104 protein-coding genes, 2 tRNA genes, 4 pseudogenes and 1 riboswitch (2 of these 111 only partly in view) are annotated in these 113,489 nt (G+C 69.2%); of the genes and pseudogenes, 45 read left to right on the plus strand and 65 right to left on the minus strand.

Annotated features, from left to right (window positions below):
• From nuoG to prmB, 22 genes are all read right to left on the minus strand, one after another.
• Positions 1 to 1,376, minus strand: the 5' portion of a protein-coding gene (nuoG, locus tag E5843_RS08800; RefSeq protein WP_141065924.1) for an NADH-quinone oxidoreductase subunit NuoG. It extends 853 nt beyond the left edge of the window; only the first 1,376 of its 2,229 coding nucleotides appear in the window; it begins with the start codon at positions 1,374 to 1,376; the stop codon falls past the left edge of the window.
• Positions 1,373 to 2,740 (minus strand): NADH-quinone oxidoreductase subunit NuoF, encoded by a 1,368-nt coding sequence (nuoF, locus tag E5843_RS08805; protein WP_134673624.1) that lies wholly within the window; start codon positions 2,738 to 2,740, stop codon positions 1,373 to 1,375. The genes nuoG and nuoF overlap by 4 nt, the downstream gene beginning before the upstream one ends.
• Before the next feature lie 14 nt (positions 2,741 to 2,754).
• Positions 2,755 to 3,282 (minus strand): NADH-quinone oxidoreductase subunit NuoE, encoded by a 528-nt coding sequence (gene nuoE / locus E5843_RS08810; RefSeq protein WP_136412440.1) that lies wholly within the window; start codon positions 3,280 to 3,282, stop codon positions 2,755 to 2,757.
• A 13-nt stretch (positions 3,283 to 3,295) separates the two neighbouring features.
• Positions 3,296 to 4,603 carry an NADH-quinone oxidoreductase subunit D gene (locus tag E5843_RS08815; protein ID WP_141065925.1) on the minus strand — a complete coding sequence of 436 codons (1,308 nt, stop codon included), beginning with the start codon at positions 4,601 to 4,603 and terminating at the stop codon, positions 3,296 to 3,298.
• A complete protein-coding gene (locus tag E5843_RS08820; protein ID WP_136412442.1) occupies positions 4,600 to 5,361 on the minus strand; it encodes an NADH-quinone oxidoreductase subunit C in 762 nt (253 codons plus the stop codon). Before E5843_RS08820 ends, E5843_RS08815 begins: the two co-directional genes overlap by 4 nt.
• Entirely contained in the window at positions 5,358 to 5,942 is a 585-nt protein-coding gene (locus E5843_RS08825) for a NuoB/complex I 20 kDa subunit family protein (protein ID WP_100322415.1), read from the minus strand. The genes E5843_RS08820 and E5843_RS08825 overlap by 4 nt, the downstream gene beginning before the upstream one ends.
• Entirely contained in the window at positions 5,933 to 6,289 is a 357-nt protein-coding gene (locus E5843_RS08830) for an NADH-quinone oxidoreductase subunit A (protein WP_134673628.1), read from the minus strand. Before E5843_RS08830 ends, E5843_RS08825 begins: the two co-directional genes overlap by 10 nt.
• A 386-nt stretch (positions 6,290 to 6,675) precedes the next feature.
• A tRNA-Leu gene (locus tag E5843_RS08835) sits at positions 6,676 to 6,760 on the minus strand.
• Between the two features lie 51 nt (positions 6,761 to 6,811).
• Positions 6,812 to 7,240, minus strand: a complete 429-nt coding sequence (gene secG / locus E5843_RS08840; protein ID WP_134673629.1) for a preprotein translocase subunit SecG — start codon at positions 7,238 to 7,240, stop codon at positions 6,812 to 6,814.
• A gap of 16 nt (positions 7,241 to 7,256) precedes the next feature.
• A complete protein-coding gene (tpiA, locus tag E5843_RS08845) occupies positions 7,257 to 8,009 on the minus strand; it encodes a triose-phosphate isomerase (protein WP_134673630.1) in 753 nt (250 codons plus the stop codon).
• A gap of 110 nt (positions 8,010 to 8,119) precedes the next feature.
• Positions 8,120 to 9,073 (minus strand): isopenicillin N synthase family dioxygenase, encoded by a 954-nt coding sequence (locus E5843_RS08850; RefSeq protein ID WP_141065926.1) that lies wholly within the window; start codon positions 9,071 to 9,073, stop codon positions 8,120 to 8,122.
• Between the two features lie 14 nt (positions 9,074 to 9,087).
• Positions 9,088 to 10,440: a phosphoglucosamine mutase gene (gene glmM / locus E5843_RS08855; RefSeq protein WP_136412443.1), complete on the minus strand. Its 1,353-nt coding sequence runs from the start codon at positions 10,438 to 10,440 to the stop codon at positions 9,088 to 9,090.
• Positions 10,437 to 11,318, minus strand: coding sequence for an acetyl-CoA carboxylase, carboxyltransferase subunit beta (gene accD / locus E5843_RS08860; protein ID WP_136413075.1), 882 nt, complete (start codon positions 11,316 to 11,318; stop codon positions 10,437 to 10,439). Before accD ends, glmM begins: the two co-directional genes overlap by 4 nt.
• A gap of 156 nt (positions 11,319 to 11,474) precedes the next feature.
• Entirely contained in the window at positions 11,475 to 12,287 is an 813-nt protein-coding gene (trpA, locus tag E5843_RS08865; RefSeq protein WP_136412444.1) for a tryptophan synthase subunit alpha, read from the minus strand.
• Positions 12,288 to 12,462: 175 nt separating this feature from the next.
• A complete protein-coding gene (gene trpB / locus E5843_RS08870; protein ID WP_136412445.1) occupies positions 12,463 to 13,665 on the minus strand; it encodes a tryptophan synthase subunit beta in 1,203 nt (400 codons plus the stop codon).
• Between the two features lie 10 nt (positions 13,666 to 13,675).
• Positions 13,676 to 14,359, minus strand: coding sequence for a phosphoribosylanthranilate isomerase (locus E5843_RS08875; protein WP_134673635.1), 684 nt, complete (start codon positions 14,357 to 14,359; stop codon positions 13,676 to 13,678).
• Positions 14,356 to 15,138, minus strand: coding sequence for a tRNA pseudouridine(38-40) synthase TruA (gene truA, locus E5843_RS08880; protein WP_134673636.1), 783 nt, complete (start codon positions 15,136 to 15,138; stop codon positions 14,356 to 14,358). The genes E5843_RS08875 and truA overlap by 4 nt, the downstream gene beginning before the upstream one ends.
• A 74-nt stretch (positions 15,139 to 15,212) precedes the next feature.
• On the minus strand, positions 15,213 to 15,479 hold the full coding sequence (locus E5843_RS14390; RefSeq protein ID WP_244240756.1) for a FimV/HubP family polar landmark protein: 267 nt from the start codon (positions 15,477 to 15,479) through the stop codon (positions 15,213 to 15,215).
• Complete coding sequence (locus E5843_RS08890) at positions 15,476 to 17,017, minus strand: type IV pilus assembly protein FimV (RefSeq protein ID WP_136412447.1); 1,542 nt, start codon at positions 17,015 to 17,017, stop codon at positions 15,476 to 15,478. Before E5843_RS08890 ends, E5843_RS14390 begins: the two co-directional genes overlap by 4 nt.
• A 98-nt stretch (positions 17,018 to 17,115) precedes the next feature.
• The gene (locus tag E5843_RS08895) at positions 17,116 to 18,147 is read right to left on the minus strand and encodes an aspartate-semialdehyde dehydrogenase (protein WP_136412448.1); all 1,032 of its coding nucleotides are present in this window, start codon (positions 18,145 to 18,147) and stop codon (positions 17,116 to 17,118) included.
• 87 nt (positions 18,148 to 18,234) lie between these two features.
• Positions 18,235 to 19,329, minus strand: a complete 1,095-nt coding sequence (gene aroC, locus E5843_RS08900) for a chorismate synthase (RefSeq protein WP_136412449.1) — start codon at positions 19,327 to 19,329, stop codon at positions 18,235 to 18,237.
• A 4-nt stretch (positions 19,330 to 19,333) separates the two neighbouring features.
• Positions 19,334 to 20,293 carry a 50S ribosomal protein L3 N(5)-glutamine methyltransferase gene (gene prmB / locus E5843_RS08905; RefSeq protein ID WP_141065927.1) on the minus strand — a complete coding sequence of 320 codons (960 nt, stop codon included), beginning with the start codon at positions 20,291 to 20,293 and terminating at the stop codon, positions 19,334 to 19,336.
• 101 nt (positions 20,294 to 20,394) lie between these two features.
• Between prmB and E5843_RS08910 the strand changes: the two genes are divergently transcribed.
• Complete coding sequence (locus E5843_RS08910) at positions 20,395 to 21,033, plus strand: SCO family protein (protein WP_141065928.1); 639 nt, start codon at positions 20,395 to 20,397, stop codon at positions 21,031 to 21,033.
• A gap of 5 nt (positions 21,034 to 21,038) precedes the next feature.
• A complete protein-coding gene (asd, locus tag E5843_RS08915) occupies positions 21,039 to 21,902 on the plus strand; it encodes an archaetidylserine decarboxylase (RefSeq protein WP_136412450.1) in 864 nt (287 codons plus the stop codon).
• Between the two features lie 18 nt (positions 21,903 to 21,920).
• On the opposite strand, the gene E5843_RS08920 is transcribed toward asd, so the two are convergent.
• Entirely contained in the window at positions 21,921 to 23,480 is a 1,560-nt protein-coding gene (locus E5843_RS08920) for a transglycosylase SLT domain-containing protein (protein WP_136412451.1), read from the minus strand.
• Between the two features lie 124 nt (positions 23,481 to 23,604).
• Here E5843_RS08920 and E5843_RS08925 point away from each other — a divergent pair, with 124 nt between their 5' ends.
• The 3 genes from E5843_RS08925 to greB are packed head-to-tail and all read left to right on the plus strand — an operon-like array spanning position 23,605 to position 26,120.
• Complete coding sequence (locus tag E5843_RS08925; RefSeq protein ID WP_141065929.1) at positions 23,605 to 25,101, plus strand: helicase HerA-like domain-containing protein; 1,497 nt, start codon at positions 23,605 to 23,607, stop codon at positions 25,099 to 25,101.
• 3 nt (positions 25,102 to 25,104) lie between these two features.
• Positions 25,105 to 25,599, plus strand: a complete 495-nt coding sequence (locus E5843_RS08930) for a copper resistance protein NlpE N-terminal domain-containing protein (protein ID WP_136412452.1) — start codon at positions 25,105 to 25,107, stop codon at positions 25,597 to 25,599.
• Positions 25,599 to 26,120: a transcription elongation factor GreB gene (gene greB / locus E5843_RS08935; RefSeq protein WP_136412453.1), complete on the plus strand. Its 522-nt coding sequence runs from the start codon at positions 25,599 to 25,601 to the stop codon at positions 26,118 to 26,120. Before E5843_RS08930 ends, greB begins: the two co-directional genes overlap by 1 nt.
• Before the next feature lie 15 nt (positions 26,121 to 26,135).
• Here the strand turns inward: greB and E5843_RS08940 are convergent, their stop codons facing one another.
• Together E5843_RS08940 and rimO are read right to left on the minus strand one after the other, a co-directional pair.
• Positions 26,136 to 26,663, minus strand: a complete 528-nt coding sequence (locus E5843_RS08940; protein ID WP_136412454.1) for a type 1 glutamine amidotransferase domain-containing protein — start codon at positions 26,661 to 26,663, stop codon at positions 26,136 to 26,138.
• A 63-nt stretch (positions 26,664 to 26,726) separates the two neighbouring features.
• The gene (gene rimO / locus E5843_RS08945; RefSeq protein ID WP_136412455.1) at positions 26,727 to 28,103 is read right to left on the minus strand and encodes a 30S ribosomal protein S12 methylthiotransferase RimO; all 1,377 of its coding nucleotides are present in this window, start codon (positions 28,101 to 28,103) and stop codon (positions 26,727 to 26,729) included.
• 155 nt (positions 28,104 to 28,258) lie between these two features.
• Here rimO and E5843_RS08950 point away from each other — a divergent pair, with 155 nt between their 5' ends.
• Positions 28,259 to 28,933, plus strand: coding sequence for a dienelactone hydrolase family protein (locus E5843_RS08950; RefSeq protein WP_136412456.1), 675 nt, complete (start codon positions 28,259 to 28,261; stop codon positions 28,931 to 28,933).
• A 5-nt stretch (positions 28,934 to 28,938) separates the two neighbouring features.
• Positions 28,939 to 29,370 (plus strand): HIT family protein, encoded by a 432-nt coding sequence (locus tag E5843_RS08955; protein ID WP_136412457.1) that lies wholly within the window; start codon positions 28,939 to 28,941, stop codon positions 29,368 to 29,370.
• Between the two features lie 5 nt (positions 29,371 to 29,375).
• Here E5843_RS08955 and dcd read toward each other — a convergent pair whose 3' ends face one another.
• Positions 29,376 to 29,948, minus strand: a complete 573-nt coding sequence (gene dcd, locus E5843_RS08960) for a dCTP deaminase (protein ID WP_100322393.1) — start codon at positions 29,946 to 29,948, stop codon at positions 29,376 to 29,378.
• Positions 29,949 to 30,261: 313 nt separating this feature from the next.
• On the opposite strand from dcd, the gene E5843_RS08965 reads away from it, so the two are divergent.
• Both E5843_RS08965 and E5843_RS08970 read left to right on the plus strand, forming a co-directional pair.
• Entirely contained in the window at positions 30,262 to 33,108 is a 2,847-nt protein-coding gene (locus tag E5843_RS08965) for a TonB-dependent receptor domain-containing protein (RefSeq protein WP_134673650.1), read from the plus strand.
• 87 nt (positions 33,109 to 33,195) lie between these two features.
• Positions 33,196 to 35,190 (plus strand): S9 family peptidase, encoded by a 1,995-nt coding sequence (locus E5843_RS08970; RefSeq protein ID WP_134673651.1) that lies wholly within the window; start codon positions 33,196 to 33,198, stop codon positions 35,188 to 35,190.
• A 79-nt stretch (positions 35,191 to 35,269) separates the two neighbouring features.
• On the opposite strand, the gene apbC is transcribed toward E5843_RS08970, so the two are convergent.
• Positions 35,270 to 36,118, minus strand: a complete 849-nt coding sequence (gene apbC, locus E5843_RS08975) for an iron-sulfur cluster carrier protein ApbC (protein ID WP_134673652.1) — start codon at positions 36,116 to 36,118, stop codon at positions 35,270 to 35,272.
• Between the two features lie 166 nt (positions 36,119 to 36,284).
• Here apbC and E5843_RS08980 point away from each other — a divergent pair, with 166 nt between their 5' ends.
• The 5 genes and pseudogenes from E5843_RS08980 to rnfB form a co-directional block, all read left to right on the plus strand.
• On the plus strand, positions 36,285 to 39,104 hold the full coding sequence (locus E5843_RS08980; protein WP_208002208.1) for a TonB-dependent receptor plug domain-containing protein: 2,820 nt from the start codon (positions 36,285 to 36,287) through the stop codon (positions 39,102 to 39,104).
• A 179-nt stretch (positions 39,105 to 39,283) separates the two neighbouring features.
• A complete protein-coding gene (locus tag E5843_RS08985) occupies positions 39,284 to 39,718 on the plus strand; it encodes a DUF2147 domain-containing protein (RefSeq protein WP_134673653.1) in 435 nt (144 codons plus the stop codon).
• Between the two features lie 147 nt (positions 39,719 to 39,865).
• Positions 39,866 to 41,947: a methionine--tRNA ligase gene (gene metG, locus E5843_RS08990; RefSeq protein ID WP_141065930.1), complete on the plus strand. Its 2,082-nt coding sequence runs from the start codon at positions 39,866 to 39,868 to the stop codon at positions 41,945 to 41,947.
• Positions 41,948 to 41,958: 11 nt separating this feature from the next.
• Positions 41,959 to 42,564: an HAD family hydrolase gene (locus E5843_RS08995; protein ID WP_136412459.1), complete on the plus strand. Its 606-nt coding sequence runs from the start codon at positions 41,959 to 41,961 to the stop codon at positions 42,562 to 42,564.
• Positions 42,565 to 42,626: 62 nt separating this feature from the next.
• Positions 42,627 to 43,034, plus strand: a pseudogene (gene rnfB, locus E5843_RS09000) (Rnf electron transport complex subunit RnfB); the annotation flags it as partial.
• 29 nt (positions 43,035 to 43,063) lie between these two features.
• Here rnfB and E5843_RS09005 read toward each other — a convergent pair.
• The 7 genes from E5843_RS09005 to E5843_RS14400 form a co-directional block, all read right to left on the minus strand.
• Complete coding sequence (locus tag E5843_RS09005; protein ID WP_244240757.1) at positions 43,064 to 44,644, minus strand: tetratricopeptide repeat-containing sulfotransferase family protein; 1,581 nt, start codon at positions 44,642 to 44,644, stop codon at positions 43,064 to 43,066.
• Positions 44,641 to 45,600 (minus strand): TraB/GumN family protein, encoded by a 960-nt coding sequence (locus E5843_RS09010; RefSeq protein WP_141065931.1) that lies wholly within the window; start codon positions 45,598 to 45,600, stop codon positions 44,641 to 44,643. The genes E5843_RS09005 and E5843_RS09010 overlap by 4 nt, the downstream gene beginning before the upstream one ends.
• Positions 45,601 to 45,623: 23 nt before the next feature.
• Positions 45,624 to 46,547: a DUF1684 domain-containing protein gene (locus E5843_RS09015; RefSeq protein WP_136412461.1), complete on the minus strand. Its 924-nt coding sequence runs from the start codon at positions 46,545 to 46,547 to the stop codon at positions 45,624 to 45,626.
• 23 nt (positions 46,548 to 46,570) lie between these two features.
• Entirely contained in the window at positions 46,571 to 48,379 is a 1,809-nt protein-coding gene (gene mutL, locus E5843_RS09020) for a DNA mismatch repair endonuclease MutL (protein ID WP_141065932.1), read from the minus strand.
• 76 nt (positions 48,380 to 48,455) lie between these two features.
• Positions 48,456 to 50,063: an N-acetylmuramoyl-L-alanine amidase gene (locus tag E5843_RS09025; RefSeq protein ID WP_136412463.1), complete on the minus strand. Its 1,608-nt coding sequence runs from the start codon at positions 50,061 to 50,063 to the stop codon at positions 48,456 to 48,458.
• A gap of 88 nt (positions 50,064 to 50,151) precedes the next feature.
• Positions 50,152 to 50,643 carry a tRNA (adenosine(37)-N6)-threonylcarbamoyltransferase complex ATPase subunit type 1 TsaE gene (tsaE, locus tag E5843_RS14395; RefSeq protein ID WP_244240758.1) on the minus strand — a complete coding sequence of 164 codons (492 nt, stop codon included), beginning with the start codon at positions 50,641 to 50,643 and terminating at the stop codon, positions 50,152 to 50,154.
• Positions 50,640 to 52,133 carry an NAD(P)H-hydrate dehydratase gene (locus E5843_RS14400; RefSeq protein WP_425480713.1) on the minus strand — a complete coding sequence of 498 codons (1,494 nt, stop codon included), beginning with the start codon at positions 52,131 to 52,133 and terminating at the stop codon, positions 50,640 to 50,642. Before E5843_RS14400 ends, tsaE begins: the two co-directional genes overlap by 4 nt.
• A gap of 23 nt (positions 52,134 to 52,156) precedes the next feature.
• On the opposite strand from E5843_RS14400, the gene queG reads away from it, so the two are divergent.
• Complete coding sequence (queG, locus tag E5843_RS09040) at positions 52,157 to 53,233, plus strand: tRNA epoxyqueuosine(34) reductase QueG (protein WP_136412466.1); 1,077 nt, start codon at positions 52,157 to 52,159, stop codon at positions 53,231 to 53,233.
• Between the two features lie 108 nt (positions 53,234 to 53,341).
• Here the strand turns inward: queG and pgi are convergent, their stop codons facing one another.
• The 6 genes from pgi to pcnB form a co-directional block, all read right to left on the minus strand.
• Positions 53,342 to 54,865: a glucose-6-phosphate isomerase gene (gene pgi / locus E5843_RS09045; protein ID WP_136412467.1), complete on the minus strand. Its 1,524-nt coding sequence runs from the start codon at positions 54,863 to 54,865 to the stop codon at positions 53,342 to 53,344.
• Positions 54,865 to 55,245, minus strand: coding sequence for an aspartate 1-decarboxylase (gene panD, locus E5843_RS09050; protein ID WP_136412468.1), 381 nt, complete (start codon positions 55,243 to 55,245; stop codon positions 54,865 to 54,867). The genes pgi and panD overlap by 1 nt, the downstream gene beginning before the upstream one ends.
• Positions 55,246 to 55,345: 100 nt before the next feature.
• The gene (panC, locus tag E5843_RS09055) at positions 55,346 to 56,197 is read right to left on the minus strand and encodes a pantoate--beta-alanine ligase (protein ID WP_136413077.1); all 852 of its coding nucleotides are present in this window, start codon (positions 56,195 to 56,197) and stop codon (positions 55,346 to 55,348) included.
• A gap of 211 nt (positions 56,198 to 56,408) precedes the next feature.
• Positions 56,409 to 57,209, minus strand: coding sequence for a 3-methyl-2-oxobutanoate hydroxymethyltransferase (gene panB / locus E5843_RS09060; RefSeq protein ID WP_141065933.1), 801 nt, complete (start codon positions 57,207 to 57,209; stop codon positions 56,409 to 56,411).
• Positions 57,210 to 57,232: 23 nt separating this feature from the next.
• Positions 57,233 to 57,787 (minus strand): 2-amino-4-hydroxy-6-hydroxymethyldihydropteridine diphosphokinase, encoded by a 555-nt coding sequence (gene folK / locus E5843_RS09065; protein WP_136412469.1) that lies wholly within the window; start codon positions 57,785 to 57,787, stop codon positions 57,233 to 57,235.
• Positions 57,788 to 57,795: 8 nt separating this feature from the next.
• Positions 57,796 to 59,148 carry a polynucleotide adenylyltransferase PcnB gene (gene pcnB, locus E5843_RS09070; RefSeq protein ID WP_141065934.1) on the minus strand — a complete coding sequence of 451 codons (1,353 nt, stop codon included), beginning with the start codon at positions 59,146 to 59,148 and terminating at the stop codon, positions 57,796 to 57,798.
• A 151-nt stretch (positions 59,149 to 59,299) separates the two neighbouring features.
• Here pcnB and E5843_RS09075 point away from each other — a divergent pair.
• Together E5843_RS09075 and fdxA are read left to right on the plus strand one after the other, a co-directional pair.
• Positions 59,300 to 59,375, plus strand: a tRNA-Glu gene (locus E5843_RS09075).
• 132 nt (positions 59,376 to 59,507) lie between these two features.
• Positions 59,508 to 59,831: a ferredoxin FdxA gene (gene fdxA / locus E5843_RS09080; RefSeq protein WP_100322374.1), complete on the plus strand. Its 324-nt coding sequence runs from the start codon at positions 59,508 to 59,510 to the stop codon at positions 59,829 to 59,831.
• A 157-nt stretch (positions 59,832 to 59,988) separates the two neighbouring features.
• Here fdxA and E5843_RS09085 read toward each other — a convergent pair whose 3' ends face one another.
• Positions 59,989 to 61,326: a DEAD/DEAH box helicase gene (locus E5843_RS09085; RefSeq protein WP_141065935.1), complete on the minus strand. Its 1,338-nt coding sequence runs from the start codon at positions 61,324 to 61,326 to the stop codon at positions 59,989 to 59,991.
• 483 nt (positions 61,327 to 61,809) lie between these two features.
• Here E5843_RS09085 and E5843_RS09090 point away from each other — a divergent pair, with 483 nt between their 5' ends.
• From E5843_RS09090 to E5843_RS09100, 3 genes are all read left to right on the plus strand, one after another.
• Positions 61,810 to 63,678, plus strand: coding sequence for a monovalent cation:proton antiporter-2 (CPA2) family protein (locus E5843_RS09090; RefSeq protein WP_141065936.1), 1,869 nt, complete (start codon positions 61,810 to 61,812; stop codon positions 63,676 to 63,678).
• Positions 63,679 to 63,848: 170 nt separating this feature from the next.
• Positions 63,849 to 65,951 carry a M13 family metallopeptidase gene (locus tag E5843_RS09095; protein WP_166815964.1) on the plus strand — a complete coding sequence of 701 codons (2,103 nt, stop codon included), beginning with the start codon at positions 63,849 to 63,851 and terminating at the stop codon, positions 65,949 to 65,951.
• 144 nt (positions 65,952 to 66,095) lie between these two features.
• On the plus strand, positions 66,096 to 68,123 hold the full coding sequence (locus E5843_RS09100; RefSeq protein WP_141065937.1) for a M13-type metalloendopeptidase: 2,028 nt from the start codon (positions 66,096 to 66,098) through the stop codon (positions 68,121 to 68,123).
• Positions 68,124 to 68,242: 119 nt separating this feature from the next.
• Here E5843_RS09100 and E5843_RS09105 read toward each other — a convergent pair whose 3' ends face one another.
• On the minus strand, positions 68,243 to 68,896 hold the full coding sequence (locus E5843_RS09105) for a rhomboid family intramembrane serine protease (protein WP_134673669.1): 654 nt from the start codon (positions 68,894 to 68,896) through the stop codon (positions 68,243 to 68,245).
• A gap of 69 nt (positions 68,897 to 68,965) precedes the next feature.
• Positions 68,966 to 69,328, minus strand: a complete 363-nt coding sequence (locus E5843_RS09110; protein WP_136412473.1) for an MGMT family protein — start codon at positions 69,326 to 69,328, stop codon at positions 68,966 to 68,968.
• A gap of 67 nt (positions 69,329 to 69,395) precedes the next feature.
• Between E5843_RS09110 and E5843_RS09115 the strand changes: the two genes are divergently transcribed.
• Positions 69,396 to 69,806 (plus strand): hypothetical protein, encoded by a 411-nt coding sequence (locus E5843_RS09115; protein ID WP_134673671.1) that lies wholly within the window; start codon positions 69,396 to 69,398, stop codon positions 69,804 to 69,806.
• Between the two features lie 69 nt (positions 69,807 to 69,875).
• Here E5843_RS09115 and E5843_RS09120 read toward each other — a convergent pair whose 3' ends face one another.
• Positions 69,876 to 71,003 (minus strand): inorganic phosphate transporter, encoded by a 1,128-nt coding sequence (locus E5843_RS09120; RefSeq protein ID WP_134673672.1) that lies wholly within the window; start codon positions 71,001 to 71,003, stop codon positions 69,876 to 69,878.
• Between the two features lie 56 nt (positions 71,004 to 71,059).
• On the minus strand, positions 71,060 to 71,686 hold the full coding sequence (locus E5843_RS09125; RefSeq protein ID WP_134673673.1) for a DUF47 domain-containing protein: 627 nt from the start codon (positions 71,684 to 71,686) through the stop codon (positions 71,060 to 71,062).
• A 349-nt stretch (positions 71,687 to 72,035) separates the two neighbouring features.
• Between E5843_RS09125 and E5843_RS09130 the strand changes: the two genes are divergently transcribed.
• Entirely contained in the window at positions 72,036 to 73,346 is a 1,311-nt protein-coding gene (locus E5843_RS09130) for a hemolysin family protein (protein WP_134673674.1), read from the plus strand.
• Positions 73,336 to 73,971 carry an exopolysaccharide biosynthesis protein gene (locus E5843_RS09135; protein ID WP_141065938.1) on the plus strand — a complete coding sequence of 212 codons (636 nt, stop codon included), beginning with the start codon at positions 73,336 to 73,338 and terminating at the stop codon, positions 73,969 to 73,971. The genes E5843_RS09130 and E5843_RS09135 overlap by 11 nt, the downstream gene beginning before the upstream one ends.
• 9 nt (positions 73,972 to 73,980) lie before the next feature.
• Here E5843_RS09135 and E5843_RS09140 read toward each other — a convergent pair whose 3' ends face one another.
• From E5843_RS09140 to E5843_RS09150, 3 genes are all read right to left on the minus strand, one after another.
• Positions 73,981 to 76,107, minus strand: a complete 2,127-nt coding sequence (locus E5843_RS09140; protein WP_244240759.1) for a putative bifunctional diguanylate cyclase/phosphodiesterase — start codon at positions 76,105 to 76,107, stop codon at positions 73,981 to 73,983.
• The gene (locus E5843_RS09145) at positions 76,104 to 77,033 is read right to left on the minus strand and encodes a phosphate/phosphite/phosphonate ABC transporter substrate-binding protein (protein WP_136412475.1); all 930 of its coding nucleotides are present in this window, start codon (positions 77,031 to 77,033) and stop codon (positions 76,104 to 76,106) included. The genes E5843_RS09140 and E5843_RS09145 overlap by 4 nt, the downstream gene beginning before the upstream one ends.
• A gap of 76 nt (positions 77,034 to 77,109) precedes the next feature.
• Positions 77,110 to 77,895 carry an RNA methyltransferase gene (locus E5843_RS09150; protein ID WP_136412476.1) on the minus strand — a complete coding sequence of 262 codons (786 nt, stop codon included), beginning with the start codon at positions 77,893 to 77,895 and terminating at the stop codon, positions 77,110 to 77,112.
• An 87-nt stretch (positions 77,896 to 77,982) separates the two neighbouring features.
• On the opposite strand from E5843_RS09150, the gene E5843_RS09155 reads away from it, so the two are divergent.
• Complete coding sequence (locus E5843_RS09155) at positions 77,983 to 78,843, plus strand: inositol monophosphatase family protein (RefSeq protein WP_136412477.1); 861 nt, start codon at positions 77,983 to 77,985, stop codon at positions 78,841 to 78,843.
• 88 nt (positions 78,844 to 78,931) lie between these two features.
• Here E5843_RS09155 and secF read toward each other — a convergent pair whose 3' ends face one another.
• The 6 genes from secF to E5843_RS09185 all read right to left on the minus strand — a co-directional run bounded on the left by secF (position 78,932) and on the right by E5843_RS09185 (position 85,411).
• On the minus strand, positions 78,932 to 79,897 hold the full coding sequence (gene secF / locus E5843_RS09160; protein WP_134673679.1) for a protein translocase subunit SecF: 966 nt from the start codon (positions 79,895 to 79,897) through the stop codon (positions 78,932 to 78,934).
• 15 nt (positions 79,898 to 79,912) lie between these two features.
• Positions 79,913 to 81,763, minus strand: coding sequence for a protein translocase subunit SecD (gene secD / locus E5843_RS09165; protein WP_136412478.1), 1,851 nt, complete (start codon positions 81,761 to 81,763; stop codon positions 79,913 to 79,915).
• Between the two features lie 146 nt (positions 81,764 to 81,909).
• Positions 81,910 to 82,248, minus strand: coding sequence for a preprotein translocase subunit YajC (gene yajC, locus E5843_RS09170; protein ID WP_134673681.1), 339 nt, complete (start codon positions 82,246 to 82,248; stop codon positions 81,910 to 81,912).
• An 89-nt stretch (positions 82,249 to 82,337) separates the two neighbouring features.
• The gene (gene tgt, locus E5843_RS09175) at positions 82,338 to 83,471 is read right to left on the minus strand and encodes a tRNA guanosine(34) transglycosylase Tgt (RefSeq protein ID WP_136412479.1); all 1,134 of its coding nucleotides are present in this window, start codon (positions 83,469 to 83,471) and stop codon (positions 82,338 to 82,340) included.
• A 106-nt stretch (positions 83,472 to 83,577) separates the two neighbouring features.
• Positions 83,578 to 84,627: a tRNA preQ1(34) S-adenosylmethionine ribosyltransferase-isomerase QueA gene (gene queA, locus E5843_RS09180; protein WP_244240760.1), complete on the minus strand. Its 1,050-nt coding sequence runs from the start codon at positions 84,625 to 84,627 to the stop codon at positions 83,578 to 83,580.
• A 352-nt stretch (positions 84,628 to 84,979) separates the two neighbouring features.
• The gene (locus tag E5843_RS09185) at positions 84,980 to 85,411 is read right to left on the minus strand and encodes an Lrp/AsnC family transcriptional regulator (RefSeq protein ID WP_136412481.1); all 432 of its coding nucleotides are present in this window, start codon (positions 85,409 to 85,411) and stop codon (positions 84,980 to 84,982) included.
• Positions 85,412 to 85,527: 116 nt separating this feature from the next.
• Between E5843_RS09185 and E5843_RS09190 the strand changes: the two genes are divergently transcribed.
• Positions 85,528 to 87,024, plus strand: coding sequence for an aminotransferase class III-fold pyridoxal phosphate-dependent enzyme (locus E5843_RS09190; RefSeq protein WP_136412482.1), 1,497 nt, complete (start codon positions 85,528 to 85,530; stop codon positions 87,022 to 87,024).
• 54 nt (positions 87,025 to 87,078) lie between these two features.
• Here the strand turns inward: E5843_RS09190 and rlmKL are convergent, their stop codons facing one another.
• The 3 genes from rlmKL to E5843_RS09205 form a co-directional block, all read right to left on the minus strand.
• Entirely contained in the window at positions 87,079 to 89,250 is a 2,172-nt protein-coding gene (gene rlmKL / locus E5843_RS09195; protein ID WP_141065939.1) for a bifunctional 23S rRNA (guanine(2069)-N(7))-methyltransferase RlmK/23S rRNA (guanine(2445)-N(2))-methyltransferase RlmL, read from the minus strand.
• 67 nt (positions 89,251 to 89,317) lie between these two features.
• Positions 89,318 to 89,848: an alpha/beta hydrolase gene (locus E5843_RS09200; protein ID WP_134673687.1), complete on the minus strand. Its 531-nt coding sequence runs from the start codon at positions 89,846 to 89,848 to the stop codon at positions 89,318 to 89,320.
• A complete protein-coding gene (locus E5843_RS09205; protein ID WP_166815966.1) occupies positions 89,845 to 90,348 on the minus strand; it encodes an MOSC domain-containing protein in 504 nt (167 codons plus the stop codon). Before E5843_RS09205 ends, E5843_RS09200 begins: the two co-directional genes overlap by 4 nt.
• Positions 90,349 to 90,436: 88 nt before the next feature.
• On the opposite strand from E5843_RS09205, the gene E5843_RS09210 reads away from it, so the two are divergent.
• From E5843_RS09210 to E5843_RS09225, 4 genes are all read left to right on the plus strand, one after another.
• Positions 90,437 to 91,015, plus strand: a complete 579-nt coding sequence (locus E5843_RS09210; RefSeq protein WP_136412483.1) for an N-acetylmuramoyl-L-alanine amidase — start codon at positions 90,437 to 90,439, stop codon at positions 91,013 to 91,015.
• A 69-nt stretch (positions 91,016 to 91,084) separates the two neighbouring features.
• The gene (gene tesB / locus E5843_RS09215) at positions 91,085 to 91,984 is read left to right on the plus strand and encodes an acyl-CoA thioesterase II (protein ID WP_136412484.1); all 900 of its coding nucleotides are present in this window, start codon (positions 91,085 to 91,087) and stop codon (positions 91,982 to 91,984) included.
• 16 nt (positions 91,985 to 92,000) lie between these two features.
• Positions 92,001 to 92,405, plus strand: coding sequence for a pathogenicity-like protein (locus E5843_RS09220; RefSeq protein ID WP_136412485.1), 405 nt, complete (start codon positions 92,001 to 92,003; stop codon positions 92,403 to 92,405).
• A 93-nt stretch (positions 92,406 to 92,498) separates the two neighbouring features.
• Positions 92,499 to 93,641 (plus strand): RNA polymerase sigma factor, encoded by a 1,143-nt coding sequence (locus E5843_RS09225; protein WP_136412486.1) that lies wholly within the window; start codon positions 92,499 to 92,501, stop codon positions 93,639 to 93,641.
• Between the two features lie 119 nt (positions 93,642 to 93,760).
• Here the strand turns inward: E5843_RS09225 and E5843_RS09230 are convergent, their stop codons facing one another.
• The gene (locus E5843_RS09230) at positions 93,761 to 94,471 is read right to left on the minus strand and encodes an EF-hand domain-containing protein (protein WP_136412487.1); all 711 of its coding nucleotides are present in this window, start codon (positions 94,469 to 94,471) and stop codon (positions 93,761 to 93,763) included.
• Positions 94,472 to 94,616: 145 nt separating this feature from the next.
• Here E5843_RS09230 and E5843_RS09235 point away from each other — a divergent pair, with 145 nt between their 5' ends.
• From E5843_RS09235 to E5843_RS09245, 3 genes are read left to right on the plus strand one after another with little or no spacing between them, the layout of a single operon-like run.
• Entirely contained in the window at positions 94,617 to 95,186 is a 570-nt protein-coding gene (locus E5843_RS09235) for a phosphatase PAP2 family protein (protein WP_141065940.1), read from the plus strand.
• A complete protein-coding gene (locus tag E5843_RS09240; protein ID WP_141065941.1) occupies positions 95,183 to 95,911 on the plus strand; it encodes an arginyltransferase in 729 nt (242 codons plus the stop codon). Before E5843_RS09235 ends, E5843_RS09240 begins: the two co-directional genes overlap by 4 nt.
• Positions 95,908 to 97,122 carry an endonuclease/exonuclease/phosphatase family protein gene (locus E5843_RS09245; RefSeq protein WP_141065942.1) on the plus strand — a complete coding sequence of 405 codons (1,215 nt, stop codon included), beginning with the start codon at positions 95,908 to 95,910 and terminating at the stop codon, positions 97,120 to 97,122. Before E5843_RS09240 ends, E5843_RS09245 begins: the two co-directional genes overlap by 4 nt.
• A gap of 130 nt (positions 97,123 to 97,252) precedes the next feature.
• Here the strand turns inward: E5843_RS09245 and purT are convergent.
• A pseudogene (gene purT / locus E5843_RS09250) lies at positions 97,253 to 98,469 on the minus strand (formate-dependent phosphoribosylglycinamide formyltransferase).
• A gap of 135 nt (positions 98,470 to 98,604) precedes the next feature.
• On the opposite strand from purT, the gene E5843_RS09255 reads away from it, so the two are divergent.
• From E5843_RS09255 to E5843_RS09275, 5 genes are all read left to right on the plus strand, one after another.
• A complete protein-coding gene (locus E5843_RS09255) occupies positions 98,605 to 99,471 on the plus strand; it encodes an SPFH domain-containing protein (protein ID WP_136412490.1) in 867 nt (288 codons plus the stop codon).
• On the plus strand, positions 99,471 to 99,743 hold the full coding sequence (locus E5843_RS09260) for a hypothetical protein (protein ID WP_134673698.1): 273 nt from the start codon (positions 99,471 to 99,473) through the stop codon (positions 99,741 to 99,743). The genes E5843_RS09255 and E5843_RS09260 overlap by 1 nt, the downstream gene beginning before the upstream one ends.
• On the plus strand, positions 99,740 to 99,928 hold the full coding sequence (locus E5843_RS09265) for a type II toxin-antitoxin system antitoxin (protein WP_134673699.1): 189 nt from the start codon (positions 99,740 to 99,742) through the stop codon (positions 99,926 to 99,928). Before E5843_RS09260 ends, E5843_RS09265 begins: the two co-directional genes overlap by 4 nt.
• Complete coding sequence (locus tag E5843_RS09270; RefSeq protein WP_134673700.1) at positions 99,921 to 100,100, plus strand: DUF4177 domain-containing protein; 180 nt, start codon at positions 99,921 to 99,923, stop codon at positions 100,098 to 100,100. Before E5843_RS09265 ends, E5843_RS09270 begins: the two co-directional genes overlap by 8 nt.
• A 61-nt stretch (positions 100,101 to 100,161) precedes the next feature.
• The gene (locus tag E5843_RS09275; protein ID WP_136412491.1) at positions 100,162 to 100,971 is read left to right on the plus strand and encodes a M15 family metallopeptidase; all 810 of its coding nucleotides are present in this window, start codon (positions 100,162 to 100,164) and stop codon (positions 100,969 to 100,971) included.
• A gap of 10 nt (positions 100,972 to 100,981) precedes the next feature.
• On the opposite strand, the gene E5843_RS09280 is transcribed toward E5843_RS09275, so the two are convergent.
• The 5 genes and pseudogenes from E5843_RS09280 to E5843_RS09300 form a co-directional block, all read right to left on the minus strand.
• Complete coding sequence (locus E5843_RS09280; RefSeq protein WP_136412492.1) at positions 100,982 to 101,653, minus strand: DNA-3-methyladenine glycosylase family protein; 672 nt, start codon at positions 101,651 to 101,653, stop codon at positions 100,982 to 100,984.
• Between the two features lie 64 nt (positions 101,654 to 101,717).
• Positions 101,718 to 102,083, minus strand: coding sequence for a DUF423 domain-containing protein (locus E5843_RS09285; protein WP_136412493.1), 366 nt, complete (start codon positions 102,081 to 102,083; stop codon positions 101,718 to 101,720).
• 100 nt (positions 102,084 to 102,183) lie between these two features.
• On the minus strand, positions 102,184 to 103,317 hold the full coding sequence (locus E5843_RS09290; RefSeq protein WP_141065943.1) for a polyketide cyclase: 1,134 nt from the start codon (positions 103,315 to 103,317) through the stop codon (positions 102,184 to 102,186).
• 193 nt (positions 103,318 to 103,510) lie between these two features.
• Entirely contained in the window at positions 103,511 to 104,152 is a 642-nt protein-coding gene (locus E5843_RS09295; RefSeq protein WP_134673705.1) for a response regulator, read from the minus strand.
• A 115-nt stretch (positions 104,153 to 104,267) separates the two neighbouring features.
• A pseudogene (locus E5843_RS09300) lies at positions 104,268 to 105,467 on the minus strand (sensor histidine kinase); the annotation flags it as partial.
• Between the two features lie 140 nt (positions 105,468 to 105,607).
• Here E5843_RS09300 and E5843_RS09305 point away from each other — a divergent pair.
• The 7 genes and pseudogenes from E5843_RS09305 (at position 105,608) to E5843_RS09335 (ending at position 111,490) form a co-directional block, all read left to right on the plus strand.
• The gene (locus tag E5843_RS09305) at positions 105,608 to 106,207 is read left to right on the plus strand and encodes a GNAT family N-acetyltransferase (RefSeq protein WP_134673707.1); all 600 of its coding nucleotides are present in this window, start codon (positions 105,608 to 105,610) and stop codon (positions 106,205 to 106,207) included.
• A gap of 2 nt (positions 106,208 to 106,209) precedes the next feature.
• Complete coding sequence (gene minC / locus E5843_RS09310) at positions 106,210 to 106,980, plus strand: septum site-determining protein MinC (protein ID WP_136412494.1); 771 nt, start codon at positions 106,210 to 106,212, stop codon at positions 106,978 to 106,980.
• Positions 106,981 to 107,152: 172 nt separating this feature from the next.
• Positions 107,153 to 107,962 carry a septum site-determining protein MinD gene (minD, locus tag E5843_RS09315; protein ID WP_134673709.1) on the plus strand — a complete coding sequence of 270 codons (810 nt, stop codon included), beginning with the start codon at positions 107,153 to 107,155 and terminating at the stop codon, positions 107,960 to 107,962.
• Positions 107,963 to 107,964: 2 nt separating this feature from the next.
• Entirely contained in the window at positions 107,965 to 108,228 is a 264-nt protein-coding gene (minE, locus tag E5843_RS09320) for a cell division topological specificity factor MinE (protein WP_100322326.1), read from the plus strand.
• 25 nt (positions 108,229 to 108,253) lie between these two features.
• Positions 108,254 to 108,772 carry a hypothetical protein gene (locus E5843_RS09325; RefSeq protein ID WP_141065945.1) on the plus strand — a complete coding sequence of 173 codons (519 nt, stop codon included), beginning with the start codon at positions 108,254 to 108,256 and terminating at the stop codon, positions 108,770 to 108,772.
• An 8-nt stretch (positions 108,773 to 108,780) separates the two neighbouring features.
• Complete coding sequence (locus E5843_RS09330; RefSeq protein WP_141065946.1) at positions 108,781 to 109,506, plus strand: YrbL family protein; 726 nt, start codon at positions 108,781 to 108,783, stop codon at positions 109,504 to 109,506.
• Positions 109,507 to 109,539: 33 nt separating this feature from the next.
• Positions 109,540 to 111,490 (plus strand): annotated as a pseudogene (locus E5843_RS09335) (M2 family metallopeptidase).
• A gap of 65 nt (positions 111,491 to 111,555) precedes the next feature.
• On the opposite strand, the gene E5843_RS09340 reads toward E5843_RS09335, so the two are convergent.
• The gene (locus tag E5843_RS09340) at positions 111,556 to 112,812 is read right to left on the minus strand and encodes a multidrug effflux MFS transporter (protein WP_141065947.1); all 1,257 of its coding nucleotides are present in this window, start codon (positions 112,810 to 112,812) and stop codon (positions 111,556 to 111,558) included.
• A gap of 239 nt (positions 112,813 to 113,051) precedes the next feature.
• Positions 113,052 to 113,153, plus strand: a riboswitch (glycine riboswitch).
• Between the two features lie 102 nt (positions 113,154 to 113,255).
• Between E5843_RS09340 and gcvP the strand changes: the two genes are divergently transcribed.
• Positions 113,256 to 113,489: the 5' end (the start) of an aminomethyl-transferring glycine dehydrogenase gene (gcvP, locus tag E5843_RS09345; RefSeq protein WP_141065948.1), read on the plus strand. It continues 2,640 nt past the right edge of the window; only the first 234 of its 2,874 coding nucleotides appear in the window; its start codon is at positions 113,256 to 113,258; the stop codon falls past the right edge of the window.

A 113,489-nucleotide genomic window follows, 5' to 3' on the forward strand; every position in this document is an offset into this window, starting at 1 on the left:
AGTGCGCCCACGATCACCACCATCCGCTCGCCCTCGCCTACCGCCGCGGCGAGATCGGTGCCACCAAGGGCCGCGGCGATGCGCGACGGCGCGACGATCGCCTTGGAGGCGACGTCGAAGGTGAAGTCGAAATCGACCGGGTTGACGACGTGCACGCGCGCACCCTTGCGCCATGCCTGGCGCACGCGGTGGTGCAGCAGCGGCACTTCGTGGCGCAGGTTGGAGCCGACGATGACGATCGTGCCGGCGTTGGCGATGTCCGCCACCGGCATCGCGAACGGCGCGGCGACGGCGTCGCCGGACATGTCGCGCTGGCCGATGCGGTGGTCGAGGTTGCCGGTGCCGAGGCCTTCGGCCATGCGGGCCAGCAGCGCGCCCTCTTCGTTCGAGGTCGACGGATGCACCAGCATGCCGAGGTCGTCGGCGGCGTTGTCACGCAGGATCTGCGCGGCACGCGCGAGCGCCTCGTCCCACGAGGCCGCGCGGAAGTCGTCGCCCTCGCGGATCAGCGGCTGCACGGCGCGGTCGTCGGCGCCGAGGCCCTGGTGCGAATAACGGTCGCGATCGGACAGCCAGCACTCGTTGACGGTCTCGTTGTCGCGCGGCACCGCGCGCAGCACCTCGCCACGGCGCGCGTGCAGGAACAGGTTGCTGCCCAGTGCATCGTGGTAGCCCAGCGATTCCCTGGCGACCAGTTCCCACGGGCGTGCACGGAAGCGGAACACCTTGTTGGTGAGCGCGCCGACCGGGCATACGTCGATCACGTTGCCGGACAGCTCGGTGGTCAGCGGCTTGCCGTCATAGGTGCCGATCTGCAGGTTCTCGCCACGGCTCATGCCGCCGAGCTCGTAGGTGCCGGCGATTTCCGCGGTGAAGCGCACGCAGCGCGTGCACTGGATGCAGCGCGTCATCTCGGTGGCGACCAGCGGACCGAGGTCCTCGTCGGGCACCACGCGCTTGCGCTCGACGAAGCGGCTTACCGAGCGGCCATAACCCAGCGACAGGTCCTGCAGTTCGCACTCGCCGCCCTGGTCGCAGATCGGGCAGTCGAGCGGATGGTTGATCAGCAGGAACTCCATCACGTTGCGCTGCGACTTCAACGCCTTGTCGCTGCGGGTGACGACCTTCATGCCGTCCATCACCGGCGTGGCGCAGGCCGGCGCCGGCTTCGGCATCTTCTCCACCTCGACCAGGCACATGCGGCAGTTCGCCGCGATGGCCAGCTTGTCGTGGTAGCAGAAACGCGGGATCGGGATGCCGGCCTTGTCGGCGGCCTGGATGATCATCGAGCCCTTCGGCGCGGCCATCTCGACACCGTCGATGAAGACGGTGACGTGGTCGGGCGGCAGGTTCGGGTTCACGGGCTGCGCGCTCATGCGGCCACCGCCTTCGGCACCACGGTGCCATTGCGCTGGTCGTCGACCAGGAAACGCCGGTTCACGATCGCGTACTCGAACTCGTCCCAGTAGTGGCGCAGGAAGCCCTGCACCGGCCACGCGGCGGCCTCGCCGAACGCGCAGATGGTGTGGCCTTCGATCTGCCCGGCCGCGGCCCGCAGCATGTGCAGGTCCTCAACGGTCGCGGTGTGCTGCGCGATGCGGGTCAGCATGCGGTACATCCAGCCGGTGCCCTCGCGGCAGGGCGTGCACTGGCCGCAGGATTCCTGGTAGTAGAAACGCGCGATGCGCTGGCAGGCGCGCACCATGCAGGTGGTGTCGTCCATCACGATGACCGCGCCCGAACCCAGGCCGGAACCGGCCTTCTGGATCGAGTCGTAGTCCATCGTCAGGCCCATCATGATCTCGCCCGGCAGCACCGGCATCGACGAACCACCCGGGATCACGCCCTTGATGGTGCGACCCGGACGCATGCCGCCGGCGATTTCCAGCAGCTCGGAGAACGGCGTGCCGAGGCGGATCTCGTAGTTGCCCGGACGCGCCACGTGGCCCGACACCGAGAAGATCTTGCAGCCGCCGTTGTTGGGCTTGCCGAGGTTCATGAACCACTCGGGGCCGTTGCGCACGATCGCCGGCACCGAGGCGTAGGTTTCGGTGTTGTTGATCGTGGTCGGCTTGCCGTACAGGCCGAAGTTGGCCGGGAACGGCGGCTTGTAGCGTGGCTGGCCCTTCTTGCCTTCCAGCGACTCCATCAGCGCGGTCTCTTCACCGCAGATGTAGGCGCCAGCGCCGAGCGCGTTGTGGATGTCGATGTCGATGCCGGAGCCGAGGATGTCCTTGCCCAGCCAGCCGTTGGCGTACGCCTCGGCGGTGGCTTCCTCGAGATGCTCGAACGGCTCGTGGTGGAACTCGCCACGCAGGTAGTTGTAGGCAACCGACGAACCGGTGGCATAGCAGGCGATCGCCATGCCCTCGATCACCGAGTGCGGGTTGTAGCGCAGGATGTCGCGGTCCTTGCAGGTGCCCGGCTCGGACTCGTCGGAGTTGCAGAGGATGTACTTCTGCATGTCGCCCTTGGGCATGAAGGACCACTTCAGTCCGGTCGGGAAGCCCGCGCCGCCACGGCCGCGCAGGCCCGACTGCTTGACCATCTCGATGACGTCGGCCGGCGGGATCTTCTCGGTGAGGATCCGGCGCAGCGCCTGGTAACCACCGGTCTTGAGGTAGTTCTCGTACGACCACGGCTTGTCGAAGTGCAGCGTCGTGTAGACGGCCTGGTGCTCCTTCGGCGCGGGGCCGACGGGCCCGTAGCCTTCGGAGACGTGGGTGTGTTGATGCGCCATGCCTGCGTCCAGCCTCACTTCAGTCCGTCGAGCAGCTCGTCCACCTTCGCGGTGTCGAGCTTCTCGTGGTAATGGCCGTTGATCACGACCACCGGGGCGCCGCAGCACGCGGCCACGCACTCTTCCTCACGCTTGAGGTAGACGCGGCCGTCGGCGGTCGACTCGCCCAGCTTGCAACCCAGCTTCTGCTCGGCGTGCGCGACAAGGTCCTCGGCGCCGTTGAGCCAGCAGCTGATGTTGGTGCAGAAGGCGACGTTGTTGCGGCCGACCTCCCGCGTCTCGAACATCGAGTAGAACGTCGCCACCTCGTACGCCCACACCGGCGGGATGCCCAGGTACTTGGCCACCGCGGCGATCAGCTCGTCGGTCAGGAAACCGCCGTTCTGCTGCTGGGTCGCGAACAGCCCCTGGATCACCGCCGAACGCTTGCGGTCGGGCGGGAACTTCGCCACCCAGTGGTCGATGTACGCACGCGTGTCGTCGCTCAACGCGACCATCGGGTCGACGTTGCGCGCGTTCTCGAAATTGCCTGTTGCTTTCATTTCCTCACGCGCCTCAACGGTCGATTTCGCCGAACACGACATCGTAGGTGCCGATCATCGCCACCACGTCGGAGAGCATGTGGCCCTTGACGATGGCGTCCATCGACGACAGGTGCGCGAAGCCCGGGGCGCGCAGGTGCACGCGGAACGGCTTGTTGGCACCGTCGGAAACCAGGTAGCAGCCGAACTCGCCCTTGGGCGCCTCGACGGCCTGGTAGGTCTCGCCGACCGGCACGCAATAGCCTTCCGAGAACAGCTTGAAGTGGTGGATCAGCGCTTCCATGTCGTCCTTCATCTCCGCACGGGAGGGAGGCGCGACCTTGTAGTTGTCGACCATCACCGGACCGGGATTCGCCCGCAGCCATGCCACGCACTGCTTGATGATGCGCGTCGACTGGCGCATCTCGGCCACGCGCACGAGGTAGCGGTCGTAGCAGTCGCCTTCCACGCCCACGGCGATGTCGAAGTCGACCTCGGCGTACTTGGCGTAGGGCCGGGTCTTGCGCAGATCCCACGCAACGCCGGAACCACGCAGCATCGGGCCGGTCATGCCCCAGGCCTTGGCCTGTTCGGGCGGGATCACGCCGATGCCGACGGTGCGCTGCTTCCAGATGCGGTTGTCGGTGAGCAGCGTTTCGTATTCGTCGATCCGGGTCGGGAAGTCGTCGGCGAACTGGTCGAGGAAGTCCAGCATCGAGCCTTCGCGCCAGGCGTTGAAGCGCTTGAGCTTGGCACCCTTGCGCCACGGCGAATCGCGGTACTGCGGCATGTGGTCCGGCAGGTCGCGATACACGCCGCCGGGGCGGTAGTAGGCGGCATGCATGCGCGCGCCAGACACCGCCTCGTAGACGTCCATCAGCTCTTCGCGCTCGCGGAACGCGTACAGCATCACCGCCATTGCGCCGAGGTCGAGGCCGTTGGAGCCGAGCCACATCAGGTGGTTCAGGATCCGCGTGATCTCGTCGAACATCGTGCGGATCCACTGCGCACGTTCCGGCGCCTCGATCCCCATCAGGGTCTCGATCGCAAGGACGTAGGCGTGCTCGTTGCACATCATCGACACGTAATCCAGACGATCCATGTACGGGACCGACTGGTTGAACGGCTTGGACTCGGCGAGCTTCTCGGTGCCGCGATGGAGTAGGCCCACGTGCGGGTCGGCACGGACGATGGTCTCGCCGTCCATCTCCAGGATGAGGCGCAGCACGCCATGCGCGGCCGGGTGCTGCGGGCCGAAGTTCATCGTGTAGTTGCGGATCTGCTGGCGCAGCGCGGCCGGGCCGCCCGTTGCCGCCTGTTCCGCCGAATAACCGGTACTCATTTCTGCGTCTCCGCTCCCCGCGCCCGCGATTCGCCGGCGGCGGTCAGGTAGCGTGCGTCGTCACGGATCACGCGCGGAACGCCCACGCGCGGCTCGACGGAAGTCACGGGCTCGTACACCACGCGCTTCTTCTCGGCGTCGTAGCGGACCTCGACATTGCCGATCAGCGGGAAATCCTTGCGGAACGGATGGCCCACGAAGCCGTAGTCGGTCATCAGGCGACGCAGGTCCGGATGGCCCGCGTAGACGATGCCGAAGAGGTCGAATGCCTCGCGCTCGAACCAGTTCACGCCTTCCCACACCGACACGACGGACGCCACCACCGGCATCGCATCGTCCTCGGGGTGCACGGTCACGCGCAGGCGGCGGTTGTGTTCGATCGACAGCAGCTGCGCGACCGATGCGAAGCGGTTCGCCGGCACCGGCAACGGGCCTTCGCTATCCGGCGAATCCAGCTGGCGGCTGGGCGCCTGGCCATAACCGAACCGGCCAGGACCACGCCCTTCGACGCCGCGGCTGAAGCCGGCGGACGACACCTCGGTGTCCCACTCGTCGCTGCCGTAGCCGAGGTAGTCGACACCGCACAGGTCGATCAGCGATTCGAATGCGAACTCGTCGCGCAGCGCAAGGCACCCGGCCAGGTAGTCGGCGGCGGCGAACACGATGCCGACCTCGCCACGCGGTTCGGCGACCGTCACCAGCGCATCCGGGAAGCGCGCACGCAGCTGCGCGGCAAAGGCCTCTGCGGATCCGCTCATTCGCGCAGCCCCGTCTTGTTCTCGCCGAAGTTGGTGCCGCGACGGATCTTGCGTTGCAGCTGCAGGATGCCGAACACCAGCGCCTCGGCCGTCGGCGGGCAGCCCGGGACGTAGATGTCCACCGGCACGATGCGGTCGCAGCCGCGCACGACGGAATACGAGTAGTGGTAGTAGCCGCCGCCATTGGCGCAGCTGCCCATCGAGATCACCCACTTCGGGTCGGGCATCTGGTCGTAGACCTTGCGCAGCGCCGGGGCCATCTTGTTGACCAGGGTACCGGCCACGATCATGACGTCGGACTGGCGCGGGCTCGGGCGGAACACCACGCCATAGCGGTCGAGGTCGATGCGCGCGGCACCCGCGTGCATCATTTCGACCGCGCAACAGGCGAGGCCGAACGTCATCGGCCACATCGAGCCGGTGCGTGCCCAGTTGAGCAGCACGTCCGAGCTCGTGGTCAGGAACCCGCGCTCGAGCAGCGGATTGTCGCCCTCGGGCCGCAGGATGTCCTCGACGCGCCCTTCCGGCAGCGGATTGCTGGCGAAGTCCGCGGCCTTCTGGATGGACTGGATCACTCCCATTCCAGGGCTCCCTTCTTCCACACGTAGATGAAGCCGAGCAACAGCATGCCGGCGAAGATGCCCATCTCGACCAGGCCCACGACGCCGAGGTCGCGGAACACGGTGGCCCAAGGCACGATGAAGATGATTTCCAGGTCGAAGATCAGGAACTGGATCGCGATGAGGTAGTAGCGCACGTCGAAGCGCATGCGCGCGTCCTCGAACGCGTTGAAGCCACTCTCGTAGGGCGACAGCTTCTCGGCCGTCGGACGCTTGGGTCCCAGGACGTTGCCGACCACCAGCAATGCAATGCCGATGCCGGTGGCAACGATCAGGAACAACAGGGTCGGCAAATATTCGGCCAGCACGTGATGTTCTCTCGGCTACTTGCCGCCCGTGGGCGGCCGTTGCTCGGCGCTTCGCGCCGCTCGCACATGGCGCCGGAGCGCCGCGTGCGTCGTGTTTACTCAGGGGGTGGCCGACATCCCGTCGCACCGGCCACACCCGGCCCGGGTGCGTTCTCGGCTGGCCCTTCCTGGGCGGTTCCGGCTGTTGCCGGACACCGTCCTCGAAACCAGCCAATTGTACCGTTTCGTGAACTGGTGAGTAAACCAATTCGGTCCCGCAGACCCATTCCACGCATGACATCCGTGCATGCGCCGTGTAACACCCTCGACTGCATGTCGCACCACCCCGGATACGCAAACACCCCGCGCGGGGCGGGGTGCTGGCGCTGGCGGCAGAACCGCCGTATTGGTGCCCAAGGGGGGACTCGAACCCCCACGACTCTCGTCGCTACCACCTCAAGGTAGTGCGTCTACCAATTCCGCCACCTGGGCATGGTGTCCGCGGTCGACAGCGCCGACCGCGGGGTGCGCATTGTACGCGCTTTACTGCTCCGTTTGCGGTGCCTGCGGAGGAATTTCCTCACCGGCCGCCGGCTGTGCCGGAGGCGCTGCGGGCACGGCTTCATTCGACTGCTGCACCGGCGCCTGCGGCACGCTGGCATCCGCTGCAGGCGCGGCCGGCGCCTGCGGAATCGCGGACATCACGCCCAGATCCTGCTGCTGCACGACCGGCTGTGCCTGGCGGGTTGCGTACCACGCCATGAACAGCGTCACGGCGAAGAACGAGATCGCCAGCCACTTCGTCGCCTTGGACAGGAAGTTGGACGAGCCACGCGCACCGAACACGGTGGCCGACGCGCCGCCACCGAAGCCGGAACCGGCCTGTGCGCCGGCGCCACGCTGCATCAGGATCAACGCGACCATGGAGATCGCGATGAGGACAAAAAGTACGTTCAGGACGAGCAGCAGCATCGTGGCTTGACCGGGTTCAACCCGCGGCGGCGGCCGCGGCGATGGCGAGGAAATCGGAGGCTACCAGCGAGGCGCCACCGATGAGGCCGCCATCGACGTCCGGCTGCGAGAACAGCTCGGCCGCGTTGGCGGGCTTCACGCTTCCACCGTAGAGGATGGGCAGCGAATCGGCGATCTTAACATCCCGCGCGGCCACCTCGCTACGGATGAAGGCGTGCACGGCCTGGGCCTGTTCCGGCGTCGCGGTGCGGCCGGTGCCGATCGCCCAGACCGGCTCGTAGGCGACGACGGCGTTGGCGAACGCCGCGGCGGTGACCAGGTCCAGCACGGGGCGCAGCTGCGAGGCGATGGTGTCCTCGGTCATGCCCGCCTCGCGCTGCTGCAACGACTCGCCCACGCACAGGATCGGCCGCAGGCCGGCGTTGACCGCGGCCAGGAACTTGCGCGCGACGTGTTCGCTGCTTTCGTTGTGGTACTGGCGCCGCTCCGAGTGGCCGACCAGGCCGAAACGCGCGCCCACGTCGACCAGCATCTTCGCCGAGACCTCGCCGGTATAGGCGCCTTCCTGGTTGCTGCTGACGTCCTGGGCGCCGAACGCGACGGGGCGACCCTCGAAATCCTCGACGAGGTCGCCGAGGTATGGCAGCGGCGGAAGGACCACGACCTCCACGCCGCCGGGCAGCGCATCGGCAATGCGTCCGACCAGATCGGTGGCGAAGGCGCGACTGCCGTGCAGCTTCCAGTTGCCGGCGACGATACGTGGACGCATGACCTACCTCGGGATATGGACAACCGCCCATTCTAGGCGGTGCGCGCCATGAAGGCATGGCACGGCACGGGTGGGAGCAGGACGCACGCGCCCTGCCCGACCGCGCAGGACTACTTCAGCTTGATCTCGCGCAGGCGTTCCTCGAGGAAGCCGTGCGCGGTGATGGGCTCGGGATACCGGCTCGGGTTGTCGTCGGTGATCGTCATCGGCAGCACGTCGATGAGGAAATCGGGATTCGGGTGCAGGAAGAACGGCACCGAATAGCGCGGCTTGCGCGCCTGTTCGCCAGGCGGGTTGACCACGCGGTGGATCGTCGACGGATACACGTGGTTGGTCAGGCGCTGCAGCATGTCGCCGATGTTGACCACGATGGTGTCGGCGTCCGAGGTGAACGGCACCCACTCGCCGTCGTGCGACTGCACCTCCAGCCCGGCCGCGCTGGCACCGACCAGCAGGGTGATGAAGTTGATGTCGCCATGCGCGCCGGCGCGCACGTTGGGGATGTCGTCGGCGGTGATCGGCGGGTAGTGGATCGGCCGCAGGATCGAGTTGCCGTTGTCGGTCTTGTCGGCGAAGAAATGCTCGGGCAGGCCGATGTGCAGCGCCAGCGCCGACAGCACCTGCGAACCCAGCGCATCGAGGCGCTGGTACAGGCGGTAGCCGTGCTCGCGGAATTCCGGCAATTCCTCCGGCCACAGGTTCGGCGGCATCACGTCGCGGTACTGCGAGTCATCGGGAATCTCTCGGCCGATGTGCCAGAACTCCTTGAGGTCGAAATGCTTCGAGCCCTTGGCGGTCTCCACGCCGAACGGGGTGTAGCCCCGCGCGCCACCGCTGCCGGGCACGTGGTACTTCTTCTTGGTGTCTTCAGGCAGCGCGAAGAAGGCCTTGAACGCCGCGTAGGCGGCGTCGATCTCGTCCTGCGCGATGCCGTGGCCGTTGATGCCGGCAAAGCCCCACTGCCGGTAGGCGGCACCGAGTTCGGCCACGAACGCATCGCGGTCGGCCGGGCTCTGCGGATCGGTGAAACGACGGATATCGAGGGTGGGGATGCGGGAAGTCATGGCGGTCTACCGGGTCAGGAAACGGCCGCCGCACGCACGGCGTCGGCCAGTGAATCGAGGGTGGTCTGCATCAACGTGGCGTCGTCGGCCTCGACGGTGACACGTACCACGGGTTCGGTACCGGACGGGCGCAGGAAGGCGCGCCCCCTGCCCTGCACGGCCGCCTGTGCCTGCGCCAATGCGGCGAGCACCGGAGGCGCTTCGGCGGGCGTGGCGCCGGCGACGGTGGCGACGTTGATGGTGCGTTGCGGATAGCGATGCAGCCCTTCGAGCGCCTGCTGCAGGGTGATGCCGCGGCGCTGCAGTACTTCCAGCACCTGCAGCGCGCTGACGATGCCGTCGCCGGTGCTGCTGCGGTCCAGGCACAGCAGGTGGCCGGAGGCCTCGCCGCCCAGTACGCCGGAATGCTGGACCAGCGCATGGTGCACGTGGCGGTCGCCGACCCTGGTGCGCAGGAACGGAATGCCGCGCTGCTGCAGCGCCTGTTCGAGCCCGTAGTTGGTCATCAGGGTGCCGACCACCGGCCCCTGCAGGCGCCCGCTGGCCTGCCAGTCCAGGGCAAGGATGTAGACCAGATCGTCGCCGTCGACGACGCGGCCATCGTCGGTGACGAACATCACCCGGTCGCCGTCGCCGTCGAACGCGATGCCCAGCGCGGCGCCACACGCCTGCACATGCGCGGCCAGCGCCTCGGGGTGGGTCGAGCCGACACCGGCATTGATGTTGACGCCGTTCGGCTCGATGCCGATCGCATCGACCTGCGCGCCCAGCTCGCGCAACACCAGCGGACCGATCTGGTAGGTCGCGCCATTGGCGCAGTCCATCGCGATGCGCAGGCCATCCAGGTCGAAACCACGCGGCAGCGAGTTCTTGCAGGCCTCGAGGTAGCGGCCCACCGCGTCGCGGGTGCGCACGGCCTTGCCGAGTTTCTCCGAGGCGACGGTACGGAACGGCTGCTCCAGTGCCGCCTCGATGGCGAGTTCGGTGGCGTCGTCGAGCTTCTCGCCGTCGGCGGAGAAGAACTTGATGCCGTTGTCGTGGTGCGGGTTGTGCGAGGCGGAAATGACGATGCCGCCGTCGGCGCGCAGCGAACGGGTGAGGTGCGCGACGGCCGGCGTCGGCATCGGCCCCATCAGCTGCACGTCGACGCCGGCGGCGACCAGGCCGGCTTCGAGCGCCGCCTCGAACATGTAGTTGGAGATGCGCGTGTCCTTGCCGATCACCACCAGCGGCTTGCGCCACGCCGGATCGCCCTCGTGCAGCACGTGGCCGTAGGCATTGCCCAGGCGCAGCACGAAATCGGCGGAGATCGGGCCGACGCCGACCCGGCCACGGATGCCGTCGGTGCCGAAGTACTTCCGGCTCATGCGGCGGTTTCCCCGGGCGGCGGCGCCTTCATCAGCAACGCCAGCAGCGCGGCGATGCGGTCGCGCAGCTCGCGACGGTCGCAGATCTGGTCGATGGCGCCGTGCTCGAGCAGGAACTCAGAGCGCTGGAAGCCTTCCGGCAGCTTCTCGCGCACGGTCTGCTCGATCACGCGCGGCCCGGCGAAACCGATCAGCGCCTCCGGTTCGGCCATGTTGATGTCGCCCAGCATCGCGAACGATGCCGACACGCCACCGGTGGTGGGATGGGTCATCACCGAGATATACGGCAGCCCGGCAGCCCGCAGGCGACCCAGCGCGGCCGAGGTCTTGGCCATCTGCATCAGCGAGAACAGGCTCTCCTGCATGCGCGCACCGCCACTGGCGGCGAAGCATACGAAGGGCGAACCGATCTCCAGCGCGCGCTCGGCGCCCAGCGCGAAGCGTTCGCCGACCACCGAACCCATCGAGCCGCCCATGAAGGCGAAATCGAACGCGGCGGCGACGATCGGCTGGCCCTTGAGGGTGCCTTGCAGGGCGATCAGCGCGTCGCGCTCGCCGGTGGCCTTCTGCACCGCCTTGATGCGGTCGGCGTACTTCTTCTGGTCGCGGAAGCGGAGCACGTCGGTCGGCCCGAGCTCGGCGCCGATCTCGCTGCCGGTGTCCGCGTCGAGGAAGCCGCGCAGGCGCGCACGCGCGCGGATCGGGCGGTGGAACGCGCACTTCGGGCACACCTCGAGGTTCTCCTCGAGCTCGGGGCGGTACAGCACCGCGCCGCAACGGTCGCATTTTTCCCACAGACCTTCCGGCACGTTGCGCTTGCGCGGCGCGCCCGGTTCGGTGCGGATGCTGGACGGCATCACTTTCTTGAGCCAGCTCAAATCGTCGTACTCCGGTGGCGGCCGGCGACAGGCGTCGCGCGGCCGGGACAAGGGCGCAAGTCTAGCAGGCCGGCGCCCCCTGCCCGGCCCCGGCGGACCTGCGCAAGTCGCTGATTCGCAAGGCTTACTCCGTACGCAGGCGGATGCATTCGATGCTCAGTCGGCCGCGCCGTCGAGCGCCGCGCGCAGCGGAGCGAAGAATGCCGCGCCGCGTGCGGCGGCATCGGCGGAATCCCGCGCATCGGCCATCACCGTGACCAGCGCACTGCCGATCACCACGCCGTCGGCGGCATCGGCCAGCGCCGCCACGCCGGCGGCATCGCGGATCCCGAAGCCCGCCACCACCGGCGCCGCGGTCCCGGCGCGGATGCCGCGCAGGCGCGCGGCCACGGCGCCGGTGTCGAGTCGATCCGACGCTCCGGTGACTCCGGCAAAGCTGACGTAGTAGAGATAGCCCTGCGCCTCGGCGAGCAGGCGCGACAGCCGCGCATCGCCGGTGGTCGGCGACACCAGCAGGATCAGCGCCACGCCGTGGGCGGCGAACGCCGTGCGGAATTCGCCGGCTTCTTCCGGCGGCAGGTCGACCAGCAACATGCCATCGACGCCCGCAGCGGCCGCATCCGCGGCGAAACGTTCCGGTCCGCGGATCTCCACCGGGTTGAGGTACCCCATCAGGACCACCGGGGTGTCGGCGTCGCGCGTGCGGAACTCGCGCACGCAGCGCAGCACGTGTGCCAGCCCGCCACCGCGCGCCAGCGCGCGTTCGGAGCTGCGCTGGATGGTCGGCCCGTCGGCCATCGGATCGGAGAACGGCACACCGAGTTCGATCACGTCGGCGCCGGCACCGACCAGGGCGTGCATCACCGGCACCGTGGCCTCCAGCGACGGGTCGCCGGCGGTGATGAACGGAATCAGGGCCTTGCGGCCTGCAGCGCGAAGTTCGGCGAACCGGGTATCGATACGGGACATCGGGAATTCCTGGGGTAGCGCCTGGATGCGGAGTCACGCAGGCAGGCGCGGAGTGAGGCCGGGAGCGATGCGCGGGCCGGCGGCAGTGGACGCCATGCGGGGGCGCGAGCCGCATCGTCCTGCCCGCGCCCTGCTCTGATCCTCGCCACCGCACGGGTTCGCGGCGGCGCGTTGGTTACACCTCCACGCCCTCGCGCGCGGCGATCGTATGCACGTCCTTGTCGCCGCGCCCGGAGAGGTTGGCCAGCACCAGCGCGTCCTTCGGCAGCTCGCGGGCGAGCTTGATCGCCTGCGCGATCGCATGGCTGGATTCGAGCGCGGCGAGGATGCCCTCGGTGCGTGCGAGCAGGTGGAACGCCGCCAGTGCCTCCTCATCGGTCACGCCGACGTATTCGGCACGGCCGGCGTCGGCCAGGAACGCGTGCTCCGGGCCGACGCCCGGGTAGTCGAGGCCGGCGGAGACCGAATGCGTCTCGCTGATCTGGCCGTCGTCGTCGCACAGCACATAGGTGCGGTTGCCGTGCAGGACGCCCGGTCGACCCGCCGCAATCGATGCGGCATGGCGTCCGCTGGCGATGCCGTCACCGGCAGCCTCGGCGCCGACAATGCGCACGTCGCGGTCGTTGAGGAACGCATGGAACAGGCCGATCGCGTTGCTGCCGCCGCCGACGCAGGCGGTGACCGCGTCCGGCAGGCGGCCGTAGTCCTCCAGCATCTGCGCGCGCGCCTCGCGGCCTGCCACGGCATTGAAGTCGCGGACCATGCGCGGGTACGGGTCCGGCCCGGCGACGGTGCCGATGATGTAGAACGTGCCGGCGACGTTGGTCACCCAGTCGCGCATGGCCTCGTTGAGCGCGTCCTTGAGCGTGGCCGAACCGCTGGTCACCGGCACTACCGTGGCGCCGAGCAGCTTCATCCGGTAGACGTTGATCTTCTGGCGCTCGATGTCCGTCGCGCCCATGTAGACCACGCACTCCAGGCCCAGGCGCGCGGCGACCGTGGCGCTGGCCACGCCGTGCTGGCCGGCGCCGGTCTCGGCGATGATCCGGGTCTTGCCCATGCGGCTGGCCAGCAGCGCCTGGCCGATGGTGTTGTTGATCTTGTGCGCACCGGTGTGGTTGAGGTCCTCGCGCTTGAGCAGGATGCGCGCGCCACCAACCTCGCGCGACAGCCGTTCGGCCTCGTAGATCGGGCTCGGCCGGCCGACGTAGTGCTTGAGGTCGCGATCGAACGCGGCCACGAACGCGGGGTCGACGCGCGCGGCGTCATAGGCCGCGGCGAGCTCCTCCAGCGGTCCCATCAGGGTTTCGGCAACGAAACGCCCGCCGTAGCGGCCGAAACGGCCCTGTGCATCGGGCCAGGCGTGGAAATCGATCACGTTCGGGGACTCATCCGGCTTCACAGCTCTTTCCCAGTTCGGCGCAGTCGGCCCGTCGCACTTCCTCGACGAACCGGCGCATGAGGTCTCCGTCCTTCAGCCCGGGCGAACGCTCGATGCCGCTGCTGACGTCCACGCCCCACGGCAGCAGCGCGAGGGCAGCGTCATGCACGTTGTCCGCGGTGAGCCCGCCGGAGACGAAGAACGGTGTTTCGATCCCGGGCTTGAGCCGCGACCAGTCGAAGGTCCTGCCCTGCCCGGGCGACTCGCCGGCACCATGGCTGTCGAACAGGAAGCCGGACGCGCCGGCATAGCGCACGCGCAGGGCGATGAAGTCGACCGCGCCCTGGCCACTGCCCGTGCCCATGGCGATGGCCTTGAGATACGGCAGGCCGAAGCTGCGGCAGAACGCATCTTCCTCGTTGCCGTGGAACTGCAGCAGCACCGGGCGCACGCGGCGCACGACGTCGCGGACTTCCTCGGAGCTGTTGTCGCGGAACACGGCCACCGGGCTCACCATCGGCGCGAGCGCCACGCGCATGGCGCGGGCCTCCTCGGCATCGACGCGGCGCGGGCTGTCGGCGGCGAAGATGAAGCCGACCGCATCCACGCCCAGTTCGCCGGCGAGGCGGACGTCGCCGGGGCGCGTCATTCCACAGAACTTGATGCGCGTGCGGAACAGGGTGCGCTTCACTCGGTGACCTCGTCAGGCAGGCCCCACTCGGGGGGATACAGGGGGCCGACGAAGACCAGCCCCGCCGAAGGTGCGGTCGGGCCGGCCAGCGTGCGGTCGCGTGCGGCGAGTACTTCGGCGACCCAGGGTTCGGGCCGCTCGCCGGCACCGACTTCCATCAGCGAGCCGACGATGTTGCGCACCATATGATGCAGGAAAGCATTGGCCTGCACGTCGATGACGATTTCCGCCCCTTCGCGGCGGACCTCGATCCGCTGCAGGTTGCGGCGCGCATGCGTGGCCTGGCAATGCACCGTGCGGAAGCTGGAGAAGTCGTTCTCGCCCAGCAGCGCCTGCGCGGCGCGGTGCATCGCTTCCGCATCCAGCGCGCGCCGCGACCATGCGAGGTACTGCCGACCCAGCGCCGGCCGCACCATCCGGTCCAGCAGCCGGTAACGGTAGCGCCGCGCGCGGGCGGAAAAGCGGGCGTGGAAGTCGTCGCGCACGGGGGTACACCAGCGCACGGCCACACCCTGCGGCAGGCGCCCGGTGGTGCCGAGCACCCAGGCGCGCGGGTCGCGCACGACGTCGGTGGTGAAATGCACGACCTGGCACAGGCCGTGGACGCCGGCATCGGTACGGCCCGCACAGACAGTTTCCACGGCTGCATCGGCCACGCTCGACAGCGCGGCCTCCAGCGCCGCCTGCAGCGTGGGCGGGCCGTCGGTGCCGGGCTGGCTCAGCCGCTGCCAGCCGAGGAAGGCGGTGCCGTCGTACTCGACACCAAGGGCGAAACGCATGGAAATCCCGATCGCTGGCGGACCGGCATCCTAGAACGCGGCGCTGCCCGCGTCATCCGCAGGCGGCGATCGGTTCAGGCCAGTTCGCTGAGCAGCTGGGCCGCTTCGCCACGGACCGCGGGCGTGCCGCAGTCGACGACTTCCAGCAGCAGGGTGCGCGCGGTCTCCACGTCACCGAGTTCGACGTAGGCACGCGCGAGCTCGATGCGCTCCTGGCCTTGCGCATCTTCGAGCGCGTCGGCGACCGCTTCGCCATCGCCCACCGGAACGGCCGGTGCCGCTGCCGGTGCCGCGGGAGCGGCGGGCGACGGCATGATGGCCGCCCTGCGGCTGGCAGTCATGGCCTCCGCGCGCGGGTCCATGGCCGTGGGCGCGGGTCGGTGGCCACCGCGGCTGCCGCAGCCCCGGTCGCGTGCCAGGTCGGCTTGCCTGGGACCGGCACCGGCGCGGGTGCCGCAGGCGCGGTCGGAACGTCGGCAGGCACAGGGGACACCGAAGGCGCACGGAATGCCGGCTGCCGCCCGCTGCGGCGGTTGAGCAGCCAGAACAGCAGTGCCCCCACCAGCAGCACGCCCATACCGCCGAGGATCCACGGCAGCGCACCGGTGCCCTCCGCCGCTGCCTGCTGGTTGCTGGTTTCCAGCCGCTGCTGCGCGGCGGCGAGCTCGCTGTCCTTGAGCGCGATCAGCTGCTGTTGCTGCTGCTGGAGGCGCTCGAGGTCCGCCAGCCGCGCCTTCAGTTCCTCGACCTCGGCATCGCGCGCGGCGACCGTTTCCTGTGCCTGTTGCAGTTCCTGTCGAAACATGTCGCCCTCGCCACCGGCGGAAATGCCCGACCGGGTTGCTGCCTGTTGGGTACCGCCCGCTCCGGGCGGCACGATCTCCAGCCGCGCATCCTGCGCCGCCGGCTGCGACGCCACCGCCGCCTCGCCATCCGCATTGCCATCGGCCGGCGTTGCCGCCGCGTCGGGCAGCGGCGCCGGCTGCGACAGCTCGCGCCAGCGCGCGACCTGCGCGCGGACCTCGGCGGTCGCCTCGCGCGTGCCGATGCTCAGCGCCTCGTCGCGGTCGGGGATGCGCAACACCGCGCCCTGGCGCAGGGTGTTGATGTTGCCGCCGATGAAGGCCTCGGGATTGCTCCGCAGCAACGCCAGCATCATCTGGTTGACGCTGACGCTGTCGTCCGGCGCGATCCGCTGCACGATCTGGCTCAGCGTATCGCCCGCCTGCACGGGACCGTATTCCCCGGGCGTGGAGCGTTGCGTGGTCGCGGCCACCGGCGCGGCGGTCGGCGACGCGGTAGGTGCCGCGACCGCTGCGGCGTCCGCAGCGGCGGGTGCGGATGCGTCCCCGGATTCGGGCGACACGGGCTGCCCCTCGGCGTCGGCCACCGGCTCGGCTGCGCGCACGATCCGCCCTTCGGTCGACGGCTGCGTCGGCAACGGGGCCTGGATCGGCGGCTGCGCCGGCGCGGCGATGGTGTCGGGTGCATCGAGCAGCGCGGAATACTCGCGCACCAGCCGGCCTTGTCCCCAGTCGACCTCGACGAGGAAGGTCAGCAGCGGCTCCCGCACAGGCTGCACGGTGGTGACACGGATGACCGGCCGCCCCTGCGCATCGAGCGCGACATTGAACTGCAGGTCGGACACCGCGCCCTGCGGCGCCTGCAGGCCGATCCGCGCAAAGGTCTCCGGGGATGCCAGCCGTGCGCGCAGCTGCTGCAGCTCGGACGGATCGCTGGAAACGACCGGAATTTCCGCCAGCAGCGGTTCGCCGGCCTGCGAGCGAACCTGGATCTGCCCCAGGCCCAGCGCGAACGCGGGCGCGCAGACGCACAGCGCCAGCAACAGCAGCAGGATGGACTGCCAGATCCTCGACATCACGACTCCCCTCGGGGCACAGACTCTATCCGCGTGCACCGACGCGGTGCAACGTCGGCCGCCAGGTCGCAGCGATGCGCGCGTGCAACAGAGGTCGTTCAACTGCCCTGCCCGGCCACCAGCAACTCGGCGATCTGCACCGCGTTGAGCGCCGCGCCCTTGCGGATGTTGTCCGACACCACCCACAGGTTGAGCCCGCGCGGATGCGAGATGTCCTCGCGGATGCGGCCGACGTACACCGCGTCGTTGCCCGAGGCATGGGTGACCGGCGTCGGATAGCCGCCGGGCGACCGGTCGTCGACGACGACCACGCCGGGGGCGGCTTCGAGCAGTTCGCGCGCGCGCGCTGCGCTGAGCTTGTCGCGCGTTTCGATCGCCACCGCCTCGGAATGGCCGTAGAACACCGGCACCCGCACCGCCGTGGCGTTCACCTGGATGCCGTCGTCGCCGAGGATCCTGCGGGTCTCCCAGACCAGCTTCATTTCCTCGCGGGTATAGCCGTTGTCCTGGAACTCGTCGATGTGCGGGATCAGGTTGAATGCGATCTGCACCGGGAAGCGTTCCGGCTCCGGCGTCTGGAAGCTCAGCAGCGCGGCGGTCTGGCGACCCAGCTCCTCCGTCGCGGCGCGCCCCGCGCCCGACACCGACTGGTAGGTGGCGACGTTGATGCGCTCGATATGCGCCTCCCGATGCAGCGGGGCGAGCGCCACCAGCATCTGCATGGTCGAGCAGTTGGGGTTGGCGATGATGCCGCGCGGGCGCTGGCCGATCGCTTCCGGATTGACCTCGGCCACCACCAGCGGCACGTCGTCGTCGTTGCGGAACGCCGACGAGTTGTCGATCACCACCGCACCGGCCGCCGCGAACTTCGGCGCGTACTCGCGCGACACCTCGCCGCCGGCGGAGAACAGCGCGATGTCGATGCCATCGGGATCGAAGCCGGCCAGCTCCTGCACCAGCACCTCGTCATCGCCGAAATCGACATGACCACCGGCGGAGCGCCCGGACGCGAGTGCCACCAGCCGGCCGACCGGGAACTTCCGCGCCGCGAGGATGGACAGCATGGCTTCGCCGACGGCACCGGTGGCGCCGACGACCGCGACATTGAAGCGGCGGGGTTGCTCTGACATGGGGAGTTCTCGAGGAAGAAAATGGTGATACGTACTGTTCAGACGGCGTGCAACGCCCGCACCGCCGGTAAGCGCAGTGGACGCGACTCAGCCGCCGCCCGGCACGCGTGGCGACACCGCACCCACATCGCCACACTGCGCGCGGTGGCGCAGCGCCTGGTCGATCAGCACCAGTGCCAGCATCGCCTCGCAGATCGGCGTGGCCCGGATGCCGACGCAGGGATCGTGGCGGCCGGTGGTGATGACATCGACCACGTTGCCGTCGACGTCCAGCCCCTGCACCGGCAGGCGCAGGCTCGAGGTCGGCTTGAAGGCGGTGCGCACCACGATCTGCTGGCCGGTGGAAATGCCGCCAAGCACGCCGCCGGCATGGTTGCTGCGGAAGCCCTGCGGCGTCATCACGTCGCGGTGTTCGCTGCCCTTCTGCGCCACGGCGGCGAAACCGGCGCCGATCTCGACGCCCTTGACCGCGTTGATCGACATCATCGCCGCGGCGAGTTCGGCGTCGAGCTTGCCGTAGACGGGCTCGCCCCAGCCGGGCGGGACGCCATCGGCCACCACCGTGACCTCGGCGCCGACCGAATCGCCGGACTTGCGCAGCGCGTCCATATAGGCCTCCAGCGCGGGCACGTCGCCGGCGGCGGGCCAGAAGAACGGATTGGCCTCCACCGCTGCCCAATCGTGGCCGGTGGGTGCGTGTTCGCCGAGGCGCGACAGGCAACCGCGGACTTCGACGCCATGGCGCTCGCGCAACCATTTCCGCGCGATCACCGCGGCGGCCACCCGCATCGTGGTCTCGCGTGCCGACGCCCGCCCGCCGCCGCGCGGATCGCGGATGCCGTACTTCTGCCAGTAGCTGTAGTCGGCGTGGCCCGGCCGGAACTGTCGGGTGATCGCCGCGTAGTCCTTGCTGCGCGCGTCGGTATTGCGCACCAGCAGCGCGATCGGCGTCCCGGTGGTGACGTCGTCGTAGACACCGCTGAGGATCTCCACCGCGTCGGCCTCGCGCCGCGCGGAGGTGTGCCGGCTGCGGCCGGTGGCGCGCCGGGCGAGGTCGCGGGCGAAGTCGTCCTCGGCGATGGCGATGCCGGGCGGGCAACCGTCGATCACGCAACCGATGGCGGGCCCATGCGACTCGCCGAAGGTGGTGACGCGGAACAGCTGGCCGGTGGTGTTGGACACAGGCTCAGAACAGCGCGCCGGGCGCCGCCGCAGCTGCCATGCCCGCCGCCTGACGCTCGGCAGCCAGTGCCGCGATGCGCGTGTTGTGGGTCACCAGGTCGCGCCGCTCGACCACGAACACGCCCATCTGCCCGACCTTGAACTCGACCCACGCCAGCGGCAGCTCCGGCAGCAGCGCGTTGACCGCGCGCTCCGAGTCACCGACCTCGCAGATCAGCAGGCCGTGGTCGGTGAGGTGCAGCGGCGCGTCGCGCAGGATCTTCAGCACCAGGTCGAGGCCGTCATCGCCCGCGCGCAGGCCGAGCTCCGGCTCGTAGCCGTATTCGCGCGGCAACGCATCGGTCTCGTCATTGGTGACATAGGGCGGATTGGTGACGATGAGGTCGTAATGCTCGCCCTGCAGGCCGGAGAACAGGTCCGAATGCACCAGGCGCAGGTTGTCGGCAAGCAGGCGCGCCTTGTTCTCTTCGGCCAGCGACAGCGCCTCGGTGCTGATGTCGGCGGCATCCACCTGCCAGTCCGGGTTGTAGTGGGCCATCGCGATGCCGATGCAGCCGGAGCCGGTGCACAGGTCCAGCGCGCGGCGCACCTCGCGCCCGCCGAGCCAGGGCTCGAAACCCGACAGGATCAGCTCGGCGATCGGCGAACGCGGCACCAGCGCCCGGCGGTCGCTCCTGAAGCTCAATCCGGCAAACCACGCCTCACCGGTCAGGTAGGCCGCCGGTACCCGTTCCTCGATGCGGCGCAGGAACAGCCCGAGCACGTCTTCCTTTTCCGCGAGGGTGACCCGCGCCTGGCCGTACACCGGTGACAGGTCATGCGGCAGGTGCAGGGCATGCAGGGTCAGCTGGGTGGCTTCGTCGAGCGCGTTGTCGTAGCTGTGGCCAAACGTGAGCCCGGCCGCGTTGAAACGGCTGGCGCCGTAGCGGATCAGGTCGATGATCGTGTGCAGTTCGTCGGTCATGCGGGACGCCGCCCGGGTGCGGGCGGCCAGGGGAAGCCGGGTGACCGGAAAGTATATGGGGCGGCGGGTATCATGGCGCAAAACCGCCAGTGGACATCGCCTTGTTCAGTCGCACCACCATCGTCATCCTCGTGTTCGCGCTTGCCGCCGGCCTCGGCCTGCTGGTCGCGCAGAAGTTCTTCAACGATCCGTCGGCGCGCGCGCCGCAGACGCAGGCGGTGACGCTGTTCCCGCAGCCACGCGCGCTGCCACCGTTCTCGCTGCAGCAGTCCGATGGCACGCAGCTGGTACCGGGCGAACTGCAGGGCCACTGGACCGTGGTGTTCATCGGCTTCACGTTCTGCCCGGACGTGTGCCCGACCACGCTGGCGGAACTCGCCCAGGCCCAGCGGCAGTGGGAGGACCTGCCCGAGGCGGTGCGTCCGCGCGTGTTGTTCGTTTCGGTCGATCCGGAACGCGACACCCCGGAACGCGCCGGCGAATACGCATCCGCGTTCCATCGCGACATCCTCGCCGCGACCGCCGACGTGCCCGCGCTCGAAGCCTTCACCCGCTCGCTGTCGCTGGTGTTCATGAAGGTGGCGCCGCCGGAAGGCGCGGCCGCCAACCAGTACACGATCGATCATTCCGCCTCGCTGGCGGTGCTCGACCCGCAGGCACGCATGGCCGGCGTGATCTCGCCGCCGTTCGATCCGGCGGCGATCGCCGCCGACCTGCGCCTGCTTACCGAAGCGCGCTGACGCCGATGGCTTTCGACCCGATCACCCCGCTTACCCACGTCCTGCCCCATCGCCTGCTGTCCGGACTCGCCCGGCGGCTGGCCTATTCCGAGAATCCCCGCGTCAAGCAGTGGTTGATCGACACCGTGGTCCGCCGCTTCGGCGTGGACCTGGGCGAAGCCGCGGAGTCGGATCCGAACGCGTACGCGAGTTTCAATGCGTTCTTTACCCGTACGTTGCGCGACGGCGTGCACGTGGCGGACCCGGATCCACGCGCACTGCTGATGCCCGCCGATGGCCGGGTGAGCCAGTGCGGCGCGGTCGGCCACCCGGACGAGCGTGGGCGCATCTTCCAGGCCAAGGGCCGTTCGTTCACCGCCGGCGAGCTGCTGGGCAGCGACGCCGACGCCGAAGTCTTCGATGGCGGCGTGTTCGCCACCGTCTATCTCTCGCCGCGCGATTACCACCGGGTGCACATGCCATGGACCGGGGAGCTGCGCGAAACCGTGCACGTGCCCGGCCGACTGTTCAGCGTCGGCCCCTCCGCCGTCGCCGCGGTGCCGCGCCTGTTCGCCCGCAACGAACGCCTGGTCTGCCATTTCGACACCGACTTCGGGCCGATGGCGATGGTCATGGTGGGCGCGCTGCTGGTGTCCGGGGTGGAAACCGTCTGGAGTGGCGTCGAGATCCCGAAGTACGGGCGACGGATCACCCGCAAGGACTACCGTGGCCGCGGCATCGTCATCGAGCGCTTCGCGGAAATGGCGCGCTTCAACTACGGCTCCACCGTGATCGTGTTGCTGCCGCCGGGCGTGGCCGAGCTGTCATCGACGCTCGGGCCGGAAGTGGCGGTGCGCCTCGGCCAGCGGCTGGCGACGCGCACCGCGTAACCACGCGCGGCGCCGCAGCTAGCCGCTGCAGCCGGCCAGCGTCAGCTCCTGGCCGGGACGGATCGCATACGACGGGGCGCGCAGCTCGTTGGCGCGCGCAAGCGCGCCCAGGTCGCAGCCATAGCGCTGCGCGATGCGTCCCAGCGTCTCGCCACGGTTGACCCGGTGCCTGCGCGCGGCAGGCGCTGCCGGCGCGTCAGTGACGGGGGCGAGAGTCCCCGCACCCGCCATCGGCATTGGCTCGAGCGCACCAAGGCGCACCACCGCGTTCGCGGGATCGCTGCGCACCAGTTCGTGCGCGAGTTGCGCGCGTGAGCCGCGCGTACACCAGCGGTTGTAGAGGTTGACCACGCGCGTGGTGGCGTTGAGCTGGGTACCGGCCGGGATCATCTCGTCGGCGCGATAGCGCGGATTGAGGTTGCGCAGCACGCGCATGTAGCCCGGCGGCGAACCGCTGCTGCCCAGACAGATGGTCAGCTCGTAGATCGTCGCCGGCTTCTGCAGCGCAAGCACTGCGGGGCGTGTATCGACATCGGGGAACTCCAGCCCGTAGCGGCGCGGATGCAGGAACAGCCACGCCGCGGCGATCACCATCGGCACGTAGTCGCGGGTCTCCGGCGGGAACTGGCTGTACACCGATTCGTCCCAGAAGTTGGTGCCGCCTTCATTGAACACGCGCCGCGCGCGGCCCTCGCCGCCGTTGTAGCCGGCAAGGGCGAGTTCGATGTTGTTGTCGAGCTCGCGCATGCGCTCGGTCAGGTAGCTGGCGCTGGCCTGCGAGGCGGCATAGGGGTCGTAGCGGGTGTCGAAGCCGGTGGCATCCGGGCCGATGCCGAAACGGCGGCCGGTGGCATACATGAACTGCATCGGCCCGGCGGCGCCGGCGCGCGACGTGGAGTGCACGCGGCCGTTGGATTCCTTGGCCAGGATGCCGAACAGCAGCGCCTCGGGCAGGCCCGCCTTCTCGAAGTTGGGCCACATCTGCGGGCGCATGTACTGGTAGTTCTCGTAGCTGGTCAGCAGCTGGACGCGCATGTCGGTGAGCCAGCGACGGATGCCTTCCTGCACCGCCGGGTTGAACTGCACCATCGTGGCGAAGCGCTGGCCGTCGGTGAGCAGTGCCGCGGCCTGCGCGCCGGCCGGCACGCTCGCCCCGCCCGGCAGGGTGCCCATGCCATCGGGATCGGGATCGAATGGATCCGCCTCCTCGCCCTCGGCCGGCACGTTCGCCGAGTCCGCGCCCGCCTTGAGCAGGCGCTTGAAGGTGGTGACGTAGGCCACCGGATCGCAGCCACGCTGGCGGCCGCACTCCACCATCACGTCCTCCATGTCCTCCAGCGCGGCATCGCCTTCGGCGGCGGCACCCGGCTCCTCGTTGCGCACCCGCACCATGGCCTCGCGGTAGCGCAGCTCGGCCTGGTCCATGCGTGCCTGCAGCGCATCGGCCGAGGCGCGGTCACGCCGTGACTGCGCGGACGCTTCCGGAACCGCCAGGAACGGCACGATGGCGACGGCGAGCAACAGGCAGACCGGAAGGCAGCGTGCGCGGAAAGCGGAACAGGTGGCTGCGCGGGACATGCGATCTTCAACGGCGACGGGAGTGGCAGGGTAGCGGCGACCAGCGCACGCGGGCAAACCCGCCACGGCCAGTGTGACGGGCGCCTCACGTAGAATCATCGGCGTCAGATGCGCGGGAGCGTTCATGGATCCGATCCTCGTTGGCAAGTCGACGACCACCGCCGACGGTGCGCCGGTGGTGCTGCAGCCCCGCTACGGCAACCGGCACGGCCTGGTGGCAGGCGCCACCGGAACCGGCAAGACGGTCACCCTGATGACCCTCGCCGAAGGTTTCTCGCGGATCGGCGTGCCGGTCTTCATCGCCGACGTGAAGGGTGACGTGGCCGGCCTGGCCGTAGCCGGCGACGACAGCCCGAAACTGCGCGAGCGCGTGGCGGCGATCGGCATCGACGATTACCGGCCGGAAGGCTGCCCGACCGTCTTCTGGGACCTGTACGGGCGCCTTGGCCATCCGGTGCGGACGACGGCCAGCGAAATGGGCCCGCTGCTGCTGTCGCGCATCCTCGAGCTCAACGACACCCAGGCGGGCGTGCTCGACATCGTGTTCAAGCTCGCCGACGACCGCGGGCTGCTGCTGCTCGACCTCGCCGACCTGCGCGCCCTGCTGGCGCTGGTGGCGGAGGAACGCAAGACGGTCTCGGCTGAATACGGCCTGGTCAGCGCGCAGACCGTTGCCGCCATCCAGCGGTCGCTGCTGCGCCTGTCGCAGGACGGTGGCGAGGCGTTCTTCGGCGAACCGGCGCTGGAACTGCACGACCTGATGCGCGTCGACCACCCCGGTCGTGGCGTGGTCGGCATCCTCGCCGCCGACCAGCTGGTGCTCAAACCGCGGCTGTATTCGACGTTCCTGCTGTGGCTGCTGTCGGAGCTGTTCGAGACGCTGCCCGAAGTCGGCGACCTCGACCGGCCCAAGCTGGTGTTCGTGTTCGACGAGGCGCACCTGCTGTTCGGCGATGCCCCAGCGCCGCTGCGCCAGCGCATCGAGCAGGTGGTGCGGCTGATCCGGTCCAAGGGCGTGGGCGTGTACTTCTGTTCGCAGTTCCCGGATGACGTGCCCGGCGAGATCCTCGGCCAGCTCGGCAACCGCGTGCAGCACGCTCTGCGCGCATTCACCCCGCGCGACCAGAAGGCGGTGCGGACGGCGGCGGAAACCTTTGTCGCCAACCCCGGCCTTGACGTGGCGCAGGCCATCGGCCAGCTCGGTACCGGCGAGGCGCTGGTCTCCACGTTGCAGGACACCGACCGTTCGCGTGCCGTGCCGTCCGCGGTGGAGCGCACGCTGATCGCGCCGCCGCGTTGCCGGATGGGGCCTATCAGCGACGCCGAGCGCGCGCGCCTGCGCGCCGCCAGCCCGGTCGGCGCGAAATACGAAGCCGCGGTCGACCGCGAATCCGCTGCCGAACTGCTGGCACGCCGGGCGACCGCACAAACGGAAGCAGCCGATGCGCCGAAGGCGGCAGCGCGAAACGAAGGTGGTGTCGGCCAACGCATCAACGAGTGGCTGTTCGGCACCAGCCGCCGCCAGGGCGTGATCGAGGCCGCGGGCAAGCAGGCGGCACGGACCATCACCAACCGGATCGTGCGCGGGGTGCTTGGCAACTTCCCCGCCGGGCGCCGCTGAACGATGCGGACCCGTCGTTTTCCCGATGCATCGCACGTCGCCCTGGCGCTGCTCGCTGCAGCGTGCCTGCTGGTGGTCGCCGGTTGTGCGCGCGAACCCACGGACGATGTGGAACCAGCGGCCGCGCTGACCGTCGCCGGCGCCGGTGCGGGCAGCGTCGACGGCCCGGCTGTCGACCCGTCGCCCCCCTCCACCGAAGGCGTTTTCGAAGGTGCCCTGCCCTGCGACGGTTGCGATCACGCGCAGGCCGTCGACGCCACCCTGCACCTGCGGCCCGATGGCGGCTTCGAACTGATCGAGCGCCAGGCCGACGGTGGGGAGACCATCGAACATGCGGGGGTCTGGTATGCCAGCGACGACGGCCGCGCGATCCTGCTCGCGGACGACCACGGCCATGGCCATCGCGTGTTTGAATGGCAGGGCGACGATGCGTTGCGCCTGTTGCCCGATGCGCCGGTGGACGATGCCGAGCCGGTGGTGCTGGTGAGGGCGGACTGATGGGTCGCTGGCGACCGCCACCGGAAAAAAGCACGGCGCTGATCACCCGCGACGGCCACGAACGGTTGAAGCGCGAGCTGGACGAGCTGTGGCGCCAGCGCCGTCCGGAGGTGGTGCGGGCACTGGCCGCGGCGGCCGCCGAGGGCGACCGCTCCGAGAATGCCGAATACACCTATCGCAAGAAGCAGCTTGCCGAAATCGACCGCCGCGTGCGCTATCTCTCGAAACGGCTGGAACAGCTGCGCGTGGTCGACGAGGCTCCATCGGATCCGGACGCGGTGTTCTTCGGGGCCCGGGTCGAACTGGAAAATGCCGCGACCGGCGAGGTCCACCACTACCGCATCGTCGGACCGGACGAGACCGATGCGCGCGACGGGCTGATCAGCATCGACTCGCCGCTGGCGCGCGCGTTGCTACGCAAGCGCCTCGACGATGAAGTCGAGGCGATGCTGCCGGCGGGGCCGGTGACCTTCGTGATCGCCGACGTGAGTTACGCCGACGATACGGCCGCCCAACCGTAGGCCCGCATCAGCCGATCAGGCGAGCGCGCCGATCACCGCATCGGTGAACGCCGGGATGTCGTCCGGCTTGCGGCTGGTGATCAGGTGCCCGTCCGTCACCACCTCGGCATCGCGCCAGTCGGCACCGGCGTTCTCCATGTCGGTGCGGATCGAGTGATACGAGGTCAGCTTGCGACCCTCGACCACGCCGGCCTCGGCAAGCAGCCACGGACCATGGCAGATCGCCGCCAGCGGCTTGCCCGCGCGATCGAACGCCTGCACGAACGCGACGGCATCGGCGTCGGTGCGCAGGCGATCGGGATTGATGACGCCGCCCGGCAGCACCAGCGCGTCGTAATCATCCGCGCTGGCATCGCCAAGCACCCTGTCAACGGCGACGGTGTCGCCCCAGTCCTTGTCCTTCCAGCCGCGGATCTCGCCGCGCTCCGGCGAGATCACCTCGACGTCGAAGCCCGCCTCCTTGAGGCGGCGGCGCGGCTCGAGCAGCTCCGACTGCTCGTAACCATGGGTGGCGAGGATGGCGACGCGCTTGGCATTGGCCATGGGGGGGCACTCCGGTGACAGGGGCCGACGAGGCTCCACCATCCACGGTCACCCGGCCGTGAATCAGGCCGTGCCGAGCACCGGCAACAGATCGGCCTCGACCTCGCCGTACAGGTCGTGCTCGTCGCTGCCGAGGATGCGCACGTCGACGAAATCCCCCGGCACGAGGCCGGCCGCCGCGCCGTCCTGGATCTGCACCAGGCCGTCGATCTCGGGCGCATCCGCCCGCGAACGTGCGAGCGCAAGCTCGCCGTCGATGGCATCGACGATGCAGCGCTGGACGCTGCCGACGCGGGCATCGAGGCGCGCGGCCGACACCGCGGCCTGCCGCTCCATGAAGCGCGCCAGGCGTTCCTGCTTGACCGCTTCGTCGACCGGATCGGGCAGCAGGTTCGCCGCGGCGCCGTCGACCGGCGAGTAGGCAAAGGCGCCGACGCGGTCGAGCTGGGCTTCGTCAAGGAAGTCGAGCAACGCCTCGAACTCCGCATCGGTCTCGCCCGGAAAACCGACGATGAAGGTCGAGCGGATGGTCAGCTCGGGACAGATCGCGCGCCAGCGCTGGATCCGTTCCAGCGTGCGATCGACCGCGCCCGGGCGCTTCATCAGCTTGAGGATGCGCGGGCTGGCGTGCTGGAACGGGATGTCGAGGTACGGCAGCAGCTTGCCTTCGGCCATCAGCGGGATGACATCGTCGACGTGCGGATACGGGTAGACGTAATGCAGGCGGGTCCAGACGTCGAGCTCGGCCAGGCCCTCGCACAGCGTCTTCATCCGCGTCTGCCACGCGCGGCCGCGCCATTCGCGCTCGGCGTAGCGCAGGTCGACACCGTAGGCCGAGGTGTCCTGCGAGACCACCAACAGCTCGCGCACGCCGCCGCGCACCAGGCGCTCGGCTTCGCGCAGCACCTCGTCGACCGGCCGCGACACCAGGTCGCCACGCATCGACGGAATGATGCAGAAGCTGCAGCGGTGGTTGCAGCCCTCGGAAATCTTCAGGTACGCGTAGTGCTTCGGCGTCAGCTTGATGCCGGTGTCGTTGTCGTCGCTGCGCAGCGGCACCAGGTCGAGGAAGGGATCGTGGCGCGGCGGCGCGGCCGCATGCACGGCCGTCATCACGCTGGCGTAGTCCTGCGGCCCGCTGATCGACAGCACGTCCGGATGCGCCTCGCGGATCAGCGCCTCGCGCTTGCCCAGGCAACCGGTGACGATGACGCGGCCGTTCTCGGCCATGGCTTCACCAATCGCATCCAGCGATTCCTCCACTGCCGCATCGATGAAGCCGCAGGTGTTGACCACCACCACGTCGGCATCGTCGTAGCTCTGCACGAGGTCGTAACCCTCGACCCGGAGCTGGGTGAGGATGCGCTCGGAATCGACCAGCGCCTTGGGGCAGCCGAGACTGACGAAACCGACCCTGGGGCCGGGGTTCCGGGAAGACATGGGGGTGGACATGGGGACCGTAGAGGTGACGCGCGCGACCGGCGATTATACGGTGCCGGGGGCCGCCCACCGGCTCCGGCGGGTGGGCGGTTCAGCCTCGCAACGGCTCACGCGGCGGCCGCTAGAATCCGGGACGTTCGCAGCGGGAGCACGGCATGGGCAGGGACATCGCGATCGGCTCGGCACACGGCAGCATCGGTGGATGGCGCGCGCAGTCGCCGGGCGCACCCCGCGGCGGCCTCGTGGTGGTGCAGGAAATCTTCGGCGTCAACGCGCACATGCGCAGCGTCGTCGACCGCTACGCCGCCGAGGGCTACACCGCGATCGCGCCGGCGCTGTTCGACCTTGTCCAGCGCGACGTCGAACTGGCCTATGACGATGCCGGGTTCTCGCGCGGCCGCGAGCTTGCCGGCACACTCGGCTTCGATCGCGCGGTCGCACTGGTCGAGGCCACCGCAGGCGTCCTGCGCGATGACGGCCTCGCGGTCGCCGTAGTGGGATTCTGCTGGGGCGGAAGCGTCGCCCTGCTCGCGAACACGCGCCTCGGCCTGCCTGCTGTCAGCTATTACGGTGCGCGCTCGCTGCCGTTCCTGGACGAGCCGCTGCGCGCTCCGATGCAGTTCCACTTCGGCGCCCACGACCCCAGCATTCCCGCCGACGACATCGAACGGCACCGCAACGCATATCCCGACGCCGAGCTGCATGTCCATGCCGACGCCGGACATGGTTTCAACCGCGACGTCGATCCGCGTCACTTCATCCCTGCAGCGGCATCGCTCGCCCACCAGCGCACGCTGGCGTTCCTGCGCCGCGTGCTGCCCGAGGCCTGACCAACATGGACACCGCCGGCTACCACCTGCACCCGCAACTCGCCGCCGACAGCCATCCGCTGGCGACGCTTGCACTGAGCGAGCTGAGGCTGATCGACGACGCCAACTATCCATGGCTGGTGCTGGTGCCGCGGGTTGCCGACGCGGTCGAACTCATCGATCTCGGCCGCGACCAGCGCGTGCAGCTGACCGACGAGATCGACTTCGCCGCGCGCCTGCTGCGCGCCGCAGTGCGTCCGGACAAGCTCAATGTCGCGGCACTCGGCAACATGGTGCCGCAGTTGCACGTGCACGTGATCGCGCGTTTCCAGGACGACCCGGCATGGCCGGCGCCGGTCTGGGGCCGGCTGGCCGCCAGGCCGTACGCACCGGAAGCGCTGGTCGAGCGGATCCGCAACTTCCAGCGCGCGATGGCCGATCTCGCCGGCGGCGCGTAGGCCGCTCAGGTACGCGGCAGGGTGACGCCGGTCTGCCCCTGGTACTTGCCGCCACGGTCGCGGTAGGACGTCTCGCAGACCTCGTCGGACTGGAAGAACAGCATCTGCGCGACGCCCTCATTGGCATAGATGCGCGCCGGCAAGGGTGTGGTGTTGCTGAACTCCAGGGTCACATGCCCTTCCCACTCGGGCTCGAGCGGCGTCACGTTGACGATGATCCCGCAGCGCGCATACGTGCTCTTGCCCAGGCACACCACCAGCACGTCGCGCGGGATGCGGAAGTACTCCACCGTGCGCGCCAGCGCGAACGAGTTCGGCGGGATGATGCAGACGTCCGACTCGATGTCGACGAAGCTCTTCGGGTCGAAGTGCTTGGGGTCGACGATGGTCGAATTGATGTTGGTGAACACCTTGAACTCGCGCGAGCAACGCACGTCGTAGCCGTAGCTCGACGTGCCATAGCTGACGATCCGCTGGCCACCCGCGTCCTGCTTGATCTGCCCCGCCTCGAACGGCTCGATCATCCCGCCGGGCTGTTCGGACATGCGGCGGATCCAGCGGTCGCTCTTGATGGTCATTCGAAGGTTCCTGCGGCCTTGCGGCGAGACGCGCATTGTGGCCGCGCCACTCACCCGCGTCACCATCAAGCGCCACGAATGCCGCGATATCGCTACTTGCAATGCACTGCGCTGGATCACGACAACGCCATCAGTGCGACGGCACCACACGCAGTGCGTTGCAACAGTTGACCGGTCCAGGAAGAGGGTTGCAAACGTCAGTGCACTGTGGCACTAATGTTAAACGCCTGTTAAACAACTGTTGCAACCTAACCCGGTTCATTCGGGCATAGGGGTAACGGGCGTCTCAACTGAAATCAGGGGATCTTTCTCGATGACCAACCGCCAAAGCCTCGCTCCGAGGCTGAATACGCTGAGTATTGCCCTTTCGATGGTGATGCTCGCGACCGCACCCACCGCCTTCGCCCAGGACCAGAGCGAGCAATCCCGCCCGGCGTCCACCCAGGCGAGTACGCTCGATACCGTGACGGTCGTTGGCTCGCGCATCAAGCGCGCCGAGATCGAGGGTCCGGCACCCGTGACCGTGATCACGCGCGCGGACATCGACCGCGAAGGTTTCCAGACTGTGGGCGACATGCTGCAGTCGTTGACCCAGCAGAGCACGGCCAATTTCACTGGTGATCTTGCAGTGAGCGGCTTCACGCCGAATGCCCAGGTGGTGAACCTGCGCGGCATGGGGCCCGGATACACGCTGACCCTCATCAACGGTCGCCGCCCGCCCGACTACCCGCAGCCGTACAACCGCGACAACAACGTCGTCAACGTCCGCATGATCCCCAGCGCCATCGTCGAGCGGGTGGAAGTCCTGACCGGCGGCGCCTCGGCGATCTACGGATCGGACGCGGTTGCCGGCGTAGTCAACATCGTTACCCGCAAGAACTACGACGGCAACCAGATCCGCGTGACTGCCGGCACGACTGCGGAAGGTGGCGGCGACTCGGTCGCATTCGAATACACCGGCGGCTCGACGGGCGACCGCTGGAGCACCCTGTACGCGCTGCAGTACAACGCCAACGAGCCGGTGTTCGCGAGCCAGCGCGAGTTCCTCGCCGATACCCGGAACAACCCCTATGGACTGACCGCGAATCCGAACCTGGCGCTGGTGGCACTGAGCCTCGGTGGCGTGGCGGCACGTGCGAACCACAACGCGGTTTACGACGCGGCCGCATGCGATGCGTTCGGCTACACCACTGTGACGACCCCTGCGCGCGGCACCTACTGCGGCAGCTTCACCCAGCCTGCTTCGCGCTCGATCTCGAACAAGCAGGAGACCTGGGCGACATACGTGTCGGGCACCTTCGACGTCACCAACACGCTGCAATTGTTCGGTAGCGCTTCGTTGTACACATCGGAAGCCTCGTCGGGCAGCGGCACCGAATTCTGGGGCACGTCGGGCGACCGCTTCACGGCGAATCCCTCGGGTGCGGCGACCGGCTACTACTACGACGCCGCGTATGGCGACTTCTTCCAGCTGCAGCGCGTTTTCAATCCGTTCGAGCTGGGTGGCTCCGAAGCCGCCACGACGCTGTACGACGAGAACTATTTCGACCTCACGTTCGGCGTCAATGGCGTGTTTGGCCGCTTCGACTGGGAAGCCAGCGCCAACTATGGCGAGTACGAGTACGAGAACGACCGCCCCCGCCTGTTGGCAAAGCCGGTGCACGACTACTTCCTGGGGCCGCAGCTGGGCAACCGCAGTAACGGCGTGCCGATCTACGCGTTGAACCTCGCCCGCTGGAACTCGCCGATTACCCCGGAGATCTATCGTTCCTTCGCCACCCGGGTGAAGAACATTTCTGAAACCTCCTCCGGCACGGTCAACTTCAACTTCTCCGGCGACCTGTTCGATTTGCCGGCCGGACCGTTGAGCATTGCGGGCGTGGTCGAGGGTACCCGTCAGACGATGGACCTGATCAGCGATCCGCGAACGGACCAGATGCGCCCGCTCGATGAGCAGACCATCTACAACCTGACGAGCTCCGGCTCCACCAGCGGTGAGCGCGACCGGTATGCAGTCGGCGTGGAGTTCCGTGTGCCGATTCTGGATTCGCTCACTGCGAACCTGGCCGGCCGCTACGACAAGTACGACGACATCACCGCCGTCGATGGCGCTTTCACCAAGACGTTCGGCCTCGAATGGCGGCCCTTCTCGAGCCTGCTGCTGCGTGGCTCGTACGCCACGAGCTTCCGTGCCCCCGACATGCAGATGGTCTTCGCGGAGGGCGCTGCTTCGTATTCGAGCGTTCTCGACGAATATGCCTGCCGTTCCGGCCAGTACCTCGGCCAGACCACAGGCCCGCGCACTGTGCCTACCTGCCAGCAGTCCGGCGACCTGACCCAGTACCAGACGCAGAGCCGCATTGCCGGCAACCCGGGGCTCAAGGAAGAGGAAGGCGAGAGCTGGGGCTACGGCTTCGTGTGGGACATCATCGACAACATGTCGTTGTCGGTCGACTACTACCGCATCCGACTGGAAGACAAGGCCAGCCAGGTGACCGCGGCGTACATCCTGCAGAACGAGGCTAATTGCCGCCTCGGCGTCAAGCGCGACGGCACTGCGTTCGAGAACGGACCCGATTCGGCGTTCTGCCAGAACATCTACGGGCTCATCACCCGCACCGTGGCCCCCGGCACAGCGCTCGACGGGCGGTTGCAGGCACTCAACACCGCCTACATCAACACGGCGTTCCAGGAGGTCAGCGGTGTCGATGCGAACTTCCGATACCGCCACACCACTGACCGTTGGGGCCGTTTTGACCTCGACCTCGGCTACACGCTCCGCCTGACCGACAAGTCGAAGCAGTTCGCCGATGACGAATTGGTCGACTATCGCGACATGTGGGATTACGACCCCCGTTCGCGCGTGCGTGGCTCGCTGGGCTGGAGTTCCGACGACTGGAGCGTGACGCTGTTCGGCACCCGCCTGGGCGCCAACCAGAACTGGGCCGAGACCGACCGCCTGCGGCCGTACATCACCTACAACATGCAGGTTGGACATCGGTTTACGCCCAATACCAAGGTCGAATTCACGGTGGTCAACCTCACCGACAACCAGTACCGCTTCGACGAAACCTACACGTCGTATCCGTACTTCTACTACGCCAATGGTGCGGACCCGCTGGGTCGTCGCTTCTTCATCTCCATGACCCATCGCTTCTGATTTCGTAACTCGCGAAGAGACAAGGCCCGGCGCTGCCGGGCCTTGTCCTTTGTGCTCCACACATCACGGAGTCGAACAGGTAGATCAATGACCATCCCAACCAGGATCTATGCTCTTGCGCTGGCAGGACTTGCCGCGATGCCCGCGCTTGCACTGTCTCAGCCCCCGATCGAGGACTTCGTCAAGCGTCCGCTCTACGGCGCGGTGCAGATTTCCCCCGATGGAGAGCACCTCGCACTCATCACCGACCTTGGCGAACAGGATGTGTTGACGGTGCTTCGCACCGCCGATCTGCAGCCGGTCAAGGTCAATATCCTGCCCAACAAGCAGAGTGTCGGCGAGTTCCATTGGATCTCCCAGGACCGATTGTTGTTCAACGCCGTGCGCAAAATGGGTGGCTATGCCCAACCCTTCATGACCGGCGAGTGGTTCGCGGTAAACGCAGACGGATCGCAGGCGACGCCGGTGATCTTCTACGGCACGCGCAGCGCATCGGAACGTTCAAAGAGCGTAGGGGCCGAGCGGTTTACGCTCCTCGACCCGTTGCCGGACGACCCCCGTAACGTGCTCATGCAATCCCGCTTCCCGCGTTCCACCGAGGGCGCGAGTACCGAAGTCGTTCGAGTGGACACCGTATCCGGGCGCCGCACCGTGCTTGCAGTCGCTCCCAAGGCGAACTGCTCGATTTCCCTCGATGCGGACAAAGCCCCCCGATTCGCAGTCTGTTCCTCGTCGCGCAACGAAGAGGGCGAGTATGAGGAGCGTACAGAGCTGTATCGCCGCGATGGAATGAGCTGGACGCTGATCAATGCTTCCCGCTCGGAAGGCAAGCACCTCTGGGTCGTTCGAACCACACCACAAGGCAGGATCTACGCCCTGCAGAGCGACGACAAGCCAGGCGCGATCGGCACGATCAACGCCGAGACTGGTGAATTCACCGAGCTCTTTCGCGACGACATCGCCGATATCGAGCGGTTTGTGTGGTCCACGGACGAAGCCGCCCTGATCGCGGTTACCACCATGGCCGGGGCACCGCGGGTAACGATGATCGATGAAGATCATCCCGATACCGAACTCTACCAGTCCCTGGCGGCCGCTTTCCCCGGCAAATACGTCGATTTCTCAAGCCACACAGTCGATGGACGACAGATCGTGGTCTCCGTCCGTAGCGATACCGATCCGGGTGAGCTGTATCTTTACGACCGCGGGACTGGCAGCGCCCGATTCCTCATGCGGAACCGCGAATGGGTGGACCCTGCGCAGTCGGCAAGCGTGAAGCCCTTCGCATTCCAGGCGCGGGACGGACAACTCCTACACGGCTACCTGACGTTACCGAATGGCTCCGACGGCAGGAACCTTCCGCTGATCGTCAACCCGCACGGCGGGCCCATCGGTCCGCGCGATGCCTGGGGCTACAACCCGGAGACCCAGCTGTTCGCCAGCCGTGGATACGCCGTGCTGCAGGTGAACTTCCGGGGTTCGGGTGGCTACGGCCGCGGGTTTCAGGATGCCGGCCACCGGCAGTGGGGCCAGGGAATCCAGAACGACATCATCGACGCAACCCGTTGGGCGATCGCCCAGGGCCATGCCGATGAGGACAGGATCTGCATCTACGGTGGCAGCTTCGGTGGATACTCGTCGCTGATGGCACCAGTACGTGCGCCCGGTCTTTTCAAGTGCGCGTTCGGCTACGTCGGGGTCTACGACGTCGACATGATGTTCAAGCGTGGGGACATTCCGCAGAATGATTCCGGTCTGCGCTACCTGCGCAGAACCCACGGCACGAGTGCAGCCGAATGGACGGAGAATTCGCCGGCTCGACGGGCGGCCGAAGTCAGGATCCCTGTGTATCTCGCCGCAGGCGCTCGTGACATGCGCACACCGCCCGAGCAGACCGAGCTCATGAATCGTGCACTTACGGCAGCGGGCAACCCTCCGGAGGGGATGATCATCCAGTCCGGGGAAATGCACGGCTTCTACGATGAGGACGCGCGCCTCAAGCTGTACACGGAGATGCTCCGCTTCTTCGACAGGCACATTGGGGCGACGGTCCACCAGAGGGCGTCCACTTCGGGCGATTGATCCTTGGGTCACCCGGGCCAGGTTTTCGCCCGGGTGACCCACCGTGTTCTAGGTGGATGGCGCCAGGGCTCGTCTTACCTCAGAGCAGCGACGCCCCGATCGATACCGGAGCGCGCGGGCGCTTTTCGAGTTCCTCCACCAATCGGCGCGCCACGGCGACGTAGGCCTGCGCTGCCGGCGAACCGGGCGACGCAGCGACGACCGGCGCCCCCGCATCGCCCTGCTCGCGGATGCTGCGCTCCAGCGGCAGCGAGCCCAGCAGCGGCAGGCCGTACTGCTCCGCCATGCGCTGGCCGCCGCCCTCGCCGAACAGATGCTCCACGTGCCCGCAGTTGGAGCACACGTGCTGCGCCATGTTCTCGACCAGGCCCAGTACCGGAATCGACACCTTCTCGAACATCCGCAGCGCCTTGCGCGCGTCGAGCGTGGCAACGTCCTGCGGCGTGGTGACCACGACCGCTCCCGCCACCGGGATCTTCTGCGCGAGCGTGAGCTGGATGTCGCCGGTGCCGGGTGGCAGATCCACCAGCAGGTAGTCGAGGCCGGCATCGCCGCCCCACAGCGTGTCGTGGAGCAGCTGTGTCAGGGCGGAGGTCGCCATCGGGCCGCGCCAGATCATCGGCGTGTCGGCCTCGACCAGGAAGCCGATCGACATCGCCTCGATCCCGTGCGCCCGCATCGGCTCGATGTGCTTGCTGTCGGGACTTTCGGGGCGGCCCGAGAGGCCAAGCATCATCGGCACGCTCGGCCCGTAGACATCGGCATCCAGCAGGCCCACGCGGGCACCGTCTGCTGCCAGGGCCAGTGCGAGATTGACCGCCGTGGTCGACTTGCCCACCCCGCCCTTGCCCGAGCCGACGGCAATGATGTTGCGGATGCGGGGCAGCGGTGACAGGGGCGGCTGCGGAGCCCGGGCCTTGATATGCATATCGGTCAACTGGAAGGGGGTGGGACATTGTCCCACCCATTCATGCGCACGGCGTTTCTTTCTGGCGTACTAGCCCCTCGTCGGTCAGGCAGCGCAAGCGTCCTGGCACCTACGGATTGCGACGAAAACTCCTTGGACTTCAGCTTTTTGCTACCAGGAGTTCTCAATGAAATTGCACCCAACGCGTTCACGGTTGTGTACCGCCCTGTTGGCGGCCCTGATAATCCCCTGCGCCGGCGCCGCGGCCCAGGATGAAGACCCCGAGTCGAGTACACAGCAGTCGCCACGCACGCTTGACCGCGTGACGGTGACCGGCTCGCTGATCCCGCAGGCGCAGATCGAGACCTTTACTCCGGTAACCGTCATCACCGCGGAAGACATCCAGTCCCGCGGATTTGCCGCGATCTCCGATGTCCTGCAGCAAAGCGCCTTTTCCACCGGTGGCGTGCAGGGTTCGCAGTCGTCGGCATCCTTCACCCAGGGCGCCGAAACCATCAGCCTGTTCGGCCTGCCGCCGGGCTATGTAAAGTACCTCATCGACGGCCGTCCGATGGCGAGCTACCCCGCCCTCTACAACGGCAGCGACACCTTCAACAACATCAGCGGCATCCCGATCGACCTCGTCGAGCGCATCGAGATCCTGCCGGGCGGGCAATCCTCGCTGTACGGGTCGGATGCGATCGCGGGCGTGATCAACGTGATCCTGAAGAAGGAAATGCAGGGCTCCGCCTTGAACATCCGCGGAGGCACGTTCACCGAAGGTGGCGGCAACAGCTTCCGCGCCAGCTTCTCGACCGGCTTCCAGTCCGCGGATGGGCGCACGAACGCCCTGCTCGGCGTCCAGTACGAGGAACGCGACCCGATCTGGGCCTATGACCGTGATCTCACGCGGCAGTTCTTCACCCAGGGCAGCTCGCCACCGCTGGCCAGCCGGGATTACCTGGTGCTGAGCCCGTTCACCAGCTACAAGTTCCTCGATCCGGCCAATTGCGCCAACGTCAGCGGACAGTTCGGCGGCACCGTAGGGCTGCAACGGCGCCCCGGATTCGGCGACGAGTATTACTGCGGCTCGTTCTATACCCCCGGCTACCGCACCCTGCGCAACGGCAAGGAGGCCACGCAGATCTACGGCAACCTGACCTTCGAGATCAACGAAGGCATGCAGCTGTACGCCAACGTTCTGCATTCAGACGAGAAGGTCGACTACCACGTGGGTTCCAACTTCACCTGGTGGGGCAGCAACACCGAGTCGATGGGTTATTACTACTACGACCCCAATCTTGACGACTACCTCAGCCTGCAACGTGCGTTCGCGCCGGAGGAGATGGGCCCGGGCGGATTCCGCAACACGATGCAGCACGACGACAGCAAGTCGACCCGCGTTGCGGTCGGCCTCAACGGCGTGTTCGGCGATTCGGCGTGGGATTACGACGTTGGCTACACCCGCACCGACTACAAGCTCGAGGAGGTCGCCTTCGTGCGCTTCGCCGAACCGATGGACAACTATTTCCGCGAACGCGTGCTGGGGCCGCAGCTCGGCCTGGACCCGACCTACGGCTTCTACCCGGTCTACTCGCCCGACTACGCCGCCTTCTACCAGCCCATTTCTCCGCAGGACTTCGCCAGCCTGACCGGCTATGCGACCACCGAATCGAAAACGGTGGACCAGATGCTGCGCTTCCAGGTCACCAACACACAGCTGTTCGAGCTACCCGGCGGCGACGCCGGGCTTGCGGTGGTGGCCGAGGTCGGCAACCAGGAATGGCGTTATGACCCGGACCCGGGTTACCTCGACGGCACGATCTGGGGCACCACGGCGGTTTCGGGCGGTGGCGAACGCGACCGCTACGCGCTGACCACGGAGCTGCGGATGCCCGTGCTCGAACCACTGACCGTCACCCTGTCCGGGCGCTACGACGCCTTCAAGCCGGAAGGCGGCGGCACAATCGACAAGCCGACCTACAGCCTCGGCCTGGAGTACCGCCCGTTCGAGGAACTGCTGATCCGCGGCAAGTACGGCACCGCGTTCCGCTCGCCGACCTTGTCCGACCTGTACCAGGGTGAGAGCGGCTTCTTCATCGCCGTCACCGACTACTACGCGTGCTCCCTGCTGGGGTTCGAACCCGGCAACACGGACGCGTGCCCGGCGGCGCTCAGCAATCGCCAGGTCTTCGGCACCCAGGAGGGCAATCTCGACCTGCAGCCGATCAACGCGGATGTCTGGAGCGTCGGCGTGGTCTGGTCTCCCGTCCCGCGGATGTCGATCAACGTCGACTACCACAACTGGGACATCGCCGACGAGGTCACCCAGCAGAGCACGGACGCCCTCATGCTGCAGGAATATCGATGCCGCACCGGGCTCGACGACATCAATTCACAGCTGTGCACGACGACGCTGTCACAGGTCACGCGCAACCCGGCCACCGACCAGATCACCGAGATCTACACGCCGAAGATCAACGTCTCGCGACAAACGCTGGAAGCGGTGAGCGCAGGCATCAACTACGCGATGGACGTCGGCATCGGCGCACTGACCTTTCGCGGCAACTACACGCAGAAGATCGATCACCAGTACCAGCAGTACGCGGAAGATCCGTACATCGACCTGTTGAACAACCCGTTCTGGAGCACCGATCCCAAACAGAAGGCCGATGCCTCGATCACCTGGGCAACCGACCATTGGGCATCCACGGTGTACGCCAACTGGTTCAGCGAAACCCCGAATTACCGCTCGGAAGTGCTGGCGCATTACGACGACCCGCTGGCGCGCAAGCTGCCTTCGCACCTGATCTACAACGCGTCGGTTTCGTTCTCGCCGATCGAGCCGCTGCAGTTCTCGCTGCTGGTCAACAACGTGTTCAACAAGATGCCGCCGATGGACTGGTCGTACCCCGGCACCACGGGCGCGCCGTACAACGAGAACAATTTCAACGTGTACGGGCGCGCCTTGTACCTGGAAGCACGCTACCTGTTTGGTCGGAACTGATCGCCGACCCCCCAACGGCCCCGGGATCCGGGGCCGTTGTCTGAGACACACCGGCGAAGTCCGCGCTGTGACCGGCCTGCCCTGGCTGGAGACAGGGTGGTCGCGCTGTGGACGGACAACGGCAGCCCGGACTACGCTTCCGCCACCGGGCCCCGCCCATCCGTTCAAAGGACGACAAGATGAAGAATCCGATCCGCGGTTGGCTGTGCCTGCTCGCTGTGCTGCCGCTGGCCGTCTTCGCCCAGTCCGGCCCGACCGGCCGCTGGAAGACCATCGACGACGAGACCGGGCGCGCCAAATCGATCGTGGAGATCCGCCAGCTCGACGATGGCTCGCTGTCGGGGACGGTGGTCGAGATCCTGCAGTCCGACCGCGGTCCGAACCCGACCTGCGACCGCTGCACCGGTGCCAACAAGGACAAGCCGATCCGCGGGATGACCATCCTGTGGGGCCTGCGCGCGGACGGCAGCAATGCCTGGGCGGGCGGCACCATCCTCGACCCGGCCAAGGGCAAGACCTATCGCTCCAAAGCGCAGCTGATCGACAACAACCGCCTGGGCGTCTCCGGCTGCGTGGCCTTCATCTGCCGCGAGCAGGTCTGGCAGCGCGAGTAACCGACGCCAGGCGCATCCTCCGAAACGGCCCGGCACATGCCGGGCCGTTGCTGTTTCCAGGAGCGCGCGCGTCGCCTGCCCTGTCCGCGCGCCGGCCCTGCCGGGTCCGCATGCGATAATCGGCCGCCTCTCGCACCGATCCTGTCCATGCCGCGCAACGCCCTCGTCACCACCGCCCTGCCCTACGCCAACGGCCCGCTGCACCTGGGCCATCTGGTCGGCTATATCCAGGCCGACATCTGGGTGCGGGCACGGCGCCTTGCCGGTGACGTGGTCCGCTTCGTCTGCGCCGACGACACCCATGGCACGCCGATCATGCTTGCGGCGGAGAAGGCAGGCGTCACCCCGGAAGCCTTCATCGCCGGGATCCAGGCCGGCCACGAGGCCGACTTCGCCGCCTTCGGTGTCGCCTTCGATCATTACGATTCGACCCACTCCACCACCAACCGGGCGCTGACCGAACGGTTCTACACGCGCCTGGATGCTGCCGGCCACATCAGCCGCCGCTCGGTCGCGCAGTTCTACGACCCGGCCAAGGGCATGTTCCTGCCCGACCGCTACATCAAGGGCATCTGCCCGAACTGCAGCGCGGCCGACCAGTACGGTGACAACTGCGAAGTCTGCGGCGCGGCCTACTCGCCCACCGACCTGAAGGAACCGCGCTCGGTGCTGTCGGGCGTGGCGCCGGAGCTGCGTGACTCCGAACACTTCTTCTTCGAGGTGGGCCACTTCGAGCCGTTCCTGCGCGAATGGCTTGCCGGCGACGTCGCGCTGCCCGGCGTCAAGGCCAAGCTGATGGAATGGCTGGACGCCGAAGGCGGCCTGCGCGCATGGGACATCTCCCGCGACGCGCCCTACTTCGGTTTCGAGATCCCGGGACATCCCGGCAAGTACTTCTACGTGTGGCTGGATGCGCCGATCGGCTATCTGTCGAGCTACAAGGCGCTGTGCGAGCGCAATGGCGAGGATTTCGAGCGCGTCCTCGAGCGCGGTTCCGATATCGAGCTGCATCACTTCATCGGCAAGGACATCGTGAACTTCCACGGGCTGTTCTGGCCCGCGGTGCTGCACGGCGCCGGCCACCGCGCGCCGACGCGGCTGCATGTCAACGGCTACCTGACCGTCGACGGCGCCAAGATGTCGAAGTCGCGCGGCACCTTCGTGATGGCGCGCACCTACCTCGAGAGTGGCCTGGAGCCCGAGGCGTTGCGTTACTACTTCGCGGCCAAGTCGTCCGGCGGCGTCGACGACCTCGACCTCAACCTCGGCGACTTCGTCGCGCGGGTCAACGCGGACCTGGTTGGCAAGTTCGTCAACCTCGCCAGCCGCTGCGCAGGCTTCATCCACAAGCGTTTCGATGGCCGCCTGGCCGGTGAACTTCCCGACCCCGCGCAGTACGCACGTTTCGTTGCAGCGCTCGCGCCGATCCGCGATGCCTACGCGCGCAACGACCCGGCCAGCGCGATCCGCCAGACCATGGCGCTTGCCGACGAGGCCAACCGCTACATCGACGAGCGCAAGCCGTGGGTGATCGCCAAGCAGGAAGGCGCCGATGCAGAACTGCAGGCGGTCTGCACCCAGGGCCTCAACCTGTTCCGCGTGCTGGCGGGTGCGCTCAAGCCGATCCTGCCGCGCACCACGGGTGAGGCCGAAGCCTTCCTGTCCGCACCGGTCGCCGGGTGGGACGAACTCGCCCAGCCATTGCGCGACCACGTCATCCAGCCGTACACGCCACTGTTCACCCGCATCGACCCCAAGCTCATCGACACCATGACCGAAGCCTCCCGCGACACCCTCAACCCGCCCGCGGCACCTGCCGCCGCGAAGCAGGCCGTTACCGCGGAAGCCCCCGCTGCCGCGCCGACGACGGCCGCAGCGCCGGCTCCCGCAGCCACACCCACCATCGGCATCGACGACTTCGCGAAGCTCGACCTGCGCATCGGCAAGGTGCTGGCCTGCGAGTTCGTGGAAGGCTCCGACAAGCTGTTGCGCTTCGAACTCGACGCCGGCGAGCTCGGCACCCGGCAGATCTTCTCCGGCATCCGCGCAAGCTATGGCGAACCTGACCAGCTGGTCGGCCGCAACGTGGTGTTCATCGCCAACCTCGCCCCGCGCAAGATGCGCTTCGGCCTGAGCGAAGGGATGATCCTGTCCGCCGGCTTCGATGCCGGCGCACTGGCGCTGCTGTCGGCCGACGAAGCCGCCGCGCCCGGCATGCCGGTGCGCTGAGTCGCGACGCCATGGATGGCCCGACGCGCCATCTGGCGCTGTTCGACTTCGACCACACCGTCACCCACTGCGATACCTATTCGCGATTCCTGCGTCGCGTCGCCACGCCGGAGCAGCTGGCAGGCGCGCGCTGGGCGATCGGGCCCTGGCTGCTCGGCTACAGGGCCGGGCTGGTGTCCGCCGCGGCGATCCGTCGCCGGGTGACGCGCTTCGCCTTCGCCGGGCGTGACGCCGGTGAGATCGCTGCGCTGGCCGAAGCCTATGCCCGCGAGGAACTGCCGGGACTGGTGCGGCCGGAGGCGCTGCAGCGCATCGAATGGCATCGCGCGCAGGGCCATACCCTGGTGCTGGTTTCGGCCTCGCTGGACCTGTATCTCGTCCCCTGGTGCGTGACATACGGATTCGACGTCGTCTGCAACCGTCTCGAAGAAGTGGACGGTCGCCTCACCGGTCGTTACCAGCCCGACGATTGCGGCCCGCACAAGGTGCGCGAGATCCGGGCCCGTTTCGATCCCACCGCGTTCGAGCGCGTATACGCCTACGGCGACAGCCGCGAGGATCGGCCGATGCTGGCACTCGCGCATGAACGCTGGTACCGCGGCCGGCGTATCGCCTGATCCACGACTGTCGCGGCCCGGGCCAGCGGCGATAATGCCTGCACCGCCGCACTGCCCCGTCCATGTCCACTTCCGTTCCGCTCGTCGAACGCCTCGATCGCCTGCTGCCGCAGACCCAGTGCGGCCAGTGCGGCTTCGACGGCTGTCGCCCGTACGCGGATGCGATGGCGCGGGGCGAGGCGGAGATCGATCGCTGTCCGCCGGGAGGCGATGCCGGCGCACGCGCGCTTGCGCATGCCACCGGGCGCGCGCCGCGACCCTATGACCGCGGCCGCGGGCTGCACAAGCCGCCGCTGGTGGCGCTGGTCGTGGAAGCCGACTGCATCGGCTGCACCAAATGCATCAAGGCCTGCCCGGTCGACGCCATCATCGGTGGCGCCAAGCGCATGCACGTGGTGATCGAACCGCTGTGCACCGGCTGCGAACTCTGCGTGCCGGTGTGTCCGGTGGACTGCATCGAACTGCTGCCTGTGGCCGGCGACGCGCGTGCCGCGACCTCTCAGGCCGACGCGTCGACGAGCCCGGCGTCACGCAATACCGCAAGCGCATCGTCGAGCCCGTTGCCGTAGCGCTTCCAGCGCCCGATCGAGGTCGCGTAGATCGGCGAACGCACCTGCACCAGGCTGGCGGTGGCGACCGGCGCCGCGTTCTTCTCGAAGGCGAGGCAGGCGTCGTCCCATGCCAGGCCGCAATGGTCGAGCAGCCGGCGCGTCTGCGCTTCCTGGTCGCGCACGACATCCTCGTAGCGGACCTCGAGGATGCGACCGGGCAGGCGTTCGTGCCAGAACGCCATCAGGCGGTGGAACAGCACGTAGTAGCGTGCGGTGTCCACAAGGTCGAACGAGTAGTCGTAGTACGGCGATGACAGGGCGAACAGCTGCCGGAAGTTGCCGAGCGTCGTGTCCATCGGATCGCGTCGCAGGCAGATGAGCGGCGCGTCCGGCAGCGCACGGGCAATGAATCCGGCGTAGAGGAAGTTGTGGGGCAGCTTGTCGATGAAATGCGCGGTGCTGCCGGTGAGCGGACGCGTGCTTTCGATGTAGTGCCGTCCCAGCTCCGCCGGGTCCACGCCTGCCGCTCGCGCCAGCGTGTCCTCGTCGAGCATCCGCGACGTGGTGCTTGCCGACAGCCGCTTGAGCACCACGCCGAAGTTCTGCAACTCGCCGGCGGAAGCGACCTCGGAGTGGCTGGACAGGATCCGCTCGACCAGCGTGGTCCCGGAGCGCGGCATGCCGAGGATGAAGAACGGCTCGCGGCTGGCGTGGCCGGGACGCTCGGGCACGGCATCGAACCCGCGCCGCACGGCGTCGAAAATGCGCTCGTCGCGACGGATGTCGTAGTCGAGCGTCTGCCGCCATGCGCCCTTGCCCGCGCGCAGGTGCTGCAGCGAACGCGCGTGCTCGCCGAGGTCCGACAACTCCTTCTCCAGCGCGAGGTTGACGTAGAGCCGGCCTGCGGGTTCCTCCGCGGTGGCCAGCAGCGACAGCAACCGTTCCACGTGGTTGCCGTCGGGGCGCTGGCGCCGCAGCTGCGACAGCGCCAGATGCGCCTTCCAGTAGCGCGGATCCAGCGCGAGGCAGGCCTCGTACTCGCGCTCGGCGGCATCGAGGTCGCCAACGAACATCAGTGCCGTCGCCAGGTTGAAGCGCATGTTCGCGGCGCGCGGCTGCAGCTGCACCGCCCGCATGAACATCGACGCCGCGCGTGCATAGGCGTTGCACTGGCTGAACACCACGCCGAGCGTATCGAGCGTCACCGGGTCCGACGGGCCCAGCGCGACCGCGCGTTCGGCAGCTTGCAGTCCCTCGCGTGTCGCCCGCGCTGTCGCCAGCACCCGGGCCAGCTGGGCGAGGTAATCGGGGCGCGTGGGGCTCAGGCGCACCGCGCGCTGCAGGTGCGCGTGCGCGCGGCGGTTGTCCGCCAGATGCAGCGCGGCCACCCCGGCGACGAAGTGCACGCCACCGTGGTCGTCGCACTGCGGCAGCAGCGAAGACGCGAGCCCGTAGGCCCGCGTCCAGTCGCTGCGGTTCAGCGCGTCGACCGCCTGCCGGTACAGCGCTGCCGGGTCGGGCAGGCTCAAGGCGCGGCCACCTCCACCCGTTCCACGGTGTATCCACGCTGCCGCAGCTTGTGGACCACGCCGTCCTCGCCGAGCAGGTGCAGCGCGCCCACCGCGACCAGGCTGTCGCCGGGCTGCTTGAACAACGCTTCGATCTTCGGCAGCCAGGCGTCGTTGCGGGCGACGTTGATGCGGTGATAGAGCGCCGGGTACTCCGTGCGCATGCTCACCGCCATCTCGTTCCACAGCGTGCGCTCGTCGCCCTCGCGCCAGGCGCCATGCAGCTTGTCCAGCTCCCGCGCACCCTTCTCGCCACTCGACTCCAGTGCTTCGCGCAGGAATTGCAGCTGCTCGGGGCGGTGCATGCCATCGAGGAAGGCGATCTGCGCCTCGCCCGTTTCCAGACCGCGGGTCTCCTTGCCGGCCTGTGCCGCGCGTTGCGCGAGGTGGCTGTCGAGGCCGAGCGAGGGATCGAGGCCGTGGCCGGTCATCTCGACCAGGGTGACCGTCAACGCGATGAACCACGGCTCGAACATCTGCACGCTCTGCGCAGTCAGCCCCAGCGGCTGCACCCGTGCGGCGTTGCCGGCCAGCCAGGTCTGCAGCGCCTTCGCAGTCTCGGACGGCAGCTCGCTGTCGAGCAGCGTGCCATCGGTGCGCATCCCGGCCTGGGCCATCTTCAGGCCGAGCGTGGGCGAGTTCATTTCAGCCGGGTCGAGTTCGAGCACCAGCCGTTGTGACGCCTCGAGTGCCGCATCGACCTCCGCTGCGACCGGGTAGTCGTCGGGCCGCAGCAGGTGGAAGGTGCCGAGCAGGTAAACGGCGTCGTCGCCCCTGCTCGCCTTCCACAGCAACGGAACCGGTGGCGCCTTTGTCGCGGTGGCCGCGGCAGGCGTCGGCACCGGCTGCGCAGGTGCGCCTCCGGCAACCACGGCACCCAGCAGCGCCAATACGGCAAACGATGTCTTCAGGTTCATGCGATGTCCTTTCGATGGAGAGTTCAGAGCACCTCGCCCGGATACGCCTGCTCGCCCGCTTCGATCGCCAGCCGCAGGCGATTACCCGGCGGCGGCAGCGGACAGGTGGCGTGGCGGGTGTAGGCGCAGGGCGGGTTGTAGGCGCGGTTGAAGTCGAGCACGAGCTCGCCACTGGCGTCGTCGGGGCGTGGCGCATCCAGGTAGCGTCCGGCCCCGTAGCTGCCATGGCCGCTGGTGCCGTCGGCGAACATCACCAGCAGGCTGTCGCCGCCATCGACGGCTTCGAGCCGCCAGGCCTGGCCATCGCGTTCGAACTCCACCGCGCCCGGGTTTGGCATCGCTTCCACCTGGCCGAGGATGTTGACGATGTCGAGCGTCTGTCCCGGCGGATGCGGCAGCCATTTCGCCTGCATCCTCCACGATGGATCCGGCGACCAGAAACGCAGGCCGGCGAAACGCAGGCGCGCCGGCGCGTCGAGGTGGCGCACACGCAGTGCACGCCGGCCGCCGCGCTCGATCAGCGTCAGCTCGCCTCGGCCGGCGTCGAAGCCGATCCGGGTGGGCGCTTCATCATGGTCCGGCCGCAACCGCGTGCGCCCGCGCAGCGGCGCCCCATCCACGGTGAGGGCGACGTCGCGCTCCGGCGTGATGTGGACCTGCCCCGCCTCCTGCTGCACCAGCGCCAGCCGTGGCGGCCCGATGCCGAGGTTGATCCCCGCGCGCGGGCCGTTGCCGATGTAGTGCGCCTTGAGCTCGAGCCAGTGCAGGCCGACCAGCGTGGTCCAGCCATCGTCGGCCTGCAGCGCGCGCGCGCGTTCCAGCCGCCACTGCTGCTCTGCATGCAGGTAGGCGGGGTCGATCGTCGCGGGACCGCCGCCATACCCCTCGTCGCCCGTGCAGCCGGCCAGCAACACCAGCAACGCCATGCCCAGCCAGCGCCATGTCATGGGTCGTTCCCCGTCGTTCCGCATCAGCGTCCCCGCATGAACCAGCGATCGATCTCCGGGAGAGTAAAGCGTGCCCAGGTCGGACGCCCATGATTGCACTGGCCCGAACGTTCGGTTTCTTCCATCTGCCGCAGCAGCGCGTTCATCTCGGGCACCGTGAGCCGGCGGTTGGCACGCACCGAACCATGGCAGGCCATCGTCGAGAGCAGCTCGTCGCGTGCGCCGCTGACGCGGCGGCTGTGTCCGTGTTCGCGCAGGTCGGCCAGCACGTCGCGCAACAAGGCCTCGGTGTCGCCCTGCGCGAGCAGCGCCGGCACGCCACGCAGCAGCAGCGACTGCGGCCCGGCCCGCGAGACGTCGAAGCCCAGCTCCGACAGCACCGCAGCCTCGCGCTCGGCAACCTCGGCCTCGCGCTCGGCGACGGCCACGGTCTGTGGCACCAGCAGCGGCTGCATGCGCAGGCCCTCGCTGTCGTGCGCGGCCTTCAGCTTCTCGTAGCCGATGCGCTCATGCGCTGCATGCATGTCGACGACGATCAGGCCATCGGCCGCCTGGCTCAGGATGTAGATGCCATGCAGCTGCGCCAGGGCGAAGCCGAGCGGCGGAATGCCGCGCTCGTCGGCGTCGGGCATCGCGTGTCCAACGACCACGCCGCCATCTGCGGCGGCCGGGGTCGCCCCGTACAGCGCTGCGTAGCCTGCGCGCAGTTCGTCGACGCGCAGCGCCAGGTGCGATTGTTCGCGCGGCTGCCCGCTGCCGGTCCAGGACGCGGCGAATGCTGAAGCCGCCGATGGTTCCGGCGACGAGGCGTCCGACGTCACTGCCGCCCCGAGGCCGGCACGCGTTTCGGCCAGGGCCCCCTGCAGCGTGCGGTAGACGAACTCGTGCAGCAGGCGGCCGTCGCGGAATCGCACCTCGTGCTTGGCCGGATGCACGTTGACGTCCACGCGCGTGGGGTCGAGCTCCAGGAACAGCACATACGCAGGCTGGCGCCCGTGGTACATCACGTCCGCGTACGCCTGCTTGACCGCATGGCTGATGCTGCGGTCGCGCACCGCGCGGCCGTTGACGTAGAGATGCTGCTGGTCGGCACTGGCACGCGAATAGGCCGGGCGCGCGATCCAGCCCGACAGGCGCAGCCCCGCGGCGCTGTGGTCAATCCGCAGCGCCTGCCGCGCGAACTCCGCGCCCAGTGTTTCTTCCAGCCGTCCGTCCTCGAACAGCGAGCCGCCACCTCGATAACGTCGCAGTGGCTTGCCGTTGTGGGCGATGCGCAGCTCGACGTCGGGGCGCGCCAGCGCCAGCGAACGCAGCCAGTCCTCGACATGGCCGAGCTCGGTGCGCTCGGCGCGCAGGAACTTGCGCCGCGCCGGCACGTTGTAGAACAGGTCGCGCACCTCGACCGTGGTGCCGGTCGGGTGCGCCTTCGGTTCCAGCGCGCCCAGTTGCCCGCCCTCGACCGCAAGCGCGCTGGCATGCGCGGCATCGACGGTGCGCGAGACCAGCAGGAAGCGGCTCACCGACGCGATCGACGGCAGCGCCTCGCCACGGAAGCCCAGCGTGGCCACCGCCTCGAGGTCGTCGAGCGATGCGATCTTGCTGGTGGCGTGGCGCGAGACCGCGAGCGGAAGCTCGTCGGGCGGAATGCCGCCGCCGTCGTCGCGCACGCGGATCAGCCGCACGCCGCCTTCTTCGAGTTCGATGTCGACCCGACCCGCACCGGCGTCCAGCGCGTTCTCGACCAGTTCCTTGACCACGGACGCCGGGCGTTCGACGACCTCGCCGGCGGCGATCTGGTTGGCGAGGGTCTCGGGCAACTGGCGGATGCGCACGACGTCTGCTGCAGCGGATCAGCCGCGATGATAGCGGCTGCAACCATGCGTCGCTGGCGCGCGGGCCGTCAGCGCGTCAGGGGCTGCCGCCCTGGCCGCTGTTGCCCGCCACGGCGGCCGCCGCCCGCGCGGCGTACAGGGTGCCCGGCGGCGGCTGGTTGGAGAAATAGGTGTTCACGCCGTCGAGCACGGCACGCGCAACGGTGGACTGGAAGCGCGGATCGATCAGCCGCTGCTCTTCCTCGGCGTTGGACAGGAACGCGGTCTCGACCAGCATCGCCGGCATGTCGGAGGTGCGCAGCACGGCGAAGTTCGCCCGCTCGATATGCGGCTTGTGGTTGTTGCCGATCCGCTTGAGCCCGGCGAGCACGTGCTGGCCGGCGTCCTCGGAGGCCTTCATCTGCCCGCTCTGGGTGAGATCGAGCAGGACCGAGGCCAGCGTGCCGTCGGCCTCCTGCAGGCGCACGCCGCCGATGAGGTCGGCCGCGTTTTCCTTGTCGGCCAGCCAGCGCGCGCGCTGCGACGACGCCCCGCGCAGCGACAGCACATACACCGACGAACCCTTCGCATTGCGGTTGGGCGCGGCATCGGCGTGGATGGAGATGAACATGTCCGCGCCGGCCTGGCGCGCGAGCTGGGTGCGCCGGTTGAGCGGCAGGAACTGGTCGCGGTCGCGCGTCAGGTAGGACTTGAGGCCCGGCGTTGCATCCACCTGCCGCGCAAGTTCGCGGGCGATGGCCAGGGTGATGTCCTTCTCGCGCTGTCCGGTGGGACCGACCGCGCCCGGGTCCTGGCCACCGTGGCCGGCGTCGATGGCGATGACCAGCGGACGCGTACCCGCTGCACTGATGGCCTGGTTGAGTGGCGGCACCGGGGTGACGCTGGCGGTCTGTGGCGCACGCGCCTGATGCGGCTGTTGCTGTGGCGGCGTTGCCGGCGGGGTGGCCGGACGCGCCGGCGGCGGCGATGCGGCGGCCACCTGCGTTGAGGAAGTTGCTGGAGGCGTGGCGCGGGATGCGGCGATTTCGGAAATCAGGCGCGAGGTCGCGGCACTCGAGGCGGCGAGGTCACCGGCACTTGCGGGCGCCGGCGTCGGAGCGGTTGATGACGGCACGGCGCCACGAGCAGATCCGGGCTGCGCACTCCCGGCGATCAGCCGCGAGGTCGCGGCGTTGGAGGCCGCCACCGGATCGGGCGTCGGCACCACGACTGCAGGCCCCGGGGCCGCGCCGGATGCCGCCACCGCGGCGGCAACCGCCGGACCGGAGACGACGTCGCCATCGTCCGGCCACTCCAGCACCAGGCGCACGCCATTGGCGGCGGGCTCGAATCGCGGCTTGAGCGCCACCACCGGCTGGTGCAGGTCGAACACGATGCGGCTGGTACCAGGCTGCGGCTGGCCACTGCGGACCGCCTTCACCAGGCCCGTCGGCGCGGGCAACCGCAGGTTGCGGGGCAGCGTGGTACCGGGCAGGTCGACCACCAGCCGATGCGGGTCGGCCAGGTTCAGCGTGCGGAATTCCACCTCGGCGGGCAGCACCAGCTCCGCACGGGTTCCGGTGGCACCGGCGGCGAGCTGGACGCCGCCGACTTCGCCGGCCTTGGCCACGACGCTCCAGACGAGGCCGGCCAGAAGGGCCAACCCCAACAGAAGTTCCTGGATTCGAGCTCCCCGGGCGCGCATGGACCGTAGTCAAGCACCAGCCGGTTTTGTTTGCAAGATGTTTTCCCTTATGAATCCGCCACCTGCCGCCCCTTCCTGCGCAGGTGGTTCAGGAAACCGTCACAACTTCACCATCACGGAGCCGGTCGACCCACTCGCGTCCCTTCGCCGAGCAGGCTTCGATGCGGAGCGCCCGACCCTGCGCCGCCAGCGCCAGGTGCATCGCCAGATCGGCCGGCGGCAGCGCGCCGGCGCCACGCTGTGGCCACTCGACCAGCCACAACGCGCCACCCGCCTCGTCGAGACCGAGAAATTCCAGCTCACCCGGATCACCGATGCGGTACAGATCGAGGTGCAGCGCTTCGCCGCCGCTGGCCAGCGGGTAGCGCTCGACCAGCGTGTACGTCGGACTGCGTACGGTGCCCTCCACACCGAGGCGCCTCAGCCACGCGCGCGCCAGGGTCGACTTGCCGGCACCGAGGTCGCCGTGCAGGTGGACCACCGCGCCATCGCGCGGTTGCGAATCCGCCAGCCGCCAGGCCAGCGCTTCGGTCGCGGCGGCATCGTCCAGCTGCAACTCGTAAGTGCTTCCGGTGTTCACGGATTCGCACCCTCGCGCAGATACGGAAAGAGGTCGGACGGCAGCAGGCCACGTTCGCCCCCGCCGGCCGCAGCACGATCGCCCGCGCGTGCATGCAGCAGCGCGCCCGCGGTCGCCGCCTCGAATGGCTGCATGCCCTGCGCACGCAATGCCGCCACGCAGCCGGTCAGGACATCGCCCATGCCACCCACCGCCATGCCGGGATTTCCCGCGGCGATCAGACGCGTCATGCGATCCGGCGCGGCAACCAGGCTGCCGGCACCCTTGAGGATCACGCAGCACCGGTAGCGCCCCACCAGGGCCTGCACTGCGGCATGGCGGTCGCGCTGCACGCGGGCGACATCGCATCCAAGCAGACGTGCGGCCTCACCCGGATGCGGGGTCAGGATCGTCTCCGCCGGAAGGCGATCACCGCGGCAGGCAAGCAGGTTGAGCGCGTCGGCGTCGAATACCAGGGCGTGCTGGCCCGCGAGCGCGGACGTATACAGCGACTCGCCCCAGCCGGCAGTGCCCAGGCCCGGACCCAGCGCAACCACGGTTGCGGCGTCGAGCAATGGTTGCAATGCGGATGCGTCGTCGACGACGTGCGGCATCGCTTCCGGCCGACGCGCCAGCATGGGCCCCACGTGCATGGCGCGCGTCGCCACGCTGACCAGGCCGGCGCCGCAACGCAGCGCCGCCTCGGCAGCGAGCAGCACCGCCCCACCCTTGCCATGGTCGCCACCGACGCACAGCACGTGGCCGGCGTTCCCTTTGTGGCTGTCACGCGCGCGCGGAGGGAACCACCCGGTCAGCGCAGCGACTGCGAACCACTGCGCATCGGCGCGCACGCCGGCGAGCACCGCCGGGGAAACATCCAGCGTATCGAGCAGCCGTTCACCGGCGTGGTCGAGCGCGGGGCCGGTCTGCAGCCCGAGGTGCGCGCCGAGGAACTGCAACGTGACGGTCGCCCGCACCGCCGCGCCATGCACGTCGCCGCTGCCGGCATCCACGCCGCTGGGCACGTCGAGAGCAAGCACCGGTGCAGCCAGCGCATTGATCGCGTCCAGCAATGCCGTGACGCCATCGTCCGGTGCGCGCGCGAGGCCGATACCGAATACCGCATCCACCACCAGATCGCACAACGGCAAGGCGCCATCCGCGACTCCGACGACGCCTCCGGCGGCCATGAAGGCCTGCGCGGCGCGTTGCGCCAGCACACTGCTGGGGGCGTGCTGGGGCGCGTGCCGTACGCGCACCTCACAGCCGGCCTGCAATGCATGGCGGGCGACGACGTATCCATCGCCACCGTTGTTGCCGGGGCCGCAGACGACGAGCACCCGTCGCGCCTGCGGCCAGCGCCGGCGCGCGGTGCGCCAGGCCGCGGCCCCGGCGCGTTCCATCAACACGGAGCCATCGCCGCCGGCCTCCTCGATCGCGGCCTGCTCCAGCATCCGCAGCGCGGCATTCACGTACAGGAAACCGGACGCGCCGGGTGCGGAATCGCTCATGGGCGCGATTCTATACTTCAGCAGTGAACACACCCGCGCCCCGTACGCCCGACGTCGACGCCACCGCACTCGCCGCGCACATCCGCGAGCTGGCGCGCGATGCGGGCTTCCAGCGCATGGGCATCAGCGGCATCGAGCTCGGCGAGGACGAAGCACACCTGCGCTCGTGGCTGGCCGAAGGCCTGTACGGCACGATGGACTGGATGGCGCGCCACGGCGAGCGTCGCGCGCGCCCCGCGGAGCTGGTGCCGGGCACGTTGCGGGTGATCTCGGTCGGCCTCGACTACGGCCGCGACGACCATGCCGAAAGCTGGCGCACGCTTGCCGACGGACGCCGCGCCTACGTCGCCCGCTACGCCCTCGGCCGCGACTACCACAAGCTGATGCGCAACCGCCTGCAGAAGCTCGCCGACCGCGTTGCCGAGCTGGTGGGACCGTTCGGACATCGGGTGTTCGTCGATTCAGCGCCGGTGCTCGAACGCGCACTGGCACGCAATGCCGGCCTCGGCTGGATCGGCAAGCACACCTGCCTGATCGACCGCGACGGCGGTTCGTGGTTCTTCCTCGGCGAGATCTACGTCGACCTGCCACTGCCGGTGGACCCGCCCGCCACGGCGCACTGCGGCACCTGCACGCGCTGCATCGATATCTGCCCGACCGGTGCGATCGTCGCGCCGCAGCGGCTGGATGCGCGCCGCTGCATCAGCTACCTGACCATCGAGCACGACGGTGCGATCCCCGAACCACTGCGCGCGCCGATCGGCAACCGCATTTTCGGCTGCGACGACTGCCAGCTCGTGTGCCCGTGGAACAAGTTCGCCCGGCGCCACGACGAGCCCGATTTCCGCGCACGCAACAACCTCGACACCGCGACGCTGGCGGAACTGTTCGCCTGGACGGAGGAGGAGTTCCTGCAGCGCACCGAAGGCTCGGCCATCCGGCGCAGCGGGCACCGACGTTGGCTGCGCAATATCGCCGTGGCCCTGGGCAACGCGCCGACCACGGCGGAAACGCTCGACGCACTGCGCTCACGCAAGGATTCGGGCGATGCGCTGGTGGACGAACACGTGGACTGGGCGCTACGGCGGCACGGGGCGTAGCCGACCCGACATTCGTCCGTAGCCGGCAGGGCGCGTGCGTCGCAGATCGCTTCGTCTACATGCGGCGACCCGCATCGACGTACCACCGGCGCCCTGGTCGCCTGTGGCTCAACGCCGCGCGGCGATCTCCGCCAGCAGCGCACGCGTCACCGGATCTTCCACCCGCGCAGGTTCGCCCTTCACCGCCGGCAGGAGTTCCCCGGCAATGCGCTTGCCCAGTTCCACGCCCCACTGGTCGAACGCGTTGATGCCCCACAGCACCGACTGCAGGTAGACGCTGTGTTCGTACAGCGCGATCAACGCACCCAGCGAACGCGGCGTCAGCGCATCCAGCAGCAACAGTGTCGACGGCCGGTTGCCGGGATAGCGCTTCTGCGCATCATCGGCCGCATGGCCGTTCGCCAGTGCTTCGGTCTGCGCCAGCAGGTTGGACAGCAGCGCGGCGTGGTTCTCGGCGTACGGATGGTCGGGCCGCACGACGCCGATGAAGTCCGCGGGCACGGTCTGGGTACCCTGGTGCAGCGCCTGGAAGAAACTGTGCTGCGAATTGGTGCCGGCACCGCCCCACAGCACCGGCACGGTGTCGACGTCGGCCGGTTCGCCATCGGGCGTGACGGACTTGCCGAGGCTTTCCATCACCAGTTGCTGCAGGTAGGCCGGCAGCAGTGCGAGGCGTTCGTCGTAGGGCAGCACGGCATGGGTCGGCAGCCCAAGGCCGTTGCGGTTCCACACCGCCGCCAGGGCATGCAGCACCGGCAGGTTGGCCTCGAGCGGAGCCTCGAGCACATGCGCGTCCATCTCCGCGGCGCCGGCCAGCAGTGCCTCGAAGCCGTCCATGCCGATGGCCAGCGCGATCGAGAAACCGACCGCCGACCACAGCGAATAGCGCCCGCCCACCCAGTCCCACATCGGCAGCACGCGCGTGGGATCGACACCGAACGCCTGTGCCTTCTCGACGTTGGCGCTGACCGCATGGAGACGTTCGCTACCGCCCAGCCAGTCGCGCAGGATGGCGCCGTTGAGCAGGGTTTCCTGGGTGCCGAAGCTCTTCGACACCAGGATCGCCGCAGTCTTCGCCGGGTCCAGTCCGCGCAGGCGATGGAACGCGTCGCTGCCGTCGACATTGGTCAGGAAGTGCACGCGGAAACGCCCGCTGTGCGCATCCTTGAGTGCATCGACCACCAGCCGCGGACCGAGATCGGAACCGCCAATGCCGACGTTGACGATATCGGTGACGTCCGACGCCGCCAGTGCATCCACCATCGCCGCCATGCGCGACCGTGCCTCACGCGCCTGCGCATGCGCATCACGGGCCACCGGCGTGGCGCCAAGCGCCGAGCGCAATGCGGTGTGCAGGGCCGGACGCTGTTCGGAGGCGTTGACCATTGCGCCGTCGAACAGCGCACGCAGTGCCTGCGGCAGTCCGGCCTCAGTGGCCAGCGCGTGCAGCGCGGCCAGTGCCTGCGCATCGAAGCGCTGGCGGGCGAAGTTGGCGTACAGCGGGCCGACGCGCAGCGACAGCGTGGTCGCGCGGGCCGGATCGGCGCCGACCAGCCCGGTGATGCGGGTGTCGGCGAGCCGGCGCGCATGCGGCGCCAGCGCCTGCTGAAGCCGCCGCGCCGCCGCCGACATCAGGCCGCCTGCGCCGGGATCGACTCGTTGGTGTGCGTCATCCGGTTCTGCCGGTCCACATACACCAGGCTCGGCCTGAACGCCGCCGCTTCGGCCTCGTCGCAGGCGCCATAGGCGCAGATGATGACGAGGTCGCCACAGGCCGCCTTGTGCGCGGCGGCGCCGTTGACCGAAATGATGCCGCTGCCAGCCTCGGCTCGGATCGCATAGGTCGCGAAGCGCTCGCCGTTGTTGATGTTGTAGATCTCGATGCGCTCGTACTCGCGGATGCCCGACAGGTCGAGCAGGTCCCCGTCGATCGCGCAGGAGCCTTCGTAGTGCAGCTCCGCGTGGGTGACGGTGGCACGGTGGATCTTGGCTTTGAGCAGGGTCAGTTGCATGGCATCGGCCCGCGGAAACGGGAGTTGCGGGACGTGGGGTCCGCGAAGGGCGCCAGTATATGCACCCCCTGCCGCATCGCAACAAAACGGTCGCGGGGGTTCAGCCGCCGCTGCCGAACTGGAGATTGTCGATCAGCCGTGTCGTGCCGAGGCGCGCCGCCACCAGCGCCACTCGCGGGCCGTGACCATCGGTGGGCACAGCGAGCGCGGGGGTACGGATCACCACGTAGTCCACCTCGAATCCGCCGGCGGTGAGCGCCTGGTGCGCGGCGGCCTCGATCGCATCGCGCGGCTCGCCGGCCAGGCTGCGCTCGCGCATGCGCTGCAGGGTGGCGTGGATCAACGGCGCCGCGGCGCGTTGCGCCGGCGACAGGTACTGGTTGCGCGAACTCAGCGCGAGGCCGTCGGCGTCGCGCACGATGGTGCCGGGCAGCAGCTCCAGCGGAAAGGCCAGGTCGCGCACGAGGTGGCGGATCACCGCAAGCTGCTGGTAGTCCTTGAGCCCGAACGCGGCAACGTCCGGCTGCACCTGCAGGAACAGCCGCGACACCACCGTCGCCACGCCGTCGAAGTGGCCGGGTCGCCGCTTCCCCTCCAGCACCTCCGTCACTCCCGGCACCGACATGCGCACCGCGTTGTCGACACCGAGCGGATACATCGTGTCCACCGACGGCGCCCACATCAGGTCGCAGCCGGCGGCCGCGAGCCCTTCGGCGTCGGCGTCCGGAGTGCGTGGATAGCGGGCGAAATCCTCGTTCGGACCGAACTGGGTGGGATTCACGAACACGCTCGCCACGACGCGATCGGCATGCGCGCGGGCGAGGCGCACCAGAGAATGGTGGCCCGCGTGCAGGTTGCCCATCGTCGGCACCAGCCCGACGCGCAGGCCTTCGCGTTTCCAGTTGCCGACGCGGTCACGCAGCGTGGCGAGGTCGTTGACGATGTCGATCATCTCGGGGGCGATCATCCGGTCGGGGTCGGCGATTCTTGCAGATCGCGCGGCACGGGCTTGCTCGTGGCTGGATCGACGCGGCAACCATGCGCATCGTGCGGACATGCGCAGCAGCGTGCGCCCGAAGCTGCATCGCCTCATTCGTGGGGGGGCGAGCGTGTGTCGCGCTGCCCGATCGGCGCACCTCCGCGGCAATCCGCGGAGGCTTCCACTACTTGTACGAGTGTTCGGCGCCGGGAAAGCTGCCCTCGCGCACCGCGGCGACATACGCCTGCACGGCGCCGGCAACCGAGCCACCCTCGGCGAGGAAGTCCTTGACGAAGCGCGGGCGGCGATGGCCACTGTCGAGGCCGAGCAGGTCGTGCAGCACCAGCACCTGGCCGTCGCAATCGGCGCCGGCGCCGATGCCGATCGTCGGCACCGCGCTCGCCGCGGTGATGGTGGCGGCCAACGGGGCCGGCACACCCTCGAGCACGATGAGCGCAACGCCGGCTTCGGCCACCTGTCGCGCTTCCTCGCGCAGGCGTTCCGCGGCCGCGGCCTCGCGGCCCTGCACCTTGAAGCCGCCCATCCGCAGCACCGCCTGCGGGGTGAGCCCAAGATGCGCGCAGACCGGGATTTCGCGCTCGACCAGGAAGCGGATGACCTCGAGCTTGGGGCCCGCGCCTTCCAGCTTGACCATGCCCGCGCCGGCCTGCAGCAGCCGCGTCGAGGCGTCCAGCGCGCGCTCCGGCGTGGCGTCGGCCTGGAACGACAGGTCGGCCACCAGCAATGCACGGCGGATCGCCCGCGCCACGCAGGCGGTGTGATAGACCATGTCGTCGACGGTCACCGGCAGCGTCGAGCCGTGGCCCTGCACCACCATGCCGAGCGAGTCGCCGACCAGCAGCAGGTCGACGCCGTTGGCATCGAGCACGCGCGCGAAACCGGCGTCGTACGCGGTGAGCATCGTGAGCCTGCGGCCCGCGCTGCGCGCGGCCAACAGGTCGGGAACGGTGATCGGCTTGTCCATGCCCCGAGTGTAGCTCCGCGGGGTTACAGCCGCCTGTCGCTGCGGTCGTGGCTGTCGTCCAGGCGCACCACTCCGGCCTCGTCGACGCCCGCCAACAGGTCACGGGCGGGCCCCAGGCCCGGGATCGCTGCATCCGGCCACACGTCAAGCAGCGGCCGCAGCGCGAAGGCGCGCTCGTGCAGGTGCGGGTGCGGCACCCGCAGGCCGGGCGTGTCGATGCGGCGCGCGCCGTACAGCAGCAGGTCGAGGTCGAGCAGGCGCGGCCCCCAGCGCAACGCCGGATCGTCGGCGCGCACCCGGCCGTGCCCGGCTTCGATGCGCAGCAGCGCCTCCAGCAGTACGTCGGGCGCGAGCCGGGTGTGCAGCCGCGCGACGGCGTTCACGAAGGGCGGCTGGTCCTGCCTCCCCCAGGCGGCGCTTCGATACAGCGGGGACGCCGCCAGCAGGCGGGTCCCGGGCAACGCCGCCAGCGCATCGAAGGCACTGCGTAACGTGGCCACCGGATCACCGAGGTTGGCGCCCAGGCCGATCGCGGCCTCGCAACCGGGCGACCGATCGCAGTCCGACGGTGCCGACACGTGGGCCGCTAACCCGCGTCCGCGGACGCCGGCCGACGCCGCCGGCGACGCCGTTTGCGCGGTTCCCCCGCATCGCCCTCGCCCTCGCCCTCGACCGTCGGCGGGTGCGCGGCGATCGCATGATCGGGATCGCGCTGTGCCTCGCGCCAGAACTCGACATCCTCGGCGTGGCTCCCGGACGCCGCATCACGCAGCACCAGGAAGTCGAACGCGGCGCGGAAGCGCGGATGCGCGAGCGTGCGCATCACCCGCTTGCGCTGGCGCAGCGGCAGGCGGGTCTGCAGCAACCAGATCTCCTGCATCGGCAGCGAAAAGCGGCGCGGCAGCGCGACGGTGCCGAGCTGGTGCAGCGTGACCCGGTCGGCGGCGCGGCGCTGGGCCTCCGCGGCATGGGTACCGGCCGCCTGCAGGCCGATCAGCGCATGGCAGTACGCGGGCCACAGCAGCAGTGCGAACAGGAACGCCGGCGACACCGGCTCGTCCGCCGCCACCCGCGCGTCGGTGTTGCGCAGGCCTTCGAGGATGAACTCGCGCAGCACGCCACTGCGGTTGCGTGCGAGGGCGTCGGCGCTTTCCGGGAACAGGATCGGCAGCAGCCCGTGCGCCTCGAGGCCGAGGAAGCTGGCCTCGCCGCGCCCCGAGAGGAACAGCTTCAGGCATTCCTCGAACAGCCGTGCCGGCGCGGCCTCGCGCAGCAGCGGGGCCAGCACTGCGATGGGAGCGGCGGTGGCCGGATCGATGCTGAAATCGAGCTTCGCCGCCAGCCGCACCGCACGCAGCATCCGTACCGGATCCTCGCGGTAACGCTGCTCGGGATCGCCGATCAGCTTGAGCACGCGGTTCTGCACGTCCTCGAAACCGCCGGTGTAGTCGCGCACCGAGAAGTCCTCGATCGCGTAATAGAGCGCGTTGGCGGTGAAGTCGCGACGGATCGCGTCCTCCTCGATGGTGCCGTAGACGTTGTCGCGCAGCAGGCGGCCACCCTCGTGCGTCTCGCGGTCGCCGCTGCCGTCATCGGCGTTCGAGCGGAACGTGGCCACTTCGACGATCTCGCGGCCGAACACCACGTGGGCGAGGCGGAAGCGGCGGCCGATCAACCGCGAGTTGCGGAACAGCGCGCGCACCTCGTCCGGCGTCGCATCGGTCGCGATGTCGAAATCCTTGGGCTGCAGGCCGATCAGCAGGTCGCGGACCGCGCCGCCGACCAGGAAGGCGCCATGCCCGGCCTCGCGCAGGCGGTAGAGCACGCGCAGCGCGCCTGGGCTGATGGCCTTGCGGGAGATCGGATGGTGCTCCCGCGCAATGGTGTGCAACACGGGCACGGGAAGGGGCGCGGGGATGGAATCGGGGGTCTGGGTCATCAAGTGCTTCTGGAAAAAGGTCCGCGAAGTTCTCTCCGGCGGACGCGGGGACGACACAACAGCGTCCGTGTGTTGCTATACTAGCAAGCTGCACGGGGCATCCGCTTCGTGCAGGCCGGTCGTCCAGCCGGTGGCCCTCGCGGCCGACATCGCTCCCTTCGTCTAGAGGCCTAGGACGTGGCCCTCTCAAGGCTAAAACACGGGTTCGAATCCCGTAGGGAGCGCCATCTTCGAAAGCCCGCGTCGCAGGACGCGGGCTTTCTTCTTTATACGCGCGCGGATGCGAACCGCTCGCACCGCCAGTCGGGCACGTGGCTTAAACTTGTCGGCCTGGCTGTCGTATCGCCCCGAGGAACTCCATGCCTTTCGTCGTCACCGAGAACTGCATCAAGTGCAAGTACACCGACTGCGTCGAGGTGTGCCCGGTCGACTGTTTCCACGAAGGCCCGAATTTCCTGGTGATCGATCCGGACGAGTGCATCGACTGCACCCTGTGCGAGCCGGAGTGCCCGATCAACGCGATCTATCCGGAGGACGACGTCCCCGCCGGGCAGGAGCACTTCGTGGCATTGAATGCCGAACTGTCGCGCGACTGGCCGGTGATCACCACCCGCAAGGAACCGCCGGCGGACGCCAAGGACTGGGAAGGCAAGCCCGACAAGCTGCCGCTGCTCGAGCGCTGAGTCCGGCCACTGCACGCGATCGCCGTGCGGGGCCGACCCGTCCTGATCACGACAACGGAAAGAGAAAAGGCCGCGCATGCGCGGCCTTTTCCGTTATGGGGCGACAGCGCCGCTGCCGGATCGCGGCTTCAGCCACGACCTGGCAACGGCCGCTGCATCAGCCGCGAACCGAAGGCCGCTGGGCGCTGCGCCCGTCGGTGCGCGTGCCACGGCCCTGGCGCGGGCCGGCGTGTGCATGCGCACCCCGCTCCTGTGGCTTGCCATGCGCGCGATGCGCCGGCTTGCGCGCAGCTCCACCCGGGGCACGTCCGCCGCCGCCACGCTTGGCCGACTGCAGCGGGCCGTCGAGGCGGATCGGCTGCGTCGGCGCATAGCCTTCGACCTCCACCATCGAGATGTCGGCTTTGAGCATGCGCTGGATCTGCCGCAGCAGGATGGCCTCGTCGGCCGAGACCAGCGACAGCGCCTCACCCGTCGCGCCGTTGCGGCCGGTACGGCCGATGCGGTGCACGTAGTCCTCGGCGACCATAGGCAGGTCGTGGTTGATCACCAGCGGCAGGTTCGGGATGTCGAGTCCGCGCGCGGCGACGTCGGTGGCCACCAGGATGCGCGCCTTGCCCGACTTGAACTGGTCCAGCGCCTTCTGGCGCTGCGCCTGGCTCTTGTTGCCGTGGATCGCCACCGCCGGCAGGCCCGCCGTTTCCAGCTGCTCAGCGAGACGGTTGCAGCCATGCTTGGTCTTGCCGAACACCAGCACGCGGTCGGTGTGACGCCGGCTGAGGATTTCGATCAGCAGGTCGCGCTTGCGGCCGGAATCGACCGGGTGCGCGCGGTGCACGATGGTGTCGGCGATGACGTTGTTCGACGTCACCTGCACCTGCTGCGGATTGCGCATGATCTCCAGCGCCAGTGCACGGATGCGCGGTTCGAAGGTGGCCGAGAACAGCAGCGTCTGCCGCTGCGACGGCACCTTGGCGAGGATGCGCTTCATGCTCGGCAGGAAGCCCATGTCGAGCATGCGATCGGCTTCATCGAGCACCAGCACCTCGATGGCATCGAGCTTGGCGTGGCCGGACTGCATGTGGTCGAGCAGGCGGCCCGGGCAGGCGACCAGCACGTCGACGCCGCGGCGCAGGTTCTCGATCTGCGGCTGCATGCCGACGCCACCGAACAGCGTGGTCACATTGAGGCGCAGGTGGCGGCTGTATGCCTTGATGCTGTCGGCCACCTGCACCGCGAGCTCGCGGGTCGGCACCAGGATCAGCGCGCGCGGCTTGCGCGGGCCCTTGGGCGGGGTTTCCTTGGCCAGGCGCTGCAGCAGCGGCAGGCCGAACGCGGCGGTCTTGCCGGTACCGGTCTGGGCGCCGCCCAGCAGGTCGTGGCCGGCCAGCACCAGCGGGATCGCCTGCGCCTGGATCGGGGTCGGCGTGGTGTAGCCGGTTTCGGCCAGGGCACGCAGCAGCGCGGGCGAAAGCCCGAGGGTTTCGAATTGCATGGATGTCTCCTTGACGCATCGCGCGCCCGGCCGGAGTTTTCCGGCGTCATGGCGCACGAAGTCCGTCCCCGCGCTATCCAGAACCGCGCTGCGGGCGACGTGATGACGGCACGGACGTTTCCGTGTCGTGTCTGCGCGAGGAAGGACGTGCGGGATAGAGACCGGGCGCGGAGGCCGCGGCGGGCATACCAGGATCGTCACTGTTCGAGAGCGGTTCGCGCTCGAGAGCAGGAGCAGCCGTATCGCAGAACGGGTCGGATTCTACGGCAAACCGGCGGGCAGCGCGCGGCCCGGCCGCGACCGGTTCATAAACGCGCAGATGGCATCGTGCTGACGCCCGCCGATCGATACTGCCCGCCGGGTGTGCTGTGCCACGATGCATGCACTGCATCGCGGGGAGACGGACATGGCAGACCGGCGACGCCAGGCGCGAGGTGCGCCGTCCTTGCCGCACGGCCTGACCGCGTCCACCCGGGCCCGCTGATGGAACACGGCGACGTCACCCACCAGCTGGTGCAGATGGTCGTCCTGCTGGGGGCGGCGGTGCTGGCGGTTGCGCTGTTCCGCCGCCTCGGGCTGGGCTCGGTCCTGGGTTACCTCTCCGCCGGGCTGCTGATCGGGCCGTTCGGACTTGCGCTCTTCGCCGATCCGCAAGCCATCCTGCATGTCGCGGAACTCGGCGTGGTGATGTTCCTGTTCGTGATCGGTCTGGAGATGCGCCCTTCGCACCTGTGGGGCCTGCGCCGGCAGATCTTCGGCCTGGGGTCGCTGCAGATCGCCACCTGCAGCGCCGTGCTGACCGTGGTCGCCTGGTCGTTCGGGTTTCCGCCGGCGACGGCCTTCGTGGGCGCGACGGGGTTCGTGCTGACGTCGACCGCCATCGTCATGCAGGCGCTGGCCGAACGCGGCGACATCGCCACCCGGCGCGGGCAGAAGATGGTGTCGGTGCTGCTGTTCGAGGACCTCCTGATCGTCCCGCTGCTGGCACTGGTGGCGCTGATGTCGCCATTGCCGGACGACCATGCCGCCGGCTCGCGCGGCGTCGCGGCGCTCGTGGCCCTGCTGTCGCTGGCCGGCCTGGTGGTGGCGGGCCTGTACCTGCTCAACCCGCTGTTCCGCCTGCTGGCCCGCGCCGGCGCGCGCGAGGTCATGACCGCCGCCGCGCTGCTGGTGGTGCTCGGTGCCGCGCTGCTGATGGACATGGGCGGGCTGTCCACGGCCACCGGGGCGTTCCTTGCCGGGGTGCTGCTGTCGGAATCCACCTTCCGCCACCAGCTCGAGGCCGACATCGAGCCCTTTCGCGGGCTCCTGCTCGGCCTGTTCTTCGTTGCGGTCGGGATGTCGCTGGACCTCGCCGTGGTCGCGGCGAACTGGGCGCTCATCGCGATGCTGGTCCCGGCGATGATGGCGGCCAAGGCCGCGTGCATCTATGCGGTCGCCCGCGTGACGAGAGCCCCGCACGACGAGGCGCTGGACCGCGCGACGCTCATGGCACAGGGCGGCGAGTTCGCGTTCGTGCTGTATGCGGCGGCGCAGTCGTCGGGTGTGATCGGCGGCGCCGCGAATGCCAACTTCACTGCGGTGGTGGTGCTGTCGATGGCACTGACGCCGCTGGTGGTAGTGCTGCTACGGCAGTTCCATCGCCGCGCCGCGCCCTCCCTCGCCGGCGTGGAAGAAGTGCACGACCAGCATGGCGCCGTGCTGATCATCGGATTCGGACGCTTCGGGCAGGTCATGAGCCAGGCCCTGCTTGCGCGCGATGTCGACGTCACCATCATCGATGCCGACGTCGACAGGATCCGCAACGCGACGGAATTCGGTTTCAAGGTGTATTACGGCGACGGCACGCGCCTGGACGTGCTCCACGCGTCGGGCGCCGCGCAGGCGCGCGCGATCGCGGTCTGTATCGACGACCGCAAGGCCGCGACCCGGATCGCCGAACTCGTTCGCCACGCCTTTCCGCAGGCGCGCCTGCTGGTGCGATCCTACGATCGCCGGCATTCGCTCGAGCTCACCGCGACAGGCGTGGACTACCAGATCCGCGAAACCTTCGAGTCGGCGTTGCGCTTCGGCGAGGTGGCGTTGCGCGAGCTTGGCGTGGATGCCGACGAGGCCGCGGCGGTCAGCGCCGAAGTCCGCAAGCTGGACGAAGAGCGCTTCGAACTGGAAATCGCCGGTGGCGGGGACGTGCGCGCGGGCATGCGCGCGGTCCGCAGGAACGTGCCTGCCGCGCCGAAGCCGACGCCCTTCACCACTCCGAGGCGTCCGGGTCGCGTGCTGGGCCCCGTGACCGTGGAGCCGGCATCGAAAGGCGATCACACCACGCCACCAGCGGGCCCGGAGCCGTCCTGAGCGGAAGCGTGCATCTGCGAGGCGATCGTGCGCTGGTGGCATCCTGCGGTGCCGTGCCCGGCCCTGCGCTGCCTGGTGGGCCATGACCTTCGACACCCACCGGCGGCCGCGGGCAGGCGTACATTGCGGCGGCATCCCACCATCCTGGCCCGTGACGGGCGGAGTCGAACGTGATCGCGAACACCCCGAAAATCCTCGCCCTGTCGCTGGCCGTGTCGCTGGCGCTGGGCGCCTGCAGCCGCGACGCCGCACCAGCGGCCGACACCACCGCCACCGCGCCGGCAGCCGCCGCTGCACCACGACTGGATGACGCCAAGCTGCCGCCGGTCAACCGCTTCCAGCTGGCCGATCTGGACGGAGCCGTGAGCGCCTGCCAGGACCTCAACGCGCATGCGAACGGCAAGTGGCTGGCCGCCAATGCCATTCCCGGCGACCGCACCACCTGGGGCTCGTTCGAGATGCTGGTGGAGCGTTCGCTGGCCGCACAGCGCCAGCTCGCCGAGCAGGCGGCGGACGACACCAGCGCCACCGGCGTGGCGAAGATCGTCGGCGACTTCTGGGCCACCGGCATGGACGAGGCCGCGATCGAGGCGCAGGGCCTGGCGCCGATCCAGGGCCGTCTGGATGCGATCGATGCCCTCGCCGACGGTGCCGGCGTGGCCGATTACCTGCGCACCAGCGCCGCGCGCGGCGAGAGCTTTCTGGTGAGCTTCGGCCCCAACGCCGACTTCAAGGACTCGAAGGTCAACATCGCCTACGCCGCGCAGGGCGGCCTGGGCCTGCCCGACAAGACCTACTACTTCGAGGCCACCCACAAGGACAAGCTGGCCGCCTACGAGCGCCACGTGGCGCGCGTGCTCGAGCTGTCAGGCATTGCCGCCGACGCCGCACGCGAGCAGGCCCGCGCGGTGGTCGCGTTCGAGACCCGCCTGGCCGACAAGTCGCGGTCGCAGGTGGAACTCTCGCGCGACGCCTCGCTGTTCTACAACCCGGTCACCCCGGCGGATGCGGATGCACTGACACCGAATTTCCCGTGGACGGCGTTCTTCGCCGCGCAGGGCATCGATGCCCCGGCGACGTTCTCGCTGGCGATGCCCGAGTTCCACCGCGAGGTGGACGCCATGCTCACCAGCGTGCCGGTCGACACCTGGAAGGCCTATCTGCGCTTCCACACCGTCGACAGCGCCTCGCCGTTCCTGTCCAGCGACTTCGCCAATGCCAACTACGAGTTCTACGGCAAGACCATGCGCGGCCAGCAGGAGATCGAACCGCGCTGGAAGCGTGCGCTCAACACCCTCAACGGCAGCGCCGGCGAGGCGCTGGGCCAGATCTACGTGGACGCCGCGTTCCCGGCTGCGTCCAAGGCGCGGATGGAGGAGCTGGTCGCCAACCTCGGTGCGGCGCTGAAGGCGCGGCTGGAAAACCTCGAATGGATGGGCGAGGACACGCGCGCCAAGGCGATGGCCAAGTGGGAGACGTTCACCCCGAAGATCGGTTACCCCGCCAACTGGCGCGACTGGAGCGGGCTTGCAACGAGCCGCGACAGCTATATCGACAACGTGCTTGCCGCGCGCGAGTTCAACCACCGCTGGCAGCTCGGCAAGATCGGCAAGCCCGTGGATCCGGACGAGTGGTTCATGCCGCCGCAGACGGTCAACGCCTACTACAACCCGCAGGCCAACGAGATCGTGTTCCCCGCCGCGATCCTGCAGCCGCCGTTCTTCGATCCGAACGCCGACGACGCGCTCAACTACGGCGGCATCGGCGCGGTGATCGGCCACGAGATGATCCACGGCTACGACGACCAGGGCAGCCGCTTCGGGCCGACCGGCAACTTCGAGAACTGGTGGACCGAAGCCGACGCCAGCGGCTTCCGCGCGCTCACCGACCGCCTGGTCGCACAGTTCGACGCCTACCAGGCCGCCCCGGGCCAGCACGTCAACGGCACCCTGACGCTGGGTGAGAACATCGCCGACCTCGGCGGCCTCGCGGTCGCCTACGATGCCCTGCAGCGCGCCCGCGAGGGCGAGCAGGATCCGAATGTCGATGGCCTCAGCCAGGACCAGCGCTTCTTCCTCAACTGGGCGACGGTATGGCGCCGCAACTTCACCCCGGAGGAGCTGAAGGTGCGGCTGGCGACCGATCCGCACGCGCCGGCCAACTTCCGCGCCATCGGTGCGCCGTCGAACCTGCCGGCGTTTGCCGCCGCGTTCTCCTGCGAGGCAGGCAGCCCGATGGTGCGCGCCGGCGCCGAGCGCATCGTGATCTGGTAACCGACCTTCGATGGATGTGTGACGCGAAAGGCCGGGTCCGTCCCGGCCTTTCGCATTCCAGGCACCGTCGACCACGCGCGCATCCGTCGATGCCTCACGCGGCCGCGGCTAAACTCCGCGCAGACCGCAGCCATGGAACCTGCAATGCCGATCGCCCCCCTGTCCGCTTTTATCCGCCCCACCCTGCTTGCCGCCGGCATCCTCGCGCTGCTGGGTGCCGCCACCGATGCCGATGCGCAACGCCGTCGCGCCGCCGCGCCGAAGCCGCCGCCGGGCCCGACCGCCTGCACCGATTTCTACAGCTTCCACAACAAGGACTGGCTGGCCGCTACCCCGGTGCCTGCGCAGGGCATGGTGACCGCACTGGGTGAGCTGCAGCAGCGCTCCCTGCAGCAGCAGCGCGACCTGCTCGACGCCGCCATGCGCCAGCCGGCCAACAACGTGCAGCAGCTGCTGGGCGACTTCTGGGCCAGCGGCCTCGACGAGGCGGCGGTGGAAGCCGACGGCGCACAGCCGATCGCGCCGCTGCTGGCACGCATCGACGCGATCCGTCGGGCCCGTCATATCGCACCGGCCATCGCGGCCCTGCACCAGGTGGGCATCCCGGTGGCGTTCAATTTCAACGCCGACGTCGATCTCGCCGACCTCGGCCGCCACATCGGCTACTTCACCCAGGGCGGGCTGGGCCTGCCCGATCCGGCCTTCTACACCCGCGGCGACGCCAACAGCCAGGCGCTGCTTGGCCGCTACCGCGAGTACGTGCGCAACATCCTCGTCCTGACCGGCGTTCCCGAAGCCCAGGCGGACGCGGCCGCGGGCCAGGTGATCGAACTCGAGACCCGCATCGCGCAGAAGTCCGGCGCGCTGGCCGACAGCCCCGGCCCCCGCGCCAACTACGCCCGCGTGCCGGTGCGCGATGCCGCCCGCCAGTACCGCAACCTGCAGCTGGCCGAGTTCCTGACCGCGCAGGGCGTGCAGGACGACGTGGTGTCGCTGGCGCCGCCGGAGCTGTTCGCCGACCTCAACACCTTTGTCGCCGGCCTGCCGGTCGAACAGTGGAAGCATTACCTGCGCTTCCACGTCGGCACCGCGATGGCGCCCTACCTGTCGAAGCCGTGGCGCGATGCCGACTTCGCCTTCCGCGGCCGCGTGCTGCGCGGCGAAACCCAGCCGGCCACGCGCGAGACGCTTACGCTCGACGCGATCAACAAGGCCGCCGGCCCGATGCTCGCGCGCGAATACGTGGCGCGCCACCTGCCGGCCGCCACCCGCGAGCGCGCCGGCACCATCGCCACCCAGGTGCGCGACGCACTGGTGCGCAGCATCGAGCGCAGCAGCTGGATGACTCCGGCCACGAAGGCGGAAGCCCTGGCCAAGGCATCCACCATCCGCATCGAAGTGGGCGCGCCCGTCGAGGACCTGGACTTCACCGTGCAGCCGATGGGCCGCGGCAGCTTCGGCGGCAACATGCTGATCGCCTCGACCTGGCGCCATCGCGAGGAGATGAAGCGCATCGGCCGCGCCAACGCCGACCGCCGCTGGGACGTGCTGCCGCAGCAACCGGCGCTGGCCTACGACCTCACGCAGAACCGGCTGATCGTCTCCGCCGCCGTGCTGCAGCCGCCGGTGCTGGATGCCGCGCGCGCGCCGGCTGCTCATTACGGCAGCTACGGCGCGTTGGTCGGCCACGAACTGGGCCGCAGCGTCGATATCCGCGGCCGCGTCGTCGATGCCAGGCAGGACGTGCGCACCTGGTGGAGCCCGGACGACCTGGCCGCGTGGGAGGGCATGGCCTCGCGGCTGGCGGTGCAGTACAGCGCCTATCCCTACCCCGGGCTGACCGCGGTCAACGTCGACGGCACGCGGACGCGCGACGAGAACGCCGCCGACCTCGCCGGCGTGGAGCTGGCCGTGGATGCGTTCCAGACCGCCAACCCCGGGACGGCACCGGAGGCCTCGCAGGAGTTCTTCGCCGCGTGGGCGGAACTGTGGCGCCAGCAGGCGGCGCCGGCCGCGGCCCAGCAGGCGGCGCTGACCTCGCCGCATGCGCCGGGCCAGTGGCGCACCAACGGCCCGCTTGCCAACCTCGCGGCATTCGGCACGGCGTTCTCATGCGAGGCCGGCACCCCGATGCAGCGCAACGAAGCCGAGCAGATCCGGATCTGGCGCTGAGACGTGGCCGCGACAAGTACGTCCCTGCAATTGAAGAAGGGCGCCCCGACAGGGCGCCCTTCTTTTTCGGCTCCATGGACCATAGCGCCGCGTCAATCGCGGCCCGCCATCGCAGCCGCTCAGAAGCGCCGCACGTTGCCGCGCGGGCGCAGTCGCGGCCCGAACGGAGGCCGGCCACGCCATTGCTGGATCAGCAGCCAGCCGAACAGCATGCCGCCGAGATGGGCGAAGTGGGCCACGCCGGACCGGGTACCGGTGATGCCCATCAGCAGCTCGATCGAGCCATAGACGATCACCAGCGTGCGTGCCTTCATCGGGATCGGCGGGATCAGCAGCATGACCCGGCGATGCGGGAACAGCATGCCGAACGCCAGCAGCAGGCCGAACATGCCGCCGGACGCACCCACGGTCGGATACGTGCCGCCGCCGGATGCCAGCGACCAGCTCACCACCACCAGCTGGCACAGGCCCGCGCCGACCACGCACACCAGGAAATAGATCAGGAACCGCCGCTGGCCCCAGGTGTATTCGAGCTGCGAGCCGAACATCAGCAGCGCCAGCATGTTCACCAGCAGGTGCGCCATGTGCGCGTGCAGGAAACCGTAGGTCAGCAGCTGCCACGGCATGAAGCCGAGCCCGCCGGCTTCGGCACCACCGATCGGCCACAGCATCAGGGGAGCGAACAGGTAGCTGCCCAGCAGCAACTGGGCCACGAACACCGCACCGTTGAGGATCAGCAGGATTTTGGTCGCGGGGGGGAGATTGGGCAACATCCGGGCTCCTGTTGGACCTCGCCATGATACCCGCGGGCAGTGATCGCCGGCTCATGGCGACGCTGCCGGTCAGCCGTGCGGACCCCACAGGCGGCTGTCGAGGTTGGCCGCGGCCGACTGCCCGCGCACGCGCCCGGCTTCGACGCGGACACCTTCGGCGCGCAGCCGCTGCAGCTGCTCGTTCCAGCCGGGGCTGTCTTCCGGGAACGCGATGCGGCCATCGCTGCGCAGCACGCGATGCCACGGCAATGACGGATCCGTATTGGCGGACAGGATCGTGGCCACCAGCCGGGCGCGCCCCGGCAGCCCGGCGCGACGGGCCACCTCGCCATAGCCGGCGACTGCGCCGGGCGGGATCGCCCGCACCTGCGCGAGGATGCGCTCCGCCCGCCGGGTCGGCGTGTCTTCCGTCACCAACGTGTCCTCCGTCATGGCCGTGCCGGTGAGTCCGGGCCTAGGATAGGTGCACGCCCGGGGAGACCGGGCCGGGAGATCGGCCATGCAGACGTTCGAACGCATCCGCAGCCAGCTGCGCAGCGCGGACTTCCATATCACCATGCAGGAGCCGTACGTGGTCTGCGTGGAACTGTCGCTGGAGCAGGGACGTCGCCACCAGGCGATCTTCCTGTCGGAACTGCATGACGACGACGGCCGCGAGTACCTGCGCGTCAGCACCGCGGTCGCGCCGATCACCGGCGTCGATCCACGTCGCGCGCTGGCGTTCAACTGGCAGAGCCGGGTGGGTTATCTCGCCATCGGCGAACTCGACGGCGTGCCGTATCTGCAGCTGTGCGAGAACCGCCCCTACGACTGCCTCGATGCCGCGGAACTGTCGCGGCTGGTACTGGAGATCGGCGGCATGGGCGACCGTCTGGAACGCGAGCTGTCGGCGGATGGCGATCTGCTGTAGAGCGGTGTCCCGACTTCGGCGGGGCGCACCCGGCCCGGCGTCCTGCTTCCGGGTCGTCCGCCGCCGTCCTTACGCCCAGCCCAGGCCCTGCAGCAGGCGGAACAGACCGTAGGCCATGCCGCCCGACATCGGGATGGTCAGGATCCACGCCCACACCATCTTGTTCACCACGCCCCATTTGATGGCGTTGAGGCGCTTGGCCGTGCCCACGCCCATGATCGCCGATGAGATGTTGTGGGTGGTCGACACCGGGATGCCCAGCGACGACGCCGCCAGGATCACAGAAGCGGCGCTGGTTTCGGCAGCGAAGCCATGGATGGGATGCAGCTTGACCAGCTTGTGTCCCAGGGTCTTGATGATCCGCCAGCCGCCCGCGGCGGTCCCCGCCGCCATCACCACCGCACAGGTGATCTTGATCCACAGGTCGATGCCGCCCTCGGTCAGGGCCTCTTCCGAGGGATGCAGGAAGCCCAGTGCCCACGGCAGGTTGTCCAGGGTGCCGGCCGCCTCGGCGCTGACCAGGGTCAGGGCCACGATGCCCATGGTCTTCTGCGCATCGTTCATGCCGTGGGCAAAGCCCATGCCGGCGGCGCTGACGATCTGCGCCTTGCCGAAGAACCCGTTGACCCAGCGTGGCCGCGCCAGCCGTCGCAGCCAGCCCCCGGCCCTGGCCATCCCGGCGATGAGCGCGAACAGCACGCCCATCATCAGGAAGCCGGAGGTGAACCCGAGGACGGGCGAGCCCACCATCGGCACGATCACCTTCCACAGCACGCCGGCGCTGCGCCAGATCTGTTCGGCCGGCTCGGACCAGATCACCACGTCGAAGTTCATCTCCGCCGCCGCCAGCGCGGCGCCGATCAGTCCGCCGATCAACGCGTGCGACGACGACGACGGCAGCCCGAACCACCAGGTGATCAGGTTCCATACGATGCCGCCCAGCAGCGCGCACAGGATCAGCTGCGAGCCGACGTCGACCACCCCGGCGTTGATCAGCCCCGACGCGATGGTCTGGGCGACCGCCGTACCCGCCAGTGCGCCGATCAGGTTCATCGACGCGGCCAGGCCCACGGCCTGCATCGGCGTCAGCACCTTGGTGGCGACGACGGTGGCGATGGAGTTGGCGGTGTCGTGGAAGCCGTTGATGTACTCGAACACCAGCGCGGTCAGCACCACGATCAGGACGAGGGTCAGCATCGTGCGGGCTCCCGGCGCGCGGGCATGCGGAGGATCATTGGCGGTGCGCTCCCGGCTCAGGAATTCTTGAGGACGATCTCGTAGGCGACCACGCCCGCCTCGCGGCAGCGGTCGATCGCCTTTTCGAGGATCTCGAAGAACTCCTTGAGCAGGAACATCTGCACCGCGTCCAGGCGGCCGGAATAGATGTCGCGGTAGAGCTCGAGCATCAGCCGGTCGGCCTCGTTCTCCAGCGCGCGCAGCTCGTCGTTGAGCTGCTTCATCGGCTCGAGCTTCATCTTCGGCAGCAGCCGCACCATCTTCACCACCACGCCGGCGGCCTGTTCGAGCATCGCCGCGCGCGGGGCGAAGTCGATGTGCTCGAGCTGCTGCAGCGCCAGCGCATAGCGGTCGGCGAACTTCTCGATCTGCTTGGGAATCTTGTACAGCGCCGAACCCAGCGCCTCGATGTCCTCGCGTTCGATCGGGGTGATGAAGCTGTCCACCAGCGCCTGGCTGATCTTGTTGGAGGCCTCGCGCTCGCGCAGGCGCGCAAGCTTGAAGGCGTCCAGCGCGGGCGCGCGGTCGCTCTCGCGCAGCATGCGGTGCAGCGCGGTGGCGGCGTCGTGGGCGGCCTGGGCGGCCTCCTCGAGCAGCGAATAGAACTGGTTACCGCGGCCGAACATGGTTTGCAGGGAGAACATTCGCAGCTGCCTCGCGAAAGCCCGGAACGGAAGGCCGGGCGCGTCGGGCGCGAATTATGACGTTTTCATTGCATGGATGGGGCATTGACACATCGGCCACGGTCGGGGGTCCGCCAATCCGGAAGCTGCAGGCCAACCGGCGTGCCCGGAGGTCGGCCCCGGCCCGCTGCGTGATCGCCCACCCGCTGCGGTGCGCCACGCCATTTCCCCATCCACGGCGCGCTCACGCCCGCTGGTATCATGCGTTCCCGCGCACGACGCGCCCCGCGACCACGATGGACGAAGACTCCAGTCCGCCGCCGAGACTCTCCGGCGGCCTCCCCGCCCTCCCCGATCAGGACTCCGGCCCATGCTGGAACTGCTGATCGTCCTCTTCCTCATCGCCTGCAACGCGTTCTTCGCGCTGTCGGAGATGTCGGTGGTCACGTCCCGGAAGGGCCGCCTCAAGCAGCTGGCGCAGACGCATCGCACCGCGCGGCACGCCCTGGTGCTCGCCGAGCATCCGGAACGGTTCCTGTCGACTGTGCAGGTCGGCATCACCCTGATCGGCATCCTCACCGGCATGTTCGGCGGCGATGCGATCGGCCGTTCCATCGGTGAATGGCTGCTTGGCGTGATTCCCGCCCTCGGCACCACCTCACACACCCTGGGCGTGGTGCTGGCGGTCAGCCTGATCACCTTCCTCACCATCGTCTTCGGCGAACTGCTGCCGAAGCGGCTGGCACTGCTGGCGCCGGAGCGCCTGGCGTCGGTGGTGGCGCTGCCGATGATGTGGATCTCGCGCGCCGCCGCGCCGGCCGTGTGGTTGCTCAGCGCAAGCGTGCGCAGCGTGCTGCGCCTGCTGCGGCTGGACCGCACCGAGGCCGCGCAGGTCAGCGAAGAGGAGATCCGCCTGCTGGTCAGCGAGGGCCACGAGCAGGGCGTCATCGACGATGCCGAGCGCAACATGATGAACCGGGTGCTCAACCTCGGTGATCGCGATGCGGACAGCCTGATGACGCCGCGCACCCGCATCACCTGGCTCGATGCGGGGAAGAGCTTCGAGGAAAACCTGGCGACGATGCGCGCCACCCCGTTCTCGCGCTATCCCGTGCTGCGCGGCAGCGATGCCGACGTCATCGGCGTGCTCGAGGTGAAGTCGCTGATCGACCGCCTCGACGAACACGAGTTCGAGCTGTTCAAGTACCTGCGCGAGCCGCTGTTCGTCTCCGACTCGACGCCGGCGATGAAGCTGCTGGAGATCTTCCGCGAGGACCAGCAGTCGCTGGCACTGGTGGTGGACGAGTACGGCGACATCACCGGCCTGATCTCGGTCAACGACCTGCTGGAGGCGGTGATCGGGCGTACCCAGACCCGTGACGGTGCCGATGCCACGCCGCTGGTGGTGGCGCGCGAGGACGGCTCGCTGCTGGTCGACGGCGCACTGACGATCGACCACGTGCGCGAACTCTTGGGCGGCGGCGCGCTGCCCAACGAGGAGCTGCACGACTACCACACCGCCGCCGGCATGACGATCGCGCAGTTCGGGCGCATCCCGCACACCGGCGAGTCCTTCCAGTGGGCGGGCTGGCGCGTCGAGGTGGTGGATCTCGACGGTCCGCGCGTGGACAAGCTGCTGCTGCAGCGGCTGCCCGTGCAGGCGGTCGGCGATGACGGCTGAGGAACCTGCGGCACCGGCGTCCGACGCCGGCCTGCGGGCGCTGCTGGCCGCGTTCTCGATCGGCGATCCGGACGAGCTGCTGAAGCTGCGCGACCTGCTGGCCGGGCTCGGCAAGCGCGTGTTCGGCATGTTGCTGTGCGTGGCCGCCCTGCCCGCCTTCATCCCGATTCCCGGGCTGGCCGGCGCGATCAGCGGGCCGCTGGTGATGCTGGTGGGAGTGCAGCTGCTGATCGGGCTGCGCCGGCCGTGGCTGCCGCGCTTCATCGCCGACCGCGGGCCCCATCGCCACAGCCTGATGCGATTCGAGCGGCGCATCGCGCCGTGGCTGGCGCGGATCGAAAAGGTGGTGCGGCCGCGGATGCCGGTGGTGCTCGACAGTCGTCCCGGCACCATGTTCACCGGGCTGCTGCTGGTGGTGCTGGGGCTGCTGCTGGCGCTGCCGATCCCGTTCACCAACTACATTTTCGGCGTGCTGATGCTCGCCTATGCGCTGGCGCTGATCGAGCGCGACGGCGCCTTCATGCTGGTGTGCTGGGGCGCGGGGCTGATCGCGATCGCGGTGTTCGGAGTGCTGTCGGGAGCGCTGGCCGCGACCGCCGCGGACTGGGTCGACAGCCTGTTCTGACCGCGCGCCTCAACGGCACAGCGCGATCAGGTCCTCCAGCGGCATCGGGTGGCCCAGCCAGTAGCCCTGGGCGTAATCGCAGCCGCGCTCGCGCAGCAGGTCGGCCTGCCCTTCGGTCTCCACGCCTTCGGCGACCACCGTCATCCCCAGCGAATGGGCCATCGCGATGATCGCGGTGGTCAACGCCAGATCGTCCGGGTTGCGCAACGCTTCGGCGATGAAGCTGCGATCGATCTTGACCCCGTCGATCGGCACGCGACGCAGGTGGCTCAGCCCGGAAAAGCCGGTGCCGAAGTCGTCGAGCCACACCTTCACCCCGCGGGCGCGCAACCGTCCGAGCAGCCCGCTGACCCGCAGTTCGTCGCCGATCACCGCGGTCTCGGTGAGCTCGAGGTGCAGCAGCGACGGCGGGTGGCCGGTCCCGGCGAGGATCTCTTCGACCTGCGCGGCGAAATCGCCTCCGCGCAGCTGCCGCGGCGACACGTTGACCGCGAGGAACAGCGCATCGGGCTGTCCGCATTCCGCGCGCCAGCGCACCGCATCGCGACAGGCGATGCGCAGCACCTGCGGCCCCAGCGTCTCGATCAGCCCGCCCTGCTCCGCCACCTCGATGAACACCGACGGCGCGACCATGCCGTGCTTCGGGTGTTGCCAGCGCAGCAGCACCTCCGCGCCCACCAGCCGGTTGGCGCGCATGTCGAACACCGGCTGGTAGGCCAGCGTCAGCTCGCCGCGGTCCCAGGCACCGCGCAGGTCCTGCTCGAGCTGCACGCGGCGCTCCACCGCCTGGTCCATCGCGCGGCTGTAGAAGCGGTAGCAGTTCTTGCCGGCAACCTTGGCCTGGTACATCGCGATGTCGCCGTTCTTCATCAACGCGGTCGCACCGCCGGCGTCGTCGGGGAACAACGTGATGCCGACCGAGATGCCCAGGTGCACCGGTCGCTCGCGGACAACGATCGGCCGCGACAGCTCCTCGACCAGCACGCCCGCGAGCAGTGACGCGGTCTCGCGCAGGTGCTGCCCGCGCTCGTCGCCCTCGAGCAGGATGACGAATTCGTCGCCGCCGAAACGCGACAGCGTGGCGCCGCCGCCGAAACGCTCCACGGTGTCGCGGATACGTTCGGAGAACTGCACCAGCACCTCGTCGCCGGCATCGTGGCCGAGGGTGTCGTTGACGCGCTTGAAGTCGTCGATATCGGCGAACAGCAGCGCCAGCCCGCGCGCCGCGCCGCCGGATTCGATCAGGCGCTGGTCGAGCACCTCGCGGAACGCAAGCCGGTTCGACAGCCCGGTCAGCGCATCTGTATAGGCCATCCGGCGCACGTCGCGATCATGCCGGCGGATGCTCTCGCTCATGCGGCGGAACGTCCGCACGAGGTCGCCGATCTCGTCGCGACGCCGGCTGTCGGCGACGTCGACGTTGAAGTTGCCGGTCTCGATCTCGCGTGCATAGCCCGCCAGCTGGCGGATCGGCCGCACCAGCGCGCGTTGCGCCAGCAGGCTCAACGCCACGCCGAGCAGCACCAGCCCGGCCAGCGAAAGCGTCACCCCCTGCAGGTGGCGTCCGCTGATTTCCTCCAGTGATCGGCTCAGGATCTCGTTGGCCGCCTGCTCGTCGGCGGCGACGTTCTGCAGCGAATAGCCCACGCGCAGCCCGCCCAGGCGCTCGTCCGCGAGCGAGATCGGCACCGCGATGTCGAGCACGTGTTCGTCGAACTGCACCAGCGGTGCGCGCGCCGCAAGCGCGGCGGCGGCGAACGGATCGTCCATGGCCTGGCCGAAGCTCATGATGTCCTGCGAACCGTCATGCAGCACGTCGCCATCGGGCGAATAGACCACGACGTAGCTCACGTCGGGCTGCCTGCGGATGGTCGCAAGGATCTGCCCGATCGCCTCCAGATCGAAGTAATAGAGCGGGTTGACCAGTCCTTCGGCGACGCGCTCGACGGTGGCACGCCCCTGGTCGGCCAACCGCTTGTGCACCAGCGCGTGCATGGATTCGCGACTGTGGTCGAGCATCTCGCGCTGCATCGCGCCCTGGCGCTGCAGGATCAGCCCGACCACCGCCAGCGTGATCACGGTAGCCGCGAGGATCACCGTCAGGAGCCGCGCGTGAAGTCCGTAGCGCAGGCTCACTCGACCTCCTCGACCACGCGGGCAACCGCCCGGCGCAGATAGCCGAGGCCGGCTTCGTTGCGCGGATCCAGCGCGATGAAACGCGTGGTGCCGAAGAAATGCGCCAACGCCTCGCGTGCCGCTGGATCGTCCGCCGCCTGCAGCAGCACTTCGCGCAGGCGCGCGGCGACTGCCGGCTCCAGGTCGCCGCGGACCATTTCCAGGGCACGCGGGTACTCGCCGGTCTCGTGGATGATGCGCAGGTCGGGACGGAAGCTCGGCGACATGGTGGTCGGGCGCTCCCAGTCCAGGCTGCTCATTGCGCCGGCATCGACCAGTCCCTTGTGCACCCAGATGGCAATATTGCTTTCGGAACGGGCGAGCACGAAGCCGACGCTGTCGGGGGTGCCATCCTCGGTCGGGGTCGGCAGCATCTCCATCGGCAGGCCGCGCTCGATCAGCTCCATCACCGGCACGAAATAGGCGCTGGTGGATGCCCGGCTCTGCAGTGCGATGCTGCGCCCACGCAGGTCGTCCAGCCCGCTGACCCCGCTGTCGGTGCGCGCGAAGAACACCGTGTGGTAGCGGCTGACGCCGTTGCGTTCGGTCAGCAACAAGGGGCGCGCGCCGGCCTTGCGTTCGAGCAGCATCGCGCTGGCGGCGGTCTCGGTGAACCAGTCGACCCGCCCGCGGCGCAGGTAGCTCGCCATCTGCGCGGCATCGCGCGCCATCAGGATGCGGCCGCCGGTGATACCGACATCGCGCATCCGTGGCACCACGTAATCGAGCAGTGGGCGCAGCTGTTCGTAATGCTGGCGCGGGTCGTCGCTGACGCGGCCCAGCACCAGTTCACGTGCCTGTGCGCCCGTGGCAGCGGCAAAGGCCACCAGGCACGCGAGCGCCAACCCGCAGATCAATCGGGGGATCGAGCGTCGTGCTGCGGGCAAGTGGGACTCGAACGTGCGTGCGTTGGCGCCAGCCTAGCCGATGGCCTGCGGGCCCACAACGCGCACGTGGGCGTGCCTAATGCGCGTCTTCGTCGTCCGCGCGGGTGGCCGCCAGGCGGGCCATGCGCTGCGCATCGGCAAGCACGCCGCGCAGCAGCCGGACCTCGCGTTCGTCAGGCTGCGCGCGCAGGAACAGCCGCCTCAGCTTGTGCAGGGCAGCGTCCGGCGTGCGCCCCTTGTGGAAGTCGATCGCATCCAGCGTTTCAGCAAGCTGGCCGAAGAAGCCTTCCATCTGCGCGTGGCTGGCCGGTGGCTCGCGATGCCCGAGCGGCGACAAAACAGCCTCCCCGGTTCGACCTGCCAGTGCCGCGATGCGCACCTCGTATGCCAGCACCTGCACCGCCTGGGCGAGGTTGAGCGAGCTGTACTCGGGATTGGCCGGGATGTGCACGGCGGCGTGGCACAGCTGCAGCTCGTGGTTCTCCAGCCCGGTGCGTTCGCGACCGAACACCAGCGCGACCTCGCCATCGGCGGCCTGCGCCAGCGCCTGCGCCGCGGCTTCGCGCGGGGCCGATTGGGCCAGCGCGATGCGGCGGTCGCGCGCGGTGCACCCGGCAACCCAGCGGCAATCGGCGATCGCATCGGCCAGGGTGTCGTGCAGGGTGGCGGATGCCAGCACGTCATCCGCCCCGGCAGCCATGGCCTCGGCTTCGGCATGCGGGAAGCGCTGCGGCGCGACCAGCGCAAGCCGCGACAGGCCCATCGTCTTCATCGCGCGCGCGGCCGCGCCGATGTTGCCCGGGTGTTGCGTGCCGACCAGCACGATGCGGATGCGTTCAGTTGCGGTGACGGCGGAATCCATGGGGCCAATGGTAAACTGCGCGACCGGCCACGACGCCGGCACGTTCTTTTTCCCTGTCGATCCCCACCGCGCCCGGAGCTGTCCGCGATGCTACAACCAGCCGTCAACATCATGGTCAAGGCGGCGCGCGCCGGCGGTAACGTGCTGCTGCGCCACATGCACCGGCTCGATGCCCTCAACGTGGTGGAGAAGGATCGCCTCGACTACGCAAGCGAAGTCGACGGCCTAGCCGAAGAGGCCATCGTCAAGGAACTGCGCCGTGCGCACCCCGACTACGCCATCCTCGGCGAGGAAGGCGGCGTGCAGAAGGGCAAGGGCAGCGGCAGCCGCTATACCTGGGTGATCGATCCGCTCGACGGCACCAGCAACTACCTGCGTGGGCTGCCGCACTGGTGCGTGTCGATCGCGCTGGTGGAGAACGGCGAACCGTTGCACGCGGTGATCTTCGATCCGCTGCGCAACGAGCTGTTCACCGCCAGCCGCGGTGCCGGCACCCAGCTCAACGAACGCCGCGTGCGCGTCGCCGAGCGCCGTGAACTTGCCGGTGCGATGCTCGCCACCGGTTTCGCGCCGCGCGAGCGCGCACGTGCCGGCGCACAGCTGGAATGCATCCGCGAACTGCTGCGCGACGCCGAGGACATCCGCCGCACCGGTTCGGCCGCGCTGGACCTTGCATATACCGCCGCTGGCCGCGTCGATGGCTACTTCGAAGCCGGCGTAAAGCCCTGGGATATCGCGGCCGGCGTGCTGCTGGTGCGCGAAGCCGGCGGCAGCGTCTCCGACTTCAAGGGCGCATCCACCGACCCGATGGACGCGCGCGGCACTGCCAGCCGCCAGATCCTGGCCTCGAACGTGCGCCTGATCGAGCCGCTGCAGAAGGTCATCGTCGCGTCGGGCTACGCCGCCGCCTTCGGGCTGACCAGTGCCTCGAGCGCCGCGTCCGGGTAAGGACTCCGCCTCTTCGGCGAGGGATTACCGATACGAAAAGACCGCGCCGAAGCGCGGTCTTTTCTTTTGCGGTGCCGATGACGACCCGTCAGGGCCGACGTGCGAGCGCCGCCTCGTCCTTGGCCTTGGGCAGCAGGTCCTGCTTGGTGACCCTGAGGAAGCCGTAGGTCAGCAGCGGACAGGCCAGGAATATTGACGACAGCGTGCCGATCACCGCACCCGCCATCTGCGTCAGCGCCAGGCCTTCCAGCGAACCACCGCCATACAGGTACAGCGCCGCCACCGACAGGAAGAACACCACCGAGGTGATGATCGTGCGCGACAGCGTCTGGTTGATCGACCGGTTGAAGATCTCGAGCGGGTCGGCGCGTACGGTGCGGAAGTTCTCGCGCACGCGGTCGAATACCACGATGGTGTCGTTGATCGAGAAGCCCATCACCGACAGCAGGCCGGCCAGCACCGTCAGGTCGAACTCGCGCCCGGTCAGCGAGAAGAACGCCGCCACCACGAGCACGTCGAACAGCGTGGTGGCGCTGGCCACCACCGCGAACTTCCACTCGAAACGGAAGCCGATGTAGATCAGGAACCCGACCAGCACGAAGATCGCCGCCTCGACGGCACGCTCGGCGAGCTCCGCCGACACCTGCGAGCCGATCGATTCGCTGCTCAGTACCGTTGCCGGATTGCCCGGCACGCTGGCGGTTTCGCGCACTTCCTGCACCAGGCCGGTGTTCGCGTCGACGGAGAGCTGTTCGCCCTCGGCCTGCAGGCGCACCAGCACGTCGGTGCCGGCACCGAAGGCCTGCACCTGCGCGTTCTCGTGGCCGCTGTCGGCCAGGCGCGAGCGCACTTCCTCGACGTCGGCGGGCTGCTCGTAGCGCAGCGTGATCGCGGTGCCGCCGGTGAAGTCCAGCGCGAAGTTGTAGCCATTGATCGCGATCACGGCGAGCGAGCCGATCAGCATCAATACGCCAATGACGATGGCGATCATGCGCACGCGCATGAAATCGATGTTGGGATTGGACGGGATCAGTGTCAGCGGGAAGATTTTCATGGTCATGGTTTCCCGTCAGATCGCCAGGGTCTTCAGCTTCTTGCGCCGCGCGTACATCAGCGTGGCGATGCCGCGGGTCACGGTGAGCGCGGTGAACATCGATGCCAGGATGCCGACCACCAGGGTGATCGCGAATCCGCGCAGCGGGCCGGTGCCGAATGCGTACAGCGCCACGCCCGCGAGGATGCCGGTGACGTTGGCGTCGAAGATCGAGGTGGAGGCCTTGTCGTAGCCGACCGCGATCGCCGCCTTGGGCGGCACCCCCGCCCGCAACTCCTCGCGTATGCGCTCGTTGATCAGCACGTTGGCGTCCACCGACAGGCCGATCGACAGCGCCAGGCCGGCGAAGCCGGGCAGCGTCATCGTCGCGCCGAAGATCGACATCACCGCCAGCACGATGATCAGGTTGAACAGCAGCGCGACCGAGGTGATCAGGCCGAACATGCGGTAGTACAGCATGAAGAAGAACAGGGTAAACAGGAACGCGTAGGCCACCGCGGTGACGCCACGTTCGACGTTCTCCTTGCCGAGGCTGGGGCCGATGATGCGCTCTTCCACGAAGTCCATCGGTGCCGCAAGCGAGCCCGAGCGCAGCAGGCGCGCGAGGTCGTCGGCCTCCTGCTTCTCGAGGCCGGTGGTCTGGAACTGCCGCCCGAACACGCCGTTGACGTTGGCGACCGAGATCACTTCCTCGCTGACGCGGAAGCTGCGGACTTCCTCGCCGTCGACCATGCGCACCTGCGGCACGCGCTCGACGTAGACCACCGCCATCGGCTTGCCCACGTTCGCGCTGGTGAAGTCGAACATGCGCTTGCCGGCGGCGGCATTGAGGGTGACGCTCACTGCCGGCATGCCGTTCTCGTCGTACGCCGACTGCGCGCTCACCATTTCCTCGCCGGTGGCGATGACGCGACGGTTGAGCAGCACCGGGCCGCCGGTGCGGCGGTCGGTGTACAGGCGCGAGCCCGGCGGGACGATGCCGGTGCGCTGGGCCTCGAAGGCATCGCCCTCGACGACCGCGTAATAGGCGAGCGTCGCGGTGGCGCCGATCATGCGCTTGGCCTCGGCGGTGTCCTGCACGCCCGGCAGCTGCACGACCACGCGGTCGTTCCCCTGGCGCTGGATCACCGGCTCGGACACGCCGATCTCGTCGATGCGGTTGCGCAGCGTGGTGATGTTCTGTTCGATCGCGTCGGCGGAGATCTGCTGCAGTTCCGACTCCGGCACGCGCATGGTGATGCGGCCGTCGCTGACGGTGCGGATCAACGCGGGCTGGTCGGCGGCAAGCAGCGTGTTGGCGCGGGCGGCGTCGGCTTCCGACTCCAAGACGGCGACGATCGCACCATCGGCACGACGGTCGACCGACTGGTAGCGGATGCGATTGTCGCGCAGGATCGCGCGCGCTTCTTCGGCATAGGCATCGAGGCGCCGCTCCAGCGCGGCCTGCTGGTCGACCTGCATCACGAAGTGCACGCCGCCCTGCAGGTCGAGGCCGAGCTGCATCGGCTTGGCATTGAGCCGGGTCAGCCAGTCGGGAACGGTCGAAGCCAGGTTGAGCGCGACCACGTAGTCCTCGCCCAGCCCGCTGCGCAGCGCCTCGGAAGCGCGGGTCTGCGCGTCGAGGTCGTCCAGGCGCACCAGCATGTTGCCGGCCTCCGTGTCCACCTCGATTTCCCTGGCGTCCACGCCGACATCGGCCAGCACCGACTCGACGCGGCCACGCAGGGCTTCATCCACCACCACGCCACGGGTGGCGTTGACCTGGACGGAGGGATCCTGCGGATAGATGTTCGGCAGCGCGTACAGCGACGCCACGAGCACCACGAGGATGATGAGGACGTATTTCCAGCGGGGAAATTCGAGCATTGCGGGTGCCGTATGTGGAATGGAACGGGGGCGTGCATCGTGCCCTCACCCCTTGCCCTCTCCCGCAGACGGGAGAGGGGGAGTTGGTGCCGTGCGGGAGTCGCGTCGGGGGCCTGCGTCAGCCCCGGCGGGTCTTGCAGCTCGGATCAGGCGGCTTTCAAGGTGCCCTTGGGCAGCACGGTGCCGATCGAGCCCTTCTGCACGCGGATCTCCACGCCGTGGGAGATCTCCACGGTGACGAAGCTGTCGCCGATCGAGCGCACGGTGCCGGCGATGCCGCCACCGGTGATGACCTCGTCGCCCACCGACAGCTTCTCGAGCATGTTGCGATGTTCCTTCGCACGCTTCATCTGCGGGCGGATCATCAGGAAGTACATGATCGCGATCAGGATGATCGGGAACATCAGCGTCGACAGCATGCTCGGCGCGGCCGGCGCCGGGGCGGCGGCGTAGGCGGGAGCGATCACGAAATCCAGCAGGTTCATCGTCGGGTCCGTAGGGTTCGGCAAAATAGCGGGGAATTATGCCACGCGGCCGCAACCGGCGTGCCGGCGGGCCCGTGGGCCGGTACCGGTCAGCCGTGGCCGGCCGCAAGGCGTGCGTGGAAGGACTCGCGGAAGGCGGTGAAGGTTCCCGCCTCGATCGCCGCGCGCATGCCCGCCATCAGCTGCTGGTAGTGCCACAGGTTGTGCAGCGTGCCGAGGATCGGCCCCAGCATCTCGTTGCAGCGGTCGAGGTGGCGCAGGTAGGCGCGGCTGTAGCCGCCTGCGCAGGCGGGGCAGCCGCAACCTTCCTCGATCGGGCGCAGGTCGCGTTCGTACTTCGCATTGCGGATGCGCACCGCACCGGTCGAGGTGAAGTAGTGGCCGTTGCGCGCGTTGCGGGTCGGCATCACGCAGTCGAACATGTCCACGCCGCGCGCCACCGCCTCGACCAGGTCCTCCGGTCGGCCGACGCCCATCAGATAGCGCGGCTGATCTTCGGGCAGCTGCGGACAGGTGTGGTCGAGCATGGCGTTGCGCTCGTCCTCGGTCTCGCCGACGGCCAGGCCACCGATGGCGTAGCCGTCGAAGCCGATTGTCCTGAGGCCCTGGGCGGAGCGGGTGCGCAGGTCGTGGTGCACGCCGCCCTGGACGATGCCGAACAGCGCGGCGTCGTTGCCCTCGTGCGCGCGCTTCGAACGCTCCGCCCAGCGCAACGACAGTTCCATCGAACGATCCACCACGTCCTCGTCGACCGGCCGACCATCGACCTGCACCGGCGGGCACTCGTCGAAGATCATCACGATGTCCGAGCCCAGCACTTTCTGGATGTGCATCGACTCTTCCGGCCCGAGGAACACCTTCGAGCCGTCGGTGGGGGCGGCGAAGGTCACCCCGGCCTCGGTGATCCTGCGCTTGTGCGCCAGCGAGAAGACCTGGAACCCGCCGGAGTCGGTGAGGATCGGACCGTCCCAGCGCGCAAAGCCATGCAGGCCCCCGTGGGCTTCGATCACCTCGAGGCCGGGACGCAGGTAGAGATGGAAGGTGTTGCCGAGGATGATTTCCGCGCCGAGCGCGCGCACCTGGTCCGGCAGCATGCCCTTGACGGTGCCGTAGGTGCCGACCGGCATGAACGCCGGCGTCTCCACCGTGCCACGCGGGAACGTCAGCCGGCCACGGCGTGCCGCGCCATCGCGGGTGAGGAGATCGAAACGGAGTCGGGACATCGAAACGGGCGCCGGGGAGCAATGCGGGGGCCGCGCATTGTAAGCGGCCACGCACGACGGGCCGCCGCGCCAGGTCCGATCGGGGCCGCCCGGCCGCGTGGGCGGACTACGCGGGTGTCGACGGGAACAGCAGCATCGCGTCGCCGTAGGAGAAGAACCGGTAGCGCGCCTGCACCGCATGGGCGTAGGCGGCGAGGATGCGCTCGCGGCCGCTGAAGGCCGACACCAGCATCAGCAGGGTGGATTCCGGCAGGTGGAAATTGGTGAGCAACGCATCGACGCTGCGGATGCGATAGCCGGGGAAGATGAAGATCTGCGTCTCTCCGGCGAATGGCTGCAGCTCGCCATCGACGAGCGCCCCACCCTGCCGGGCACTCTCGAGCGCGCGCACCACGGTGGTCCCGACCGCGATCACCCGCCCACCAGCCGCGCGCGTGGCGCGCACCTGCGCCACCAGGTCGGCACCGACGTTGAGCCACTCGCTGTGCATGCGGTGCTCGTGGATGTCGTCGACCCGCATCGGCTGGAACGTGCCGGCGCCGACGTGCAGCGTGACGTGGCCGAAGCCGACGCCGCGCGCGCGCAGGCGCTCCAGCAGCGGCTCATCGAAATGCAGGCCCGCGGTCGGCGCCGCGACCGCGCCGGTGTTGCGCGCGAACACGGTCTGGTAGCGCGCACTGTCATCGGCACCGGGCTCGCGGCGGATATACGGCGGCAGCGGCAATTGCCCCGCCCGCTCCAGCCACGTCGCCAATGCACCATCCACGTCGAAACGCAGCAGGTAGAACGCGCCGTCACGCCCCAGCACCTCGGCTTCGCCGCCACCTTCCAGGGTGATGCGCGTGCCCGGGCGCGAAGGTTTGCTCGCACCCAGCTGCGCGCGCGCCTCGTTGCCCGGCAGCAGCCGCTCGATCAGGATCTCCACCCGCCCGCCGCTGGCCTTGTGGCCGAACACCCGCGCCGGGATCACCCGGGTGTCGTTGAACACCAGCAGGTCGCCGGGCTGCAGCAGGTCCGGCAGGTCGGTGATGCCGCGGTCCTCGAATGCGCCTTCGCCCGGTGGCACCAGCAGCAAACGGCTGGCGGAGCGTTCGGCCAACGGTGCCTGCGCAATGAGCTCGGGTGGCAGGTCGAAGTGGAAGTCGGACTTCTTCAAGGGGCGATGCGGCGCGGAAGGGTCGGGGATTATCTCTTTCTTGTGTGGCGAGGTGCGGCTCGCCGTTTCCCTTCTCCCGCCTGCGGGAGAAGGTGCCCCGCAGGGGCGGATGAGGGCAGGCTGGATCGTCCACCTCCTGCCGCGCGGAGCGACGCGCTCTTTCGTCAGGTCTTCGAGAGGAACCTGGCGCGCCCTCATCTCTGCTGCCGCAGGTGGTTCCCCTCTCCCGCGAGCGGAAGAGGGACGCTGGTGTCCTGCCGACGCTCTCACCCCACCACCTGCTCTGCAGGTCGCCCTGTTCTCTGCGGGCGGGAGAGGGACCGTGGCGTCCCGCGCGTGGCGCGGGACAGCTTTATCTTTCGAACTTCGCCGACAGCACGATCGACGATGTGGTGCGCTCGACGCCGTCCAGCGCGCCGATGCGGTCGGTCAACGCATCCATGGCCTCGACGCCCGGTGCCACCGCCAGCGCCACCAGGTCGAACGGGCCGCTGACCGAATGCAGCGCGCGCAGTTCCGGCATCGCATGCAGCGCATCCACCACCGCCGGCATCTGCTTCGGCGCCACGGTGATCATGATGTGCGCGCGGATATGGCCGCGCTCGGCGTCGCGGCCCATCCGCACCGTGTAGCCCGCAATCACACCCTGGCGTTCGAGCCGTTCGATGCGGCTGTGCACCGTGGTGCGCGACATGTCGAGCCGTCGCGCGATCTCGGCAGTGGATGCGCGCGCATCCTCGCGCAGCACCGACAACAGGCGCCGGTCGCCCTCGGAAAGCTTCATCTGCCACTCCGCTTCGTCGATATGACGATTCCAGGAGGATTTTCGTACAAATCCGGTCTGTCGATCGACGATCCAGTCGCCAATAATGAAGGCGAATGTTCACGACAGGAGGCCCCATGGCCAGCATCACCGAGATCCTCGCCCCGTTGCGCGCCCATGGCGGCCACCGCCGCACCCCCGGCCTCGACGACGCCGCCCTCGCCCGTTTCGGGGACGACGCCGGGCTGCACCAGGCCGCGGTCAACGCGGTCGAGGCCTACCTGCGCATCCGTGGCGAATTCCCCGACCTGCTCGACCTGGACGAGGACGCGCAGATCCAGGCCGTCCAGGCCGGCTTCGTGAACTTCTATCCCGTGGACGGCGTGAACCCGTACGTCGCGCTCGCCGCGCACGGCCCGTGGATCGTCACCCTCAAGGGCGCGGTGATCCACGATTCCGGCGGCTACGGCATGCTCGGCCTCGGCCATACGCCGGAAGCGGTGCTGGAGGCAATGTCGCGTCCGCAGCCGATGGCCAACATCATGACGCCGAGCCTGGCCCAGCTGCGCTTCGAGCGCGCGGTGCGTGCCGAGATCGGCCATACCCGGGGCGGTTGCCCGTTCGCGGCGTTCCTGTGCCTCAACTCAGGCTCCGAATCCGTAGGCCTGGCCGCGCGCATCGCCGACATCAACACCAAGCTGCAGACCGATCCGGGTGCGCGCCACGCCGGTGCCACGGTCAAGCGCGTGGTGGTCAAGGGCAGCTTCCACGGCCGCACCGAGCGCCCGGCGCTGTACTCCGATTCCACCCGCAAGACCTACCTGCAGCACCTGGCCAGCTTCCGTGGCGAGGATTCGCTGATCGCGGTCGAGCCCTACGACGCGGCCGCGCTGGAGAAGGCGTTCGCCGACGCCGCCGCCAACGGCTGGTTCATCGAGGCGGTGTTCCTCGAGCCGGTGATGGGCGAAGGCGACCCGGGCCGCGCCCTGCCGCGCGCGTTCTACGACACCGCGCGCCGCCTGACCCGCGAGCACGGCGGGCTGCTGCTGGTGGACTCGATCCAGGCCGGCCTGCGCGCGCACGGCGTGCTGTCGATCGTCGACTACCCGGGCTTCGGCGATGCCGAGATCCCGGACATGGAAACCTATTCCAAGGCGCTCAATGCCGGTCAGTACCCGCTCTCCGTGCTTGCCGTGAGCCAGGCTTCGGCGGACCTCTACCGCAGCGGCGTGTACGGCAACACGATGACCGCCAACCCGCGCGCGCTCGACGTCGCCAGCGCCATGCTGGGCGCGATCACTCCGGAACTGCGCGCCAACATCCGCACCGCCGGCGAGCAGGCGGTGGCGAAGCTGGAGGCGCTGAAGAACGAACTCGGCGGCCTGATCACCAGGGTGCAGGGCACCGGCCTGCTGTTCTCCTGCGAGCTGGCCCCGGAATTCAAGTGCTACGGCGCAGGCTCCACCGAGGAGTGGCTGCGCGAGCGCGGCATCGGCGTGATCCACGGCGGCGCCAACTCGCTGCGCTTCACCCCGCATTTCGCCATCGGCGATGACGAGCTCGACCTGCTGGTGTCGATGGTCGGCCGTGCGCTGCGCGAGGGCCCGCGCCGCAGCGAGGCGAAGGCGGCCTGACGTCGCGGATGACCTGTCTCCCGCCATGCGGGGGACAGGTCGCGGCGCCGCCGCTTACCCCACCCGCCGCCGCAGCCGCCAGGCGCGGTGGATGCGCGGATTACGCGCGAAGTCCGGCGGAATCGTCTCCGCACTGATCTCCTCGCAATCGGCGAACGCCGCCACCGCATCGACGTCCAGGCGGAAGCGGCGGAAGTTGTTGCTGAAATAGAGGACGCCGTCCAGCGCCAGCCGCCGCACCGCCGCCTGCAGCAGGCGCACGTGCTCGCGCTGGATGTCGAAATCGTCGGCACGCGCGGAGTTGGAGAACGTCGGCGGGTCGCAGAACACCAGGTCGTACTCGCCGCGCTCGGCCTCCAGCCACGACACCGCGTCGGCCTGCACCAGCCGGTGCAGCGGGCCGCCGATGCCGTTGGCGGCGAGGTTGTCCGCCAGCCACTGCAGGTAGGTGCCGGACAGGTCGACGCTGGTGGTCTGCGCGGCGCCACCGACCGCCGCCTGCACGGTCGCCGCGCCGGTGTAGCAGAACAGGTTGAGGACGCGCATGCCGGGAGCCTCGGCGGCGATCCGTGCGCGCAGCGGACGGTGGTCCAGGAACAGACCGGTATCGAGGTAATCGAACAGGTTCACCCGCAGCAGCGCATCGCCCTCGCGCACGGTGAGGAATTCGCCGCGCGCGTCGAAGCGGCCGTACTTGCTGCCTCCCTTGCCTTTCGCGCGCGTCTTCACCGCGACGCGTTCGCGCGGCACCTCGAACACTTCGCGTGCAGCGGCAACGAGGTCGGCGAGCCGACGCCGGGTGACGTCCTCGGGGATTTCCGACGGCGCGGCGTATTCCTGCACGTGCAGCCATGGTGCATCCGGCGTGTCCACCGGCACGTAGACGTCGATCGCCGCTGCGTATTCCGGCAGGTCGGCGTCGTAGGCGCGATAGCAGGTGATGCCCTCCTGCGCACGCCAGCGCTTCGTCGCGCGCAGGGTCTTGCGCAGGCGGTTGGCGACCATCTGCGCCCCGTCCGACAGCGGCCGCGCGATCTCCCCGCGCGGCGCCTGCGCCAGCGGCTCGACCACGATCAGGCTGCACTCCAGCGCGCCGTTGAACATCCGGTAGCGCTTGCGCGCACGCAGGCCGGTGACATGGGCGAGATCGTCGTCGCCGCACAGCAGGCTCGCCCGCCACTCCGGCGCGATGCGCTGCAGCGTCTGCCCCAGCGCGCGGTACAGCGCGGGGTCGACGGCGAGGCGCGCGTCGTAGGGCGGGTTGGTGACGACCAGCCCGGGTGGCGCATCGCCCGCGCGCGCGGTGGCCGGCAGGTCGGCCGGCTGCAGCGAACGCAGGTCGGCCACGCGCAGGTCGAGCGCATGGGCGACGCCGGCACGCGCGGCGTTCTCGCGCGCAGCGGTGATCGCCTCCGGGTCGAGGTCGGTGCCAAGGAAGCGCGGCGCAAGCGCAGCGAGCCCGGCTTCGGCCCGTTGGGTGGCGTCGTCACGAAGTGCGCGCCAGGCGTCGCGGTCGAAGCCGGTCCAGCGCGATGGCGCCAGACCGGACACACCGTCGCGATGCAGGCCGGGGGCGACGTCGGCGGCGATCAGCGCGCCTTCGATCAGCAGCGTGCCGCTGCCGCACATCGGATCCAGCAGCGCCGCACCCGTCCGCTGCAGATCGCCCCAGCCGCCACGTGCCAGTACCGCCGCAGCCAGTGTTTCCTTCAGCGGTGCGTCGTGGCGCGCCTGTCGCCAGCCACGGCGATGCAGCGGGCCGCCGCCGAGGTCGACCGACAGGATCGCGCGGCCCTTGCGCACGACCAGGTTGAGGCGCAGGTCGGGATCCTCGAGGTCCACATCGGGCCGGGTGCCGTCGTGCTCGCGCATCGCATCGACCACGGCATCCTTGATCCGCTGCGCTGCGAAGCGCGCGTGGGTGATCGCCTCGCCGGAGACGTGCGCATCCACCGCCAGCGTCATGCCCGGCACCAGGTGCTCGTGCCACGGCAACGCCCGCGCGCCGGCGTACAGCGCCGCTTCGTCCGGGCAGTCGTAGTCGGTCAGCGGCCACAGCACGCGGCTGGCCAGGCGCGACCACAGCACCGCGCGCTGCGCATCGACCAGCTCGCCTTCGACGTTCACGCCGGCAACGGCGGCGGTGGCGCGCGCGCAACCCAGCGCAAGCAGCTCGTCGGCAAGCAGGTATTCCAGGCCCTTGGCGCAGCTGGCGAAGAACTTCATCGGCGATCCGGACACGAAGGGCCGGCCATTGTCGCGCGGATGGGCGGCCGGCGCCCGGTGACGTCTGTCAGAGACCGGACAACAGCTGCGCGAAGGCGTCCGCCGAGGCGTCCACATGCGCGGCCAGACGGTGGCTGTCATCGACCAGCAGCAGTCGCGCGCGGCGCGGATGCGCCCAGGCCACGACGTCCGCCGCGGTGATCAGCTCGTCGTCCCAGCCGTGGATGACGGTAGTCGGCACCGCAGCCGCCTCCAGCGGCGGCGCCTCGCCCATCCGCACCGGCGGCGCCATCAGGAACAGGCCGGCCACCGGGACCTGGAGCGAGACCCGGCCGGAAATCCACGCACCCAGGCTCGATCCCGCCAGCACCAGCGGACCACGCGTGGCCGCCGCATCCGCCAGGTCGAGCAGGCGTTGCAGACGTGCCGCGACGTCGCCAAGCCGGCTCACTTCATGGCGCGCATCGAGGTCGGTGTAGTCGGGACGCTCGTGGCTCCAGCCCAGCCGTTCGGCCACTTCCGCGAGCGCGGTGACCTTGGTCGCATCCGGTCCACTTTCGAAGCCGTGCGAAAGGATGCAGTGCCCGCGCCGGCTCATGCGCCTAGCCACTCCACGCGGTCGCCCACGCGCAGCTCGCCACCTTCGACGATGCGTGCGCACAGCCCGCCCATGCCGCGCATGGCGTTGTAGCCGCCAAGCCCCAGCGTGGCTTCCATCTGCGAGCAGGGATCGCACGGCGCGGTGCCTTCCAGCACCACCTCGCCGACGCGGAAACGCCAGCCCTTCAGCGCGATCACCGGAATGCCCGAGACCACCAGATTCCGCCGCAGCATCGCAGGCACCAGATCCGGTACGCCGGCCAGCGCGGCGATCGCGGGCAGGTGCTCGGCCTGGATCAGGGTCACGCCGCGCTTGCCGCTGCCACCGCTGTAGCGGTCGCCTTCGAGACCGCCGCCGGTCAGTGCGACCGTGCGCTCGACCTCGACCACCGCTGCGCCGCGCGACGGCCGCACGCCGATCCACTCCACCCGCCCACTGGACGGGAAGCGGCTCATCAGCCGGTAGAGGTCGGATTCGGGCGGCGGCAGTCGGTTCATCCGCGAAATGCTAGCAGGCAGCGTCGGTGCGCATCGCAACGCGCGCAGGCCGCCATCACCGACCGACGCCACTGCTAGCATCCGCCTGATGAGCACACCGGTTCCCGCGATCCAGATCGACCATCTGCCTTACGTGCCGCGCTTGCAGGCGCGCGACCCGGCCGATATCGACCTCGTCGTCATCCATTGCACCGAGCTGCCGGACATGGCGATGGCACGCGAATACGGCAAACGCGTGCTGTATCCGGAAGCGGGGACTGGCGCCAGCGGTCACTGGTATGTGGACCGCGACGGTGGCATCACCGAATACGTGCCGGCCGAGCGCGTCGCCCACCATGTGCGTGGCTGGAACCCGCGTTCGGTCGGCATCGAACTGGTCAACACCGGACGCTATCCGCACTGGTACGACAGCCGGCACCAGGCCATGACCGAGCCATACACCGGGGGGCAGATCGCCGCATTGCTGGCGCTGCTCGCCCAGCTGCGCGCGACCCTGCCCGGCCTGCGCCTGATCGCCGGCCACGAGGACCTCGATACCGATCGTGTCGCCGCCAGCGACGACCCGGCACGCAACGTCGCGCGCAAGGTGGATCCGGGCCCGCTGTTCCCGTGGTCGTCGGTGCTGGCGGCCTGCGGCCTCGAACGCCTGTTGCCCGCTTCAAGCTAGAGCGCCGCCGTTGCCGGCGATGCAGCGCGCGCCGCCTATAATCCGCGGTCCTTCCGCAGCGCCCTCCGCATGAATCCACACGTGGCCGAACTGGTCGAGCTGCTGACGCTCGAACGCCTGGAAAACGACCTGTTCCGCGGCCAGAGCCGCGACATCGGCACGAAGTACGTGTTCGGTGGCCAGGTGCTGGGACAGGCGCTGTCCGCCGCCCAGGCGACGCTGGCGCAGCCGCGCACGGCGCATTCGCTGCATGCCTATTTCCTGCGTGCCGGCGATGTCGACCATCCGATCGTCTACGAGGTCGACCGCACCCGCGAGGGCGGCAGTTTCTCGGTGCGCCGGGTGACCGCGATCCAGCACGGCCGGGTGATCTTCTTCTGTGCGGCCTCGTTCCAGGCGGTGGAGGAACGCGCCGCCACCCACCAGCTGTCAATGCCGGAAGTGCCGGCGCCGGAAGACATCGCCGCGGCGCCGTCGGTCCCGGACGCGGTGCTGGCCACGCTGCCGACCAAGGTGCAGCGCTGGCTGAGCCGCGGCGGGCCGTTCGAGTTCCGCCACGTCTACCCGCGCGACGAGCTCGATCCGCCCAAGCGCCCGCCCTACCAGCAGGTCTGGTTCCGCCTCGCCGAGCCGGTGGGTGATGCGCCGGAGCTGCATCGCGCGCTGCTTGCCTACGCATCGGATTTCCACCTGCTCGGCACGGCGACCTTCCCGCACGGCATCAGCTACTACCAGCCCAACGTGCAGATGGCCTCGCTCGATCACGCGCTGTGGTTCCACCGCCCGTTCCGCGTCGACGACTGGCTGCTGTATTCCATCGACAGCCCCAGCGCGCAGGATGCGCGTGGCCTCGCGCGCGGCATGATCTACGACCGCAACGGCCGCCTGGTCGCGAGCACCGCGCAGGAAGGGCTGATCCGCGTCGTCCGCGATGCGCAGGCGGCGGCCCAGGTGCCGTCGCACGAATGACGGAGGTTGCAGGAACGTGAGAGAGGTCTTCAGCAGTCCGCGGCTCGAGAACGTGGAAAAGGTCGCCCGGTGGCTCGAGGAACAGGACATCCCGGTGCGCATCACCAATGGCCGCTCCTACCACGGCAACCGCCGCCGCCACTTCAGCTATCGCGGCACCGGCAACGGCCCGCAGGCGGCGGTGTGGGTGATCCACTCCGAGGACCAGCCGCGCGCGCGGGCACTGATGCGCGAGGCCGGGCTGTCGGGGCCGACCACGCGCCCGGTCGTGCAGTCGCCGGTGGGCACTACCGAACCGCTGCCGCAGGTCCCGGCCGATCCGGTGCTGCCGCCGTCCGTGCTGCAACGGATCAGCCGCTTCCGCCGCGTGCTGCTGATCGTGATCGCGGTCATCGCCGCGATGGCGATCTGGGCGGTCTGACCGCGGCGATCCAGCCGTTGGCGGGAGGAACGGGCCGGGTCACACTTCGCCGGCCCCTTCGTCAGGGATTGACCTCCCGAACCGGACACCGCCATGGACCTGGCCTGCGCGCTCCCCATCGACGACCTGATCTCGCGTGAGCTGCCTGCCGCGGCGCGCGGCGATGCACATGCCTACGGCCGGATCGTCGCCGCCAGCCAGAACACGGTGACCGCGGTGGCGCTGGCGATCACCCGTGACGTGGCCACCAGCGAGGACATCGCCCAGGAGGCCTTCCTCTCCGCCTGGCGGCACCTGCCGCGGCTGCAGAGTCCGTCGAGCTTCCTGCCGTGGCTGCGGCAGATCACCCGCAACCTCGCCCGCGACCACCTGCGTGCCAACCGCAACCGCCCGCTCGATGGCGAGGCGGCGGAACTGGCCATTGCCCGCGCCGCCGACCCGGAGCAATGCCCGGCCGGGCGCCTGCTCGACAGCGAGCGCGATGCGATTGCCGCCGAGCTGATCTCCGAGCTGCCCGAAGACAGCCGCGAAGTGCTGCTGCTGTATTACCGCGAGGGCCAGAACTCGAAGCAGGTCGCGGCCCTGCTGGGGCTGTCGGACGCCGCCGTGCGCAAGCGGCTGTCGCGTGCACGGCGCTGCCTGCGCACCGAGCTGCTCGACCGCTTCCGTGATTTCGCCGACAGCAGCGCGCCGGGGACCACCTTCGCGGTGGCCGTCACCGCGGCACTGGGCGGGATCAGCAAGCCGGCCGCGGCGGCCGGCATGGCGACCAGCGGCGGCACCATTGCCGGCGGCGTGATCGGCAAGCTGGTCTTCGGAACCGCCGGCGCCGCAGTGACGGGCATGCTCAGCGGCGTGCTCACCGCGTGGCTGTTCCGCCGCATGCTGGCGCGCTATGCCGACAACGAAACCGAGCGGCGCGCGATCCTGCGCGCTTACGACGCCTATCTGCTGACCGCGCTGGTGTGTGGCTTCCTCGTCGGCATCACCTGGCTGGCGGAGACACGCGTGCTCATGTACGCCGCGATCGGCGCCAGCTTCGTGGTGCTCAACTACGTGTTGCTGGTGCCGATCCCGCGTGTCATGAACCCGCTGGTCGAACGTGACGCGCGCCGCAACCCGCGCCACGCGTACTGGCGCACGCTCGGCTACCGGCTGTCGATGGGGCCCAGCGGGGTGGTGATCAGCAACCTGGTCGTCGTCGGCATGCTGTCGATCGTCTATCTGCAGGGATGAGATCGCGCCCGCAGGTGTCGGGCGAACGATTCCATCATCAGGTGCCACCTCGGATGCGACGACGCCCGCGCGATCTCCTGCGCGGGCGTCGTGTCATGGCACGGACCGGTAATGCGGGTTCAGCGGCCGCGTTGCGGGCGCAGCTCGTTGCGGTCGAGGAAGCCATCGCCGTTCTCGTCGAGCCAGGCGAAGCGCGTGGACAGCCGCTGCATCTTCTCGTCGACCTCGATGCGGCTGAGCCTGCCATCGCCATTGAGGTCGGCGGCGGTGAACCGCTCGTCGAAGCGGCGCTGCATCTCCGCCTCGCGCTGCGGCCGCTGGGCCTCGAACCAGCTGCGCAGCTCGCCACGGCTCAGCAGCGAATCGCGGTTGCGGTCGATGCTGTCGAACTGTGCCAGCAGGTCGGGCCGTGCGGCGTGCGCGTCACGTGCAGGCCGCTGCGGGTTCGCACCGGCACGTGCCTCGCGGGCGGCCTTGGCGGCCTCGAGTTCGCCACGACTGAGGCGGCCGTCACCGTCGGTATCCAGGCGTGCCAGCGCATCGATGCCGCCGTGGCCGTGTGCACCGCGACCCCGCGTGCCGTGGCCCTTGCGTGCGCCGCGCAGCTCGTCGCGCTGCAGGCGGCCGTCGCGGTTGCTGTCGAGGCGATCGAAACCGGATGCCAGCCGGGGCGATGCGGCGGCCTCGGTGCGGTCGATGGCGCCGTCGTTGTTGGTGTCGAGCTGCAGCGTGCGGGCCGCGCGCGGCGCCTGGTCCGTCGGCGGGGCAGCCTGCACGCCGGCGGCGGCAAACATCGCCAGCGTGGCGGCGGCGAGCATGTGGATCTTCATCGTGCCTGTCTCCAGAGGGCGGCGTGATTCGCCGCTGGTGCCAACAACAACGCGCTCACGCCCCCGCACGTTGACCTGCCGCCGGCCGCGTTCAGTCGCGCGACAGTCGCAGGGCGCGCGAACCGCTCCGGGTATCCTTCACGCGATGCCGTCCTCCCCCGCCCTGCTGGCCCGTTTCGTGTCGATCCTCGGCCATCCGCTGCTGGTGCTGCCGCTGGCGCTGCTGTTGCCGATGGCGACGATCGATGCTGCCGCCACCACCCGCACGGCGTTGGGCACCGCTGCTTGCGCCGCGGTGGTGATGGGGTGGTCGTGGTGGCGCGTGCGCGGTGGGCACTGGCGGCATGTCGATGCCAGCGGCGTGCACGAACGTCGCGGCCTCAACAGGTTCCTGCTGCCCCTGCTTGCGCTCGGCGCGCTGCTGGCGCTGCCGCAGCCGTGGCTTGCACTGCGGCTGGCGCTGGCAGCGGCGATCGTTGCGGTGGCGTTGCTCTTGGCACGCTGGTGCACGCTGTCGCTGCACGCGGCTTTCGCGTTGTATGCAACCGTGCTGCTGTGGGCGTGGCACGCCGGCGCCGGGCTGGCGATGCTGGTCTTCGCGGGCCTGATCGTCGCCTCGCGCCTGGTGCTTGCGCGCCACAGTGTCCGCGACGTGGTCGCCGGCGCCGCGGTCGGCAGCCTTGCCGGCGCGATGGCCTGGTGGGTGGCACCGTGACCGCCGACAGCGACAACCTGCGCCTGTTCCATACCGGCACCCATGCCTGCGGCTACTGGCCCGAACGCGAGGCACGCGATCTCGTGCTCGACCCGCGTGATGCGCGGCTGCCCGCCTTCTATGGCCAGGCGCTGCAGTGGGGTTTCCGCCGGTCCGGCGACATCGTCTACCGCCCGCACTGCGCCGGCTGTCGCGCCTGCGTGCCGGTGCGCGTCCCGCTCGATCGTTACCGGCCCGATCGCAGCCAGCGCCGCTGCATGGTCCGCAACGGTGATGTCGAGGCGCGCGTGCGGCCGGCCGGTCGCGATGAGGAGCGTCTGGCGCTGTATCGCCGCTACCTGCGGGCGCGCCATCCCGGCGGCGGCATGGATGGGCACGGCGCGGCGGAATTCGACCAGTTCCTGCTCGGACGCTGGGCGGATGCGCGCTTCCTCGAACTGCGTGCCGGTGGTCGCCTGCTGGCGGTCGCGGTGACCGACCTCGTCGAGGACGCGCTGTCGGCGGTCTATACCTTCTACGAGCCCGATGAGGCCGCGCGCGGCCTCGGCACTCTGGCGATCCTGCGGCAGATCGAATGGGCACGCCGCGACGGTCGCCAGCACCTCTATCTCGGGTACTGGATCGACGGTCACGGCAAGATGGACTACAAACGCCGCTTCCGCCCGCTGGAGCATTTCGACGGCCGCGGCTGGCGCGACATTTCCGAGGACGACCCCACCCGATGATGCGACCTTTGCTGCTGCTTGCGTCGCTCGTGCTGCTCGCCGGCTGCGTGCGCGTCCACGTCCACGGCGACCCCGCCGCCTACCGCAGTGCCATGTCCGATTCAGATCTGCGCGTCGCCAGCTACAACGCCTCGCTGTATGCCGACACCGCCGGTGGCCTGGTGGCGCGCTTGGCCGCCGGCGACGCCGATGCGCGCAAGGTCGCCGCGGTGCTGCAGCGCGTGCGCCCGGACGTGGTGCTGCTCAACGAGTTCGATTTCGACCCCGACGGACGCGCGGCCGACCTGTTCCAGCGTGAGTACCTGGACATCGCCCAGCCCGGCGGTGGCGCGGCCCTCCACTACCCGTACCGCTACTTCGCGCCGGTCAACACCGGCGTGGCCAGCGGACTCGACCTCGATGGCGATGGCCAGGTCGGCGGCGAAGGCCGCGCCTACGGCAATGACGCCTGGGGCTACGGCCTGCATCCGGGGCAGTACGGCATGCTGCTGCTGTCGCGCCATCCGATCGACAGTGCAGGCGCGCGCACGTTCCAGCATCTGCGCTGGAGCACGCTGCCCGGGGCACGCCGGCCGCTGTGGCCGGACGGTCGGCCATTCCATGCCGACGCGGTGTGGTCGCAGCTGCGGCTGTCGTCGAAGTCGCACTGGGATGTGCCGGTGCGCACGCCGCTGGGCATCGTGCACATGCTGGCATCGCATCCCACCCCGCCCGTGTTCGATGGCCCCGAGGACCGCAACGGCCGCCGCAACGCCGACGAGATCCGGCTGTGGGCCGAATACCTCTCGCCCGGCGAAAAACCCTGGCTGTGCGATGACGCCGGCCGCTGTGGCGGACTGGCGGCGGATGCGCGCTTCGTGATCCTCGGCGACCTCAACAACGATCCGGCCGACGGCGACGGCCTGCATGAAGCGGTGACCGCACTGCTCGAACATCCGCGCGTGTTGCGCGCATCGCCGCCATCGAGCGCCGGTGCGCGCGCCGCCGCCCACGCCGCCCCGGCGACGCATGCCGGCCGCCGCGGCGATCCTGCACATGGCACCGGCGACTTCGGTGGACGCGTCGGCGTGCTGCGGCTGGACTACGCGCTGCCGTCGACCGGCATGCGCCTGGCCGGCAACGGCGTGTACTGGCCGGCACCCGGCGAGCCCGGTGCGGAGATCGTGGACGGCTCGGACCACCGCCTGGTGTGGGTCGACCTCGCGCCCTGAGCATCGCAATGCGGCGGCATGCGGATGGTGGCGGTTGCCACGATCGACGCGTGGCGTGGCGTGTAAGGCGAGTAAGCGGCAACTCCCGCCGACGCCGGTGCCCAACACGCAGTCCGACAGCGGGCGCTCGTCAGTCCAGCGAGATCGTCAGCGCCGCCGCGGCCTCGCGCGCCACCGCACGTGCGGCATCGACATCCGCCCCGCGCGCCAGGGTGACGCCGACGCGCCGCTGGCCCTCCACCCGCGGCTTGCCGAACAGCCGCAGCGCGGTGTCGGGTGCACGCAGTGCGGCGTCGACGCCGTCGAATACCGGCACGCCGTGGCCCTCCGCCAGCAGCGCGCACGAGGCGGACGCACCGAAGGTGGCGATGGTGCCGTTGGCATCGACCGGCACCGGCAGGCCGAGGATCGCGCGTGCATGCAGGGCGAATTCGCTCAGTTCCTGCGACACCAGGGTGACCAGGCCGGTGTCGTGCGGGCGCGGCGAGACCTCGGAGAACCAGACCTCGTCGCCCTTGACGAACAGTTCGACGCCGAACACGCCCCAGCCGCCAAGGTCGTCGGTGATCGCGCGCGCGATCTCGCGCGAACGCGCGAGCGCGGCCGCCGACATCGGCTGCGGCTGCCAGCTTTCGCGGTAGTCGCCGTCGCGCTGCAGATGGCCGATCGGCGCGCAGAAGGCGGTGCCACCGGCGTGGCGCACGGTCAGCAGGGTGATCTCGTAGTCGAAATCGACGAAGCCTTCGATGATCACCCGCCCGGCGCCGGCGCGGCCGCCGGTCTGCGCGTAGTCCCAGGCACCCTGCACGTCGGCGTCCGCGCGCACCAGCGACTGCCCCTTGCCGGACGAGGACATCACCGGCTTGACCACGCACGGCAGGCCGATCGCCGCGACCGCGGCGCGGTAGTCGTCGACGGTGTCGACGAAGCGGTAGGACGAGGTCGGCAGGCCCAGCGTTTCCGCCGCCAGCCGGCGGATGCCCTCGCGGTCCATGGTCAGCCGCGCGGCGCGCGCGGTCGGGATCACCCGCGTCCCGCTGCCGTCCTGCGCGGCTTCGCGTTCCAGGTCCTCCAGCGTCTGCGTGTGGATGGCCTCGATCTCCGGAACGATCAGGTGCGGACGCTCGCGCTCGACCAGCGCGCGGATCGCCGCGCCGTCGAGCATGTCCAGCACGTGGCTGCGGTGCGCCACCTGCATCGCCGGCGCGCCGGCATAGCGATCGGCGGCGATCACCTCGACGCCGAAGCGCTGCAGCTCGATCGCCACCTCCTTGCCCAGTTCCCCCGAGCCCAGCAGCGCAGCACACGGGTGGCGGACGGGGACAGCGGCGTGCCGAGACGGACCATCGGGGAACCTGCGGAATGAACGGGGGCGCCATTGTAGGGCGCGCGCGGGCAGCCGCTGCCCCGGAAGTTGACAGACCGATATCATTTCGATATCACTCTTTGCAGCGGGCCAGCCTGGCCCATCCGGAGACCGCCATGAAGGAAAACCCGATCCGTTCCGCCGCCGGCATCCCCGTCCTGCTCGGCACGCTGGCGCTGCTCGCCGCTGCCGGCTGGGCCTTCTTCGATGCCGTGATCACCGGCGGTCCGGCCTGGCAGCTGGTCGCCGGCATCTTCATCGCGGTGGTCGCGGTGCTGGCGATGGTCGGCCTGTACATGCTCGAGCCCAACCAGGCGGCAGTGGTCAGCCTGTTCGGCAAGTACGTCGGCACCGTCCACGACAACGGCCTGCGCTGGAACAACCCCTTCTTCACCAAGCGCAAGGTGTCGCTGCGGGTGCGCAACTTCGAGAGCGGCCGGCTCAAGGTCAACGAGCTCGACGGCAGCCCGATCGAGATCGCCGCGGTGATCGTGTGGAAGGTCGTCGACTCCGCAGAAGCGGTGTTCAACGTCGACGACTACGAGAGCTTCGTGCATATCCAGTCGGAGGCCGCGCTGCGGGCGATGGCCACCAGCTATCCCTACGACCAGCACGAGGACGGCCAGATCTCGCTGCGCAGCCATTCCGCGGAGATCTCCGAACACCTCAAGGTGCAGCTCGACGAGCGCCTGGCGAAGGCCGGCGTCGACGTGCTCGAGGCGCGCATCAGCCACCTCGCCTACGCGCCGGAGATCGCCCAGGCGATGCTGCAGCGCCAGCAGGCCAACGCGGTGGTTGCGGCGCGCGCGCGGATCGTCGCCGGTGCCTGCGGCATGGTGGAAATGGCGCTGGCGGAGCTGCAGAAGAACGGTGTGGTCCAGCTCGACGAGGAGCGCAAGGCGGCGATGGTCAGCAACCTGCTGGTGGTGCTGTGCGGCGACCGCGGCACCCAGCCGGTGGTCAACGCCGGCTCGCTGTACTGATGGGCGACGGACTGTTCCCGGCGCTGGTGATCGGCGCGAGCGCGCTGCCGGCGTTCCTGCTGGCACGCAGCTTCGCCCGCGACCGCCCGCGCATGGCCACGGTCATGCGCCTGGTCGGCCTGGCGATGCTGGCCGGCGCGCTGGGCCTGGCCTGGGCCGGCGGCGATCGCACGCGCACCTTCGCGGTGGCGATCGCGATGGCGCTGGCGGTGAACGTGCTGGCGCTGCTGGTGCTGGTCGACGTGATCCGCCGGCGACGTGGCGGCCGATGACCGCGAAGAAGAGCTATCCGCTGCGCATCAACGCCGAGGTGCTCGCGGCGATGCAGCGCTGGGCCGACGACGAGCTGCGCAGTGTCAACGCGCAGATCGAATACGTGTTGCGCGACGCGTTGCGCAAGGCGGGCCGGTACGACCCGGCGCGCGAATCCACCCCTGAAGGACACGACGATGAGTGAGCGCTGGCAGTACAAGGTCGAAGAGGTGAAGGGCAACATGTGGGGCACGGTGAAGCCCACGTTGATCGAGGAACGCCTGCGCTCGCTCGGGCAACAGGGCTGGGAACTGGTCAACGCGGTCCACGCCACGCAGTGGGGGCCGACCATGCTGTTCCTCAAGCGCCCGGGCTGAGCGCCGCCAGCGCGCTGGATGCGGCGCTAGACTCCACTGCCCGGTTCCAGCACCCGCGACGATGCGTTCCCTGCCCCGCCTGCTGATCAACACCCGCGACATCGAACTGTGGCCCGCCGACCTGCTGCGTGCGACCGGCAGCCACGATGCGCGCGCGCTGGCACGCGGCCGCTGGGTGCTGCGCCGCAAGCAGGACGGGCGCTACCTCGCGGTGGCGATGGACGACGGGCTGGTGCCGCTGCTGCCGCGCTGGACGGCGGGACTCGACGCCGACGGCGCCCTGCGTGCGCTCGCCACCGCACCGGCCCTGCGCTGCGCGCGCCTCACCCGTGCACACGCGTTGCCGGTGCATGGGCTGGAGGCACGACTGGCGCTCCTCGGCCTCGATGCCGGCGACTACGCGAAGCGCACCGGATTGCCGCTGGTGGCGGAGCCGGCATGGCTGGCCTGGGCCGGCCGGGATCGTTATCGGCGGCCGCTGTGGCTGGACCGCGACGCGGCGCTGGCCTGGCGCCGCATGCAGACGGCCGCACGCGACGACGGCGTCGTGCTCGAGGCGATCTCGGGCTATCGCAGCCACGCCTACCAGCTGGGCATCTTCGCCCGCAAACGCGCGCGTGGGCTGGAGGTCGACGACATCCTCGCCGTGAACGCCGCGCCCGGTTTCAGCGAACACCATGGCGGACAGGCGCTCGACATCGGCGCGCCCGGCGAGCCGCCGGCGGAAGAAAGCTTCGAGCACACCGCGGCGTTCGGCTGGCTGCAGGACCACGCGGCCACCCACGGCTTTGCGATGAGCTATCCGCGCGACAACCCGCACGGCATCGTCTACGAGCCGTGGCACTGGCGGTATACCGGCGCGATCGCCTGATGCGGCTGCGTTACTGGGAGCGCGGCGTCGGCGTCTTCGCCGCCTGCGCGGCATCGGCGATGCGCCACAGATAGAACGCCGCGTAGGTGCGGTACGGCGCCCAGCGCTCGCCGCGCAGCGCGAGCTCGCGTGGCGTGGGCATCGCGTCGAGGCGATCGACGATCTGCGCGCCCTTGCGCACGCCGAGGTCGTCCACCGGCAACAGGTCCGCACGGCCGAGGCGGAACATCAGCATCATCTCCACCGTCCAGCGGCCGATGCCGCGGATCGGCACCAGTGCGGCGATGATCGCCTCGTTGTCCATCGTCGCCATGCGGCGCAGGCCGGGAATGTCGCCGGCCGCCTCGCGCGCGGCGAGGTCGCGCAGCGCCAGGGTCTTGTTGCCGGACACGCCACAGGCGCGCAGCGCGACATCGTCGATGGTTCCCAGGGTGTCGGCATGCAGGCGGGTGCTGCCGATCGCCGCTTCCACCCGGCCGACGATCGTCGCCGCTGCCTTGCCCGACAGCTGCTGGAACAGGATCGCGCGGGCCAGCGCATCGACCGGGTCGAACGCGCGACGCCAGCGCGGGTCGGGCTCGATCGGACCGAGGCGGCGCATCCAGGTGCCCAGCTTGCGGTCGCGGCGCGACAACCAGTCGTACGCGGCAACGGTGTCGAAACCCCTCGCGTGGCGCGGCATATCCGGTCCCGTGGCTGATGGCCGGCCATGGTTGCGGACCGACCGCACGGCCGCCAGTGCCGGGTCAGCGGCGCAGGCTGTCCACCGCCAGCAGCAGCCAGCCCAGCATCATCAGCATGCCGCCCCACGGCGCCGCACGGGTGGGCCAGGCGGCCAGCGCGGCGCCGGCCAGGCTGCCGGAGAACAGCACCACGCCGACCAGCAGGAACCAGAGCGCCACCGCGGCGGTGCGCCGCAACGCCTGCCGGCCCAGCGCGACCAGTGCCACGCCATGGCCGAAGCCGAACATCGCGGCAAGCATCAGCCGCGACTGCGCCTCGCCGTCCAGCCCATGCGATGCGTACGCCGCCGCCGCGACCGACAGCCCCGCGTACAGGGCGCCGACCGCTGCAGGCCAGCGGTGCGGAGCATGGATGGGATCGTTCGTCATCGAGTCACTCCTCGCCGCAGGCGCCTGGCGGCCCCGGAAACGCGCGCGCCGCGCCCGGTGAGGGGCGCGGCGCGCGGGTCAACTGGTGATGTCGCGGACCTTACTGCTTGAGGGTCCAGAACACTTCGTACTCGCCCTCGGCGGTGAAGGCCGCATCGATGCCGTTGTCGTAGTTCTCGAACGGACGGCCGACGACTTCATGGCCCTGGGTCATCGCCCACGCGCGCAGCGCATTGCGGACGTTGTCGAGCTCGGCCATGAAGCCGGTGTAGCGGGCCTTGGCGACGCGGACCGGCGGGCTGTGGACGTATTCCACCGGGCCGAGCAGCTGCAGGCCGGTGAGCGGCTGGCTGGCATCGGTCGCCGCCGGCGCGGCGGCCGCGGTCTCGCCTTCCGCCGATGCGTCGGCGGCAGCGGCTGCACCACCGGCGCGCACCGGCACCGCGATGTCGAAGGTGTAGGTCTCGCGGCCCAGCTCGGAGGTGATGATGCGCATCGGACCGGCAGCCTGCAGCCTGTTGGCCGCCAGGGTGCGGTTGATCCACTCCATGTTGTCCTTCATCGAGGCCATGATCGCGTCGTTGCTGCGCTCGATCGCGCCGGCCTTGACCATCAGCAGGTGCTCGGCGGGAAGCTCGGTGGCGGCGAGGTCGCGCAGGCTGCTGCCCTCGATCGCGTAGTCGACGTTGGGCACCGACGCCAGCATGTTGCTCAGGCGCTTAAGGCCGGTCTCGATGTTGTCGCCGACGTTGCGGGCGACGTACAGGCCGGCGTAGCGGCCCAGCAGGTCCCAGCCGTAATCGACGTTGTAGGTCTGGGTGATCTCGATGTTGCGCCCGCTGCGGCCGGTCGGGCGCAGGGTGAATTCGCTGCGCTTGTTGCTGCCGCGCTGCTCGTTCTCGATCGCGTAGGCCACCTTGGAACGCGGCTCGGACTCGACGATCTCCCACGTGCCGGTGCCGATGTTCTTGACCGAGGAGTCATAGGACATCTTCGCGCCGACGCCCGAATCGGGACCCGAAAGCTGGATCTTGATGCGCGGGTCCTGGGCGGCGAAGGGATGCCAGTCGTCGAAACGGCGGAAGCTGTTGATGGTGTCGAACACGATGGTCTGGCGGCGATTGGTTTCCACCTTCTCTTCCAGCGAGCGGCTGGACGGAAGCAGCACGCCGATCACGAGGAACATCACGGCGGTGATCGCGAGGGCGATCAGGATCTCGAGCAAACGGGTCATTCAGGGTTCTCCAGGACCGGAACCGGGCAGTGCCGGGGCGCAGACCGGCAATCGTACAAGATGTTCCGGGTCGGGCGACAGCGAAAACGGAAGCGATTTCATGCAGGAACGCGTTGCACGCGGCCCCGGCCGGCCGGTTGCGCGCAGGCCGTCGTGCACGCGGATGGCACCGGCACCACGGCCCTGGCAGCGTTCAGACCAGCTTGAGCTCGAAGGCCTTGAGCACGGCCCGGGTGCGGTCGCGCACGCCGAGCTTGGACAGGATGTTGGAGACGTGGTTCTTGATCGTGCCCTCGGCCACGCCGAGCGAGTTGGCGATCTCCTTGTTGGAGAAGCCGCCCGCCATCAGCCGCAGGATCTCGGTCTCGCGGTCGGTGAGCGGATCCGGGCGGTCGAGGCTGACGAACTCGTTGCGCATGTGCTCCAGCCCCGACAGCAGGCGCTGGGTCATCGCCGGCTGCACCAGCGAGCCGCCATTGGCCACCGTACGGATCGCGCCGACCAGCTGGTCGAGCGACACGTCCTTGAGCAGGTAACCCTTGGCACCGGCCTTGAGCCCGGCCAGCACCAGCTGGTCGTCGTCGAAGGTGGTGAGGATGATCGTCGGCGGCAGGCGGCCCTCGCGCGACAACATCTGCAGCGCCTCCAGGCCCGACATCACCGGCATGCGCATGTCCATCAGCACCACGTCGGGCTGGATCTGCGGGATCAGTTCGACGGCGTGGCGGCCATCGCTGGCCTCGGCCACCACCTCGATGCCGCCATCGAGCGCCAGCAGCGAGCGGATTCCCTGGCGCACCAGGGTTTGGTCATCGACCAGACAGACGCGGATCATGCCGTTCTCCTTCGATGGATGTCCCGGCCGCGTCGCCAGCGCCGGAGGGGTCGTGCTGTTGGTCCTGCTGTCGGGAGTCGTGCTGTTGCCGGCCGCGCCGCGGCACCACGCGTGCGCCCTCGGCCGCGCGCGCCACCCGCTCGGCCGGCGCCGACAATGGCAGCTGCAGCTCCAGCTGGAAGCCACGCCCCGGGGCGGTGTCTATCCCGACCGTGCCGCCATAGGCCGCCAGCCGCTCACGCATGCCGCGCAGCCCGTTGCCGACATTGGCGACCTCGGCGCCGCGACCGTCGTCGCGGGCGTCCAGGTGCACCCCGTCGGCGCGCAGACTGTAGCGCAGCCACAGCTGCTCGGCCTGGGCGTGGCGCACCGCGTTGGTGATGATTTCCTGGGTGCAGCGCAGCAGCACGTGGGCCCGTTCCGGATCGTCGAGCAGGAACGGCTCGGGCATCTCCATGTGGATGCGCAACGCGGGGACGTTCTCGGCCAGCGGGCGCAGAGTGGCGCCGAGGTCGATGGCGTCGTCGTCGCGCAGCTGGCTCACCGCCTCGCGCACGTCGCTCAGCAGCAGCTTGGCCAGCGTGTGCGCCTGCTGCACATGCTCCTGGGCGGTGCCGCTGGTCAGGTGGTTGGCCACCTCCAGGTTCAGGCTGAGCGCGGTGAGGTGGTGGCCGAGCAGGTCGTGCAGCTCGCGCGAGATCCGCGTGCGTTCGTTCACCCGCACGCTTTCGGCCAGCAGCGCGCGGGTGGCGCGCAGTTCCGAATTGAGCCGACGCTGCTCGTCGCGGGCCTGCGCCTGCTGGCGTGCGACCAGGCCGGTGACGAAGGCGAAACCGGTGAAACCCGCATACAGGCTGGCCTGCAGCAGCGCCTCCAGCCACGAGAAATCGAGCCCGCGCAGGTACACCGGCACGATCACGAACTCGCAGGCCACCAGCAGCGCCACGCCCAACCACACCGGCATCAGCCACGGCAGCACGCAGGCCACCACCATCAGCAGGATGCTGCCGAGGCCGCTCTGGCTGTAGTAGCTGATCGCGATCGCGCTGCCGGCCAGCAACGCCGTCAGCAGGTGGTCGAGCGCGCCGATCCGGCGCTCGCCGAGGCCGCGGGTGAGCCAGGCATAGGACAGCCCGAACACGCCCCAGGCCAGCCAGGCGCGCATGGCGCTGCTCAGGAATGCGCCCTGCCCGGCCTCCGGGACGGCGAGATCGGCCTGGGTGACGGTGCGCACCAGCAGCGGAAGGCCGATCACGCCCCAGGTGAACAGGCCGGCGTAGCGCAACAGGCGGTTGTTGTTGAGATGCTGGATCATCGTGCCGATCGTAGTGAACCCCGCTCCGCGGCGAGGTTGCCGGAAGTCATGGCGTCCCGCCCGCGGGGTGGCATGCGATAATCCGGCTTCCGCCCGCCGCGCTGCGGCAGGCGTGCCTGCTGCAACCCAGGAAGTCCCCAATGTCGATCGTCATCCGCGACGTGCGTGAGCACGAGCTGGATTCCATCCTCGCCCTCAACAACGCCGCCGGCCCCTCGATCCTGCCGCTCGACGCGGCCCGCCTCCGGCGCTTCCACGACACCGCGGAATACTTCCGCGTCGCCGAGCGCGACGGCAACCTGGCCGGTTTCCTGGTCGGCTTCGGCTCCGGTTCCGGCCATGACAGCAGCAACTTCCGCTGGTTCCGCGAGCACAGCGGCGACGCCTTCTTCTATATCGACCGCATCGTGGTCGCCAGCCGCCGTCGCGGCGGTGGCGTCGGCCGTGCGTTCTATGCCGACGTGCAGTCCTATGCCGAGCTGCGTTACCCGGTACTGGCCTGCGAGGTGTTCGTCGAGCACGACAGCGACCCGGCGCGCCTGTTCCACGGCAGCTTCGGTTTCCTCGAGGTCGGCCAGCACGTGATGCCCGAAGTCGACGTGCGCGCCTCGATGCTGGTCAAGCCGCTGTGCAGCCATGCCTGGGTCCACCAGCGCTACGGTGGCGAGCTGCCCGACGTGCCCTGGCTGCTGCGGCCGCGCGCCGGCGCGCCGCTCGCCCACCGCCCGACGGGAACCTGACCATGGCGGCGACCAGCATGGATTTCGAACCCGCCGGCGAACTCAAGTTCGGCCAGGTCGGCATCGCCAACCTGCGCGTGCGGCGGTTGGACCCGGAGCGCCTGGCCGCGGAAATGCGCGACCGCGTCACCCGCGCGCCCAACCTGTTCGCGCGCGCCGCGGTGGTGCTGGATTTCGGCGGCCTGCCCGTCACCCCCGGCCTGGACGAGGCCCGCCAGCTGATCGACGCGCTGCACGAAGCCGGCGTGTTGCCGGTGGCCCTGGCCTGGGGCAGCGCCGACAACGCGCGCCTGTCGGAGCAGCTGGGGCTGCCGCTGCTGGCCAAGTTCCGCGCCCAGTACGAGCGCGGCGACGAGCCATCGCCGGCGCCCGCGGCCGAAACGGCGCCGCTGCCGCCGGAACCCGCACCTCCGCCGCCCCCGCCTCCCGCGGCCGGTGCAGGCGACCCGGGCCTGATGCAGACGCTGCCGGTGCGTTCCGGCCAGCAGATCTATGCGGAAAACCGCGACCTCACCGTGCTCGGCGCGGTCGGTGCCGGCGCCGAGGTGATCGCCGACGGGTCGATCCACATCTACGGCCCGTTGCGCGGCCGCGCGCTGGCCGGCGCGCAGGGGAATGCGAGCGCGCGGATCTTCTGCCGCGCCTTCCAGGCCGAGCTGGTCGCCGTGGCCGGACGCTACAAGGTGCTCGAGGAAATCCCGAAGGAGCTGCACGGCAAGGCGGTGCAGGTCTGGCTGGAAGGCGACGAGCTGCGCATCGCCGCCCTCGACTGAACGGCTGCGCGGTTTTCCCGTGCTGCCGCAACGATTACGCTAGCCACCTGCTGCCAGCCACCGGATGCGCACATCCGCATCCCGTGCGCACTGCCCCATCCGGCGCAGGCCACCCGGCGCAAACCCATATTCCGACCGCCCAACCGGTGCGGTCCATTCCAGGAGAACGACATTGGCCGAAATCATCGTAGTCACCTCGGGCAAGGGCGGTGTCGGCAAGACGACCTCCAGCGCCAGCCTTGCCAGCGGCCTTGCCCGGCGCGGCAAGAAGGTCGCGGTGATCGACTTCGACGTCGGCCTGCGCAACCTCGACCTGATCATGGGCTGCGAGCGCCGCGTGGTGTACGACTTCGTCAACGTCGTCAACGGCGAGGCCTCGCTGAAGCAGGCCATGATCAAGGACAAGCGCTTCGACACGCTGTACGTGCTCGCCGCCTCGCAGACCCGCGACAAGGACGCGCTGAGCCGTGACGGCGTCGAGCGCGTGCTCAAGGAGCTGTCCGACGACGGCTTCGACTACATCGTCTGCGATTCGCCCGCGGGCATCGAGAAGGGCGCCTTCCTGGCGATGTATTTCGCCGACACCGCGGTGGTGGTGGTGAACCCGGAGGTGTCGTCGGTGCGCGACTCCGACCGCATCATCGGCCTGCTGCAGTCCAAGACCCGCCGCGCCGAGAACGGCGAGCGCGTGGCCGAGCACCTGCTGCTGACCCGCTACAGCCCGTCGCGGGTGGAAACCGGCGAGATGCTGTCGATCGCCGACGTGGAGGAGGTGCTGGGCCTGAAGTCGATCGGCGTCATCCCCGAATCCACCGACGTGCTCAACGCCTCCAACAAGGGCGAGCCGGTGATCCTCGACATGGAATCGAGCGCCGGCCAGGCCTACGACGACGCGGTGGCGCGCATCCTCGGCGAAAGCCGGCCGATGCGCTTCACCCAGGCCGAGAAGAAAGGCTTCTTCAGCAAGCTGTTCGGGGGTTGACGATGGGCATCCTCGACTTCCTCAAGCCCAAGAAGAACACCGCCAACATCGCCAAGGAGCGCCTGCGCATCATCGTCGCGCAGGAACGCACCGGCCGTGACGCGCCCGACTACCTGCCGCTGCTGCAGCGCGAGCTGCTCGAGGTGATCCGCAAGTACGTCAGCATCGACGCCGATGCGGTGAAGGTGGACCTGGCCAAGGAAGGCGACCACGACGTGCTCGACATCTCGGTCGCCCTGCCCGACGGGCGCCCCGGCCCGGCCTGATCGCCGACGCAACCCTCGCAGGCCGATGTCCGCGTCCCCGACCGCCGTCGCAGCGCCTGCTGTGGCCACGCCCGACGGCGAGGACGCCGTGCTGCGCGTGGCCGACGTGCCGTTCGCGGCCGCGTCCGCCCTGCTGGCGGCCCACGGCCTGGCCCTGCACCTGGTTGCACCCGGCGCGCCGATCCCCGGCTCGTACTGGGGCGAGCCGGAGGCGGGTGTCATCGGCTGCAACGTGCATGTGCGCGACGACACCCCCGTGCATTCGATGCTGCACGAGGCCTGCCACCTGATCGTGCTGCCGGCCGAGCGCCGCGCCGCCGTGCATACCGACGCCACCGATTCGGTGGCCGAGGAAGACGCCACCTGCTACCTGCAGATCCTGCTGGCGGATGCGTTGCCCGGCGTCGGCCGTGAGCGGCTGATGGCCGACATGGATGCCTGGGGCTACAGCTTCCGGCTGGGCTCGGCCCGCGCGTGGTTCGAGCACGATGCCGTCGATGCACGCGAGTGGCTGGCGACCCGCGGCCTGCTGCCCGGCGGCTGACGACCACGATGGCGCCCGCGCCGGCGACACCGCTACCGCCTGCGTCCGCGCAGGGTTTTTCCGATGACGGCGGGCTCTGGCACGGCATGCCGGTGGTGGCGCGCGGTGCCCACCGCGTCTGCGTGCTCGATCCCGTGGTGCACGGTCATTGCCTGAAGTACCCGCTGCCCGTCGACCCGGCGGTCCGCCGCCCGCTGCGGCACCGGTTGCGCGAGGCCTGGGCACGGCTGGTGCCGCGGCGGCAGGCCAATGCGCTGGAACTGCGCGCATGGCGACACCTGCATGCGCGTCTCGGTGACCGCCTCGACGGCCGTGTGGCGCGTTGCGTGGATCTCGTCGCCACCCCCGCCGGGCAGGCCCTGCGCTGCGCGCTGGTGGTGGATGCCGGCGGCACGCCTGCCCCCAGTCTCTACGACCTGCTGTCCGGTGCGTCGCGCGGCCGTTACCACGCCGATGCCCTGTGCGACGCGGTCACGCGCTTCGAAACCTGGCTGCACGCCCACGCCGTCCCACTGTTCGACCTCAACAGCGGCAACCTGGTGGTGGTGGAGCGCGCGGGTATCCCGGAACTCGTCTGTGTCGACGTGAAGTCCGTCCTCGGCGGCAAGGAAATCGTGCCGGTCTCGCGCTGGTCCCGGGGCCTCATGCAGCGCAAGATCACGCGCCGCGCCGACCGCCTGCGCGCGCGCATCCGTGCCCACGCGCCCCTTGCAGCCACGCAGGACGCCCACTAGCCTGCCGGGTTCAATACAGCCCCCGGGTGCCTCGTGAACCACCGCCTGACCCTGACCCTGCTTGCCGGCGCCTGCCTGGCGCTGTCCGCCTGCCAGCGTTCGCCCGACCCGACGGCGCCGGAAATCCCGAAGAACGAGACCGCCGACCAGTTCGTCGCCCGGGTCAACGACGAATACCGCGCGCTGTACCCGGAAACCACCGCGGCGCAGTGGCTGTCGTCCACCTACATCGGCGACGACAGCCAGTTGCTCGCGGCCCGGGCCAGCGAGCGCTGGCTGACCAAGCTCAATGCCTGGATCGAGCAGGCGCGGCGCTTCGAGGGCCAGGACATGTCGCCGGAGACGGCACGCGCGATCCAGCTGCTGAAGCTCAAGACCGCGATGCCCGCCCCGCGCGACCCGGAGAAGCTCGGCGAGCTGACCCGCATCGCCACCCGCATGGAAGGCACCTACGGCGCCGGCAGCTACTGCAGCGGCGAAGGCGCGCAGCGCAGCTGCCGCCAGCTCGGCGAACTGGAGGACGTGCTGCGCGGCAGCCGCGACTACGACCGCCAGCTCGACGCCTGGCAGGGCTGGCACGGCGTCGCCCGGCCGATGCGCCAGGACTACGTGCGCTTCGTCGACCTGGTCAACGAGGGCGCGCGCGACATGGGCTATGCCGACGCCGGCGAGATGTGGCGTTCCGGCTACGACATGTCGCCGGTCGAGCTGTCGGCCGAGACCGACCGCCTGTGGAACCAGGTCAAGCCGCTGTACGAGCAGCTGCACTGCTACGCGCGCACCCGGCTGCAGGCGCGCTATCCGGGCCAGGGCGACGTCAACGGCATGCTGCCGGCGCACCTGATGGGCAACATGTGGCAGCAGGACTGGAGCAACCTGTGGGACATCCTCGCGCCGTATCCGAACGCGGGCAGCCTCGATGTCGGCGCCGCCCTCGAGCGCCAGTACCGTGAAGGGTTCGACCGCCGGCTGGCAGCGATGAATACCCTGCCCGACCCCTCCGGCCTTGCCGAGGAGGAACGCGCCGCGCAGCTGGCGATCGCCACCACCATGACCCGCCGCGCCGAGGACTTCTACACCTCGCTCGGCATGCCGCAGCTGCCGGACACGTTCTGGCAGAAGAGTCAGCTGATCAAGCCGCGTGACCGCGACGTGGTCTGCCACGCCAGCGCCTGGCCGATGGACCTCGCCGACGACGTGCGCATCAAGATGTGCATCAAGCCGAACGAGGAGGACTTCACCACCGTCTACCACGAGCTCGGCCACATCTATTACTACCTGGCACAGAAGGCGCTGCCGCCGCTGTTCCAGGAGGGCGCGCATGACGGCTTCCACGAGGCGATCGGCGACACCATCGTGCTGGCGATGACACCGAGCTACCTGGCTTCGATCGACCTGGTCGACACACCGGAGCAGAGCCAGGCGGCGCTGATCAATTCGCAGATGCGCATGGCGCTGTCGAAGGTCGCGTTCCTGCCGTTCGGGCTGATGATCGACCGCTGGCGCTGGGGGGTGTTCGACGGCTCGATCACGCCGGAAAACTACAACAGCAGCTGGTTGGGCGCTGAAGGCCCGCTACCAGGGCGTGGCGCCGGTGGCCGCACGCGGCGAGGAATTCTTCGACGCCGGCGCCAAGTACCACGTGCCCGGCAATACGCCGTACACCCGCTACTTCCTCGCCCACATCCTGCAGTTCCAGTTCTACAAGGCGCTGTGCGAGACCGCGGGCCATGACGGTGCGCTGTACGACTGCAGCTTCTACGGCAGCCAGCCCGCCGGCGAGAAGCTCTGGACCATGCTCGGCCGCGGCGCCGGACAGCCGTGGCAGGCGACGCTGCAGGAAATGACCGGCAGCGACCGCATGGACGCCGGCGCGGTGCTGGAGTACTTCGCCCCGTTGCAGGACTGGCTGAAGGAGCAGAACGAGGGCCAGGTCTGCGGCTGGAGCGCCGCCGCGGTGCCGGAGGCGGCCGCGGCACCCTGATCCGTTTCTTCCGTTACGACACGAAGGGCCCGGCAATCGCCGGGCCCTTCCGCATTCCGCGCCTGCTAGAGCGGCTCCCCCGGTTCGATGATCGGCGGGCCGGTGACCGTGCGCGGCGGGGTGCGGTCGCGCCGGCGCTCCCAGCGCCAGAACGCCCAGCCGATGGCGAGGAACGCCGCACCACCGAGCGCAAGCGACTGCGCCGAATGGCTGAGCAGCGGCGACAGCAGGCCGGCGATCAACGCGTTGAGCACCAGGCTGGTGAACGCCTGCAGCGACGACGCCGCACCGCGCTGACGCGGGTACATGTCGAGGATCGCCAGCGTGATGATCGGAAACACCAGCGCGATGCCGAACGAGTTCAGCACCATCGGCAGCACCGCCCACGGCACCTGCGGCTGGTCGACGAAAAAGTTGTAGGCGATGTTGATGGCGATCGCCACGCCACTGCAGGCGAAGCCGATATCGACGAGGCGTTTGCCGCTGATGCGGCCTGCCGCGCGCCCGGACACCCAGGCACCGAGCATCATCCCGCTGATCATCGGCACGAAGAACCAGCCGAACTGGCGTTCGTTGAGGCCGAGGATGTCCATCACGAACGCCGGCGCCGAGGCGATGTACAGGAACAGCGCCGAGAAGTTGAATGCCGATGCCGCCGCCAGGCGCTGGAAGCGGGCGTTCACCAGGATTGCCCGGTAGTCGCGCAGCAGGCCCGCTGGTGCCAGCGACGATCGCGCTTCGTGTGGATGTGTTTCCGGCAACCAGCGCCAGGTGGCGAACAGCAGCAGGACCGAAAAGGCGACCAGGAACCAGAAGATCATGGGCCAGCGCTGCCAGCCGAGGATCCAGCCGCCGATGATCGGCGCGATCGCCGGCGCCACGCCGAAGATCATCGAGACCTGGCTCATCAGCCGCTGGGCGTCGTCGCCGTCGAACATGTCGCGTATCACCGCGCGCCCGACGATCAGCCCGACGCCGGCCGACAAGCCCTGCAGCGCGCGGAACAGCAGCAGCGTGGGCAGGTCACGCGCGAGCGCGCAGCCGATCGAGCCGAGAATGAAGACCACCAGCCCGACCAGGATCACCCGGCGGCGGCCCAGCGCGTCCGAAAGCGGGCCGTGGACGATGCTCATCAGCGCATAGGCGACCAGGTAGACCGCGATGGTCTGCTGCATCGCCAGCTTGTCGGCGCCGAACTCCGCGCCCATCTGCGCGAATGCCGGGAAGATGGTGTCGATCGAAAACGGGCCGAACATCGCCAACCCCGCCAGCAGCAGGGCGATGCGGCGGGTGGACGGCACGGGCACGGCAGGCACGGACATCGAAACCTCGAAGCGTCCGCAAGGCCAACGCGACGCGCGGGCACCGGACTGCAGCTGAATGCGTGCGGCGGATGCAATGCCCGCCGCGGAGCGCGCCATGTTAAGCGAACGCCCGGCCCTGCCCCGGTGAGCGCGATATAATCGACCGCAGCAACCGACGGTGGGAGAAGCGGCCCTTTCGAGGCAACCGCTGCCGAAGGCGCAACCGCCCGCAATCGCTCAGGCTCCCCAACCATCGCCGGCACAACTCTGGAGAGACCGGTTCAATCCGGCGCCGAAGGGGCACGAGACGCAGCACCACGCGGCTCCAAACTCTCAGGCAAAAGGACAGAGGGGCGCATCGACCGCCGCATGACGGCGTGTCGCTTTCGCGTATGACGCCTGCACATGCCGGCCGCGCGGAGCACACCGATGCCCCTCCGCCCGTCTGCCGGAATGCCGCCATGTCCCAGCCTGCCCCGTCCCTGCGCGTCCTCGAACACCACGACGCGTTCCTCGAACGCCACATCGGCCCGAACGAGGCCGAGATCGCCCACATGCTCGACGTGATCGGCCAGCCGTCGCTGGACGCGATGACCGATGCCATCGTGCCGGCGAGCATCCGCTCCGGCGACCCGCTGGCCCTGCCCGCGCCGATCGACGAGCACGAAGCACTGGCCAAGATCCGTGGGCTGGCG

The organism is Luteimonas yindakuii (assembly GCF_004803715.2).
Taxonomy (GTDB): Bacteria; Pseudomonadota; Gammaproteobacteria; order Xanthomonadales; family Xanthomonadaceae; genus Luteimonas; species Luteimonas yindakuii.

Bases quoted from the DNA above. Each gene is read 5' to 3' on its own strand.
- nuoF (WP_134673624.1), bottom strand. From the start codon at position 2,740: ATGGCGCATCAACACACCCACGTCTCCGAAGGCTACGGGCCCGTCGGC.
- nuoE (WP_136412440.1), bottom strand. From the start codon at position 3,282: ATGAAAGCAACAGGCAATTTCGAGAACGCGCGCAACGTCGACCCGATG.
- E5843_RS08815 (WP_141065925.1), bottom strand. From the start codon at position 4,603: ATGAGTACCGGTTATTCGGCGGAACAGGCGGCAACGGGCGGCCCGGCC.
- E5843_RS08820 (WP_136412442.1), bottom strand. From the start codon at position 5,361: ATGAGCGGATCCGCAGAGGCCTTTGCCGCGCAGCTGCGTGCGCGCTTC.
- E5843_RS08825 (WP_100322415.1), bottom strand. From the start codon at position 5,942: ATGGGAGTGATCCAGTCCATCCAGAAGGCCGCGGACTTCGCCAGCAAT.
- secG (WP_134673629.1), bottom strand. From the start codon at position 7,240: ATGCTGCTGCTCGTCCTGAACGTACTTTTTGTCCTCATCGCGATCTCC.
- tpiA (WP_134673630.1), bottom strand. From the start codon at position 8,009: ATGCGTCCACGTATCGTCGCCGGCAACTGGAAGCTGCACGGCAGTCGC.
- E5843_RS08850 (WP_141065926.1), bottom strand. From the start codon at position 9,073: ATGACTTCCCGCATCCCCACCCTCGATATCCGTCGTTTCACCGATCCG.
- glmM (WP_136412443.1), bottom strand. From the start codon at position 10,440: ATGAGCCGGAAGTACTTCGGCACCGACGGCATCCGTGGCCGGGTCGGC.
- trpA (WP_136412444.1), bottom strand. From the start codon at position 12,287: ATGTCCCGTATCGATACCCGGTTCGCCGAACTTCGCGCTGCAGGCCGC.
- truA (WP_134673636.1), bottom strand. From the start codon at position 15,138: ATGCGTTTCGCCCTTGGTGTCGAGTACGACGGCACCGCCTTCCTCGGC.
- E5843_RS14390 (WP_244240756.1), bottom strand. From the start codon at position 15,479: ATGACTGCCAGCCGCAGGGCGGCCATCATGCCGTCGCCCGCCGCTCCC.
- E5843_RS08890 (WP_136412447.1), bottom strand. From the start codon at position 17,017: ATGTCGAGGATCTGGCAGTCCATCCTGCTGCTGTTGCTGGCGCTGTGC.
- E5843_RS08895 (WP_136412448.1), bottom strand. From the start codon at position 18,147: ATGTCAGAGCAACCCCGCCGCTTCAATGTCGCGGTCGTCGGCGCCACC.
- prmB (WP_141065927.1), bottom strand. From the start codon at position 20,293: ATGACCGACGAACTGCACACGATCATCGACCTGATCCGCTACGGCGCC.
- asd (WP_136412450.1), top strand. From the start codon at position 21,039: ATGGCTTTCGACCCGATCACCCCGCTTACCCACGTCCTGCCCCATCGC.
- E5843_RS08920 (WP_136412451.1), bottom strand. From the start codon at position 23,480: ATGTCCCGCGCAGCCACCTGTTCCGCTTTCCGCGCACGCTGCCTTCCG.
- E5843_RS08925 (WP_141065929.1), top strand. From the start codon at position 23,605: ATGGATCCGATCCTCGTTGGCAAGTCGACGACCACCGCCGACGGTGCG.
- E5843_RS08930 (WP_136412452.1), top strand. From the start codon at position 25,105: ATGCGGACCCGTCGTTTTCCCGATGCATCGCACGTCGCCCTGGCGCTG.
- greB (WP_136412453.1), top strand. From the start codon at position 25,599: ATGGGTCGCTGGCGACCGCCACCGGAAAAAAGCACGGCGCTGATCACC.
- E5843_RS08940 (WP_136412454.1), bottom strand. From the start codon at position 26,663: ATGGCCAATGCCAAGCGCGTCGCCATCCTCGCCACCCATGGTTACGAG.
- rimO (WP_136412455.1), bottom strand. From the start codon at position 28,103: ATGTCTTCCCGGAACCCCGGCCCCAGGGTCGGTTTCGTCAGTCTCGGC.
- E5843_RS08950 (WP_136412456.1), top strand. From the start codon at position 28,259: ATGGGCAGGGACATCGCGATCGGCTCGGCACACGGCAGCATCGGTGGA.
- E5843_RS08955 (WP_136412457.1), top strand. From the start codon at position 28,939: ATGGACACCGCCGGCTACCACCTGCACCCGCAACTCGCCGCCGACAGC.
- dcd (WP_100322393.1), bottom strand. From the start codon at position 29,948: ATGACCATCAAGAGCGACCGCTGGATCCGCCGCATGTCCGAACAGCCC.
- E5843_RS08965 (WP_134673650.1), top strand. From the start codon at position 30,262: ATGACCAACCGCCAAAGCCTCGCTCCGAGGCTGAATACGCTGAGTATT.
- E5843_RS08970 (WP_134673651.1), top strand. From the start codon at position 33,196: ATGACCATCCCAACCAGGATCTATGCTCTTGCGCTGGCAGGACTTGCC.
- apbC (WP_134673652.1), bottom strand. From the start codon at position 36,118: ATGCATATCAAGGCCCGGGCTCCGCAGCCGCCCCTGTCACCGCTGCCC.
- E5843_RS08980 (WP_208002208.1), top strand. From the start codon at position 36,285: ATGAAATTGCACCCAACGCGTTCACGGTTGTGTACCGCCCTGTTGGCG.
- E5843_RS08985 (WP_134673653.1), top strand. From the start codon at position 39,284: ATGAAGAATCCGATCCGCGGTTGGCTGTGCCTGCTCGCTGTGCTGCCG.
- metG (WP_141065930.1), top strand. From the start codon at position 39,866: ATGCCGCGCAACGCCCTCGTCACCACCGCCCTGCCCTACGCCAACGGC.
- E5843_RS08995 (WP_136412459.1), top strand. From the start codon at position 41,959: ATGGATGGCCCGACGCGCCATCTGGCGCTGTTCGACTTCGACCACACC.
- E5843_RS09010 (WP_141065931.1), bottom strand. From the start codon at position 45,600: ATGAACCTGAAGACATCGTTTGCCGTATTGGCGCTGCTGGGTGCCGTG.
- E5843_RS09015 (WP_136412461.1), bottom strand. From the start codon at position 46,547: ATGACATGGCGCTGGCTGGGCATGGCGTTGCTGGTGTTGCTGGCCGGC.
- E5843_RS09025 (WP_136412463.1), bottom strand. From the start codon at position 50,063: ATGCGCGCCCGGGGAGCTCGAATCCAGGAACTTCTGTTGGGGTTGGCC.
- E5843_RS14400 (WP_425480713.1), bottom strand. From the start codon at position 52,133: ATGAGCGATTCCGCACCCGGCGCGTCCGGTTTCCTGTACGTGAATGCC.
- pgi (WP_136412467.1), bottom strand. From the start codon at position 54,865: ATGTCGGCGGCGGCGCGGCGGCTTCAGCAGGCGCTGGCGCCGCATGCG.
- panD (WP_136412468.1), bottom strand. From the start codon at position 55,245: ATGCAACTGACCCTGCTCAAAGCCAAGATCCACCGTGCCACCGTCACC.
- panC (WP_136413077.1), bottom strand. From the start codon at position 56,197: ATGATCGACATCGTCAACGACCTCGCCACGCTGCGTGACCGCGTCGGC.
- panB (WP_141065933.1), bottom strand. From the start codon at position 57,209: ATGGACAAGCCGATCACCGTTCCCGACCTGTTGGCCGCGCGCAGCGCG.
- pcnB (WP_141065934.1), bottom strand. From the start codon at position 59,148: ATGACCCAGACCCCCGATTCCATCCCCGCGCCCCTTCCCGTGCCCGTG.
- fdxA (WP_100322374.1), top strand. From the start codon at position 59,508: ATGCCTTTCGTCGTCACCGAGAACTGCATCAAGTGCAAGTACACCGAC.
- E5843_RS09085 (WP_141065935.1), bottom strand. From the start codon at position 61,326: ATGCAATTCGAAACCCTCGGGCTTTCGCCCGCGCTGCTGCGTGCCCTG.
- E5843_RS09090 (WP_141065936.1), top strand. From the start codon at position 61,810: ATGGAACACGGCGACGTCACCCACCAGCTGGTGCAGATGGTCGTCCTG.
- E5843_RS09100 (WP_141065937.1), top strand. From the start codon at position 66,096: ATGCCGATCGCCCCCCTGTCCGCTTTTATCCGCCCCACCCTGCTTGCC.
- E5843_RS09105 (WP_134673669.1), bottom strand. From the start codon at position 68,896: ATGTTGCCCAATCTCCCCCCCGCGACCAAAATCCTGCTGATCCTCAAC.
- E5843_RS09110 (WP_136412473.1), bottom strand. From the start codon at position 69,328: ATGACGGAGGACACGTTGGTGACGGAAGACACGCCGACCCGGCGGGCG.
- E5843_RS09115 (WP_134673671.1), top strand. From the start codon at position 69,396: ATGCAGACGTTCGAACGCATCCGCAGCCAGCTGCGCAGCGCGGACTTC.
- E5843_RS09120 (WP_134673672.1), bottom strand. From the start codon at position 71,003: ATGCTGACCCTCGTCCTGATCGTGGTGCTGACCGCGCTGGTGTTCGAG.
- E5843_RS09125 (WP_134673673.1), bottom strand. From the start codon at position 71,686: ATGTTCTCCCTGCAAACCATGTTCGGCCGCGGTAACCAGTTCTATTCG.
- E5843_RS09130 (WP_134673674.1), top strand. From the start codon at position 72,036: ATGCTGGAACTGCTGATCGTCCTCTTCCTCATCGCCTGCAACGCGTTC.
- E5843_RS09135 (WP_141065938.1), top strand. From the start codon at position 73,336: ATGACGGCTGAGGAACCTGCGGCACCGGCGTCCGACGCCGGCCTGCGG.
- E5843_RS09150 (WP_136412476.1), bottom strand. From the start codon at position 77,895: ATGGATTCCGCCGTCACCGCAACTGAACGCATCCGCATCGTGCTGGTC.
- E5843_RS09155 (WP_136412477.1), top strand. From the start codon at position 77,983: ATGCTACAACCAGCCGTCAACATCATGGTCAAGGCGGCGCGCGCCGGC.
- secF (WP_134673679.1), bottom strand. From the start codon at position 79,897: ATGAAAATCTTCCCGCTGACACTGATCCCGTCCAATCCCAACATCGAT.
- secD (WP_136412478.1), bottom strand. From the start codon at position 81,763: ATGCTCGAATTTCCCCGCTGGAAATACGTCCTCATCATCCTCGTGGTG.
- yajC (WP_134673681.1), bottom strand. From the start codon at position 82,248: ATGAACCTGCTGGATTTCGTGATCGCTCCCGCCTACGCCGCCGCCCCG.
- tgt (WP_136412479.1), bottom strand. From the start codon at position 83,471: ATGTCCCGACTCCGTTTCGATCTCCTCACCCGCGATGGCGCGGCACGC.
- E5843_RS09185 (WP_136412481.1), bottom strand. From the start codon at position 85,411: ATGAAGCTTTCCGAGGGCGACCGGCGCCTGTTGTCGGTGCTGCGCGAG.
- E5843_RS09190 (WP_136412482.1), top strand. From the start codon at position 85,528: ATGGCCAGCATCACCGAGATCCTCGCCCCGTTGCGCGCCCATGGCGGC.
- rlmKL (WP_141065939.1), bottom strand. From the start codon at position 89,250: ATGAAGTTCTTCGCCAGCTGCGCCAAGGGCCTGGAATACCTGCTTGCC.
- E5843_RS09200 (WP_134673687.1), bottom strand. From the start codon at position 89,848: ATGAGCCGGCGCGGGCACTGCATCCTTTCGCACGGCTTCGAAAGTGGA.
- E5843_RS09205 (WP_166815966.1), bottom strand. From the start codon at position 90,348: ATGAACCGACTGCCGCCGCCCGAATCCGACCTCTACCGGCTGATGAGC.
- E5843_RS09210 (WP_136412483.1), top strand. From the start codon at position 90,437: ATGAGCACACCGGTTCCCGCGATCCAGATCGACCATCTGCCTTACGTG.
- tesB (WP_136412484.1), top strand. From the start codon at position 91,085: ATGAATCCACACGTGGCCGAACTGGTCGAGCTGCTGACGCTCGAACGC.
- E5843_RS09225 (WP_136412486.1), top strand. From the start codon at position 92,499: ATGGACCTGGCCTGCGCGCTCCCCATCGACGACCTGATCTCGCGTGAG.
- E5843_RS09230 (WP_136412487.1), bottom strand. From the start codon at position 94,471: ATGAAGATCCACATGCTCGCCGCCGCCACGCTGGCGATGTTTGCCGCC.
- E5843_RS09235 (WP_141065940.1), top strand. From the start codon at position 94,617: ATGCCGTCCTCCCCCGCCCTGCTGGCCCGTTTCGTGTCGATCCTCGGC.
- E5843_RS09245 (WP_141065942.1), top strand. From the start codon at position 95,908: ATGATGCGACCTTTGCTGCTGCTTGCGTCGCTCGTGCTGCTCGCCGGC.
- E5843_RS09255 (WP_136412490.1), top strand. From the start codon at position 98,605: ATGAAGGAAAACCCGATCCGTTCCGCCGCCGGCATCCCCGTCCTGCTC.
- E5843_RS09260 (WP_134673698.1), top strand. From the start codon at position 99,471: ATGGGCGACGGACTGTTCCCGGCGCTGGTGATCGGCGCGAGCGCGCTG.
- E5843_RS09265 (WP_134673699.1), top strand. From the start codon at position 99,740: ATGACCGCGAAGAAGAGCTATCCGCTGCGCATCAACGCCGAGGTGCTC.
- E5843_RS09270 (WP_134673700.1), top strand. From the start codon at position 99,921: ATGAGTGAGCGCTGGCAGTACAAGGTCGAAGAGGTGAAGGGCAACATG.
- E5843_RS09275 (WP_136412491.1), top strand. From the start codon at position 100,162: ATGCGTTCCCTGCCCCGCCTGCTGATCAACACCCGCGACATCGAACTG.
- E5843_RS09280 (WP_136412492.1), bottom strand. From the start codon at position 101,653: ATGCCGCGCCACGCGAGGGGTTTCGACACCGTTGCCGCGTACGACTGG.
- E5843_RS09285 (WP_136412493.1), bottom strand. From the start codon at position 102,083: ATGACGAACGATCCCATCCATGCTCCGCACCGCTGGCCTGCAGCGGTC.
- E5843_RS09290 (WP_141065943.1), bottom strand. From the start codon at position 103,317: ATGACCCGTTTGCTCGAGATCCTGATCGCCCTCGCGATCACCGCCGTG.
- E5843_RS09295 (WP_134673705.1), bottom strand. From the start codon at position 104,152: ATGATCCGCGTCTGTCTGGTCGATGACCAAACCCTGGTGCGCCAGGGA.
- E5843_RS09305 (WP_134673707.1), top strand. From the start codon at position 105,608: ATGTCGATCGTCATCCGCGACGTGCGTGAGCACGAGCTGGATTCCATC.
- minC (WP_136412494.1), top strand. From the start codon at position 106,210: ATGGCGGCGACCAGCATGGATTTCGAACCCGCCGGCGAACTCAAGTTC.
- minE (WP_100322326.1), top strand. From the start codon at position 107,965: ATGGGCATCCTCGACTTCCTCAAGCCCAAGAAGAACACCGCCAACATC.
- E5843_RS09325 (WP_141065945.1), top strand. From the start codon at position 108,254: ATGTCCGCGTCCCCGACCGCCGTCGCAGCGCCTGCTGTGGCCACGCCC.
- E5843_RS09330 (WP_141065946.1), top strand. From the start codon at position 108,781: ATGGCGCCCGCGCCGGCGACACCGCTACCGCCTGCGTCCGCGCAGGGT.
- E5843_RS09340 (WP_141065947.1), bottom strand. From the start codon at position 112,812: ATGTCCGTGCCTGCCGTGCCCGTGCCGTCCACCCGCCGCATCGCCCTG.